Raw genomic sequence first — 115,343 nt, 5'->3', positions numbered from 1 at the left:
TTGCCAATTTTGTATAAGGGATCATCTCTGCGCGATGCATTTTCTTTCAGAACAGCCATGTATGGAGTCTCCCATATTTGTACTTGATGGTGGCGCGTCGCTTCATTTTCTGTACGAAAATAGATTAAGCTTCCATCTTTAAATATGGTAAATCCATTGCAAACGATTGGGGTTTCTACAGATTGTTGAATAATATTGTAAGACATTAAAATGTATGTATTCGACTGCTCATGAGTGAAAACATATAGGTAGTCTTCTCCGTTAGGAGAGATTACTTTTTTTAGAAACTGAACATTTTCAAGGTTATTCTCAAAGGTTTTATGTGTGCCATTTTGAAGATAATATCCATTTGAGAAAATAATTCCTTGATTATCTGGTAGCAAAATAGCAGATTCATTGAGCGTTTTTAGGTTGACAACCTCTTTAGTTCTGATGTTGAAAATGTAAGCGCGAAATTCTTCTTGAAAGGGTTTGATCCTAAGAGCAATCATATTACCTAAGTCAGCATAATGGTATTCTGCATCATCTAGCTGTTGATCAAGATTACTAACCTTTTCAGAATAAATTCCTTTACCTGACTCTGTATTATTTTCAATTTTAAATGTTATATCACCATGAATTGCTTCAATAAATACCTTATCTAAGATAGAAATATGGGGAAACCGACCCAATCTTCGATCTTCAAGGGTAGTTTTTGTCCAATCAAATTCATGTTGATTTGCTTTTTTAACTTCATGTATACTTCGATCATCTAAATAAGTTAATTTTCCATCTTTAATCAACCATTTAAATGCTTTTAGATCTTGTTCATTCTTGGTGGTTTGAAAGATCATATATAAATAGTTCTCTGTTTTTCTAAATTTGGAAAAAATTGAATCTCTATAATATTTGTATAGATTTTGGTAATCATTAACAAAATTTATATCATTTATGAAATCAAGATCTTGGGGAATAAATTGATTATCTTCAAATAAATAGATGCTAAATACGTCTTGTAACTGAATTTCGGTTCGTAATCCAAAATGTACATTATATCCGAATATGCAGATATTACCAATTGCTAAAATACCTCTTGATACGCAGTTATTATCTGTTGATATACGTTGATTTGCCTTTAATATAAAGTTGGTCGAATTAAATATTTCTTTTCTGGCGGTATTTAATAATTGTAATTTATCGGAAAGCGTTTCTTTTTGATGTTGAAGACGTTTTCTGATAATTTCGTAAGATCCAGAGTCTAAAGTATCGTTGTTCGCTTGTGTTTCTTGCATAATTCGAAAATAATCGTGGACTATTTAATCCGTGTTGAATTCTACTTTCTACCTGTGTTAGTATATAGTTAATGTATTGACTTTATGATTTTCATTTGGTGAAGTCAATGTTACATTTACAATGGTGAAAATCTAAATCATCTTTGGAAAATACTATATTATGAACAGTGTAATAAAGCTAATTATATCGTTGTCAACTTGAAAACAATCCGTTATCAAGTTGACATATGTGTAAAAATTAGATCAATTTTTTGTTTGATATTCCTAAGTTTTTGGCTAAACCGAATAACGAGTTGATGAAATTAGTATCTTCATTATCATCCGCATTTTTGGCTGCTTGTTGTAATTGAACCAAGGCAGCGGAGACAGTTAGATTTTTGATATCATTAGATGAAATACCATATTTATCGGCTAAGCCACGTACTTTTTCTGCCAGATCACCTTTTCCGTCTGGGCCCAACAATGAATTTTTGATGTCTGTTGCATGTTTTGAATTATTGATTAAATGATCAAATCCTTTGGAATTAGAAACTTGGCGTACAATGTTTTCGAAGAACATAGTCTCACCTCCAACGATATCAATTTTTGCAGTTTTTAACGCTTCTGCCAATACAGATGCTTGTGAAGCTGCGATATCTTTTTGAATGCCTATTTGAGCCAATTCAATATCTTTTTCTTTTTGTAGTTGAAGCTTGAATTCTTCGTGATCTCTTCCAACACCATCTAACTTTTTCATTGCTTCAGCTTTTTCTTGAATACCCGTGGCTTCAGCAATTGCTTTCTCTCGCGTTACCTCTGCCTCCATTATTCCCTGCTTACGGCTTGCTTCAGCTTTTTTCTCGATGATAGATGCCTCTGCAGTACCCTGTATTTGAATTGCTTCTGCTTTCGCTATCATAACTTCTGCCTCAGATAGACCTAATGCAGCATCCTCTTTCGCTTGTGCTTCGGCAATTATTTTACGACCTTCTGCTTCTTTTACTGATGCTTCTTTTTTCGCATCAGCATCGATTAATAACTCTTGCGCTTTTTTCTCAGCAACTTTTCTGCGGGACTCCGCAAAAATAACATCTTGCTCAGCTTTTTGTTCAGAAGCTATTTTATCTGCTTCAGCAGCTTTGACAGTTGATATTAGACGCTCTTCGGCTTCTTGTGATGCCGCAATAACACCTGCTTGTTTTTTTCGTTCAACTTCACGGAATACCTCTATATCTTTGACACCTTGTTGTTCTTCTACAACACCTTTTTCGAGTTGAACACGCTCTTTGATTACATTTTGAATATTTTTCTTTTCGATTTCAATTGAACGTTCCTTATCAATTTGTGCTAATGTGACAATTCTTATTCGCTCTGTCTCTTCCAGTGCACGATCTTTTTCCACACGTTCAGTTTCAACCGCACTAGTACGTAATTTGTTTTTCTCTGCAATGATAATCTGACGAAGCTTATTTTCTTCTTGAATAGCTAACTGTTCTTCTGTAGAGATGCGGACAGTTTCGGATTTTAGACGCTCTTCTTCTCTAACTTTCGCTATTTCAGCATCTTCACGAGCTTTAATATTGTCGATTTCGCGACGTTGTTTCTCTTCTTTTTCAGCTAATTGTCGATCTAACTCAAGTATTGCCTCACGCGTTTCTACATTCTGTTTTTTAATTACTTTTTCTTCATCACGACGTATTAAATTGGCATGAATATTCTGAGCTGCAGTTAGTTCAGTGATTTTACGGATACCCTGTGAATCTAAAATATTATCTGGACTTAAAAATTTCAATTCTGTTTGTTCTAAATAATCGATTGCACAGTCGTCTAATATATAGCCATTCAAATCTGTCCCAATAATATTTAGAATTTCATTTCTAAATTCCCGTCGAGCTTCGTACAATTCAATAAAGTCGAATTTTTTTCCTACAGTTTTTAGTGCTTCTGAAAATTTGGATTCAAAAATACTTTTTAACGTATCTGGATCACTCGCGCGCTCACATCCTAAATTTTGTGCTACACTGATTACATCATCAACAGACTTATTAACACGCACAAAAAATGCGACCTTAATATCAGCACGAATATTGTCCTTACATATTAATCCATCGTGCTGCATTCTGGATATTTCAATCTTTTTTACTGAAATATCCATTATCTCCATTTTGTGAAAAACTGGAATGACATACATCCCTTTGTTGAAAGCAACATTTGTCCCGCCAATCCCAGTTCTTACTATTGCTTTTCCTTGTGGAATTTTTTTGTAGAAAGCACTTAATACAATGAAAAATGCAAAAATTAGTAAAACTATAATTCCTACAATCAAGAGGATGAGACCTGTTATCCCATCTATAAATAAAAGAGTTTGTAACTGCATGGTTAATAATTAAATATTGTGAATGGTTATTTCTTTGGTTACGTAATATATTTTTTTGTCTTTTGATTCATCAACAATAATGACTTCATCTCCATATTCTATTTTTTCTCCATTTAGACTTTCTACATAAAGCCGTATAGGATCTCTTTCGATCAAAAATTCTGCTGATCCCAGTTTTTTTCCTTCTATTGTTGCTTTCATTTTTCCTATTCTCCCAAGGAAATCAATCGGTTCTTCCCCATGATATCCAATGTTTTTAAAAAGTTTTGCAAGAGGTTTAGTGAAAAAATGCATTAATATAAAAGTGATGAAAAATATAGGAATTAAAATAAAAAGGGATTTCAGTCCCCAGGTGGCGGTATTTAAAAGTAATGAAGAAATGATCGTGATGATCCATCCAATAAATTTGAAAAGTGTAACGATGATCATAATAGGAACTTTGCCAACATTAATGAAATCCATTGCTTTTGCGAAAAAAGATGGCTCTATATGTGTATCGGCGTCCGAATGGTGATGTAAATCTTGTGAACTGTCTACGTCGGTTACATCAGCAGTAGAGTGGAGGTGACCATCCAGGTCCACATCGCCATCAAAGAGATGTAATCCATCCCCCGCAAAGGACATAATTATCCAATATAACAGCGAAATTCCTGTCAGTACAGTCATGATACCGTTGGATACTGGATTGAAAAGGAGGTTGAATAATTCGCTCATAATGGGTTCGGTTTTGTTATAATTCTCTTTTGAATGTATAGTGAAATGACCAAGAACTTCCGCCGATCTCTAAATCTTGCATCGATACAAGTTCCCAGCCCTGAGCACCTAATTCGTTAAGTATTTCATCTATGCGATCTTCATCAAGTTTTGTCCCCCAAAAACCTTTAGGTTCGATTTTAATTGTTTTGTATTCAAATTTTCTCATCATTATTAAGTTTTAATTTTAAAGCTTCTAGTTCGGCATTGATGGAGTCCTTATTTGAAATTGTTTCATTGATTTCATCAATGATCGATTTATTCCCATGTGCAATTTCGCCATATGCTTTTGCTAACGCTTCATCTTCCTCTACTTTAACTTTCATTCGTTCCAGCATAGATATGGTACTATTTGAATCAATATTCGCCAATTGCTTATTGACCATCTTAGCGGCGTTAGACACTTTTACACGAGCTTTTAATGTGGTTAATTCGCTTTCCCATTTCGTAATGTTGAATTTGAGTACATCTACATTCTTATGTAATTCGTCTGCTGACTGAAGATGAATTATACTTTGTTTTTCTAATTCTATCGCCTCTGCTATAAATTGCTTTTTTAATAAGAGAGCCTCTTTTGCTAAGTTTTCAGCTTTATCAACTTGAAGTTCTCCATTCTGTGCTTTCTTTAATAAGAGAATAGCTTTTCCTTCAAACAGGTTTGCTTCTTCTTGTTTTTTCTCAAAATTGCTTTTGGTACGAATTGCTAATGCTTTTACTTTAGCATATGCCTCAAGGGCTTGTTCTAAATCTTCTTTCATTTCCCGGATACCTTGTTCCGTCATTTTGATTGGATCTTCCATTTTTTCAACGACAGCGTGTATTTCCGCTTGACCAATCCTGAAAATTCTTTTAAAAATATTCATAATTACTATAATTTAGAGAAGTTAATTAATTGATTGTAATACTCACTGATTAATAAGCTTAAAGAATTGATGGCTGCATCAAATTCATTTTGGTCAATATTGCTGATTTGTAGTGTGTATCTAAAAATTACTTTTTTACCGTCTTCTGTTAACGCGAAACCACCGTGGATCATGTCCCTATTTTTAATGAGTAGTGATTTAAACAATTCCATACTTTCATTGGAAATTGTAAATAAGTATTGTTCAAAAATTAAAATTGGATTAGCTATACCTACAATCAAATTGTGAATGCCATCTAATTCATTTTGAATGATGAAAACGCCTTCTTTCTCATCTTTATAAAAGATATCGTATCCGATATTGCTAATAAAATTTTCAATTTTTGAGAAGTACATAATTTAGTTTTTTATATATTGCATATATTCTTTGCATAAAGATAATATTTTTGCAAAAATATTTTGCAAAAAATTTTAATTTTTTTTAAAAATGACAAATATTGGTAATAATATAAAGAAATTAAGAAAGGTGAGAGGGTTAAGCCAACAAGCATTTGCTGATTTATTTAATCTAAGCAGAGGTAATATTTCGTCTTATGAAGAATTAAGAGCTGAGCCTAAAATAGAAACAATAATGATAATTGCTAATTATTTTGGCATTCCTTTGCAGAGTTTAATTCAAGAAAATCTTTCTGTTAATCAAATTTTAAATTTCAGTGATTATTTTGAACCAGCTATTGTAACAAATAGCACAAAAAAATTAGCAGGTATTCCCTTATTGACCCGAGAAGTTATGATGAACAATACTGATTTGTTAAAGCAAATAGAGGGCGCACCACAACTTCAGCTTCCTATTCAAAGTAAGCATAAGTTTTTAGCCATTGAGTTTTCAGAATTGATTGCCGCTCCATTGGAATTGGAAGTTAAAGAGCAAAGTATACTAATTTTTGAAGGTATTGAAATGGAATATCTGCATCTTCTTCACAATAACTTGGGTTTGTTTTTGTCTGAAGAGGAAGTTTTTGTAGGGAAGTATGAGCAAAATGGGGAACAGATATCGCTGATTCTTAGCTCTTGGAAAAAAAGTTTATTTTCCTTGTCTGATATTCGATATTATTGGAAATTGTATGGAAAGTTTGAAAAAGTTTAGTAGTTCAATAGTAATGAAACATAGATATAATTAAAAAAATATGCCTAAAATATTTTTAGGCATATCTTGTAAGTTATGTTAGTTTTTACTACCTCCACCAAAAAGTTTAGCTAGTAGCCATATTACTAAAGCAACAACGACCACAACGATGATTATACCTGACCAAACTCCTGCTTTGAAAATACCTTCAATGACCGAACAGCTCGATAAAGAAAGGCAAGTTAACACGATTAATGATATTGGAAATATTCTTTTCATATGATATTGAGTTTAAATAAGAAACAATCATCTGGATTGAAATGTTTGTTTTTACTACTATTTATTTAAAATGGTAAGTCTTCTTCTGTAATTTCTTGACTAGAAATTTCTTCATTTCGTTTCTTTAATTTAGATTTATTCATAACAATTAAACTGTCAACTTTGATTTCTGTAATTGTCTTGTTATTTCCATTATTATCTTCGTATTCGCGGTAGGTAAGTTTTCCCTCTACTAGTAACTCTGAACCTCTTAGACAATATTTTTCTACAGTAGTATTAAGGTTGCCCCAGATCACTAAAGTATGCCACTGGGTTTCATCAACCCATTCACCAGCTTTGTTTTTAAATAGATCTTTGGTAGCTAAACGTAAGGTTGATACTTTAGTTCCGCTTGTGCTAATTTTTACCACGGGATCAGAACCTAAGTGTCCAATCAATTGAATTCTGTTTTTTAATCTGCTCATAACTTTGCTTTTAAATGTTTGTAAAATTGTTTAACTTCAATAAATGCATCCTTTCGAATTATGCTTAGGAAACAGAAACAAAAGTGAAAAGTAATTGAGATTTTAATCGGTTAATAAACGTTTGTAATCGACTATAACCGTTTGTAAGCGTTTGTTGTCGTTTATTTTATGATTTATGGAAGAAGAAATTAATTTAAAAAAATGTCTAGATTGTAAAAAGTCAATAAGGGGACGCTCTGATAAAAGATTTTGTGATGATGCCTGTCGCAATAGTTATAACTATAAACAGAATAGTGATCAAACGAACTTGATCAGAAAGATCAATCATACATTGCGTAAGAACAGGCGTATTCTACAAGAAGTTCTGGGAGATGAAGGGATACTCAAGATAAGCAAGGAAAAAATGTTGCTGCAAGGCTTTGATTTAAAATATCATACTCATAATTTCATCAATGCTAAAGGACAGACCTACTATTTTATTTATGAGTATGGCTATTTGGTTCTGGAAAATAATTTGCTGTTGATCGTGAAACGTATACCTAAATAGTTTTTGATAAATTTATTTTGAAATTTCAATTTTGTTTTAAATATTTGCAAAATCAATTAGGTATTCACAATTAATAATAGAAGAATATGTTTGCTATATTAAATAACCCTACTTCAATCCAAAAGAAGGATCTTGGGTATATTCTTCAGAATACTTTTTTCTCGTAGTTACTCCTCTTTTGACTTTATTTTGGTCTCGACAATGTTCGAGCAATTAATGATTTCTTTGGTATTTCGTGAGTCGAGGTATTTAAGATAATCTTTTATTTAATTATTGATCCTTAAATAGACATCGCTTATTTAAGGATCTTTTGAGAATTGATGCAATATATTTTATGAATAAATATGTGTTACAGGCATTGGATAGTTATCCATATTACCTAGAAAATACGTTAGAATCTTTGTCATACGCCTTGTCTTATGATGATTCAAATACGATGGCACTATGTCTGATGGGGAGACTTCATGCGGAACAGTTGTTTGATTTTGAACAAGCAAAGAAATATTTTCAAGAAGCGTTAGTACATAATTTATATGCTTTGGAAATTTATCAACCTTATATACAAACCTTGATTGATACCAATGCATATGAAGAGGCAGAAAAAACAATTGAGTTTGCTTTAACAATACCCGGAGTTTCATCTTCTTTATTTTTATTAAAAAGGGTACTTATATTGGAAAAACTTAAAAAATTTAAAAAAGCCTTAAAAGTATTAAATTTGGTTAGATTGGAAAATTTAGATAGTGAGATGTTGTCCACGATCAAAGACGTTGAAGATCGAATAAAAGGAAAACGGAAAATAGGACGTAAAAGCAAAAAATAACTAATTGACAGTTTATTCTTTCTAATTGAGGATAAACTCAATAGATTGTTTCTGAGATGAGATGAATAACACGTATATCCTTCCCCTGAATTAAAGAAGGGTATACGTTTAAATATTATAATGCAACAACGTCAAATAAACGCCTCATTTTCTTTTTCAATCAAATGATGTAAACTAATTAAATAAAAAATCTAATGCATTAAAGAGTTGAATATGACAGTAGGCAATGGGATTGGCGCCTAATGTCAACTACGGTATCAATTTCTCTCGTACTTTGGTACCCCTGTGGTCTGTGCCGTAAAATATGAGATATTCAACTTGCGTCCCTAAGCCTGAAGTTCCCTCTTTTTGTTTGATGAAAATACGATGGAGATTAAATTTGTGACCATTTAATGTGGTTTCCACATAAGGCTTTCCTGCTTTATCCATCTTGAGATATAAGGGTTGATTTTTGTAAGACACAATCTCAAACTCAAATGTATTATTGCCTAGTTCTTTTGTTATAATACCGTAGGCAAATTTTTGTTGGATACCAGTTAAAGGTTTAATTTCTCCTCCTTTATCATATAAAATCCGATAGTTATTGATAGGATTCTTGTTATTGAAATGCTGTTTATCACTCATATTTGCTTCATAAACATAGGTGTTATGACCTTCGCTATGTTGTATATAAAAAAGAGTGTTTGATTTGAATGGTGGAGTGGGATAGCCCTCTTGTGCAAAGGTATAGATTGATACAAAAAACAGAAAGTATAAAAGACAAGTGAAAGTTTTCATGATATACACTTTTTTGATTAGGGTAAATTTAAACTTTCTATATTAAAGTATTAAATAGAAACTATTATTTTTTTACAAAAAAAAATCCTGAAGTGATTTAACTTCAGGATCTTTTATATTTATAATTCTAAAAATCTAAACTTATTCAGCTCGCAAGATTTTAGCAGCTTCAACCATAGCTTCTAAGGCAGCTTTAGTCTCTGGCCAAGCACGTGTTTTTAAACCACAGTCAGGATTTACCCAAAGTTGTTCAGCTGGAACTACCGCTTTTGCTTTACGTAATAATTCAACCATCTCTTCTGTACTCGGTACACGAGGAGAGTGAATGTCATATACACCTGGTCCAATATCGTTTGGATATTTAAAATCTGCAGCAAATGCATCTAATAATTCCATTTGCGAACGTGAAGTCTCGATAGTAATTACATCAGCATCCATTGCAGCAATATCTTCAATGATATCGTTGAACTCAGAGTAACACATATGGGTGTGAATCTGTGTATCGTCATCTACATTCGATGATGAAACTCGGAATGAACGTACAGCCCAATCTAAATATTGTTGGTGATCAGCTTTACGTAATGGCAGACCTTCACGAATTGCAGGCTCATCGATTTGGATAATTTTAATACCTGCTTTTTCTAAAGCTTGTACTTCATCTAAAATCGCTAATGCAATTTGGTAAGTTGTTGTAGAGCGTGGTTGATCGTTACGTACGAATGACCATTGTAAGATCGTAACCGGCCCCGTTAACATTCCTTTTACTGGACGGTTTGTCAGGGTTTGAGCGTATGAAGACCAACGTACGGTCATATCAGCAGGACGGTAAACATCACCATAAATAACTGGAGGTTTTACACAACGTGAACCATATGATTGAACCCATCCGTTTTTAGTGAAGGCATAACCTGCTAATTGCTCTCCGAAGTACTCAACCATGTCATTACGTTCGAATTCACCATGAACTAATACGTCGATATCCAATTGCTCCTGAAGACGGATTGTTCTTTCTGTCTCTTCTGCGATTTCTTTATCGTATTGTTCTTGAGAAATTGCGCCTTTTTTCAAATCAGCTCTCCATTTACGAACATCTTTAGTTTGTGGGAATGAACCAATTGTCGTTGTTGGAAATGCTGGAAGATTAAATTTCGCTTGTTGTGCTTCTTTACGAGCTAAGAAAGTAGATGTACGTTTAGCATCATCATCAGTGATATTTGCTGTACGTTCTTTAACTTCAGGCTTGTGGATTAAAGAAGATGTACGACGGTCTTCCGCAGCAGCCTTATTGGCTTCGAAACGCTCAGCTGTTTTTGCATCTACTTCGCCTTCAGCTAAGATCGCTAAATCTTTTACCTCTGCTAATTTTTGCTTAGCAAATGCCAACCAATTTTTAACTTCTTTAGGCAATGACTCTTCATTATCTTCATTGTCTAAATCGAAAGGTACGTGTAATAATGAACTCGAAGGTCCTACTAATACACGGTCTTTGCCTAAAGCATCAACAGCTTTTTTGATTTGTGCTAAAGATTTTACGTAATCATTTTTCCAAATGTTGCGACCTTCAACTACACCCAAAGAAAGTGTTAATGAAGCCGGAACTTTGGCTAATATAGTGTCGAGTTGGTTTTCACCTCTTACTAAATCAACATGAACTGCGTAAACTGGTAAGTTTAGAGCTGTTTCTTCGTTGTCACGTAAAGCCTCGAAATAAGTCGTTACAATAATTTTGATGTCTTGAGCAGCAGCAGCTAATTTAGTGAATACACTAGTGTATAAAGCACGTGTTGCATCATCAATATCTAAAGCTAAAAATGGCTCATCAATTTGTACATATTTTGCACCAGCGGTAGCCAATTTAGTTAAGATTTCTTCATATACAGGAACCAACTTATTGATTAAATCGATACGGTTGAAACCAGATTCTTTTTCTTTACCTAATAATAAGTATGAGATCGGGCCAATTAACACAGGCTTCGTTTCAATACCTAAAGATTTTGCTTCATTATATTCATTTAAGAATTTCTCTGAAGTCAATTTGAATTCTTGATTTTTCACGAATTCAGGTACGATGTAATGGTAGTTGGTATCAAACCATTTTGTCATTTCCATTGCCGTTACGTCAACGCCATCTTGCTGGAAACCACGCGCCATTGCAAAGTAAAGGTCCAAATTGTATCCTTTATCTTCGTTATTTAAAAGTGATTGATATTGTGCAGGGATTGCACCTACAGTTAATGTCAAGTCTAAAACTTGGTCATAAAATGAAAAATCATTGGAAGGAATCAAATCGATGCCAGCATCTTTTTGAGTTTTCCAGTTGCCTTCACGGATTTTCAGTCCAGCCTGCAATAATTCTTGCGCGCTGATTTTTTTAGCCCAATATGCTTCATTGGCCTTTTTCAACTCGCGGAAGGCACCTACACGTGGGTAACCTAAGTTGTTCGTTAGTAACATAAATATAAAATTATTTTATTTGTTCAACCTTAACGAAGCAAGAAATTAGAAAGATTTTTTTTATTCGAAATAAAAAACGATCAAAAATTCTTGAATCTATTTACTAAATTTTTTGATTGCTTTTAGAGAGGAGGGCACAAGATATATTTTGTGTCTAGCTTATCATTCCCACTTTTTGATGGGGTAGAATGTAGCACCTTGTCAATCGACAGGTTGCTAAGGCTTCATTGGGTCTATTCCCTCTGCCTTTCTCTATAAGCGCTGTAAATATCGGAATTAGTTTTATAAAAACAAATATTTTGTAACTTTTATATAAAAATGATAATAAACCAAGGTTTAAAATTGGAAATTAGCAGACAAACCAATTTGTTTTCCATTGTAAAACGGTGTTGCCATCGTTAGGTAACTTGTTTTTTTTGATTGCAAGTGTTTATCAAATAATGGTAATAGCCAGTATGCAATTTTTGTTCCCATAATACCAATACCAGCTCCCATAGCGACGTCAGAAAACCAATGTTTATGATTATACATTCTCAGGTAACCTGTTCCCGCCGCAATTGTATAGCCTGCAATACCATACCAAATGGATTGATCTTTATATTCTTGCCATAGAATTTCTGCACCGGTAAAAGGTACAGCAGTATGTCCTGAAGGAAAAGATTCTTGATCTGCGCGATCAGGTCTCCAAGTAGGTGTCGTTTTTTTTATGGTATATACTGCTGATAAGGTGATTGCATGGGCAATCGAACTTACCACTAAGCGTTGTTTTAAATTGTGCTTACTTGGTATTCCGAGTAAGTCAAGCCCAAAGACAGCGGCAGAAGGAATGAAAACACTAACATTATCAAGTTTAAAAGTTTTGGACGGATCATTATTAATTGAATTGTTTATTTGTTGATCCTTATGTTTGAGGTATGGGCTATTTAATGAGATTACTCCGTAAGTCATTAAAGCCGCAGGAACTATTAATTGCTTATAATTTATTGGCTTAGCATTGGTTTCAAAATCTTGATTATCATTTTGTAAAGTATCTTTTTGCGCATAAAGCGATGTAGAAGAGCAAAAGATTGAAAGGATTAAAAAAAATGGAATTGATAGTTTCATTGTTGCAAGATAAACAAAAAGAGATGTTTTTAACATCTCTTTATTATTCTAGTAATTGTGTATTAGCTAACCAATAATTTATAGCCTTTTCCATGTACATTGACAATTTCAACTTTGGGATCATCTCGTAGGTATTTTCTCAATTTGCTTAAGAAAACGTCCATACTCCGGCCTGTAAAATAATTGTCATCATGCCAAATTTTTAAAAGGGCTTCTTCTCGAGTCAGTACATCATTCTTTTTTAGACAAAGTAGACGTAATAATTCCGCTTCTTTCGTTGATAGTTTTTGTTGCACACCTTTATGCGCAATTTGTTGACTTGTATAATCGAAGAAGTACTCTCCAATCTCAAATTTATCGCTTACAACCTGATCATCTTTCTCTCTTACAACACGCTTAAGCAATGCATTTATGCGAAGGAGCAATTCTTCCACTCGAAATGGTTTTGTGATATAATCATCGCCACCAAGTTCAAATGCTTCTGTTTTATCTTCCATCATACCTTTTGCAGTAGCAAATATGATGGGGGTTGTTGTATTTATTTTCCTGATTTCTCGGCCTACTGTAAAGCCATCTTTCTTGGGCATCATGACGTCTAAAATGCAAAGATCATAACTGCTCTTACGAAATTGATTGACAGCTTCTTCACCATCTGTACATAAGGTGACATCAAATTTCCCTTTAAGCTCTAAATAATCTTTTAATAAATCTCCTAAGTTTGGATCGTCTTCTGCTAATAATATCTTCTGCATATTCTTATGGTTTTGTTCGAATATTGATGATAATATACGAAATTAATATCGTTTTAAATTTAATTTTTTATGGGTAATAGGATGTCAAACTGCGTTCCCTTATCTTTATCGCTTTTTACTTGAATTTTACCATTCATTCTTTTAATAATATCATAAACATATGATAGTCCCAATCCAAAACCTTTTACGTTGTGGACATTTCCTGTAGGAATGCGATAAAATTGATCAAATATTTTTAATAGATGATCTTTTGCCATTCCAATCCCATTATCAATAATTGTAATTTGAATACTTTCTTTTGTATTTTTGGTTTTCACAATTATGTGTGGATTATCTTTACTGTATTTTATAGCATTATCTACCAAGTTGAAAAATACATTTGACAAATGAAGTTCATCTCCTACTACAATATCATTTTGTGCATCAAAGTGATGTTCAAATTTGCCACCTACTTTTTGTATTTGAAGTTGCATGCTGTCTAATACTGCTGAAAGCAGATCATTAATGTGAATAGGTGTTTTTTCTAGCTTTAATGTTTCTTTTTCCAGACGGGCAATATCTAATACTCGTTCGATATGGTTACCTAATCTCACATTTTCATCATATATAATATTTGCAAGACGCTTTACTCTACGCTCATCAGATATGATCTCTGGATCTCGCAAGGATTCACTGGCTATCATAATTGTAGCAACAGGTGTTTTAAATTCGTGCGTCATATTGTTGATAAAATCAGTTTTCATCTCTGAAACTTTTTTCTGTTTGAATATGATTAATAGGGTATATGCAAAACAGCCAATTAATAGGAAAAGCAAAGCTATTGTAGGGAGCAATAGATAACTCATATTATCAACAATGATAGTACTTTTTCTAGGAAAATAAACGCTTAATCTTCCTGGAGGAGAACCAATATCTCCTTTAAATAGAGCTGTTGAATAACGAGTTATTTTATTTGGTTTAATAATATTATCGATGGTTTGTACACTGAAAACAATATTACTGCTATCGCGAACTTCAATATTAAAAGGATAATTGATATCTCTTTCTGCAAGTTCCTCTTTTAATAAGTTTTGAATGAGATTAATATTTAAGCGCTCTCTAAATGGACGTTTGGATAGCTCCATTCCAATAGCAACATCTTCAATAAGACCGCTTCTTTTCCCGCCAATAGCTGCGATAGTATCAAATACATTTTTACCAGTTCCAATCAAATTCTGACCGCTCATATTTTCCAACTTATTTTCAAGATCTACTATTTTCTTAGCAATCTGTTTATTGAATCTTGGAGGTAAAGTCGCAATTTTATACTCAATTGCTTGCTTTAAGATAGGATCTATTGTTGGTATAACGAATCTTGCACTATCATCTTTTGCATTTTCTTTTGGTAGAAATTTGGTTGCTCCAATTTCTACATATTCTTTTATGACATGATCAGGACTGTTGTATTTGATGACGTCAATGCTTAATACATTTTCTTTACTTTTTCTATTGATGTAAGTCTCATAAAATGAATTTTCAATAGATACAACACTAGGAAATGTTTCTTTTAGTTGATCTTCAGCTTCTTTAAATTTTTCTTTTATGGCATATTGATCAGCTCGTAAGTTTTCCAGATCTCTTTGCATTTTCAATTGTTCAGCAAGATGCCTTTGCTTCTCCTGTTCAAATTGATATTTTTTGATATTGGTTTGCTGTTGCACTTTTGCAAAATCAATTACCTCCCGACGTTCTATTTTACCTGCGACTGCCGTTAAGGAAGCATTGACCGATTCGTCAAACAATTGTGATTTTTGACGATAGGATTCTCTGATAAAATAAAATTGCATAGCTGCCACTCCCAGTAATGCTAGGGTCATCAAGCTAATAATTAAAACTATGCTACTTTTCTTCATTTGTTACAAATATAGGTATGCTTTATTTGATTTAATTGCTTTTAACAATGTTTAACAAGCTTAATGTTTCATTATGAAGGATTAAGCTTTATTTTAGATAAATATTTTATAAAAATACTCGATATGAAAAAGATATTAAGTTTAGTTTGTTTCTGTATTTCATTTTTTGCAACACATGCATCTAGTGTATCCAGAGATACATCAAGTGCTAAGTTTGGTACAGAGGGTAATAAATACGGATCGAAAAATTTTAATTTAAAATTGGAGCCCAATTCGGATGAACGTTTTAATGTAGTAAAATCGAATAGTCTGCCAATAGATAGGGAGGGTGCTGATTTGAATATGAGAGGAAGTCGCTACAAGTCCAATACTCCGGTGTTAAAGATTCCGACAGATCCAAATGTTCATTATCATATGCAACATAAAAAAACTGACATTGACGATGCTGCTCCGATACCAAATTCTTTTAAGAATGCTATTCCTTTAGGGGACAGTGGCAATTCTAAACTAGAGAATAACCCTGTTCAACCTTTATATAAATTAGAGTTTTTACCCGATAGCCTGATGCATCGTCATGACTCTCCACTCAAACGTAATGGATATAAAGCTAAATGAAGATAATTAAACCATATTTTATGGGTGTTGCTTAAATTTTGACGGAGCTTTATTTTACTTGGTTTTTAGTTAAAAATATAGGTTCATACAAGGCAATGGGCAAATAACAGCAATTAATTAGTCGCTAATTGCTATATATTGGCTATTGCCTAGATTTTGAAGTAAAGGAATTTCAGTAAATCTTGAGAATCAGCATCTAAAATTTAATAATGCTCAGTAATTGTACTTATCATATTTTGCTGTACAAGAGGTTTATTTATTATACAACCTTTTAAATGCTATTGTTCTTTGCAAGCCATAATATTTATATCGTTATGGTGGCAAAGTGAATCCTAAGTTTTACGATATTCCTTATTAGATGTAAAAACTGTGTTTTAATTAACATTTAGAAAATAAAAATAGGTCAATTACAACTAAGCTATTGACGTTACTTTACCCCGTAAGTCTGTTTTAAAATGAATTTAACAGCATCTTTAATTCGATTTATACCTTCTTCTGTTGTTAAATTTATCTCACAAAAGGTACTATCTGTTGTTTTTGTATGCAATACAAGATAATATATACCAGCTACTAGTAAACTAGAGACGGCTCTAAGATCAACGTCTTTTCCAGCGAGTTCTTTATCCGAATATGGGAAAAATAGGGCACTCATCTTCTCTCTAGTCTGCGTAACATGGGACATAATATCAGATTTTTCACTGATTTGCCAAAGTACTACTTTTTGCATTTCTTCATTCAATGTGAATTGATCAATTTGCTCCAGTAATAAGTTTTCAAGGAAAAGGCGAGAGCTAGTACCTGAGGCTTTTGCAAGTGTTTCCTCAGCAGCAATGGTTGCTTCTACCCAGTAGTCCTTACCTTTTATATATGTTTCGATAAGATTATCAACACTTCCAAAGTATACTGAGATTAATTTTCTGTCTACTCCAGCAGTACTGGCAATATTCGCGATTGAAAGTCCTGTATATCCTTTTTTTTCCAAAACTGCACCCACTGCTTGGATAAGTTTGGTCATCGTTCTACTTTTATCGTTCTTTTCTCCTTGATACGTTTTTCTGGCCATTGAAGTAATATATTTAGTTAGACACTGCCGTAATATATTTAGTTAAACTTTAGGATCAAAGTTAATTAAATATATTGCTTTCTTTCAATTAGATGCTTTTATCTTGTTTTAGTAAGATCAATTTTTTTGCCAATATGTTCAAAAGCATTTAAAACATGGTCTAAATGCTCCTTGCTATGTGTAGCCATTAAGCTGGTTCTAATGCGTGCATCTTTTTTAGAAACACCAGGATAAACAATGCAATTTGCATATACACCGGCCTCTAGTAGCATTCGTGCTACTTGCGCAGTTTTGTGTGGATCCCCAATCTTCACAGGAATTATTGGAGACTGTGTTGTGCCTATATTTAAGTTCAGTGAAAGAAGTCCGTTTTTAAAATAAGCAATGTTTTCTGCTAATTTGGTTCTCCATTGTGGTTCTTCATCAATGAGTGCGATCGCTTTAATTAAGCCATTGGCGGCGGGTGATGATGTTGAAGAAAATACTTGTTGCCTAGCTTGATAGCGTAAATAATTTATAATTTCTGGAGTTGACACAATAAAACCGCCAATATGTCCAAATGCTTTGCTTAAAGTGCCAGAAATGATGTGAACTTTATTTAATAAATTATAAACTTCAATGCATCCTCGTCCTTTTTCACCTATTACACCGATGCCATGTGCATCATCTACCATTAAATAAGCACCATATTTTTCACAGAGATCATATATTTCATCCATTTTTGCAAGATCTCCATTTTGTGAGTAAACACCATCAATGATGACCAGTTTTGTCCTGAATTTGTTTTGAGCATCAACCAAAGCTCTTTCCAAATGAATCATACTATTGTGAGGAAAACGTTTTGTGTTTGTGCTATTTAAACCTTCGTAAACACTAGCGTGTACTTCCATATCAACAATAGCACAATCTTCTTCTTTTAGTAATGATTGTAGCGTTGCTGTGTTTGCTGTATATCCTGTTGTATAGACAATTGAGGAGCCTGTTGGTCTATTGAAAAAATCAGATATTTTATCTTCAAGTTGAACATGATATTCATGATGGCCTCCAATAAGAGGAGATGCACCTGCCCCTGTTCCATATTTCATTATACCTTCAATTGCTGCTTGCTTCACTTTCGGATGCTGGGTGAAATTTAGGTAGTCATTTGAGACTAAACTGATACATTCCTTTGAGTTTTTCATGAAGGAGGTTTTCACTTGAACGACTGGTCCACACCCTTTGGTAACGAACCGAAAATTCATATGATCATTTTCGCTCATGTAATCAGTAAATTCTTGAAAAGCAGTAGCTGATTGGACCATGTCATGGTTTGGAATATTTTCAAATTCCTTAAAGCTAGCCTTTGTAAAATCAATGTTGTGGTTAAGAGTTGGTAGCATTTTTTTTCTATATTATTTAATTGGCTGTAAATATTATGAAATATAATGATTTATTTTTTAAAATTCCTTGCCTTGGTATTTTTTATTATAAATTTTATCTAATGATTTTGAGCATTTATTTTGTACTTGTTTTGGCATTCTAATTTATATCTAACTGTGGGTTGGGTATAAATTAGAAAATGGTGGATTTATAGATGATTTAGATTTTCTTTTAGCTCACTCTAGAGTTAAATAATACTTGTTGGCCAATCCGGAATGAAGAAGGTTGCTTAATTGCCAAAATTATCAATAAGTGTCTAGTTCAAGTAGGTGTCCATCATTCCCGATATCAATCCTATTTTCATTAATTTCGATTTGCTGGGTAAGAACATAGCTACCTTAAAAGGCATCATTTAAGGTTAAAAAAAACCTACTGCAATAATAGTATTTAGAAAGGTACCTCTAAATCTTTACTGATTTTCATAGCTTAAAGCTGAACTTTACTTTATTTTTAAAATCCTTGACAGTAATCTCACTTTGTTGTTGTGGTCCATCAATAAACTCCTTTTCAGCGGTAGTTGAAAAGGTTGCTATTAATTTGGGTATACTGTATTTGGGTAAGGTTGCTTAGTAGGTGTCGCCATCTTTTAATGGTGTTAGTTCTTTTATCAATGACGGATCGTTTGAGACGCGAAAGTAAAATGCGCTAATTTCTATATTCTCTTCAGGGCTATGCTCTTTGTCCTGCTGTGTAACATCTTTACTACTCTAATAAAAAATAATATGTACAAGAATAAACGATTGCGAAGGTACATATTTACTAATTTAGGAATATGGTAGAGACAATTTAGCTAATTGATTCTGTAGTAAATATCGGCTTAAATCAGGTTACTTTTTTTATTAAATGCCTTAAATGTCTTGTATATGAGAACTATGTCATTTTTAACAATAACTTCTAAATGTATATTGTAACAAAAAAAGCGCTCTCCAAATTATTCTTGGAAAAGCGCTTTTCTATTTTTTAATATTATGCTGATTACAATTGGGAAACACGAATTGTGTTCGTTTTTCCTTTTTCAATTAACGGTGTCGATGCCGTGTTAATCACAATCGAACCCGGAGCGATATAGTTATTCTTAACAATAAATTTATTGACATCATGAATAGAACCGTCTGTACTGTCAAATTTGTCATAAATAAAGGTTTTAACACCCCATAATAAACTTAATTGACGTAACAATTTTTTAGTTCCTGTAAAAACCATGATATCAGCGTTCGGTCTGTAACTTGCGATTTCAAATGCAGTAGCACCAGAAGATGTTAAAACAGCAATTGCGGCAGCATCTGTTTTCTTTGCTAAATATACCGAAGACGCACAAATTGCATCTGGAATTTTAGTTCCATCGCTAATCTCACTAACTTTCTCATTATAATATGGATATGATGTTTGTTCCACGTGGATAATGATTTTACTCATTGTTTCGATAACGATTTCAGGAAATTCACCTACAGATGTTTCTCCGCTTAACATCACTGCATCAGCTCCATCAATAACCGAGTTAGCAACATCATTAACTTCAGCACGTGTAGCACGTGGAGTTGTGATCATACTTTCTAACATTTGAGTTGCAATGATAACCGGTTTTGATAAATCACGACATTTTTGAACGATGATTTTTTGTAAACCTGGTACTTCTTCCATTGGCATTTCAACACCTAGATCACCACGTGCAACCATAATTGCATCAGTTGCTTCGATGATAGCATCAATATTTTCGATAGCCTCGGGTTTTTCGATTTTTGCGATTACTTGTGCGTGGCTTCCTTTTTCAGCAATGATTTTTTTACATTGGTAAATATCTTCTGCTGAACGTACAAATGACATTGCAATCCAATCTGCACCATGGTCAAGTGCAAAATTTAAATTATCTAGATCTTCTTCTGTTAAAGAAGGAATTGAAACTTTTGTATTTGGTAAATTAACACCTTTACGAGAAGTTAATACACCTCCATGTACAACCTCACAAGTAACAGTATCTTTATAGTTGGTGTTTAAAACACGCAATTGCAATTTGCCATCATCTAATAAGATGATTTCATTAGCAGCAACATCATTTGGGAAATTTTCATAAGTGATGTAAATTCTCTCTTCATCACCGATTAATTCATGTGTAGTAATTTCAACTTGTGAGCCATTTACTAATATAGCGCCACCTTCTTTCATTTTTCCGATACGGATCTTAGGACCTTGTAGATCGGCTAAAATAGCGACATTAAAATTAGTTTCTTCATTGATCGCATTGATGGTTTCAATTACTTTCAAATGATCTTCTTGACTACCGTGTGAAAAGTTTAAACGACATACGTCTACACCTTTAGCAATCATATTTGTTAGCACTTGTTTATCAGCAGATGCAGGACCTAGTGTTGCAACAATTTTAGTCCTTTTTTGAACTTTTTCCATTCTAATTTTTTTATTACTATGTATTTTTATTTTTATATAACTTCATTTTTTTTGTGAAATTATAAAACTCGTTTTACTAACGAGGATAATTTAGATTTAAGGGGTGTATCTTGTACACTATTAAATAGTTTGCTAAAATATCAGATTTTCTTTGGATTTCAATATTTTTGGTGATATTTCTTTTACAAACACGACTTCGGGTATTTTGTTTATATTTTTTACTATACGATCCAGGTCATCATCATCAATATAATTTTTGATTATTATAAAATAATCGAAATTAGGATGCTCCGGTATTAATAAATTACCTTCGATACTTTTATTGTTGATTAAATAATATTCTGTTTGAAATTTGGTATTTATATACCAGAAGGTAGTAAAGTGCTGCTTCGATTTTTTAGCATTGTCAAAAACAATATGATACTCTAATTCTTCAGAAGTTTTTTGCTTTAACTTTTGATTATGGTCAAATTTATCTTCTTTTCCTCTGACAAAATTTAGGAGCGTTAGCTTATTAATAAAATGGCAGAGACGGTAATCTTTTAAAGGAGATGAAATGGCAATAAGGACGAAGTCTAATTCGGCATCAAATTCTAGGTCCCATTTTAGTATCGTTTTGTTATTCAAAGTGAAAATTTAAGCTTGTGTTCTTGACGAAAATACAAAAAAATGATGCAAATGCTGTGAATTTAATGTAAAATTTCAATTAATTGCCTCTATGTTTGTACATATTAGGAATTATTGTTATACTTGAATACGGTTAGTTTATAGCGAGTTAAGGGTGTAGCTGTACCGGGTTGGGAAATAATTTGACAATCTAAAAATCAAATGGATTTTTATATTTGATGAAATTTATTTTTCTTTGCACAGATTTATTAAACAATTAAACTATAAAATCATGTCAGATATCGCTTCAAGAGTAAAGGCAATTATCGTTGAAAAATTAGGTGTAGACGAAAACGAGGTAACACCAGAAGCTTCTTTCACTAATGATTTAGGTGCAGATTCACTTGATACTGTAGAGTTAATCATGGAATTTGAGAAAGAATTCAACGTTGCAATACCTGATGACCAAGCTGAAACTATTGGTACAGTGGGACAAGCAATCACTTATTTAGAAAAAAACGTTAACTAACTAATTTAATTGGGCCAAATCGTATAAATGGAGCTTAAAAGAGTAGTAGTAACAGGATTAGGCGCACTTACACCAATTGGTAATACCGTTTCAGAATATTGGAATAGTTTACTAGATGGTGTAAGCGGTGCTGCTCCCATTACGCATTTTGATGCGTCAAAATTTAAAACCCAATTCGCTTGTGAAGTGAAGGGGTTTGATCCACATGAATTTATGGATCGCAAGGAAGCTCGCAAAGTAGATCCTTTTGTACAGTATGCTATTGCATCATCTGATGAAGCAATTAAGGATGCTGGTTTAATTTTTGAAAATTTAGATACAAATCGTATCGGAGTTATTTGGGGATCAGGAATTGGGGGATTGACAACTTTCACAGATGAAGTTGTAAATTTCGCAAAAGGGGATGGAACACCACGTTTCAATCCTTTCTTCATTCCAAAAATGCTTGTCGATATTGCTCCGGGACATATTTCTATGCGTCACGGACTTCGTGGACCTAACTTTTCGGCTGTCTCCGCATGTGCTTCGGCAACCAATGCGATGATTGATGCTTTTAACTATATCCGTATGGGTAAAGCTGATGTAATCGTAACTGGTGGATCTGAGGCAACTATTAATGAAGCTGGAATCGGTGGATTTAATGCAATGCATGCATTGTCAACTAGAAATGATGATCCTAAAACAGCTTCACGTCCTTTTGATAAGGATCGTGATGGTTTTGTTTCTGGTGAAGGGTCTGGTGCGATCATATTAGAAAGTTTAGAACACGCATTAGCGCGTGGTGCTAAAATTTATGCTGAAATTGGAGGTGGGGGTATGAGTGCTGATGCACATCACATCACAGCTTCTCATCCAGAGGGCTTAGGTGCTAAACTTGCGATGACAATGGCGGTTAATGATGCGGAACTAGATTTCACAGATATTGACTATATCAATGTGCATGGCACTTCTACTCCGGTAGGGGATATTAGTGAAACTAAAGCTATTGTAGATTTATTTGGTGAGCACGCTTATAAATTGAACATTAGTTCGACAAAATCAATGACAGGACACCTTTTAGGTGCTGCTGGTGCGATTGAAACTATTGCTTCTATTTTAGCTGTTCAAAATGATATAGTACCACCTACTATTAATCATTTTACAGATGATCCGGAATTGGATAACAGATTAAATTTCACATTTAATAAAGCTCAAAAGCGTATTGTAAATGCTGCAATGAGTAATACTTTTGGTTTTGGTGGTCATAACGCAACTATTGTTGTGAAGAAATACAAAGCTTAATATTACTTTATTTAAGTTATTAAAATAATTGGGATACAACAGGTGCTTTATACCTGTTGTCCCTTTTTTAGACTAAGATGCCTTTTTCAAGGATTTATAAATTATATTTTTCTGCTGACAAAGCTTATGTTAGAAAGCTCAAGAACCTGTTAGGTTTTGTCCCTGGAAACATACGACTTTATCAAATGGCTTTTAGGCATAAGTCTGTAGCTGTTGTGATCAAGGAAGGTTCCAAAAATAGCAACGAAAGATTGGAATTTTTGGGAGATGCTATTTTAGGTTCAGTGGTTGCTGAACTACTATTTAAAAAATACCCTTATAAAGACGAAGGCTTTTTGACTGAAATGAGATCTAAAATTGTCAGTCGTGTACATCTTAATCAACTTTCTCGGAAGCTCGGATTAAATGAGCTTATTCAGTTTGACGCGAGAATGATTAGCTTTCCCAATAAACAAGGCTCTTTGCTAGGTGATGCTTTTGAAGCACTTATCGGTGCCGTATATTTGGACAAAGGGTATGTGTTTACTAAAAATTTTCTATTAAACCGTATTATTAAACCACATGTAGATATTCACTTATTGGAACAAACGGAAACTAATTTTAAAAGTCGTTTGATCGAATGGTGCCAGCATAATGGTAAAGAGGTTGTATTCAATCAAATTGATAATCCTCCTGGTGAATCGAATAAAATGTTTTCTATTGAAGCAGTTGTACAAGGTGAAGTTTGTGGCCTAGGACAAGATTTCAATAAAAAAAGCGCTGAAAAAACAGCTGCAGAAAAAGCTTGTGAGTATTTGAAAATTTTAGAGCTTGACTAAGCTTTTTTCTTCTAAGTTCCAATAAATCCTTCTTAAATATTAACTTTGCCAAATGGCAACAGTAAAACCTTCTTTAGCAAAAGGCACACGTGATTTTTCACCTGCCGAAATGCTTAAACGTAATTATATTTTCAATACACTTAAGCGTGTTTTTAAAAAGTATGGTTACAGTGAAATTCAAACTCCTTCTTTTGAAAATTTGCAGACACTTACGGGAAAGTATGGTGATGAAGGGGATCAGTTAATTTTCAAGATTTTGAATTCTGGAGATTATTTGAGTAAAGCTCCCAATGATTTACTTGAATCCAAGTCTTCAACTAAATTAATCTCTCTTATTTCTGAAAAGGCACTTCGTTATGATCTCACTGTACCGTTTGCTCGTTATGTTGTCATGCATCAAAATGATATTTCTTTACCTTTTAAACGTTTTCAAATTCAACCTGTATGGCGCGCTGATCGTCCTCAAAGAGGTCGTTATCGCGAATTCTATCAGTGTGATGTAGATGTAGTGGGTTCTGAAAGCCTATTGAATGAAGCTGAGTTTATTTTAATCTATCATGAAGCATTGAAAAATTTGGGACTGCAAGATTTTACGATTAAAATTAACAACCGTAAGATTCTTTCAGGTATTGCTGAGATTATTGGCAAGCCGGAACTTATTGTCGATATGACAGTTGCGATCGATAAATTGGATAAGATCGGTTTAGAAGGTGTAAATAAAGAACTATTAGAACGAGGTTTTACAGCAGCGGATTTAGAAATTTTACGTCCAATTATTTTATTAGAGGGATCAAATCTAAAGAAATTGTCTGCCTTAAAGCACGTATTATCAAATTCGGAAATAGGATTAAAGGGAATAGCAGAAATAGAAGAATCGTTTGATTATATTTCTAAGTTGGATTCTTCAAATGAAGTTTTAAACCAATTTGTAGAGGTTGATATTACCCTAGCGCGTGGGTTGAATTATTATACGGGCTGCATTTTCGAGGTAAAGACGAATGAGGTCGCTATGGGGAGCATCGGTGGTGGTGGACGCTACGATGATTTGACAGGTATGTTTGGTTTGAAAGGATTGACCGGTGTAGGTGTGTCTTTCGGTGCCGATCGTATCTATGACGTTCTAGAAGAATTAAATCTTTATCCTGAGGCTAAGGGAGATTACACTAAGCTTTTGATTGTGAACTTTGATAAAGAAACCGAGTCCTTTACATTACCTCTTTTAAATCGCCTACGTAAGGCGAACATTGCAGTCGAGCTTTATCCAACAGCTGCGAAATTGAAAAAACAGATGAGTTATGCCGACAGTAAAGGTATTCCATTTGTTTTATTAATTGGTGAAGAGGAAGTTTCTTCAGGCCAGCTTTCATTGAAAGATATGCAAACAGGTGATCAAAGAAAAATAGATGAATCAAGTTTGATTGTTGAATTGAGCTAAAATCATATTTGTTACAAAACAAAAAAGCCAAAAGAATAATATGTCTTTTGGCTTTTTTGTTTGTTCTTTTTTTAATTTACTAAATTAAGCCAGTCATTTATTTGGGTATCTTCTTATGTCGTTTAAATCAAATGTCTTAGAACTGTCTAAAACAAGAAGAAAATTTGATTTTCTGACCAAAATATCACCCAAATTGATTAGATTTGTAGTCAAGATTAGTAAGAAATTCAAAACTTTGAAATGAGTTCAACACCTATAACAAAAGAGACATATTTAGAGTGGTATAGATCTATGCTACTTATGCGTAAGTTTGAAGAGAAGACAGGTCAACTTTATGGACAACAAAAAATCCGTGGTTTCTGTCACTTGTACATTGGACAAGAGGCAGTAGTAGCAGGTACAATGTCTGTTATCAAACCTGAAGATTCTTTAATTACAGCCTACCGTGATCACGCACATGCTTTAGCAAAAGGTGTGTCAGCGAATGAATGTATGGCTGAGATGTTTGGAAAAGCAACAGGTTGTTCAAAAGGAAAAGGTGGATCTATGCACTTTTTCTCGAAAGAACATAAAATGATGGGTGGCCATGGTATTGTTGGTGGTCAGATTCCATTAGGAGCTGGTATCGCTTTTGCTGAAAAATATTTGGGTACAAATAATGTTAACGTATGTTACATGGGTGATGGCGCAGTTCGTCAAGGTGCTTTTAATGAAACTTTGAACATGGCCATGTTGTGGAAATTGCCTGTAATTTTTGTTTGTGAAAACAATGGTTATGCAATGGGTACTTCCGTACAACGTACAACCAATATGCAAGATATTTATAAAATGGGCCTAGGTTTTGATATGCCTTGTGCACCAGTAGATGGTATGGATGTCGTAGCTGTACACAATGCGATGGATGAAGCTGTTCAACGTGCTCGTGCTGGGGAAGGACCTACTTTCTTGGAAATACGTACCTACCGTTACAAAGGTCACTCGATGTCCGATCCTGCGAAATATCGTACGAAAGAAGAATTAGAAGAATATAAAGGACGTGATCCATTATTGGCGACAAAGCATGCTATTGTTGAAAACAATTATGCTGATGAAGCTTGGTTTGCTGAAGTGGATGCTGAAGTGAAAAGTATTGTAGATGAATCTGTGAAATTTGCTGAAGAATCTCCTTTCCCTACAGCTGATGAATTGTACAAAGATGTGTACGTTCAAGAGGATTATCCATTTATATTAGATTAATATAAGTTACTTTAACTAGATAAATAAAATACAATGGCTGAAGTAGTTAGAATGCCGAAAATGAGCGATACCATGACCGAAGGGGTTATCGCAAAATGGCACAAACAAGTTGGTGATAAAGTTAATTCTGGTGATTTAGTTGCTGAAATCGAAACTGATAAAGCGACGATGGATTTTGAATCATACCAAGAAGGAACACTTTTATATATTGGTCCTAAAGAAGGTGAAGCAGTTGCTATTGATGCTGTTATTGCCATTCTTGGAGAACCTGGAGAAGATTTTCAAGCATTATTAAATGACGCTCCTCAGGCTGAAGAAGTGACGGAGAAAAAGGAAGTAGAAGGTTCTAATTCATCTGGGACTGAAGCAGCTCCTCAGTCTAATGTAACACCGGAGTCTTTAGGTGTTACAGTTATCACTATGCCTTTGTTAAGTGATACGATGACAGAAGGTGTAATTGCGCAATGGAATTTTAAAGTTGGTGATACAATCAAATCTGATGATTCTATTGCGGATGTAGAGACGGATAAAGCGACGATGGAGGTTACAGCTTATGCTGATGGAACATTGTTATATGTAGGTCTTGAGGCAGGTGAGGCTGCTAAAGTAAATGATATTATTGCTATTGTAGGTCCTGCAGGAACAGATGTAACACCATTGTTAAATCAAAAAGCTGCTCCTACATCTCAAGCTGCTCCTGCCGAAGTAAAAAATGAATCAAAGGTAGAGGCTAATGTAACTACGGAAAATAAAGCTACTGATGTAGCCGATGATTCTCGAGTGAAAGCATCTCCATTAGCACGTAAAATTGCTAAAGATAAAGGAATCAACCTGAATGAGATTAAAGGATCTGCTGATGGTGGCCGTATTGTAAAAAAAGATGTTGAATCTTACGTTCCAGCTACTAAAGTTGCTCCTGCTTCAACAACTGCTGCGCCAGTTGCTACTGAAACAAAAGCGATCACTTTACCTACTTTTGTAGGTGAAGAGAGATATACAGAAGTTGCTGTTTCTCAAATGCGTAAAACAATTGCACGTCGATTAGGTGAAAGTTTGTTTACTGCTCCACATTTTTACCTAACGGTAAGTATCGACATGGAAAATGCAATGCTTGCTCGTACGCAAATCAATGAAGTGGCTCCAGTAAAAGTTTCTTTCAATGATATCGTTGTGAAAGCAGTTGCAGTTGCATTGAAAAAGCATCCTGCCGTAAACTCTTCATGGAAAGGTGATAAGATTCGTTTTAATGAGCATACAAATATTGGTGTTGCAATGGCTGTTGAAGATGGCTTATTAGTTCCTGTTGTACGTTTTGCTGACGGAAAATCATTATCTCACATTTCTGCAGAAGTTAAAGATTTCGCTCAAAAAGCGAAAACTAAAAAATTAACTCCAGCTGATTGGGAAGGTTCAACATTTACAGTTTCTAATTTAGGTATGTTTGGTATTGATGAATTCACATCAATTATCAACTCTCCGGATGGTGCAATTCTATCTGTTGGTGCAATTCAACAAGTTCCTGTTGTTAAGAATGGTACTGTTGTTCCTGGTAATGTGATGAAGTTGACTTTAGGTTGTGACCACCGTGTAGTGGACGGTGCTACTGGTGCTCAATTCTTGCAAACATTAAAAGCATTATTAGAAAATCCAGTGAGATTATTAGCGTAATCTTACTTTGAATAAGTATATTCAAAAGGTCACTTTATATAAAGTGACCTTTTTTTATTGTTTTTTTCTTTTTTTAGTACTAAAATCAGCATTTTAGCATTAATACATTAGAAAAGAAATAGAATCCGTTAAATAGTGAAATTATATATACTAAAAAGCATAGTTGCTGTTCTTATCATAGCAACCGTATCGTGTAGTTCGAAAGAAGAAAAGCAAAAAAAAGCATTAGTTGAACAGGCTAAGACTGACAGTTTAAAACTCATATACAATCCATCTGAAGCAGATCCTAAAATTGAAGCTTTTATGCAAAATTTGCATAAAAGAGTAGGATTTAATGGTAATGTACTGATTGCAAAAAATGGAAAGATTTTATATCAGAACTCATTTGGTTGGGCAAATTATCTTTTAAAAGATAGTTTGAAGATTGATTCGAAATTTGAATTAGCGTCTGTTTCCAAACCACTTACAGGTATTGGTATTTTGAAATTGGTTGAAGAGGGCAAATTGAAATTGGATCAAACTATTAATGATTTTTATCCTAATTTTCCCTATCCAGATATTACAATAAAGCAATTATTGTCTCATCGTTCTGGATTGCCAAATTATGTTTATTTTTCGGAAGAGCATTGGAAGGAAAAAAAGAAGGGTATGACCAATCAAGATGTCATGAATATGCTGATTGAGTTTAAACCGAATCGCTATGGTAAACCTGACGGTAAATTCTTTTATAACAATTCGAATTTCATGGTTTTGGGCGCTATTATTGAAAAGGTAACTAATCAAAGTTATGCGGAATGGATGAAAGAAAATGTCTTTAATCCAGCAGGAATGACTAATACAGCTGCATTGTCAAAAGCTATTTATGAAAAAATTCCGACAGATGTTATCGGTCACGATAAGGTTTGGAGAAGATCTGTTGTTCAGAATTTTCAAGATGGCCCTCTGGGCGATAAGGGAATTTATAGTACAGTTCGGGATCTGTATAAATTAGATTTAGCGTTAAATGAAGGAAGGTTATTAAAGAAAGAAACGTTAGATTCTGCTTATGTCGATCGTGCGAAATCTAAAAATGGAATATTTGGATACGGATTAGGTTGGCGCACTTTTCACAGAAATAATGATCTAATAATCTATCATACTGGATGGTGGCACGGATTTCGCAATTTGTATGTTAGGGATCTAAAAAATAACGTTACGATTGTACTTTTATCGAATATGACTAATGGTAGCTTAGTTAAATTGGATGAATTGTATAAAATTTTAGGGATGCCTATCTTAAGAAAGGGAATATATAATGATGCTGGTAATGTGGCTGATGATGTTTAATAAAATAAGTAGTTATGAAAAAAACGCTAATAATAGGAGCGAGTACTAATCCAGAAAGGTATTCGTATAAAGCAGCCTATAAATTGAAGCAATATGGACATGATATTGTGAATGTTGGGCTTAAGAAGGGTGAAGTTGCTGGTGTCGAAATAGAACCTATGGGACTTATTCACACGGATATTGATACCATTACTATGTATGTTGGCGCAGCAAATCAAAAAAGCTATTTTGATTATATTTTAGAAACAAAGCCAAAGCGGATTATTTTTAATCCTGGAGCTGAAAATGCGGAATTAGTAGCACTTGCAGGTGCAATAGGTATTAATACTGAAAATGCTTGTACATTGGTTCTTTTAAGTACAGGACAGTATTAAGTGGATTGATCTAGTTGTTTTAATATTGGATTTATCATCCTTATTAAATTTTCATGAAAAAAGGGTAATAATGGTTTCTGAAACCATTATTACCCTTTTTTCATGATTTTCTTCTCAAACGATTTCGTAAGTTTCTCTTGTGTGTCTACTAAAAAAAGTACATTTTAGAGCCCAATTGAACCCTATTTATGCGGAATTTATATATTTTTTTTATTTCTATCTTATGTGTTATTTGTCGTGCTCAGGGTCAAGACAAACCAATATTTCATATTCCTCAGTTGGGTAAAAGTATTTACGAAGGGGTATTCACGGGGAATGGTTTACTAGGAACGATGACCTATTTGAAATCTTCACAAGCTGTACGTATAGATATTGGTAGAACGGATATTTATGATCACCGTGAAAAAAATCGTGAAAAGCTTTTTGATAAAGCTCGTCTGTCACTAGGGCATTTTTCTATAAACCTTAATGTGGACATTGATAGTATAGGTGGTGATATTTTTATTCAGCAAGCTTATTCTCAAACGAATATTAAGACTTCGGATGGTATGTTGCATATTAAAACGACAACACTGTCTGATGATAATATTATACTCATTGAAGTCATTAAAAAGGACTACCATGGTAACTACTCTTTTGACTGGTGTCCGGATTCTGCTATCAGTCCCCGTATGAAATTTGATTATACGCAAAAACCTACTTATTATACTCGCAATCCTGAGGGAAAATCAGGCACTAGTAAGGGATTTTCTTTTTATAATCAAGAGTTATTAGCTGGCGGTGGCTATGCAACTGTATATAAGAAAATGCTCGGTATGGACAATGATGTTTATGTTGTCTCGGTTGGATATAATCAGGTTAACAAGAGCTATCTAAAAGAAACAATTGATTATGTTGATCATTTTGATTCTAAAGATATTACTATAGCTTTGGAAAAACACCAAAATTGGTGGCGTAATTATTATAGTGCTTCTTCTTTGTCATTACCAGATAAAATTTATCAGCGTTTTTATGATATGCAGTTGTATAAATTAGCAAGTGCCACCAGAACAAATAAGCCAGCAATAGATTTGCAGGGACCATGGACGAGCGTTACTCCTTGGCCAGCTTACTGGATGAACTTAAATATGCAATTGACATATTCTCCTGTTTTCACGTCAAACCATCTTGATATCGCGAATTCTTTAATTCAAATGATTGATCAGAATGTCTCCAATTTGAGAGAAAATGTTCCTGTGGCTTATCGTTATAATAGCATTGCTATTGGGCGCTCATCTGCGAACGATCTCTGGAGTCCTGTTCTCTTAGAGAAGGGAGTCTCAATTTCCGATGCTTCTGATGGTGAAAAAGAACTTGGCAACTTGCTTTGGTTATTGCATAGCTACTATTCTTACTATCGCTATGGCATGCAGGAAGAGGTATATGACCGCTTATTTCCCTTACTTAAAGAGGCTGTTAATTATTATTTGCATCTATTAGAAAAAAATGAATCAGGAAAATATCATATCGCTGTTAAAACTTATTCGCCAGAATATAAATATGGGTATGCTTATGATACGAATTATGATCTAGCTATTCTGAGATGGGGGCTTAGATCACTTATCGAGCTAGATGATGAAAAGAATAGGAAAGATCCTCTATATGATCGATGGCTCGATGTACTCGAAAATTTGATCGATTTTCCACAAGGTGTAAACGGTTATTTGATAGCTAAGGATGTTCCTTATGGTGAGTCACATAGACATTATTCGCATTTAATGATGATCTATCCTTTTTATGAAATTAATTGGGATCAAAAAGAAAATAGAGTTTTGATTGAGCGTTCAATTAAGTACTGGCAGAGTAAAAATCAGTTCTTGCAAGGTTATTCATTTACTGGTGCCGCATCGATGTATGCCATGATGGGAAGGGGAGATGATGCCTTAGCATCTCTTGATAATTTATTAAAATCTTATATTAAAAAGAATACGCTTTATGCCGAGTCGGGACCAGTAATTGAAACCCCGTTAGCAGCAATGACAAGCATCCAAGAACTTTGCTTACAATATTGGAATGGAAAATTAAGAATTTTTCCCGCTGTACCTACTTCCTGGAAAGATATTTCTTTTAAAAGGTTTTTGACTGATGGAGCTTTTCTGGTTTCTGCAAAGAGGAAAAATGGTATAACGCAAACTGTGGAGATCGAAAGTCAACATACGGGTACAATTAGAGTTGAATCGGGGATATCGACTCCAATGATTGTGATTAAAGGAAAGGGTAAGTATGAAATAGATCTTGATGGAATAATTGTTTTTACACTTAATAAGGGCTCTCGAGCATTAGTTTATGAGAAGAAGTAGAAAATGCTATAAAATTTTAATGTTTCTCTTTTTTGTTATGTTGCAAATTAATGCACTTGGACAACACACCTTAGAGCGGCATCTTTCAGGTGCAGTTTTGACAAATACCGTTAATCGTATTGATGACTGGCGGTTGGAAAAGAAAAATGAATGGAAAAAAGCTATTCAAGCGCTATCAATATTGGAAAAGTCCCACATAATGAAAGTTGCGGAGGATGCGAATTTATTTACTTGGCCATCATTGTTAGCTACAAAATATCTTGAATATAAGACTGATGGAAACAGAACTCGCTACGAGGATGATATTAATACACGCAGGAGTATCGTATCGCATTTGGTTATAGGAGAATTGGTTGAGGGAAAGGGACGTTTTATTCCGCAGATTATTAATGGCCTCTGGTTAATGATGGAAGAAAGTACTTGGGTAAGTCCTGCACATATTGTAGTGCAAAAATCTGGAAATGGTTTGCCTGATCCACTGGACGATTATATTGATCTAGGAGCAGGTCGGGTAGCAGCTGATCTGGCGATGGTTTATTTATTGTTGGGCGATGAATTAAACCAAATTTCTCCTATGATTACTAAAAAATTGAAAGATGTCTTACAGAGCCGTATTTTAAATCCTTATTTAGTCCGAGATGATTTTTGGTGGATGGCGCTTCAGTCAAACAATATGGTTAATAACTGGAATATTTGGATCAACGCCAATGTTCTTAAAGTAGCATTGTTAGTGGAAGAAGATGCTTCTAGATTGAAGATGATTATTCAGAAATTGGCTCATAGTGCGGATAAATTTATTGACTCTTACGCTGAAGATGGTGCGTGTGAAGAGGGGCCCTCTTATTGGCTACATGCTGGTGGTGAACTTGGACAGATGTTGTTGTGGTTAGAGGATGTGTCGGATGGAGAGGTGACATTTAAGGAGGAACATAAATTATTTAATATTGGCAACTATATCTTGAATTCTCACATTTACAGAAATAGATACATCAATTTCGCAGATGCAGAGGCGATACAAGTACCCTATCCTGCTAAAATATGGGCTTATGGTACTTTATATAATGATGATAATCTAAAAGCATACGCAAGCTATTTGACAACTCTAAAATCACCAAGTATGTCATTAGGAACAGTACAGGATTTTTTAATGCATGCGTCTATTTATAATGAATTAAGTAATCATCGAAAAGACTTTATAGCCCCCCAATTTCATTTTTATGAGAGTTTGGGACAGGCAACTATGCGGAGTTTAAATAAAAAGGGTAATTTATTCTTGGCTACGATAGGAAGTAATAATGGGGTAAGCCATAATCATAATGATGTTGGAAGCTATATGCTCTATTTGGATTCGACGCCAGTTTTAATTGATGTAGGTGTGGGAACTTATACCAAAGAAACTTTTAGTAGGAATCGCTATACATTGTGGAATATGCAATCGCAATGGCATAATCTTCCTATTATAAATGGAATACAGCAAAAGGATGGAAGGTCTTATCATGCGGAGGATGTCGAGTATATAACTAATAATGAAACTGCTCAATACCGTGTCAATGTTGCGAAGGCTTATCCTAAAGAAGCCGCAGTACAATCTTGGATGCGAACTATCAAGATGCATGCAGGAAATAATGAAATCAGGGTAGAAGAACAGTATCAATTGGAGGAATTTAAAAAACCACAATCGATTAGTTTCATATCTAAAATAAAACCTCAGTTAGTAAAGGATGGCTTTTTCTTACAATTGGATAATGGGAAAAAAGTCTTTATAAATTTCGAAAGGGAAACTGTTACTTTTTCTTTAGAAAATAAGGAAATCGAGGATCCACGATTGATTAAAGTGTGGGGTGGAATGCTTTATAAAATGAATGTTTTAATTAAAAGTATGGAATTAAGGAATCAAGTGATATATAAAATAATAGCGAATTAAGATTATTGTAAATTATGATGAAATTGAAAAGACAGATTATCATGGTATTATGTTCTGTTTTAGGAATATGTACTGTTCAAGGTCAATCCCGGGATCTGAAATTATCGAAAGAGTTTATTCAGCAGAATTTGAATGACGCAGCTCTCCAAATTAAAGTCTTGGCAAATGCAACACCCAATGGAAAATTTCCTAAAACTTTTGAAAATAATAAAGAGATCTTTTCATCATCCAGTTGGTGGTGTTCTGGATTTTATCCTGGTACACTTTGGTATTTATATGAAGGGACTCAAGATCAGGAATTATTAAAAAATGTAAAAGAGAAATTACCTAATTTGGAGAAAGAAAAGTATAATAAAGGTACACATGATCTAGGTTTTATGCTGTTTTGTAGTTTCGGCAATGGTTTACGTCTGACCGGCGATTCTGCGAAATATAAAGATGTATTAGTTACAGGTGCTGCTTCTCTTGCTTCTCGTTTTAATGAGAGAACAAAAACAATTCGGTCTTGGGATCACAAACCTTGGCATTATCCCGTTATCATTGATAATATGATGAATTTAGAGTTTTTGACGCAGGTTTCAAAAATGACTGGTAATAAGAAATATTATGACTTGGCTATAAAGCATGCGGAAACAACATTGAAAAATCATTTTAGGAAAGATTATAGCTCATATCATGTTATTGACTATGATGTGAATAGCGGCAAAGTTATTGGAAAAAAAACGCACCAAGGTGCTTATGATGAATCCGCATGGTCTAGAGGCCAAGGTTGGGCGCTTTATGGGTATACGATGATGTATCGAGAAACAAATAAAAAGGAATTTCTAAATCAAGCTAGACATATTGCGAAATATATTTTGAATCATCCGAATATGCCTCAAGATTTAATTCCTTATTGGGATTTTGATAAAGATAAGATTGATCAATCTAGTAAGATGTATGCTAAAAAAGATCTTCGGGATGTTTCGGCAGCCACATTGTATGCATCTGCTTTACTTGAATTGGCTCAATATACAAAAGGTAAAGAATCTGCCCTTTATCTTTCTAATGCAGAGACAATGCTTACTAATTTATCCAAAGAACCTTATAAAGCAGTTTATGGGACAAATGGCGGTTATTTATTAAAACATAGTGTGGGGGCACTTCCTTTAAATTCGGAGATTGATGTACCACTGACATATGCTGATTACTATTATGTAGAAGCATTAGTGCGCTATAAAAGGCTCTTGGATGGTGAACCAATGATTAATGAAATCGCGAAGTAAATACAGTAAAGATAAAAGTAACAAAGGCCCCCATTTAGGCGCCTTTGTTACTTTTAAATCTATTCGTACCCTGCCTACAATCTTTTTTCAAATATTTAATCCCTTTTGTGTTTTAATTATCTTCGTCGGAGTCTGCTATTTGCTGTGATGGATTATACCCAAATTGTTTCTTAAATTCTCTGCTGAAGTACTTTCTTTCAGAAAATCCGACTGCATAGGCTACCTCACTGACATTCATCGAAGATTTTAGCAACTCCTTCGCTCTGTTAAGCCGGTACATCTTCACATAATTATTGATAGAAAGGTTGGATATCGCCCGGAGCTTTCGATAAATAATAGGTGTGCTCATACCCATCTTTCGGGAGATAAAATTAACATCAAAGTCATCCGACTGCATATTATCTTCGATCAGTTGATCTAATGTAGCAATAAATTTAGCATCCAGTTCATTGTCGAAATCTGTTTTTTTGACCTGAAATTCCTTGCTCTTTTTATGACTGATTGCTATGAGATTCTGCACAGATAGAAACAACAGCCTATTGTCAAAAGGTTTTGTTAGATAGATGTTTGCTCCATATTGTAGGGCCTGTGTCTGTGATTCACTGTCTGTCACTGCAGTCAACAGGATAACAGGAATATGACTGGTTGCGATATTTGTTTTTACTGCCCGGCATAACTGGGCTCCATTCATATAAGGCATCATCAGATCAGATAAGATCAAGTCGGGAATATACTCTTGCGCTTTCGATAAGGCATCTTCTCCATTGACAGCCGTGATGACGGTATAGCTATCCTGAAATAAATGAACAATGGTATCCAAAAGCTCTCTATTGTCTTCGACAATCAGAATGGTCTGTTGCAAGGATCTGCCCAATACGGTCGGAGTTGTTGAATTTGATTCATCTATAATGGTCATCAGGGAGTCTGTAGGAGGGGACATGTTGACTTTTGATAGCTTCGGTAAACGTAGGTTGAAAACCGTCCATTCTCCTTTTTCATCTTTCATGGTAAAGCAACGGATCTCTCCTTGATGCTGTAGAACAATCTGCTTGGTTAAGGCTAGTCCGATACCAGTACCTATACTGTCATTTGCTTGTTCCTCCCGATAATATTCTTCAAAAATCTTGAATTGATTGTCCGTTGCGATGCCAATCCCGTTGTCAACGATGTTGATAATGATGTTGTCTTCGCTCTCAAGAAGCTCAAGATAAACTGTGCCATTCGCGGGTGTATACTTAATGGCATTTGACAATAGATTGAACATGACCTTGTCAAATTGAACAGCATCTATGGATTGTAACCCTACGGCATCCAATTGTCGGATATAATAATTGATATGTTTATTCTGGGCAAGATCATTGAGGAGATAGAATGTGTCTTCAATATATTCCCTGAAGGGGATATCGCTCTGTTTCAAGATGAAGTGCTTGTCATCAAATTTTTTGAAATCAAGTAGCTCGTTAACTACCCCCAATAATTTAGCTGTATTCTTTTTAATCCGTTTTATCTTAGATTGGGTAGTCGATAAGTTGGCTGTTTCGGTAATGATTTCATCTAGAGGTGACATGATCAGGGTAAGCGGAGTCCGGATCTCATGCGAAATTTGTGTAAAGAATTTGATTTTCTTTTCCTGTTCTCTTTCGGAATTGATCAGCATCTCGCGTTCCACAACAAATTTAATGACAAAGTGTACCCCGAGTGTAAATAGTCCGGCGTATAAGAGGTAGGCCCACCATGTTCTCCAGAGCGGAGGTTTTATATCAATGTGTATTTGTAGTGGGGTACTGCTCCAGATGCCATCATTATTGCTGGCATATACACTGAGTGTATGCTGTCCTTCGGGAATATTGGTATATCTGACACTTGGTGTATTGGTTTCTATCCAACCTTTATCAAAACCTTCGAGCTTATACCGATATCTATTTTTCTGTGGTTTGATAAAATTGGAACTCGAAAAATTGACCGTTATAAAATTCTCGTCATAAAGTAATTGCAACGTATAGTTATTGGGTTGATCACCTTGCTGGATGCGACCATAGTTTAAGGGTGTATCTTGAAGGAATATATTTCTAAAAAGCACATTCGGTTTTTTCTGATTGAAAGTGATTTTTCGGGTGTCGATCGAAACTAAACCATTCAATGTAGTCACGAATAAAAATCCGGCTTCGCTGCTATAGACCTTAGCCCCTTGCATATTCTTAACAGGGAGACCATCATACTGATTAAGGACAGTATGATACTTTGTGCTTGGATCGAAGAAAATCAGTCCATTTTTGCTGCTGATCCAGAAATGTTTGTCGATCATGACAGGCCAACCTAGGGTGTTATTGGGAAAATGGGCTTTAAGGGTCACATTATCCTTAACATCGAAATGATATAAATCCCCTTTCGAGGTAAGCCAGATATTGCCATCGGGCGCGACATAAAATCCATTGATGTACAGTGAGTCAATTTGCTTTATGGATCGGACAGTAGCGCTAAAAGTCTTTTTTCGAAATAGCTTTCCTGATTGCAGGAAATAAATCTGTTGTTTATCATCTGCCTGTATCTCATCTATTGTGTTTGCTGCTAGTGAGGAATCAAACTGTAGTGGTTTTTCCTGTTCCGCAATGTAAAGTCCCTTATTTGTGCCTAGATAGATTCGTTGTGCTGGATCCACGTAAATGCTATAAATATTGTTTTTGAGGTTTAAGAGATCCTTTTCGAGGAGATAATTTTTGGTGTTGCCCGATTTTAGGTCAATGATGGAGTAGCCTCCACCATATTGTGCGGCATATAATTTTTCATCCCGGACATAGAGGTCTTTTATCAGGTTTGATCGGGTAAATTGGGGCTGTGGACTAGTATTCCCCGTAATTTTATCAATTTTATTAATTCCTTCTTCTTCAGTGCCTATCCAAGCAGCATTCTTGGAAACGGCAAAACTACCCACGATATCACTATTCAACTGTTGACTTAATAGCGAACGTGTAGAGTAGGTTTGTATAGGGATAAAATCAGGATAAACTGCGTTGATACCCCCAAAATATGTTCCTAACCAGACTACTTTTTGATTATCGACAAAGATATCATAAATCGAGTTCTGGCTGAGGGAGTTTTTGATGGATGTATTATGTTTGTAATTTGTGAAAACAGGGGATCCATTGAAAACGGAAAGACCTTTCAATGTGCCAATTAATAGTTCTCCATTTGTATTTTTAATGATTTTACGAACATTATTGCTTAAGAGATTACTATTTCCTTCCGTTAGATTTTTCCAATTTTGACTGGAAAAATTAAACAGAAATAGACCATGTAGTTTTGTCCCTACCCAAAGCGTGTTATCTTTCACATACATCGTACTAAAGATTCGTTCCTTTAGTGGTAACTGTGGTAAGCCCAGGTTGCGGGTTTCAGATAGCCGCTTGTTTTTATAGGTAAATGATTCGATACCGTTAGCGCTAGCTATTGTATAGGAGTCTGCTCCTGTTTGAACAATACTTTGTGTATGAGGACGGTCTAAAATTAATTTAAAATCATAAGAGCCTGAGGCGGGAATAGCTATATATAGACCCCTATTTGTACATAAGAAAATATGGGAGGATAGAATTTGTATGTCTGAGATAAGGACTTTCTCGATAAAGGGCTTTCCTCTTTTTAGGAGAGGCTTTCGTTTGTCTATATTGAAAATAAATACCTGAGTAGAGGTAGCTATAAAAAGATCATTATTGTCGTTTATACAAATCTTGTTGATATAATCTAATTTGTTGAATACGCTATCCTGAACTCGAAGGTTTATAATATTCTGTGAGTCATAAATAAACAGATTTGGACCTCCTCCAAACCAAAGTTTTCCATTTTTATCCTGAGCGATACTCAATACCGCCTGTTTATCTAATACATTGTCCTGTGTTAGTGTTTCAAAACTGAAATTCTGGGCCAAACAAGACATAAATGGGCAAAGTAGCCATGCGATAATGATCATGTTTTGGATCTGTTTTACAAGGAAATTCATAGATGAATAGAGGTTATACCATCAAATTTAAGATTTTACCCCTTAATATTTATAAAAATCACCCTAATAAATGACCGCACTTAATCAATTTTGAGCTTGTTAAATAACCAATTTTTAATTATAAAACCAATTTCCTAAAGTATGGCTAAGTTTTACGCAATAGGATTGTCCGCGATGACACTATTTTCTGTAGGTACAGTTCACGCCCAGCAGAAAGTAAATGTAACGGGACAAATCAAAGACAGTCAAGGAACACCATTATCAGGTGTAACAATTCGTGAGAAGGGGGGGACGCTCGCTACTTCCACAAATGGATCGGGAACATATTCCTTATCTGTGAACCCTAACGCAACGCTAGTAATTTCTTATGTAGGATACCAAAATCAAGAGATTGTACTAAATGGCCGCAATGCCATTAATGTAACGTTGGAAAGTGCCAGCTCGGCGATTGATGAGGTTGTTGTTGTGGGGTATGGGCAACAGAAGAAATCCAAACTATTGGGTTCTGTTGCAACTATCGATGGAAAAAAACTGGAAAGCAGGGCTGTGACGAATGTATCCTCGGCCTTGTCGGGGCTGGCTGCCGGTGTTCAGGTGAAGGTCGGCAATGGTAAGCCTGGTAGTGATGGAGCAACCATTCGCGTACGCGGTACAGGTACCATGAACAATAATGATGCTTTGGTGATTATTGACGGTATTCAAGGGGTAATGGATGCTGTAAATCCAGAAGATATTGAAACAATATCGGTATTAAAAGACGCTTCTTCGGCAGCGATCTATGGTGCGAGGGCTGCTAATGGAGTTATTGTCATTACGACAAAGAAAGGAAAAGTCGGACAAGCACCGCAAATAAAATATTCAGGTTTATTTTCGCGAACGACACCAAGCGCGAAGCCTGAATTTTTAAGCGATTATTTGAGGCATATGAGCTTGTTTCAGGAAGCTGCAGAAAATATAGGCGAGAAAGGTCCATATACGCAAAGTGCTATTGATACCTGGACAGCGGCAAATGCTGATCCAAATGGTATGACCGCTCAGGGCATACCAAATTACGTCGCATTTCCCAATACCAACTGGGGAGATTGGATTTATGAGAACGCGTGGTTAAAGAGTCATAATGTCAGTGTTTTAGGAGGTAGTGAAAATATCCGCTATAACCTATCTGGAAGAATACAAGACAACCCAGGCATAATGCACAACACAGGCATGAAGCGCTATGAAGGGCGGGTGAATCTGGAGACCGATGTTACCAACTTCCTTACAGTAGGTACACAGACATTTATTCTGAAAGAAGATCGTTCTATGGCTTCCGATGCCAATCTGTATAATTTCTTACGGCAAACAACACCGGGTATTTACCCAATGTATGACGGTAAGTTTGGAAGTGCTGTACTCAGCTCCGGTGAATCATCACAGCTGAACAATTTAATGACCTATCTTTACGATAATAAGGGAAGCAATGAGCGTACACGATTCAACACGACCTTATTTGCTAATGTTAAACTTTGGAAGGGTTTGACATTTGAAACGAAATTTAACTATCAGAGCCGATTTGATGAAGTGAAAACCTGGTCTGATCCGTCTCCACGCTATGACTTTTCAACCATGACGATTACATCGACACCTGTTAATCTTGCGACTTCGACGACTGGACAGTCTTATGGTAAAATTTACAGAAAATCTTTCGATAACGTATTGCGTTATAATACGACGATTGGTAAACATACGATTGGCGCATTAGTTGGTCATAATGAATTTTATTACAACGATTCCGGATTTAGTGCTTCTCGAAAAGGATTGATCGATGCGACCATTACCAATATCGGTACAGGAACGGAGATGAACAGTATCTCTGGAGGGGAATCTGATAACTCCATGCGTTCCTTTTTTGGTCGTGCTAGCTATGACTACGATGCAAAATATTTAGCAGAATTCAGTTTACGTCGGGATGGGGCTTCAAAATTTGGGCGGGGACGAAAATACGGTACATTCCCTTCTGCTTCTGTTGGTTATATATTATCTAAAGAGTCGTTTATGGAAGCCGTTAATCCTTACGTACAGGATATTAAACTTCGGGCTTCATGGGGTAAATTGGGGAATGATGGCGGAGATGATTTGAATGTTTACGGCTGGCACGGAGTATATGGTTCGGTGGGGTATTCATTTAATGGAGCTCAAGCCAACGGATTAGCATTGTCACGTTTTGGCAATAACTTGTTGCAATGGGAAGATTCCGAAAATAGAGAGCTTGGATTGGAATTTGCAACATTAAACCGTCGTGCATCTGTGGAACTAAGTTTATACGATCGTAAAACTTCAAACATTATTCGTACAGCACAAATGCCAATTACGGCTGGTACCGCTAGTGGCCCTTATTACAACCAAGCCGCTATGCGTAATAAAGGAATTGAGCTCAATCTAAACTGGCGGGATAAGATTGGGGATTTTAGTTATAACATCGGTGGTAATTTCTCATATAATAAAAATAAAGTCACGGAATATGAGGGTAAGCTGGTTCAAGGTATGGTTGATGACGGAACGGGAAAAATGGTCTGGAATACTAACTTGGGTGATGTATCCACAGGCGGTGTAAACCGGAGACTTGAGGGATACCAGCTGGATGAATTCTATCTACGCCAAGTATATAGAGGTGATGGAAGTTCTTTTAATGCCGATGGTTCGGTTAATATCAATGGTGGACCTACCACAGGGATGATCCGTACGGATCAGGATTACGAATGGGCAAAAGCAATGAAAGCTGCTGGCTATTCTTTTATAACCTCATCCCAAGCTATTGCGGATAGTTATGGTGCGAATGCACGTATGTATTATGGAGACTTGGTCTATGCCGATCGGAACGGAGATGGTATTTATGGAAATAATGCCGATCAGTACTTTACTGGGACGTCGACAAGTCCTAAATATATCTATGGATTCAATCTTGGGTTCTCTTATAAAGGTCTGGATATGTCTATGATTTGGGCAGGAGAGGCTGGAGGACAGTATTACTGGACAGATATTGGTTATAATAATAATGTGTTGATTCTTGGTAACCAAGTGACCACTCGTATTGCAGATGATCATTATTTCTACAACCCGGCGGCACCAAATGATCCACGTACCAATCAAAATGGATATTTCCCTAGATTGAAATATGGCACTTCAGCGGAAAATATCAATAATCAAGCAAGCGATTATTGGTTATATAAGGCAAATTTTTTAAAACTTAGAAATTTACAAGTAGGTTATACGTTTGATAAGAAACTAACTGAAAAAATTAAAGTACGGAGCTTACGGGTATTTTTTACAGGTGAAAATCTACTGATGGTTACGGACTTTCCAGGGTTAGATCCAGAAGTTGGTGCAGGAGCAGAATATCCAACAATGAAACAGTTTGCTTTTGGTTTGAATATTGGATTCTAAAATAGAAAGATCATGAAAAATAATATAAAAAAATATAATTTGTGGAGTAAAAAAATACTGCTTTGCGTGACTATCGGTTCTGCAATATTGTTTTCTTCTTGTCAGAAGGATTTATTGGATACTGTCCCTAAAACACAGGTATTAACCAATAATATGTGGTTAACAGAAAATCTTACCGACCAAGGTGTAAATGGTGTTTATCATGGGTTGCGTTTAGGTCAGATGTTGTATGTATATGACACATACGCGACTCTTCAGGGGAGGGACAATTCAACCTTGATGAACGCAACGGCTACTGCGTCATCGGGTATTTTTTCATCTACCTGGCAAAATTTGTATGAGGGTGTTCACCGAAGTAATAATGCGATCTATGGTATCGCCAATGTGTCACCTGTAGGTGCTGAAAAGAAAGCAAGATTGCTTGCAGAGATGAAATTTTTGCGCGCGTTCTATTATTATCGGTTAAATCAACTGTATAAAGGAGTCCCCATTTACACTGAACCAATCGAGTGGGATAAGGTGGATAAACCAAGGAGTACAGAAAAAGAAGTCTGGGATTTGATTATTAAAGATCTAACAGATTGTATCAATGAACCTTTATTGTCAAATCGTTATGATAAAGGAAAGGCCGAGTTTGGGCGAGTGACTAAATCTGCAGCATATGCGCTTCGTGGTAAGGTGTATATGTATACGCAAGAATGGGCAAAAGCCATTGCCGACTTTGAGCAAGTCAAAAATATGGGACATACCTTATTTGGTAATTATGCCAATCTGTTTAAAGGTGATAATGAGCAAAGTCCTGAAATTATATTTAGTATCCAGAATATCGCTTTGGCAGGATATGGTTCAGATTACCAATTCAGGTTTGGATCACGATCAGCTTTTGGATCCAATTGGAATACCTATTTGGTACATCCCGATGCGGTAGATCGCTATCAACGTAAAGATGGTGCTAAATTTGATTGGGATGATTACCTACCAGGTTATAATCAGATGGCACCGGGCCAAAGGGAGGTGTTTTTCTTACGGAATAATTTAACCCCTGCTGAAATATCGAACATTGAAAAACGGACTACAAATAAGCTTGATATGTCTTTGTATTTGCCTACGGGTAATGAAGAACGCCTTAAGAAAGCCTATGAAGATAGAGATCCGAGGTTAGTAAGCAACGTGATTTTACCATATTCTACTTTTGTAGGAGCAAACGGTGCGACAGACCAAACCTTCACTTCAAGATGGCCATATCGGCAAGAATTTGGTGGTGTGTTTGACTTGAGAACGGATATTGTCCCTAATTTCTACTATTACCCACGTAAGTTTGTTTATGAGGGAGCTAACCCAGGTATTCCCAATAGAGAGGCAGGGGCTTATGATTATATTGTGATGCGATATGCAGATATTCTTTTATTATGGGCAGAAGCATTGAATGAATCGAAAAAGCCTGGTGAAGCTGTGTTAAAAGTAAATGAGGTAAGAAAACGTGCCGGAGTTGGAGAATTACTATTAGGGATAGGTGAGCAGGATCTCAGAAAAGAAATTCGTGAAGAACGCCGTCGTGAATTGATGTGTGAAGGTGTTATCTACTTTGACGAGTTGCGATGGAAAACATTGAAAGAAACATCTTTTTACACAGGAAATGGTATTAAACAGGCATGGGGAGGAGTTGTTTCGCCGTATGACTGGCGAGGTGATCAACTTTATACATGGCCAATCCCACAAGTGGAACGGGAACGAAACACATCATTGACACAAAACAGTGGCTGGGATGATTAAGAAATAAAGAAAGATTTTTCTTTTCTTGTAAAGAACTTGTTATCAATCGCTCTAGCAAACGATTGCACGAGCGATTGATTCTTTTTAGTTTGTTTTTCTGTGTTAAAATAAAGATTTTTAATGTTTTGTGTGCTTGTTGAGCACACATTATTTATAAACCATTATCGATGAAGAGAAGATCTGTATTAAAATTGTTAGGCGGTGCTGGCGTTGGTGCATTGACGGCATCGTTGCCAATGGGGGCGAAGGCAAGTGTTTTATCTGATGAAGGCATAAGTTATGCAGGGAATGATCGTGCTTATTGGGTTTCAATACTAAGCAAGATGGCTACACCTATATTGGATAATATCAGTAAACAGCAATGGCACAAAAAGATGCCGATGGAGGTAAGTCCTACTTTTGACAGTAGAGATCCGGGCGTTGGATACCTCGAGGCTTTCGGTCGACTGCTGGCAGGTATGGCCCCTTGGCTGGCTTTACCTGATGATAGCTCCGAAGAAGGAAAGCTACGTAAAAAATTACGTGATCAGGCCTTATTGGGGATTCAATATGGTGTAAATCCTCAATCCCCGGATTATTTTACATGGCGAGGTCCTTCATCGCAAACACTGGTAGATGCAGCACATCTCGCCCTTGCGTTTCTAAGGGCACCCAAGGCACTGTGGGAACCATTGGATCAGGTAACAAAGAAAAGGGTTGTCGAAGAATTTAAACTACTACGTAAAATTAAACCTAATGAAAGTAACTGGTTGCTTTTTGCGGCCATGACTGAGACGTTTTTACATTATACCGGTGAGGAGTGCGCACGAGAAAAAATAGATTATGCTGTAAATAAATTTGATACAGAATGGTATGTGGGCGATGGGTGGTATAGTGATGGTGCTCACTTTAGTTTCGATCATTACAATGGTTACGTTATTCACAATATGCAGGTTGAAGCACTGCGCCATAATATAAACGTAGATAAGAAATACAAAGAAATGTTTGATCGTGCTTATAAAAGGATGCAGCGATATGCACATCACTTGGAACGCATGATTTCCCCAGAAGGTTATTATATGGTAGTTGGTCGCTCTTCAACATATAAGAATGCTGCTTTTCAACCCTTGGCTGCAGTGGCTCTTGAAAATAGGCTGCCAGAGGATATTTCTAAGGGTCAGGTGCGAGCTGCCTTAACTGCAATACTGAGACATATTTATATTGATAAGACTTTTTCACCTTCTGGATGGCTTAGTATGGGAGTAGTTGGTGACCAGCAGCAGAATTTGGCAGATTACTATACGAATGCTGGCTCTATGTATGTAGCTTCTTTATCCTTCCTTCCTCTCGGATTGCCGGCTAATGATGAATTTTGGACTTGTAGTCCAGAAAAGTGGACTTCGCAAAAGTGCTGGAATGCGGAACAGTTTCCGAAAGATTATTATGTAAATTATTAAAAACTCAAAAAAATAACGTTTTAAATGAACATTCGAAATTATTTAATCCTATTTGGAATAGTAGGATTTGCTCTTCAAGGGGTTTCGTGCCAGACTAAAAGAGGGCTTGCCAAGAATAAGTTAAACCTTGATTCAGCTTTTGTGAATGAAAATCTGGAAGATGCAAAAAAACAAATTAGTTACCTCGCTGCTTCTGTTAAAGAAGCCGATATTCCTACGACTTTCCAAAATGGTAAATATGTGAATTGGGGGTCTAGTTGGTGGTGTTCTGGTTTTTATCCAGGTACTGTATTGTATCTTTACGAATATTCGAATGATACGAAATTGTTAGATGAGGCTAAACGAAAGTTGAAATATTTAGAAAAAGAAAAGAATAATAAAGGTACGCATGACCTGGGTTTTATGCTTTACTGCAGTTTTGGAAATGCATTAAGATTGACAAATGATTCTAGTGCTTATAAGAATGTGCTGAGTACAGGTGCTGCTTCTTTGGCTACACGTTATAAGGATGCGACAAAAACTATTCGATCATGGGATGGTGGTAAGAATTGGGATGGGCAATCTTGGACTTATCCGGTTATTATAGATAATATGATGAATTTAGAGTTTTTAATTGAGGTATCCAAGATGACAGGTAATTCAAGTTATGCTGACATCGCAATTAAACATGCGGATGCAACAATGATCAATCATTATAGAAAAGACTATAGTTCTTATCATGTTGTTGATTATAACAGTAAGGATGGAAGTATAATCTCGAAGAAGACTGCGCAAGGGGCTTTTGATGAATCAGCTTGGTCTAGAGGCCAAGCCTGGGGTTTGTATGGATATACCATGATGTTTAGAGAAACTAAGGATCAAAAATATCTACGACAGGCACGAAATATTGCAAATTTTTATTTGAATCATCCAAATTTGCCCCAAGATTTAATTCCGTGCTGGGACATGGATCAAAATAAATTAAGTGCTTCAAGTAAATATTACAAACAGAAAGATCTGCGTGATGTATCAACTGCTGCTGTAATGGCTTCTGCTTTATTGGAACTTGCTCAATATACTGATGGGGCTGAAAGTCAATTATATATTGTCAAAGCAGAACAAATGTTGCGGTCATTATCTTCTAAACCTTATAAGGCGGAGTATAAGGAAGCTGGTGGTTATATACTGAAACATAGTGTGGGATCTATTCCACATGAGACAGAAGTTGACGTTCCCTTGACTTATGCGGACTATTATTATGTAGAAGCTTTAGTCCGATATAAAAGACTGTTGGATGGGCAGTCTGTCATTAAAATGTAGATTATTGTTAATTTAAAAAGGCACATGAACTATCCGCAGCTTATATGCTATGGATAGTTTTTTTGAGTTTTTTATGTTTGTATTGGTTGTATAATATCTTATTATTTCCCATTAAGCTCTGATAATTTATCTTCTTATTATATATTATTGAATTAGGATGCTCACTTACTGTTCTTGTTATTTCTCAATTTATTTTAATATCTCGATTAGTTAGTTTTTTAAATATTCGATCTAGACAAAAAAATAAAAAAATAATGTGCTAATAATTTGGTAGTTAGAAATTTCTTCGTACTTTTGCAATCCCTTATTGGGGGAAATACGTCTTGAGCGAAGCCCTACTGCTTCGATGGACTTTTAATTAATTAATTTACAACATGTCAGGTATTATTGGAAAAAAAGTAGGAATGACAAGCCTGTTTGATGCAGAGGGAAAAAACATTCCGTGTACTGTTATTCAAGCTGGTCCGTGCGTGGTTACGCAGATACGTACGGAAGAGAAAGATGGCTACGCTGCTGTTCAACTTGGCTTCGATGAAGCTAAAGAAAAGAACACAACGAATTCTTTAAAAGGGCACTTTGCGAAAGCAAATACAACGCCTAAGCGTAAGCTGGTAGAGTTTAAAACTTTCCCAGATGCAAAACAACTTGGTGACGTAGTTGACGTTACACTATTTGAAGAAGGGGAGTATGTTGACGTAGTCGGTACTTCTAAAGGTAAAGGTTTTCAAGGTGTAATGAAACGTCATGGATTTGGTGGTGTAGGTGGTGCGACTCACGGTCAGCACAACAGATTACGTGCTCCAGGTTCAATTGGTGCGGCTTCTTGGCCTTCACGTGTATTTAAAGGTATGCGTATGGCAGGTCGTATGGGTGGTGACAGAATTAAAGTTCAAAACTTACAAGTTTTGAAAGTTTATGCTGATCAAAACCTAATCGTTGTTAGTGGTTCCATCCCAGGAGCTAAAGGTTCTTATGTAGTTGTAGACAAATAGGAAATGGAAGTTAAAGTTTTAAATTTATCAGGTAAAGAAACAGGTGCCAAGGTGCAACTTCCTGAGTCGGTATTTGGGTTAGAGCCTAACGATCATGCGATCTATTTGGACGTGAAACAATACTTAGCGAATCAACGCCAAGGAACTCACAAATCTAAACAACGTAATGAAATCGCGGGTTCAACTCGTAAATTACACAAACAAAAAGGTACTGGTGGTGCTCGTGCGGGTTCTATCAAATCTCCATTGTTTAATGGTGGTGGTCGTGTATTCGGTCCTCAACCACGTGATTACAGTTTCAAATTGAATAAAAAATTGAAACAAGTAGCACGTAAATCAGCGTTAAGCTACAAAGCAATTGATAACAATGTTGTAGTATTGGATGAAGTTAAATTTGACTCAATCAAAACTAAAAATTATGTTGCTTTTGTAAATGCTTTGAATGTAGCAGATGAGAAAACTTTATTGGTTTTATCAGCGCAAGATAATAACGTTTATTTATCAAGCAGAAACTTGAAAAAAGTAAAAGTAACAACTGTAGATCAATTAAATACATATGATGTATTAAATGCGGCTAAGTTATTATTTACTACAGGTTCGCTTAAAACTTTGGAGGAGGCATTAGCTAAGTAATATGGACATTATTAAAAAACCTATCTTAACTGAGAAAGCTTCATTTTTAACGGAAAAATTAAACCGTTATGCTTTCAAAGTAGATCACAGAGCTAACAAAATTCAGATCAAAACAGCTATTGAGGCTATGTTTGGTGTTACTGTTCTTGCGGTTAATACTGCAGTAGTAGCAGGTAAAGCAAAAAGCCGTTACACAAAAGCAGGTTTCGTATCTGGTAGAGCTCCTAAGTATAAAAAAGCTGTCATTACAATTAAAGATGGCGAAACTATTGACTTTTACAGTACTATATAATTAGAGATGGCAGTTAAAAGATTCAAACCGGTAACCCCTGGTACTCGTTTCAGAGTAGGCGCTGACTATTCTGACGTAACAACTAATGTTCCTGAAAAATCATTAGTAGTTGGAAGCAACAAAAGATCGGGCGGTCGTAATAAATCCGGTAAAATGACTATGCGTTACATCGGTGGGGGACACAAGAAAGTATACCGATTAATAGATTTCAAACGCGATAAAAAAGATATCCCTGCAACAGTAGCTACAATTGAGTACGATCCAAACCGTACAGCACGTATTGCATTATTGCATTATGCTGATGGTGAGAAACGTTATATCATCGCTCCAGCTGGTTTAAAAGTTGGAATGACTGTAGTCGCAGGTGAAAAAGTTGCCCCAGAAGTAGGTAATACTATTCCATTAGCAAATATTCCATTGGGTTCTATCATCCATAACATTGAGTTGAACCCTGGTCAAGGTGGTTCAATCGCTCGTTCGGCTGGTACTTATGCGCAATTGTCTGCTCGTGATGGTAAATACGCTATTATTAAATTACCTTCAAGTGAAACACGTATGATCTTATTGACTTGCGTGGCTACAATCGGTTCGGTATCTAATCACGATAGAAGAATTGAAGTGTTAGGTAAGGCTGGTCGTAACCGTTGGTTAGGACGTCGTCCAAGAGTTCGTGGTGTAGCTATGAACCCTGTCGATCACCCTATGGGTGGTGGTGAGGGTCGTACCTCAGGAGGTCAGCCTCGTTCACGCACAGGTGTTTTAGCTAAAGGCTTCAAAACACGCGACAAGAAGAAAACATCGAATCGTTACATCATTGAGAGAAGGAAAAAATAATGGCTCGTTCAATTAAAAAAGGTCCTTATATCGATCACAACTTAGAAGGAAAAGTTCTTTCTATGAATGAAACTAACAAAAAGTCAGTTATCAAAACATGGTCTCGCAGATCAATGATTTCTCCTGATTTTGTTGGTCATACCTTTGCAGTGCACAACGGGAATAAATTTATCCCTGTTTATGTAACGGAAAACATGGTAGGTCACAAATTAGGCGAATTCGCTCCTACGCGTACATTCAGAGGCCACGCAGAAAAGAAAAAATAATAGGTAATGGAAGCAACAAAAAAACTTAAAAAGTCTGTTTTAATAAAACAGCGCAAAGAGCAAGAGAAAGCTCAAATAGGAGGAGCTTCTACTGCCAAATTATTAAATTGCCCTACTTCACCTCGTAAGATGCGTTTAGTAGTGGACTTAATTCGTGGCGAGAAAGTAGAGAATGCTTTATATATTTTGAAGCATACAAGCAAGGAAGCAGCAATCCGTGTAGAGAAATTATTATTATCTGCAATTAAAAACTGGGAAGCTAAAAACGAAGGTAAATCAGTTGAAGATAGTCAATTATACGTTAAAGAAGTATCAGTAGCAGGTGGTCGTCAATTGAAAAGATTACGTCCAGCTCCTCAAGGTCGCGGTTACAGAATTCGTAAACGTTCGAACCATGTTACTTTGATCGTTGACAGTAAATCTAACGTTGAACAAAACTAATTTATTGAGAAATGGGACAAAAAGCAAATCCAATAGGTAGCAGATTAGGAATCATCAGAGGTTGGGATTCTAATTGGTTCGGAGGAAAAAACTATGCCGATAAATTAGTAGAAGACGAAAAGATTAGAAAATATCTTTCTGTTCGTATAGCAAAAGGTGGTGTAGCAAAAGTTGTTATTGAAAGAACTTTAAAACGTATCACAGTAACTATTCATACAGCAAGACCTGGTATCGTTATCGGTAAAGGTGGTCAGGAAGTTGATAAGATTAAAGAAGAGTTAAAGAAAATCACTAAGAAAGATGTTCAAATTAACATTTTCGAGATCAAACGTCCTGAGTTAGATGCAAAATTAGTAGCTGAAGGTATCGCTAAGCAATTAGAGGCTCGTATTTCATTCCGTCGTGCAATGAAAACTACAATTGCTTCGACAATGCGTATGGGTGCTGAAGGTATCAAAGTAATGTGTTCTGGTCGTTTAGGTGGTGCTGAAATGGCACGTTCTGAGCAGTACAAAGAAGGAAGAACTCCTTTACACACATTACGTGCTGATATCGACTATGCATTAGCTGAAGCATTAACTACTTACGGTAAAATCGGTATCAAAGTTTGGATCTGTAAAGGTGAGGTTTACGGTAAACGTGACTTATCTCCAAACATTGGTCAAGCTTCTGGTGTGAAAACGCGTGGTGGAAACGAAGGTGGTGCTGATCGCCGTGACAACCGTAAAGGTGGTCGTGGTGGTGACCGTCGTGGTGGAAACAATAATCGTGGTGGAAACAGCCGTGGTGCAAAAAGAGATTAATTAATAATAAGATTTTAATATATCCCGTCTCTGGCGGGATTAAAATAGATAACGAACATGTTACAGCCAAAAAGAACAAAGTTCAGAAAGATGCAGAAAGGACGTATGAAAGGTAACGCTTCTCGTGGAGCAGAGTTAGCTTTCGGTTCATTCGGTATCAAATCATTGGAGGAAGCATGGATCACAAGCCGTCAAATCGAGGCAGCTCGTATTGCAGTGACACGTTACATGAAACGTGAAGGTCAAGTTTGGATCCGTATCTTCCCTGATAAACCTGTTACTAAAAAACCTGCAGAGGTACGTATGGGTAAAGGTAAGGGAGCTCCAGAATACTGGGTTGCCGTAGTCCGCCCAGGCCGTATGTTATTTGAAGCAGAAGGAGTATCTTTAGAAATTGCTAAAGAAGCTTTACGCCTTGCTGCTCAAAAACTTCCGGTTCAAACTAAGTTTGTTATACGTAGAGATTACGTAGAAGCATAAATCGTTGGTAATATCATTTTTTTAGCCTTAGGACCGTTACTCCTAAGGCTATATATAAACTAATGATAACCCAATATAACAACTGAAATAAAATGAAAAATTCAGAAATTTTAGAATTATCAACAGAGGATCTAGCTGCTCGTTTAGTACAAGAGAAAGCTGCCCTTAGCAAATTGAAATTTGCACATGCTGTTTCTGCAATTGAGAACCCTAATGTAATCAAAACGGCTCGTAGAGAAATCGCTCGTCTTAGTACGGAGTTGACTGCTCGTAAAGCTGCAGCTAAAAAAGAAACAGCCTCTGAGGCATAAATTAAAGTCGAAATGGAAAGACAATTAAGAAAAACAAGAATCGGCTTAGTAGTTAGCAATAAAATGGAGAAATCTATCGTAGTAAAGGTTGAGCGTAAAGTGAAACACCCTATCTATGGTAAATTCGTTAAAAAAACTACTAAATTTACTGCTCATGACGAAACTAATACCTGTGGTATCGGCGATACGGTATTAATTATGGAAACTCGTCCGCTGAGTAAGACTAAGAATTGGAGATTAGTAGAAATATTAGAAAGAGCTAAATAACATGGTACAACAGGAATCAAGACTAAATGTTGCTGATAACAGCGGAGCTAAAGAAGTTTTAGTAATCCGTGTGTTAGGTGGCACAGGTAAGCGTTATGCTTCGATAGGTGATAAAATTGTTGTTACCATCAAAAGCGCTTTACCTTCAGGAAACGTAAAAAAAGGTACTGTTTCTAAAGCTGTAGTTGTTAGAACTAAAAAAGAAATTCGTCGTAAAGATGGTTCTTATATTCGTTTTGATGACAATGCTGCAGTATTATTAAATAATAATGATGAACCACGTGGTACACGTATCTTTGGCCCAGTTGCTAGAGAATTACGTGAGAAACAGTTCATGAAAATTGTATCACTAGCACCGGAGGTTTTATAATTATGGCATACAAAAAAACAACAACAACTACACACAAAATCAAGATCAAAAAAGGTGATTTAGTGAAAGTTATCGCTGGTAACTCTAAAGGTGTTCAAGGAAAAGTATTGCAAGTTTTAGTGGATGCTAATAGAGCTGTTGTAGAAGGCGCTAATATCATCAAAAAACACACTAAACCAAGTGCGGCTAATCCTAATGGTGGTATTATTGAAAAAGAAGCAGCTATCCATATTTCTAACTTAGCTTTCATTGATCCTAAAACAGGAGCTCCTACACGTGTAGGTCGTAAAGTTAACGAAGATGGTAAAATTGTTCGTGTAGCAAAAAAATCAGGGGAGGAAATTAAATAATGACTTACGTACCAAGATTAAAAGTGAAATATGCGGAGGAAATCCGTACTGCACTTAAAGAAAAATTCCAGTATAAAAGTGTTATGCAGGTTCCTAAGCTTGAGAAAATCGTTGTTTCACAAGGTGTAGGTGCTGCTACTTCAGATAAGAAATTAATTGATAATGCTCTTTCAGAGTTAACATTAATTACTGGTCAACAAGCTGTTGCAACTAAATCGAAAAAAGATATCTCAAACTTTAAATTACGTAAAGGTATGCCTGTTGGTGCACGTGTTACTTTGCGTGATAACAACATGTATGAGTTCTTAGATCGTTTAATCGCTGTATCACTTCCACGTATTCGTGACTTCCGTGGTATCAATGATAAAGGTTTCGACGGTAGAGGTAACTACAACTTAGGTATTACTGAGCAAATCATTTTCCCTGAGATCAACATTGATAAAATCAACAAAATTCAAGGTATGGACATCACTTTCGTGACTAGCGCAGGAAACGATGTTGAGGCTTTAGAATTGTTGAAACAATTCGGTTTACCATTTAAAAATCAAAATACTAATAACAATGGCTAAGGAAGGATTAAAAGCTCGCGAAGTAAAACGCGCTAAATTAGTAGCTAAATTTGCTGACAAACGTGCTGCGTTAAAAGCTGCTGGTGATTATGCTGCATTAGATAAATTACCTAAGAATGCTTCTCCAGTTCGTTTACACAACCGTTGTAAATTAACAGGACGTCCTAAAGGATATATGCGTCAATTCGGTATCTCTCGTGTTACATTCCGTGAGATGGCGTTAGACGGTAAGATCCCGGGGGTTAAAAAAGCTTCTTGGTAATATCAAAAAAATAAGTAATTTTGCCCCAGCAAATCTTATATAAGATTTGCTAGGGTTTTTTACGTTAAAATTTATTAATCGATAAAAGGTCTGTCCCAAAGGTTGGGAAGGAAACCGTTGTCACAATTTTATATATAATGAATACAGATCCAATAGCGGATTACCTTACACGAGTAAGGAATGCCATTAAGGCCAACCACAGGGTTGTTGAAATTCCTGCATCGAACCTTAAAAAAGAAATTACTAAAGTTCTTTTTGATAAAGGTTACATTGCTAATTACAAATTTGAAGAGACTGGAGTTCAAGGCACAATTAAAATTGCTTTGAAATACAATCCTATTAGCAAGATCTCGGCTATTCGTACGTTGACACGTGTGAGTAAACCTGGTTTAAGAAAGTATGCAAGTGTTGAGACTATGCCTCGTGTTTTGAATGGTTTGGGTATCGCTGTTTTGTCAACTTCTAAAGGAGTTATGACAGACAAAGAAGCTCGCTTACAAAATGTTGGCGGTGAAGTTTTATGTTACGTTTATTAATCTAGGAAAATCACAAAGAAATGTCAAGAATTGGAAAAGCGCCTATCGCTATACCTGCTGGTGTAACGGTGACTGTATCTGACAAGAATTTAGTTACGGTAAAGGGCCCTAAAGGTGAATTAACACAACAAGTTGATCGTGACATTACAGTTGCTCAAGAAGATGGTAACATCGTTGTAACTCGTGCTACAGATCAAAAAAGACACAAAGCATTACACGGATTATACCGCTCTCTATTGAGCAACATGGTTGTCGGTGTAACTGAAGGATACAAAACTACTCAAGAATTAGTCGGTGTAGGTTACCGTGCAGCATGTACTGGTAATGTATTAGAGTTAACTTTAGGTTTCTCTCACCAGATTGTATTTATGTTGCCAAAGGAAATTACAGCAACAACTACTGCAGATAAAGGTAAAAATCCTACTATCACTTTAGAATCTATCGACAAACAATTAATCGGTCAAATTGCAGCGAAAATCCGCGGTTTCCGTAAACCAGAGCCATACAAAGGTAAAGGTATTAAGTTTGTAGGTGAAGTATTAAGAAGAAAAGCAGGTAAATCAGCTAAAAAATAATAACCATGGCAGGACATAAAGCATCTCGTAGAGAGAGAATCAAAAAAGGAATCAGAAAACACCTGGCTGGATCAACAGAGCGTCCACGCTTGTCAGTTTTTAGAAGTAATAAAGGTATCTACGCTCAGATTATTGATGATGTTGCAGGAAAGACATTAGTGTCAGCTTCTAGCACTTCAAAAGATTTTGCTGCTTCAGGCAACAAAGTTGAGCAGTCAAAAGCAGTAGGTAAATTGGTTGCAGAAAAAGCAGTTGCAGCTGGAATTAGTAAAGTAGTTTTTGACCGTAATGGGTACTTATACCATGGCCGTATCAAATCTTTGGCTGAAGGTGCTCGCGAAGGCGGTTTAGACTTTTAATCATAGAAGAAATGGCATTAAGCAATATAAAAAGAGTAAAATCAAGCGAGATTGAATTAAAAGATCGCTTAGTAAGTATCCAACGTGTAGCTAAAGTTACTAAAGGTGGTCGTACTTTCAGTTTCTCTGCAATCGTGGTTGTAGGTGATGAAAACGGCATCGTTGGTTTCGGTTTAGGTAAAGCGAAAGAGGTTACTGAAGCAATTACGAAAGGAATTGATGACGCTAAGAAAAACTTAGTTAAAGTTCCTATTATCAAAGGTACTGTTCCTCACGCTCAATATGGTAAATATTCAGGTGGTTCAGTTTTGATTAAACCAGCAATCGCAGGTACAGGAGTTTTAGCAGGTGGTGCAATGCGTGCCGTATTAGAATCTGCAGGTATTAAAGACGTATTAGCAAAATCATTAGGTTCATCTAACCCACACAACGTGGTAAAGGCAACTATTGACGCTTTAGCTAATATGCGTGATGCGTACACAGTAGCACAGCACCGCGGTGTCGATTTAAACAAAGTATTTAACGGTTAATTATCATGGCAAAAATTAAAATCACCCAGATAAAGAGCGTTATCGACAGAAGCGAGCGCCAAAAGAAAACTATTGAGGCATTAGGGTTGAAAAGAATCAATCACTCAGTAGAAGTTGAAGCTACACCTGCTATCATTGGTATGGTGAGAAAAGTGAATCACTTAGTAGCTATCAGCACTATTTAATATTAGCATATGGAAAGGGCTTTAGGGTCTTTTCCATTACTTGCTATCAATCAATTTTTTAATAGTTAGGACCTGTTTAGTGAAAGCGAAGGCCTAACACAATTTAGTTTTAAAATGAACTTAAGTAATTTAAGACCTGCAAAAGGTTCCGTAAAAAATCGTAAACGTATTGGTCGTGGTACAGGTTCTGGTCGCGGTGGTACTTCTACACGTGGTCACAAAGGAGCAGGTTCTCGTTCAGGTCATAGTACAAAGATCGGTTTTGAAGGTGGTCAAATGCCTTTGCAACGTCGTGTGCCTAAATTTGGTTTCAAAAACTTAAACCGCGTAGAGTATAATGGTGTAAACTTAGATGCTTTGCAAGAATTAGTTGAGAAGCATAATTTGACTATTGTAACTTTGGAAGAATTAGTTGCTCATGGATTAGTAGCTAAGAAAGATAAAGTTAAGATCTTGGGTCGTGGTGAGTTGAAAGCAAAAGTTGAAGTTACAGCACATGCGTTCTCGGCTTCTGCTCAAGCAGCTATTGAAGCAGCAGGCGGTTCTATTGTTAAACTTTAATAAATGAAGAAACTAATCACAACCTTAACCAATATTTGGAAAATAGACGATTTACGTACACGTATTTTGAATACGTTGCTATTTCTTCTGATTTACCGTATTGGATGTCATATTGTATTACCTGGAGTTAATCCTCAAGCTTTGGCTTCCGGTCAAAAAGAAGGATTACTTGGGTTGCTAGATATGTTTGCAGGGGGGTCATTCTCTCGCTCAGCTATCTTTGCATTGGGTGTAATGCCTTATATCTCGGCATCCATTGTTGTTCAGTTACTGGGCATCGCGGTTCCTTATTTCCAAAAAATGCAGAAAGAGGGTGAAAGTGGTCGTACTAAAATGAATCAAATTACGCGCTATCTAACGTTAGCGATTACTTTGCTTCAAGCGTTTGCGTATGTTAGAACTCAAATTGAGCCTGCTGCGAAAACATTAGCAGATCCTATGTTCACTATTCTTACTGCAATAGTTTTGACAGCGGGTACTTTGTTTGTAATGTGGCTAGGAGAAAAGATTACTGATAAAGGTATTGGTAATGGTATTTCCTTGATCATTATGACTGGTATTATCGCACAATTGCCAAGTGGTATTACTGCGGAGTGGGTATCACGTATGAGTAAAGGTGGTGGTGGACCAATTCCATTATTATTGGAGTTTTTAGCTTTGTTCTTTGTCGTTGTATTTACAATTTTAATTGTACAAGGAGTTCGTAAGATTCCTGTTCAATATGCAAAGAAGATTGTTGGAAACAAACAAGTGGGTGGAGTAAGACAGTATATACCATTAAAGGTTAATGCTGCTGGTGTAATGCCAATCATTTTCGCGCAAGCGATTATGTTTGTGCCAATGAGTCTGGGTCAATTTTTCCCTAATCTTCAGTCTGATTTCTTAACATCGTTGAGTAACTATACATCTGTTGCTTATAATGTAACTTTTGCTGTTTTGATTATAGCATTTACATTTTTCTATACAGCAATTATGGTTAATCCTCAGCAGATGTCTGATGATATGAAGAAAAATGGTGGATTTGTTCCAGGTATCAAACCAGGTCTAGAAACAAGTAACTTTATTGATCGTGTGATTTCAAATATCACATTCCCGGGAGCAATTTTCCTTGCGATTATTGCTATATTACCTGCTATTGCAAGTTTATTCGGTATTAATAATCAATTTGCGCATTTCTACGGAGGTACGTCCTTATTGATTTTGGTAGGTGTTGTGTTGGATACTTTGCAACAAATTGAAAGCCACTTATTGATGCGTCACTATGACGGATTAATGAAAACTGGACGTATAAAAGGAAGAACTCCTGCGTCAGTTGAGGGTGTAGATCAGTCGGCAATTTAAATTCTTTAGATGTCTAAAGTATATTATAAATCAGAGGAAGAAATAGAGCGAGTGCGTTTGTCTGCAAATGTACTTTCGCAATTGCTTGGTGAAGTTGCTAAGGTTATTAAACCTGGCATCACCACCTTATCTCTTGATAAGTTAGCTTACGAGTTTATCCATGATAATGGTGGTGCGCCTGCGTTCCTTAATTATCATGGATTTCCATACTCACTTTGTATTTCTGTTAACGATCAGATCGTTCATGGATTTCCAAGTGATTATATAATCAAAGATGGAGATCTTGTTTCTGTTGACGGTGGCGTAAATCTAAACGGTTTTATTAGTGATTCAGCCTACACTTTTGGTGTGGGTAATGTTACTGAAGAGGCGCAGCTGTTACTTGATGTAACAAAAGAATCTATGTACAAAGGCATAGAGCAAGCTGTAGCTGGAAAACGTGTTGGAGATATCGGTGCAGCTATACAGGAACATGTTTCTAAATATGGTTTTGGTATTGTACGAGAATTAGTTGGACATGGTGTCGGTTTTCATTTACATGAAAAACCTGAGGTGCCAAACTACGGTAAACGTGGTGCTGGTGCTAAGCTAGAGTCTGGTTTAGTTATTTGTATTGAACCAATGATCAACGCAGGAAAGGCAGGCGTGAAGTTTTGGGATGACGGATGGACAGTAAGTACTGTTGATGGTAAACTGTCGGCGCACTTCGAGCAAATGGTCGCTATTCGAAAAGGTGAACCCGATGTGCTGTTGACATTTGAACATGTAGAGAAAGTTTTAGGTGAAAAATAGTTGATTTTCAATTATTTTATATATCTTTGCACTCCTGTTTGCAGGCTATTTAACAAAATAATAATCAAGAATATATGGCTAAACAAGCCTCAATTGAACAAGATGGAATAATTAGAGAGGCACTTTCTAATGCTATGTTTAGGGTGGAATTGGAAAATGGGCATGAAATCATTGCTCATATTTCTGGTAAAATGCGTATGCACTATATCAAAATTTTGCCTGGGGATAAAGTTAAATTAGAAATGTCTCCTTATGATTTGACTAAAGGACGTATCACATACCGTTATAAATAACGGACTGGTAGTCTGATAGTGCAAGCTTTTGAAAATATTAAAATCATGAAAGTAAGAGCATCAATAAAAAAACGTAGCGCTGATTGTAAGATCATTCGTCGCAAAGGAAAAGTTTTTGTAATCAACAAAAAGAACCCTAAGTACAAACAACGTCAGGGTTAATTATTTAAAAATAATCGCTAAACATATATGGCAAGGATAGCAGGTATTGACTTACCTAAAAACAAAAGGGGTGTTATCGGCCTTACCTACATTTTTGGTATCGGTCGTACAACAGCAGAGCTTATCTTAGATAAGGCGGAAATCAGTCATGACATTAAAGTTCAAGATTGGAATGATGATCAGTTAGCAGCAATTCGTACTTTGATTTCTGATGAGATTAAAGTGGAAGGTGCTTTACGTTCTGAAATTCAATTAAACATTAAACGTTTAATGGATATCGGTTGTTACCGTGGATTACGTCACCGTAAGCATTTACCAGTTCGTGGTCAACGCACTAAAAACAACTCTCGTACTCGTAAGGGTAAACGTAAGACAGTTGCAAACAAGAAAAAGGCTACTAAATAAAAATTAAGAAATGGCTAAAACTAAAAAAGCTGCAAAAAAACGTATTGTTGTTATTGAGCCTGTTGGTCAAGCACACATCAATGCTACGTTTAATAATATCATTGTAACTTTGACTAATAATCAAGGTCAAACTATTTCTTGGTCAAGTGCTGGGAAAATGGGTTTTAGAGGGTCTAAAAAGAATACACCGTACGCGGCAGGACAAGCAGCAAATGACTGTGGAAAAGTTGCATACGATTTAGGTCTACGCAAAGTAGAAGTATTCGTAAAAGGACCTGGTGCTGGACGTGAGTCGGCTATCAGAACATTACAAACTGTTGGAATCGATGTGACAACTATCAAAGATATCACACCACTTCCTCACAACGGTTGTCGTCCTCCAAAACGTAGAAGAGTTTAATTAGGTTAAAGATAAGATTCATTAGCTAAAGGCTAATAGATACTTTAAGAGAAAAAAAATGGCTAGATATACAGGACCTAAGTCCAAAATTGCCCGTAAATTTAGAGAGCCGATTTTCGGCCCAGATAAAGCGTTAGAAAAAAAGAATTATCCTCCTGGACAACATGGAGCATCTAAACGCAGAGGTAAACAATCTGAATACGCTATTCAGTTGTTAGAAAAGCAAAAAGCAAAATACACTTACGGGGTGTTAGAGCGTCAATTCGCTAATTTGTTTGTTAAAGCTGCCTCAAAACAAGGTATTACAGGGGAGATCTTCTTGAAATTATTAGAAGCTCGTTTAGATAACACGGTATACCGTTTAGGTATTGCCCCTACTCGTTCTGCTGCACGTCAGTTAGTATCGCACAAACACATTACTGTTAACGGAGAATTAGTTAACATTCCATCATATAGCTTACGTCCAGGTGATGTAATCGCTGTTCGTGAGCGTTCTCAAACTCTTGAAACAATCACTGATTCAGTTGCTGGTAGAATTATCAACAAATACTCATGGTTGGAGTGGAATGCAAAAGAACTTACAGGTACTTTCTTAAGTTTCCCTGAAAGATCTGACATTCCTGAGAATATCAAAGAGAACTTAATCGTAGAGTTATACTCTAAATAATAAATAAAGTAGCAATATGCATAGTCCATTATGGATTATGCATATTCTATTGTATTGCAAGTATTATTACAAAAACTTTAAAAAGAAATAAATGGCAATTTTAGCATTTCAAAGACCGGATAAAGTTATCATGCAAAAATCTACAGATTTTGATGGTACGTTCGAATTTCGTCCATTGGAGCCTGGTTTTGGTGTAACCATTGGTAATGCTTTGCGCCGTATTTTATTGTCCTCATTAGAAGGATATGCAATTACGTCGATAAGGTTTTCAGGCGTTTCGCACGAATTTTCAACTATCAAAGGTGTAGTTGAAGACGTTACGGAGATCATTTTGAATTTGAAACAAGTTCGTTTTCAAAAAACTGGTGATCAAGGTGATAGCGAAAAGATATTTGTAGTAATCAATGGTCAAGAGCAATTCTCAGCTGGTGATATCACAAAATTCTCAAACAACTTTACAGTATTAAATCCTGATTTGGTTATCTGTAACATGGATAGCTCGGTTACAATTGAAGTAGAATTGAGCGTAGCTAAAGGTCGTGGTTATGTAAATGCTGATGAGAATAAAGTCGTTGATGGTCCTGTAGGATTAATCGCGATTGATTCGATCTTTACTCCGATTAAGAATGTTAAATTTACCATTGAGAACTACCGTGTAGAACAAAAAACTGACTACGAGAAATTGTTGTTAGATATTTCTACAGATGGTTCGATTCATCCAGAAGAAGCCTTAAAAGAAGCTGCTAAAATCTTAATTCAACACTTTATCTTATTCTCTGATGAGAATATGCTTCTTGAGTCTCAGACTAAAGAGGAAACTAAAGTTGTTGATGAAGAAATTTTACATATGCGTAAAATTTTGAAAATGGAATTAGTTGACTTAGATCTATCAGTTCGCGCATTGAACTGTTTGAAAGCTGCTGATATTCGCTCACTATCTGAATTAGTTACTTATGACGTAGCAGATATGTTGAAATTCAGAAACTTCGGTAAAAAATCATTAAGCGAAATCCAAGAATTGGTTAAATCGAAAGGTTTATCATTTGGAATGAACTTGTCTAAATATAAGTTAGACGAAGATTAATATATTAATAAGCGGCTTGTATATAATTCCCTCTGTGAAGAGACGGTATATACATTAAAATTAAATTAAAAATGAGACACGGAAAAAAAGTAAATCACTTAGGTCGTACTGACAGCCATAGAAAGGCAATGTTAGCTAACATGGCAACGTCACTAGTAAAACATAAACGTATTACAACAACTTTAGCAAAAGCTAAAGCGTTACGTAAATATGTTGAGCCTTTGATTACTAAATCTAAAAACGATACGACTCACTCTCGTCGTACTGTTTTCGCTTACTTAAAAGATAAAGAGGCTGTTACTATATTGTTCCGTGAAATTTCGGAAAAAGTAGCTAATCGTCCAGGTGGTTATACACGTATTATCAAAATGGAAAATCGTTTAGGTGATAATGCTGAAATGGCATTCATCGAATTGGTAGACTATAATGAAATTTACGGTGCTAAAGCTGCTACTGAGAAAAAAGCAACTCGTCGTCGTGGTACTTCTAAGAAGAAAGCTGATACTACTGAAGAAGCTCCAGCTGAAACGGATGTTACTGCGTCTACAGAAGAAGAAAACAAAGACTAGTTCTTTAACTTTTTTAGATATAAAGCCTATCATGAAAATGATAGGCTTTTTTATTTTTAACGGATTTTTAGGAAGACTTAGCTATATTTGCAATGCATATCGGACTTATGTTTCTCATTTAATTATTTATTCATTATCAATGGACTTATTTAACGTTTATCCCATTAATCCAATCAATATTGTAAGAGCACAGGGCTCAACGGTGTGGGATGCCGAAGAAAATCCTTACTTGGATTTATATGGTGGTCATGCTGTGATTTCAATTGGTCATACGCATCCACATTATGTTCAACGTATCACAGAACAATTAAATCAAATTGGATTTTATTCGAATTCTGTGGAGATTCCTATTCAGCGTGAATTAGCTCGATTATTAGGTAAAGTTTCTGGGAAAGAGGATTATCATTTGTTTTTATGTAATTCAGGCGCAGAGGCAAATGAAAATGCGTTAAAGTTGGCTTCTTTTTATAATTCAAGAAAAAAAGTGATTGCTTTTTCAAAGGCATTTCACGGTCGTACATCTTTGGCAGTAGCTTGTACTGATAATCCAAGTATTATTGCTCCTGTCAATGAGACTGATAACGTCATTTTCTTACCTTTTAATGATGAAGATGCTTTATCTAATGCTTTCAAAAATTATGGCGAGGAAATTTCATCGGTGATTATTGAGGGTATACAGGGTGTTGGTGGCATAAGGGAAGCGTCTGTTTCATTTCTTCGTCTGATACGCACACTCTGCGACCAGTATGCTTCTGTATTTATCGCTGATTCAGTACAGTGTGGTTATGGCCGTTCTGGTTTGTTTTATTCTCATGATTATGCTGGGATAGAAGCTGATATTTATACTATGGCAAAAGGTATGGGTAATGGTTTTCCTATCGGTGCAATTAGCATCGCTCCAAAATTTGTGGCAACATACGGTATGCTGGGAACTACTTTTGGCGGAAATCATTTGGCTTGTGCAGCCGCTGTTGCTGTCTTAGAAGTTATTCAACAGGATAGTTTAATTCAAAATGCAGCTACTGTTGGATCTTATTTAATTGAAGAATTACGCAAGTTTGATCAAATTTCTGAAGTAAGAGGAAGAGGATTGATGATAGGTATTGATTTACCTAGTGAATTAGCGCATGTAAGAAAAGATCTGTTGGAAAAGCATAGAATATTTACAGGTGAAGCAAAGCCTACTGTAATACGCTTATTGCCCGCATTAAATACAACAAAAGAAATGGCCGATCAATTTTTAACGGCTTTTACAGAAATTTTGGAAGGTTAGTTTTTTGAATAAGATAAATATATGAAAAAGTTTTTTTCAGTTAAAGATGTTGCTAGTGTTTCTGAAATAGTTAAAGAAGCAATGGAGTTGAAAGCTAATCCTAACACTTTGGAAAGTTTGGGCAAATACAAAACATTGGGTCTGGTATTTTTGAACCCAAGTTTGCGCACACGTTTAAGTACTCAAAAAGCAGCTATGAATTTAGGAATGAATGTCATGGTTATGAATATGGATAAAGATGGCTGGGCATTGGAGACTCAAGATGGTGTCGTAATGAACGGAACTACTGTTGAACATATCCGTGAGGCCGCAGCGGTAATGGGTGAGTATTGTGATATTTTGGGCTTACGTTCTTTTCCTAAATTGAAAAATAGGGATGAGGATTACTCTGAAGATTTATTTAATAAGTTTATCGAATATTGTGGTGTTCCAGTTGTGTCTTTGGAAAGTGCAACCCGCCATCCTTTACAGAGTTTAACTGATATTATAACAATAAGTGAATATAAAGTCACAGAAAAACCAAAGGTTGTTTTAGCGTGGGCACCACATGTAAAAGCTTTGCCACAAGCGGTACCAAATTCTTTTTCAGAGTGGATGTGTCAAGCGCAGGTTGAAGGCCTGGTTGATTTCACTATAGCACATCCAGAGGGATATCAATTGTCTGAAGAGTTTACTGAGGGTGCGAAGATTTCAAATGATCTAGATCAGAGTCTCAAAAATGCAGATTTTGTTTATGTAAAGAATTGGTCTTCTTATGAGGAATATGGTGAAGTATATCCAGTTATTGAAAATTGGTTAATCGATAATGAGAAATTAGCGTTAACAAATGACGCAAAGGTTATGCATTGCTTACCAGTAAGACGTGATTTAGAATTATCCGCAGAGGTACTTGATGGGCCTAATTCTTTAGTCATTAAGGAAGCTGGTAATCGTGTATGGGCTGCACAGGTTGTTTTAAAACGTATGCTTGAAAGCTTAGAAAAAAATAAATAGGTCTGTAAATAAATTATTTTGGAAGATTTAGAGAGAAAGATGTCAAATAGTGGCCTTAATATTATAAAAATTGGTGGCAATATTATCGATGATGAAGTATTGTTAGACTCATTTTTGGAAAAATTTGCAGCTTTGCCTGGCAAAAAAATCTTAGTGCATGGAGGAGGAAAGATTGCGACACGTATTGCAACAGATTTGGGAATTGAAGCTAAGATGGTGGAAGGCAGAAGAATTACAGATGAAGCAATGTTGCGGATTGTTACAATGGTGTACGCGGGTTTAACTAATAAAAATATTGTTGCAAAGCTTCAAGTTTTACAATGTGATGCTATTGGTTTAAGTGGTGCAGATGGAGGTACAATTAAAGCAATAAAGCGACCTGTTAAAGATATTGATTACGGCTTTGTCGGGGATATTTTGCACGATTCTGTCAATACTGCTTCTATTAAGAAATTTTTGGAAGCGGGATTTGTTCCTGTATTTTCTGCAATAACTCATAATGGTTTAGGACAACTTTTAAATACCAATGCAGATACGATCGCATCAGCTTTAGCTGTTGGGCTGTCATCATTATATGATACATCTCTAGTATATTGTTTTGAAAAAAATGGTGTACTTAAAGATATCAATGATGAACAGTCTGTAATTAATTCAATCCGTGCCGACGAATTTTTACAGTTAAAGGAAGACGGTGTTATTCATGATGGAATGGTACCAAAATTGCAAAATGCATTCGATGCTATACAAAAAGGTGTTCGGAATGTGTATATTGGTCATGCCAATAATTTGCACTTATTCCAACAGGGCCAATTTGGCACTTGTTTGACCTTAAAATAGAACTTTAATCATGAAAAGAATTACCATTATCGGAACAGGGAATATTGGTTTGTCTCTTGCAAAAGGATTAGTAAAAAATCAGTTTTGTAATGCAGATCAAATCACTTTAACAAGACGTAATATTAAAGCCTTAAATCAAGAAAGGGAAGATGGTTTTGTTGTTACAGATAGTAATATCGAAGCAGTTAGAGATGCCGATATTATTGTCTTTGCAATTTTACCACAACAATTACGAAAAGTTTTGGAAGAAATAGCTCCGATAGTTCAAGGTTCTAATCAGGTTTTTGTATCTGTTGTATCTGGGGTAAGTTGCGTTGATATAAAAGAAGTGCTTGGTGTAAATGCATTGGTCGTAAGGGCAATGCCAAATACAGCAATTGCAATTGGTCAGTCGATGACATGTATTGCAACTGATAATGCACCTTCAGATATTGTGAAGGATGTAGAAGTTATGTTTGAAACGGTGGGCGCAGTTGTAGTTATTAACGAAGATTTAATGACTTCTGCTACTGCATTATGTGCTTGTGGTATTGCTTTTTTCTTGAGAGCTATACGAGCAGCTTCACAGGGTGGAGTAGAAATTGGTTTTCATGCGCATGATGCTCTTAAAATGGCTGTTCAGACAGCAAAAGGTGCCGCAGATTTATTATTGCAAACTCAATCACATCCTGAAAGTGAAATTGATAAGGTGACTTCGCCAAAGGGGTGTACTATTGCAGGGCTTAATGAAATGGAACACCATGGTTTCAGTTCCGCATTTATTAAAGGAATAAAATTGTCTGCACAAAAAGCTGGAGGCCTCTACAATGAATAATCGAGTTGAGTTATTTGAAGAAAGTTTAGCCTTATTAAAGTCTTTAATACGTACCCCTTCTTTTAGTAGAGAGGAAGAAGAAACTGCAACGATAATAGCACAATTCTTTACTGCGAAAGGAATTGTTCCCTACAGAAAAGCAAATAATATTTGGGTTTATAATAAATGGTATAGTACCGATAAACCTACGATACTGTTGAACTCACATCATGACACTGTAAAACCAAACACTGGTTATACAAGAGATCCATTTTCTCCAGATATAGTAGATGGAAAGCTTTATGGATTAGGAAGTAATGATGCAGGTGGATGTTTGGTTTCTTTGATTGCAACTTTTCTACATTTTTATGAAGACAAAGATTTAAAATATAATTTTTGTTTAGCAGCTACTGCTGAAGAGGAAATCTCCGGTAAATGTGGAATTGAATCAATTGTTTCAGATTTAGGAACTTTAGATTTTGCTATAGTAGGAGAACCAACTTTAATGGATTTAGCGATCTCAGAAAAGGGCCTAATGGTATTAGATTGCACTGCTCATGGCATATCAGGCCATGCTGCACGAGATGAGGGAGAAAATGCTTTATATAATGCATTAGCAGATATCGAATGGTTTAGATCCTACCAGTTTGAGCGTGAATCAAATAAATTAGGACCCATTAAAATGTCCGTGACGATGATTCAGTGTGGTGTTCAACATAATGTTGTTCCCGCAACTTGCGATTATGTTGTCGATGTTAGAACAACAGATGCATACAGTAATGAAGAAACATTAGAAATAATAAAACTACATGTACAATCTGATGTCCATGCTCGTTCAACACGTTTAAATTCATCTTCTATTCCAGAAGATCATCCTCTTGTTTTGTCAGGTGTTAGTCTTGGAAAAAAGACTTATGGCTCTCCTACAATGAGTGATCAAGCATTGTTGCGGATACCTTCTGTGAAGTTAGGACCGGGCTTCTCCGGACGATCGCATATGGCCGATGAGTTTATTTTCTTGGATGAAATTAGGAAAGGCATTGACGATTATATTAATATTTTAGAAAAAATCATATAAACAAAAAAGCACAAAATATATTTTGTGCTTTTTTGTTTATACGATTAATAATTTAGACTAGACTAAACTAATCTGTCTTTTTATACTCTCTTCAAGAGATATAATAGTCTCAGTACGCTGAATTCCTTGTACAGATTGTATATCTTCATTTAATACTTTACGCAGGTGTACTGTATCGCGACAGATTATTTTTGCAAAAATACTATATTGTCCCGTGCAGTAATGTAATTCAACGACTTCTTTAATTTCTTTTAATTGAGCAACAGCATCAGAGTATTGAGATCCTTTTTCAAGGTAAATCCCTAAGAAGGCAGTGATATCGAAACCAACTTTCTGAGGATTAATAATTAAGTTGGATCCTTTAATAATACCTAGTTCTTCCATTTTTTTCATGCGTACATGTATAGTGCCACCAGATACAATTAACTTTTTTGCTATTTCTGTATAAGGAATAGACGCATCATTCATCAAAATTGATAATATCTGAATATCAAGATTGTCTAAATCGTAATTAGAATAGTTGTTTTCCATTAAAAGTGCTGTTATTAATTAAGTTAACCCAAACCGATAATTTATTACCAAATAGTCGTATCGGATTAAATTTTTAAATTTTTCAAAAATACTAAGATTTGTTGGTTTATCTATGTAAATTTAGTAAAAATTTTATATACATATTGTTAATGTGATATTTAAATAACAAATTTTGTATAGATTTTTATTGCTATTGGCATTTGATTTTAAAAAGATATTTATGGAAATAGAAGATGTTAAAATTTCAAGGAAGAAACCCATTTTTGCAGTAGGAGAGGGATTACATAAATACTTGAGACTATATCAACGTGATGCAAAGCTTCCTATTACGTATAAGGATCTTTTATCTTTTACTGAAACTATACCTGTATTGGATAAATACGGTAACGACACTTTTTGGGAAACGCCATTATATCCACCATATCTGATTGATCATTTATATGAAGGTTTGAAAGTAATATATGCTAAATTAAAGGCATCGGGTAATACCCGTATTGTGCAACATAAGTATATTGATCGTGTTGAGTATTGTGCGTTTGGTAATACAAGGCCTTTTCGAATTCGTATTGTAAACCGACTGAATGATGTTTATGATTATTTTTATATTAAGCAAGCTGATGCATCTCGTATTTATGGCTTAGAATTGGAGGAAATCTTATCGCCAAATCAGGTAAATTATATGGTCGATAATGAAACTTTGGTTGAGGAACATATTGTTGGAATCCCTGGTGATACTTTTGCCAAGCAACGGATGTATACACCAGATTATAATCTAACACGTATTTCTAAGGAGTTTGTTAAATTTAACGAACGTTGCATAATTACTTTGTTAGGTGATATGCGCGCTTATAATTTCGTCGTACAAATAACTCCAGATTTTGACGATTTTCAATTCAGAATTCGAGCTATTGATTTTGACCAGCAATTTTATGAAGGCAATCCAAAAGTGTACATGCCACAATTTTTCAAAGAAAACTTTCCTTATGTGAAACTTTCAATGGAACATTTGACAGAAAAAACGGTTTCTCAATATCAACAAGAAGAGCGATCATCTATTGTACATCGTGTACGTAGTGAAAGGCATCGGATCGCTGACCTTAGGGACGCATCAAAAACCCAACAGTTATCGACAGAGGAAAATATAAAACAATTGCGTGAAGCTTATGCAATTTCTCATTCAAGTGAACAGTATTTGAAGTGTAAATCGATGACTGATATTGTTGAATTAAATGTGAAAAATGTTATTAGGCAAGTACAGCTATAATTACTTGATTCTTTTTTCATTATCTTTTACAAATGCACTCCAACCACTGTAACTTTTGCCAGTTTCGGAGGTCGCATTTTTTTGAAAGGAATGACAAACAGCAACAGCTAATCCATCTGTTGCGTCTAAAAATTCAGGGCTTTCATTAAATTTTAATAATGACTTCAACATGCCTGCTACTTGCTCTTTGGTTGCATTTCCATTTCCAGTTACTGATTGCTTTATTTTTCGTGGAGCATATTCAAATATAGGAATATCAAAATTTAATGCGGCGGCCATAGCGACACCTTGTGCTCTTCCTAATTTCAACATTACTTGTATGTTTTTTCCATAAAATGGAGCTTCTAATGCAACACTGTCCGGTTTATATTCCTCTATTAAAGCAGTAGTTTTTTTAAATATACGTTGGAGTTTCAGAGCATGGTCATCAAGATGCCCCATTTTCACGACTCCCATAGTAATGAGACTGATATTGTTTCCTTGTTCACGTATGATTCCGTAACCTAGAACAGCTGTTCCGGGGTCAATACCTAAAATAATTCTCTCTTTTGCTTTCTCCTTCTGCATGTGCAATATTACATTTTTTATTTCGTAACGATTCAAAAATGAAGATGTAATGGATACTAATATTGCCATAAAATAACTTTAGCTTTGATTAATATTTAGTAACATTGTGTCCAAAATTGATAAATGCTAACAAAGGTTCAAAAAAAATATAGCGGGATATTGATAAAAATTGCGGTACTAGCTTTTGCTGGATGGTATATTTATCAACAATTATCCGATCCTAAAAATCTTCTGAAGTTTGAAACATTAATCGCAGGTATAGATCCTCATTATTTCTGGTTGACATTTAGCTTAATCGTGTTCTTGATGTTTGTTAATTGGATGCTTGAAGTTGTAAAATGGCAATATTTGGCTATTAGAATTGAAAGAATATCTTTTGGACGTGCATTTCAATCGGTATTTAGTGGATTAACATGGGCTATTTTTACTCCAAATAGGATTGGTGAATATGGAGGTCGTGTTTTGTTTTTGAAACCTGAAAATCGAGCAAAAGGTGCTATAGCAATGGGAGTTGGGTTATTTGCACAACTTGTATTAACCAGTATAGCTGGTGCTTTAAGTATTGCTTGGTTTGCATGTACTTATATGGATACTCCAGTTTCTATAGAGTTTGGAATTTGGTTATTAGCAATATTGTATGCGACAGGTTTTTTAGTACTTTATTTTAATGTGCATTGGATTGATTTATTGGTTGGTCGAATTAAATTTCTAGAACGTATCAAACCTTTCTTTTCTATTTTGGAAGAGTATACTTTTAAGGAATTGCTTGTTGTCATATTGATATCGTTGGCAAGATTTACCATTTTTACTTCTCAGTACATTATTTTAATGTTAGTCATTTTACCAGAATTACCATTCGTGGCAATGATTTTGATGATATTTATTCTTTTCTTTGTGCAGGCCGCATTACCGACATTGGATATTTTTGATTTTAGTGTAAGAAGTTTTGTTGCAGGTAATCTTTATAGTTATATCACAAACCAAGAACTAGCCGTGATGGCAATTGTTTCTTGTATTTGGTTCGTTAATTTGATACTTCCAGCTGTTTTAGGTTCTATTTTTGTTTTGAAAATAAATTTTTTTGGTGATTCTAAGTCTTAGTTTTATTACGATAATATTGGCGATTGTGTATATCGCTCTGGTTCTGTATATGCGGAAAGGTTGGTTTGAAATACCAACTGTAATATCGAACTGTTTACCGGTCAAACGTATTTCTATTATTATAGCTGCACGTAATGAAGAGAATGGTATAGCACGTACTATTGATGCTGTACTTAATCAAAAATTTCCACCTGAACAGTTTGAATTAATTGTAATCGATGACCATTCTACTGATCGGACAAGTGATGTTGTATTGTCCTACGCGCACAGAGGAGTACAATTAATTCAGTTGAATGAGAGAAATAAATTGAATTCATATAAAAAGCTTGCTATAGCGAAGGCTATTGATTTATGTACAGGAGAGATCATTGTTACAACTGACGCTGATTGTCGGATGGGTGAAAATTGGTTAATGACAATCATTAGCTATTTTGAAACTCAAGACTTATATCTTTTATCTTCACCTGTAGTGTATTCAGAAGAGAAATCATTTTTTGAAAGACTTCAAACACTTGAGTTTTTATATTTAATAGGCTTAGGCGCAGCAGGTATTGGTAATAAAAATCCGACAACTTGCAACGGAGCAAATTTGGCATATCGCAAGGATATTTTTTATGAAATGGGTGGATTTGCCGGTATCGATGAATTAGCATCTGGTGATGATGAATTATTTTTGCATAAAGTTGCTGCAAAATATCCACATAAAATAGGATTCTGTAAATCTACGGATGCAGTGGTTTACACCGATGCTAAGCCTACAATTAGGTCATTTATAAGTCAGCGGAAGCGTTGGGCTTCTAAGAGTACAAAATATAAAAATAAAGCAATTGTGTTACTCGGAATCACAATTTGGTTATTCAACTTTTGTATGCTTACCTGTCTTATCGTAGGTTTATTTTATCATTATTCCTATCTTTTTACTTTTTTGGTTGTATTAATCGCTAAAATCATAGTTGAATATCTATTTATACAACCCTTAACTCAGTTTTCAAAGAGAGAGGAGTTAATGCGGTATTTACCAATTCTTTCCTCGTTACATATTATATACCTCGTGTATATTGGTATACTTGGTAATATTGGTAAATATGATTGGAAAGGTCGGCAGGTTAAATAATCTAACCATTTTTGACTTTTAAACGGATCTTCTGTTCAGCTTCTAATACTATTTCTTCCAAAGTTTTATCAGTTTTATCAATAGGATCTAAAACTTCCCAGCTCATTTTGACAAAGGGTGTAAGAGGAAATAAGCCATTTTTAGTCATTTCATATGAACCATTTATTGCGATAGGAACAATTAGTGCATCGGGATTTTTCTTTAATAATGTAGCTATTCCGCCAACATGAAAAGGCTTCATTTTACCATCTCGAGTGCGAGTACCTTCCGGGAAAATAAAAGCTGACCAGTTTTTGGTCTTCATATTATTTGCAAGTTTTAATATTTCACCGATAGACTGTTTTGAGTCCTTACGGTCAATATTTGCCGCCCCACCATGTTTCAAATTGAAGGAAATACTTGGAATTCCCTTCGCTAGTTCTATTTTTGAAATGAATTTTCCATGAAATCTTCGCAGAAAATAAATCATAGCCGGTATATCAAATGTACTTTGATGATTTGCAACGAAAACAATGGGCTGTCCGGTTGGAATGTTTTTATTATCAGTAAAAGATATCGTATTAAACAGCAAAATATTGCAATAGGTGAGAAAGAAATTAAGAATATCGACACTCTTTTTATGTGTTGTATATCCGCCAAACTTTAGGCTCAACCATTGTATAGGGTGAAAAACTAAAAGGCACAAGGCAAAAAAGAAATAAAAAATGGGTGTCAGAATAAATCCAATAATCTTCTTCATGTTTAAATCTAATAATTATTTACAGCAAATATAATTATTAATATACTTTACGAATAATTATTGATCGCTCATATTTTAAATTATGTTTAATAATACTTTTATAAAGTTTATATTATTATTAATAATATTTATATTTATAGAAGAGATGAAAAAATTTCCAAACGTATGCCCTAGCTGTGATACAAAATTAGAGGTCAGTAAATTAACTTGTTCTTCATGCAATACTGAGGTTAGCGGTAAATTTATGTTGCCAATTTGGACGCAATTAACTCTTGAGGAACAGGATTTTGTACTTGAGTTTTTATTAAACTCAGGAAGTCTGAAAGAGATGGCAAGTCAATTAGGCAAGAGTTATCCTACCGTAAGAAATAAGTTAGATGATCTTATTGATAAGTTATTGGGTTTAAAAAATAATGATTAGTATGGTTTTTAAAGAGAAACAGTCTTTTTGGAGTTGGTGGATGGTGATTTTGATCGTCTTTTTATTATTATCGACTTTAAATTATGAATGGAATGATATAAAAGATGGTAATTTCAAAGAATTAAGTGTAAATCCTGGGTTTTGGATTATTGCTGTTATTATTATTATATTTTCGTTCATTAAATTAAAAACAACAATAAACTCTCAAGGAATTATGATTCACTTCTTTCCCTTTCTATTGAAAAGTAAATTTATTCCTTGGTCAGAAGTAGCACAGGTTTCTGTAAAGGATTATAATCCTATATACTACTATGGAGGTTGGGGGTATCGCATTGGAAGAAAAGGTAAAGCCTATAGTACCAAAGGATCACATGGGTTGGAATTGATCTTTAAAAGCGGGTCTAGACTATTGATAGGTACCCAAAAGAAATGCGAACTCAATACGATCATTTCTAAGGTTAATCAAGAAATTTTAAATAAGGACTATGAATAAAATACTTTTAAATCCATTTGATAATCTTTCGGAGACAAAACTTTTATCTATTGGTCTTATTTGATTTATAATCGGCACTTTTGTAGCTTGTTTTTAGGAGATTCCTTTCCTGGGATGATGAGTTTTAAATCCAACGGGGCTAGCTTTTTACAATTATTATATCACAATATCTTAACAACATCTTTATTTTCAATCATTATATTTCTACTTGGAAAAATATTGAATTCGAGTCTGAGATTTATAGATATGCTAATAACCGTATTGGTTGCAAGGTCTGTCATTTATGCTATGGCTTTATTAAATACAACTAAATGGCTAAACCCGATAGTAGATTTAATTTCCAGAATGTAGTAAATCCACTGGGTAACCAAAATGTTGATAAAGCAGATTGAATTATCCCTTTTTTGGTGTTATTCTCAGCCTTTGCTTGCTGATCTCTTTCTTCTATTTACTTATTTAAAGGATTTCTTACTGTTATAAATAGAAAAAAATTATAATGGCTTGATTTTGGTACTTGTTGTAATGTTAATGGAAGCTTTATCTTCTTTATTCTCTTTTATTACATATAATGATTAAAAAAATAGTTGGTACATTTCTCCTGTTGTTTATAACAATAACTGCTTTTTCCCAAACTTTCGTAGGGGACTGGAAAGGTAATTTGCAAGTAGGACATTCCAGTTTGGTTTTTATAATTCATTTATCTCAGGAAAATGGTGTATGGAAGGCAACAGCGGATAGTCCAGATCAGGGAGCCTTTGGCATTCCCGCGAAGGCAAACGTTAATGGTAACGGAATCGAAGTACTGATTGAAGGAGGAATTAGTTATATCGGGAAAATGGAACGGGATGATTTAATAGGTGGGGAGTTTCAACAAGGGACATTTCGAGCCAAGTTAGATCTTATGAAAATAAAGGCAACCCCTAATAATATCAAGACAATAAGATCTCAACGTGTTTTTCCTCCTTATTCATACGATACAGTAGATGTCAATTTTAGAAATAAATATGATGATGTCCTATTAAGTGGCACCTTAACCACACCTAGACAAAAAGGTAAATTCCCTGCAGTAGTTTTAGTGACAGGAAGCGGTCCCCAGGATCGCAATGAAACATTAATGGGACATGAACCTTTTCGAATATTATCAGATTTTTTAACAAAAAATAATATTGTTGTTCTTCGCTACGACGATCGGGGGGTCGGACTTTCAAAAGGAAGTTTTATAAATGCCTCAATTGAGAATTTTAGTAAAGACGCAATGGCAGCAATAGATTTTCTAAAGGAAAGACCAAATGTAGATCCCGGCAAAATTGGTATTATCGGGCATAGTGAGGGTGGTTTAATCGCAGAGTTGTTGGCTGGACAAAAATTTCCGGCGCTTTCTTTTATTGTTTCTTTAGCAGGTCCAGCCATTCCTATCGACTCTCTAATGGTATCACAGCTATATCGCATTGGTAAAGTAGCAGGCATGTCAGAACTAGCATTATCACATGCCAAAGAGATTAATAAAAGGAATTTTGAGGTTGTTAAAAGTAATAGGCCGCATATGGAGGCTATGGAAATGATTCTTGATAATATGAAAATAGATCCAGCACAATTGAATTCATCGAGTAAATTGGAATTAGAGACACTCTTGTTGCCATCTTATAGATATTTCATGCGGATTGATCCCATTCCTTTTATTAAAAAAATTACAGTGCCGGTTTATGCCGCATTTGGGAGTTTAGATGTTCAGGTTCCTGCTGACCAAAATCTAAAAAGTTTAAAGAATAATCTACCATATAATCGAAAAACTGTTCTAAAGAAATATGAAGGATTGAATCACTTATTTCAAAAATCGACAACTGGGGCTGTTTCAGAGTATGAGCATATTAGTGAAACCATGAATAGTGAAGTCTTGAATGATTTAGTTAAATGGATAAAAAGCTTATAATAGTTAGCTGTAGTTAGTATTATTTAAGTGACATCATCTCTATTTTAGTAAAAGTACGATAACGTTGTAAATTGGTTTTCTGTGATGCTACAGCAATTTTTTGCCCAATATTAACTTCTATGTAGTTTTCTAGTAAAGTCAATTCTTCTTTGTAATACAATTAGGTTTATATCTTTGTTTTACACTCCATCATCATGTTTATGATGGATACTATTGAACAAAACCTTTATTTTATTATTATGAATTTCAAGGCAATCGTCACCTTATTTTTCTTAACAATTTTAACCTCAGTTTCCTTTTCTAGAGAAGTTATTTCATTCAATCAAAATTGGGCTTTCAAAAAGGGCCCCTTTACTACAGATCTCTTACAGTATGGGAATGTTTTTTCTGGAACATGGCAATCTATAGCTGTTCCCCATACATGGAACTCAAAAGATATGCAAGTACGTAATGATCGATTTACATCTAATGAAAAATTTTATGTGGGAGATGCCTATTATCGTAAAACTTTTATTCCCGAATCTTCTTGGAATGGTAAGCGCATTTTTGTGAAATTTGAAGGTGTAAATACAAACACAGAAGTTTACATTAATAATTCACCGTTGCCTGCGAAGAAGGAAAAGGGAAATGTAGTTTATGATGCGTCAGCTATAAATGGTAATTATCAGATTGTGGGAAGACATCAAGGGGGCTATTCAGCATTCGTGTTGGAATTGACTAATATGTTGAAATTTGGAGTTGAAAATGAGATTCTTGTAAAAGTTAACAATGAAGCAACTCCACAAGTAATACCAGTCAATCATACGCTATTCCCTATGTATGGTGGTATTTATCGTCCGGTTGAACTTATTGTGACGGATAAGATTAATATTGCAGTATCCGATTATGCTTCTTCAGGAGTATATATAAGTCAAAAGGACATTAATAAAAAAAGTGCATCAATAAATTTAAAAGTGAAACTTGAAAATAAAAATCATGACGCAAGAGATTTACAGGTGGTGTCAACGATTTTTGAACAAAACGGCGCTGTGAAAGCCAAGAATATAAAAAAATATCGTTTACTTCCGCAGGGTAGACAAGAAGTAATGCAAGACTTTAATTTAACAAATCCACATTTATGGCAAGGTCTGGAGGACCCATATCTTTATAAAGTAGTTACACAGCTTGTTGATGGAAATACAGTGCTAGATGAAGTGATTCAGCCTCTAGGTTTACGAAAATTTGAATTAAGAACGGGAGAGGGCTTCTTTTTGAATGATATTAAGTATCCAATGTATGGAGTAACAAGACATCAGGATCGATGGGGAAAGGGTTCTGCTTTATCAAATGCTGATCATGATGAAGATTTGGCTATCATCAAGGAAATTGGAGCAACTACTATTCGATTAGCTCACTATCAGCAATCTGCATACTTCTATGAAAAATGCGATAGTATTGGATTTATTGTTTGGGCAGAAATCCCATTTGTTAATCGTGTAACGACCTTAGAGGAAGCAAATGCAAAACAGCAATTGACAGAACTTATAAGACAAAACTATAATCATCCATCTATTTATACATGGGGTCTCCATAATGAGGTTTATACGCCTAATGCGTACACAATCGAGTTAACGACAAAATTAAATGATTTAGCTAAGACCGAAGATCCATATCGCTATACGGTGCAAGTGAGCGGCTATAATGTCATTAACCATGCTGTAAATAATAATGCAGATATACAGGGAATCAATCATTATTTCGGATGGTATAATGGCGTTATTCGTGATGTTGATAAGTGGGCAGATCAAATCTCAAAAGATTTTAAAGATTATAAAATTATTTTTTCAGAGTATGGAGCCGAGGCTAATCCTAGTCATCAACAAGAGGTTGTTGGAGATGTAGGTAATCAATGGGCGAATCCAGCATTTTTTCCCGAAGAATTTTCCACAAAGTTCCATGAAATACATTGGGGAACGATTAAAAGACATCCGATCTTTTTGGCCTCTTATCTTTGGAATACATTTGACTTTGCTACTCCGATTACAGCACTCAATGTTGAACCAAGGAATTACAAAGGATTGGTTACGTTTGATAGAAAACTCAAGAAAGATCCTTTTTATTGGTATAAAGCTAACTGGAGTAAAGAACCTGTATTATATCTGACACAAAGACGTGTTATTGAGAGAGTAAACGAGATTACTCCGGTGACAGTTTATTCTAATTTAGGTACACCTACTTTGTTGGTCAATGGTGTTGAGGAAAAGAACTTTGTTATCGGAGAAACTGATGTCCATTATATTTTTCAAAATGTTAAATTGAAAGAAGGGGATAATATTATCCAGGTAAAAGCATCAAGTAAAGGTCAACAATTTGAAGATAAGATTACTTGGCATTACTTGAAAGATAACCCAAAGGCAATCAGTAAAGATGGACCGAAATCCAATAAAAATGAACATATTGGTTTATAAAAAAGCATCTTTGTGCAATGCCCCCGAAAAGTTAAACACTTTCTGGGGGCACGCTACTTTTGAGACTTTTTTATTAAGGAGTTGTTAATGCTACAGGTAGAATTTTACCATTATAATATTGATGTCCATTTTGGGCAAATTCCGCAATATATCTTCCCATCTCAAAAGCGAGTTTACCAGCTTCTATTCCTGGAAAAGCTGCTTCAAACATTTCAGTTTGTGCAGATCCAAGAGCAAGACAATTTACGCGGATACCTTTACCCTTAAATTCTTCAGCCAAGCACTCTGTTAATACTGCCAACGCTGCTTTACTAGAAGAATAAGCCGCTAAGCCACTAAACTTGGAAGAGCCTTGAAAACCGCCCATACTTCCTATATTGAGAATATGAGATCCTTCGGGCATTAAAGGGACGATATGTTGAATCATATTAGCATGTGCCAATACATTGGTTTGAAACATCGATGCAATTTCTTCCAATGAACTATCCATAAAAGGTTTATTGATAAGCACCCCTGCATTATTGATCAGGATATCTACCTGTTCAAATTTTGATTTGATAAATGGTAATAAGGTTTGATAATCATCATAAACAATATCAAACTGAGCTGGATATAAATTACCCCCGTCGAAATTCAAATCCTTAGCAATTTCGTGAAGGCGCTTTAGTTTATCTGCAGATCGAGCAAGTGCGATAACATTATTTTCTTTTTTTGCCGTGAGATCCAATACAGCTTCAAACCCAATTCCACTGCTTGCTCCTGTTATTATAATATTTGCCATGTTTATTTATTTAATCTTCCGTCTGAGATTCTTCTATTTCTTTAACAGATGGTAATTTTTCGGTCCCTAAAGCAGAGGGATGAAATATGTAGTACGAACCAGTAAAGGCCATGAATGCCGATATAATATAAAATAGTAGACTAATCAAGACAGCTAAATGTGAATCAAGGTGAAAAAAATTAGCTCCCCACATATAAACTAGCTCTCGCATACCCAATCCTCCAACTGAAAATGGAATTATTGCCACTAATGAAGAAGCGAGAAAGAGAAAGAGATAAGGAGAAAATTTTCCATCAAAGCCTAGGGCGTATAATATCATAATAGCAGCAATTACTTGCATTGACTGTACACCTATTGCTTTTAGATGTGTTTTGATGAAATTTGCCTTAAAATCATTGAAAAATTTGCCTACCAAAAAATAATAAAGCGTTGTACCCAAGATAAATCCTAAAATTGTTAAGTAATTAGGAATTCCAAGTTGAGGCATAAAAATGATTAATGCCGCAATTATTAAACATAATGCCCACAGACCACTTAATCGGTCAAAGAATAATGCTCCAAGTAACTTTCGACCTTTAATACTATACTTTTTTCGAAGAAAATATATTTTATATCCATCACCTCCAACACCTCCAGGCAAGAAAAGATTATAAAACAAGCCAAGCTGATAAAGTTTAAAATTATATCTCTCAGAAACATGAAGTCCGATTGCAGTTAAGAAGGTAAGTAAGCGAGATGATGATATTAGTATTGAGATGGCATATGCTAAAAATGCGAATAAAAGGAACAGCGGATTTGATTTTAATAGAGCATCTTTTAGATCTTGGATAGAAACCTTACTAAATACCCAATAAAGAGCAGCAACAGTAACAACTACTTTCAGTATATTCTTAACAATTTTCCAAATTAGTTTTTTATTCATTAGATATTTAAGTCTATGTTTTGACTTTATTCATTAATTCTCAAAGATATTAATTTGATTAATGATATTGTATTTATTTGGATTATGCTATTAGGGGATATATACGGGAGTATAATAGAATTAAGTAGATCAATAGGAAAATCGTGCATAATGAGAATTGCCAATTAATATCGACTCTTAAATATTTGTTTTTTAACATGACAATCAGTAAAACTACAAAAATGATAAAGAGCAATGCAGGAGCAACTACTGCCATTTCATTTGGAAATGCAACGTGTTTAGCATCTAAATTAGACTGGGTTCCCTTATTCGATAGTATAGGAACAGAAGCTAGTGCTAAAAGTAAAACGAAAAGACGCAATAGTGATTTTGCTACAATCTTACTAATGGTATGATTTTTGGATGTCTCAATCATGATTTGTTGTTATATTTACAGCAAAAATACAATAAGTAACTATAAAATTAATGAATATGAATCGAGTTCTTTTATCTATCACAACTCTCATGTTGAGTTTGTTTCTTTTTTCGGCTTGTAGTATGCAACCAAAAGGAACAGCATCTAGTTCTTCATCTACTGCGATGTCTACAGGGCCTAGTGCCTCTGACTGGAAAGGAGCTGTAAAAGGAACTTGGGTTTTAAACACTATTGATCGCGAGAATTTACCCGCATCTTATACCATTAAAAGTGTATTTGAAGAAGCGCCTGCTGAATGCTTTATCGGAAGTACTTGGACATTGCCTGGTAATGGTAAAGGAAACATCTCATTTTCAGCAGACGGTAAATTATGTGCCCCTGGTGCTTCCAGAGATATTATATGGTCTATATTCAATCCAGGAAAGAATAACGGACAACCTCAGTTTCAGTTTAAAAAGATTTATGCGGGCGATAAAGCTAAAAATGTTATTACAGGCTACCGTTTAGATTTATCATACTCAGACGCTAGTAAATTAGTTATGCGTATGCCGGTAACCATTACAAATGGCGAAGCATATTTAGTATTCACTTTTTCAAGAGTAAATTAAGATATCCTTTTTGAAGATAGATAAAGCTATAGGAAACTATAGCTTTACTTGTTTAAAATTTTTTATTTAACAAATTTTCTAATTTTAGAAACAGTACTTTGATCGAAAAAAATATTGTACAAAAAATTATAAGGGAGGTGGTTCTTATCGCTCTTGGTCTAGAAAATAGAATATATATCAAGGACTTATCTGCTCATTTATATTGGATGGAAAAATCTCAATTTAATTTTGGGGAGGAATATATAGCCAAAGATATTACCATACGTGATTTGATAAGAATGAGCTTTGCCGAATTGGGGGTAGAAATAGAATTCTGTGGAAGAGGAGAATTAGAGAAGGGTGTAATTATTGATATTGATGAGGAACGATTGGACCTGTTGAAGATAGACAAAGAATATATAAAATTTGGACAAACTGTCGTTAAAATTGAAGATCGATCCTCTGTTTCAATTGATGTGAATCGAACAATAGAAAAACATTTAGTACAGCAATATATTGGTCATTTCGAAACAGAGATTCATTTTGATAACCTTATTAAGGAAGTGATTATGAGTAATTTAATGATTGTGAAAAAACAGTCCTAATTAAGCTTTGAGACGCTTTAACCTTGAAATGTTCAAAAGCAGTCCTTAAGACTTAAGATATTATTTTTTTAATATTGTTAAAATTTAAATTTGGAATAATATTTGTTGTACACATGTATCTACTATGACTTAATAAGTCAAATATAAATGGAATTCAAGGGTAATGGAAACTGAATTAGTAAAAGGTAATAAGCAGGAAGAGATTAAGAAAAATACATCAAAAGTTTATTTTTTTATCATAGCAATCGCGGCGCTTGTTGTCACAAATGTTTATTTTTATGTTAAATTTAAGTCTTCAGGAGAGAAGGTCTATGCACTAACGGTTGAAAAAGAGAACCTTGAAGTGGAGATCGATCGTATTGAAGCAGAGCTCGATAAAATGAAAATTGAAAATATTCAATTATCTCCTCCTTTAATCGAGAAAGAACAAAATGCAAGAAAAAAAATCATAGACTTAAGAACTAAATTAGCGCAGAAACAATTGTCACAGAGTGATATTGATCATGCACAGTCGACAATTACTTCGTTGAAAAGTGAAGTTGCATATTTTAGTTTGGATGTTAATAGACTTATTCAGGAAAATAAAATTCTAGCCGAGAAGAATAGCTTATTACAAAAAGAAGTCTCAGCTTCCTCCACTAAGATTAGTAATTTGGAAAGCTCAAATACAAATTTAGCATCAAAGGTAAATGTCGCTGCAGCTATTAAAGTTTCTAATATTGCGGTTTATGGACTACAGGAAAAAAGAAACGATAAAGTCGAAGTAGAGGAAAGGGCAAAGAGAGTTGATAAATTAAGTATAAATTTTAATATCGCAGATAATACCCTTGCAAAAGTGGGGAAAAAAGATATTTTTGTACGTATTATTGATCCGCAAGGTAATCTTATTATCAATCAGGATGACAATACTTTTTATGCACATAGTGAAAAACTCCAATATACTTTTAAAAGCACAATAGACTTTACCAATCATGGTGAAGAATATTCATTATATTGGAAAGACGATAAAAAGTTCACTAAGGGAGCTTATACTGTTCTTTTGTATGCCGACAATGCTATCATGGGAAGATCAACGGTTGTATTGAAATAGTACTTATACGTTATTTATTACGAGTCATACGGTAAAAAAATAAGGAGTTCAATTTGAACTCCTTATTTTTTTCCACGCATTTCGTATATTGGTCATCTAAATTCCGCCCTATCATGACGAATATTTTGCTATGAACCTCTGTATTTCGGTACAGTAATTTGAAATGTCGTTCCCTGATCCTCTATAGAATCGAATTTTACAGTTCCACCCATGGCTTCAATTGTTTTCTTAACAAAAACTAACCCAAGTCCCGTTCCGGAGCTTTTAGTCGTAAAGTTTATTTCAAAGATTTTTGCCCGCATTTCTTGTGGAATACCTAGTCCGTTATCCTTTATTTTAATAATGTATGTATCATGTTCTCCATTTGAAATGCTGATATCAATTTTTATTTTCCTTTTTCCAAAACCTGCTTCAATAGCATTTTTCAGTAAGTTATTAAACGTTCTTAATAATTGATCCCGGTCAGCTTCTACAAATATAGGAGCCTGATTTGTTTGATTCATTAATTGAATCTGAGCATGCGGATTTTGACTATATACTGCAATTGATTTATTAATTTTTTCCACCAAATTGACCTTTTCATATTTAGTATCTGGCAATTTTGCAAAGGCTGAGAATTCTTTAGCTATATGGGTTAAACTATTGATTTGTTCAATAAAAGATGCGGTGATACGTTTAAAACGCTCCTCAAATTTTGCATCGTTATCATGATAAGATTTTGTCAATTGTTGGATCCCAAGTTTCATTGGTGTCAGTGGATTTTTGATCTCATGAGCAACTTGCTGTGCCATTTCTCGCCAAGTAGACTCCCTTTCATTATCCTTTATTTTATTTGCATAATCCTCAAGTTTTAATATCATTAAATTGTATTCTTTAATAAGCCCCCCAATCTCATCATTGCGTTGCCAAAATAAAGGTTCATTTTGTTGTCCAAGATTTGTTTGGGCTATTTTTTTACTGATCAAATTTAATGGTTCTGTGATTTTATTGGCAACAAAAGCCGCGTAAAAACCAAATCCAATGATTATTAGAGAATAGATATTAATTAATGTGTTTAAAAGTAGATTTTTATTTAAGTTATCATCTTTCTGTGCATTAAAATTCGGTATACCCAGATACGCTATAGTAGCATAGTTTTCATCTCTAATAGTTGCATAACTGGATTCGTATTTAAAATCACCAACAACCTCCTCTTCAATAGTCTCTGATTTTTTAAGAAGGGAGAGTTTTCTAAATGCACTCGGGTTAATAAACGTTGATAAAATATTTAAATCATAAATCTTGGGTTGTGAACTGAATAATAGACGACCCGATTTTGAATAGAGTGAAAAATCTTTTGAAAGCGATTCTGATAATAATTTCAGATAATAGATCAATCTTTCTTCTTTTTCTTCAGCAGTAGACGCTGTACTAACTATACTTTCAAGTCTTTTACTAATATCTGTTACAGTCTTTTCTCTTTCCAAAGTATTATTATACGAAAGTTGCATACTTATACTTACGAAAGATATAATTCCAGAGATCAAAATTGCCAGCACGATGGAAGATATAAACAATGTTTGTATTCTGGAACTGTATTGTATACTATTTACTAAAAAAAGGAAATGGTACTTTATGCTTCTGATTTTGAATGATTTATTCTTTAAAATTTTAAAGCCATATCTAACACTGGAAGAGATAGAAAAAAAGATAAAAATAACCAGAAATAAAAATGATGCGGTAGCTAAATATTCCCATGGTGTCTCTTTTGGATAACTAACTAAAAAAGTAGTATAATTATTAGGCCTGTACATGATATGAAAATAATCATCCCTACTATCCAAATTGATATATTCTCCCAATTTCTTCGGATAACCATTGTCATGACTTGGGTAGTTATATTTTCCATATTGGGTCACTAAATTCCCATCTTTAAACAATGCGATGGAACTATTATTAAATGACTGTGCCTCCATTTTATTTAATCTGGAATCAACTAGTATGTCCGGATAAGGCAGGCTGTAATTAAATGATCTATTCTTTAGATTAAGGTATAGAGAGACAGTGTTTTGTTTATCAATTTGAATATTGATAATAGAAAAATACTCATGAGTTCCCAGTTCGCTGTTTAATCTGTAGAAATTATTACTAATCTTTAACGAGTTTTTAATAACTTTTTCTCTGTACTCATCTACTTTATTGTTTTTGTAAGGAGCAAGTTCCTTATTGTTATTGTAGTAAAATCCCAAAAATTCATATCTAGAAAGATACCCACTAAGATATTTTTTTTCAATGTATTCACTTATGGTTTGTGTACTGGTGTTTGGTAAACTTATTTTAAATAAATGTTTGAGTTGCTCGTCATTTAAAATATCTTTTTCAATTTCAGTATATAATGAAATAGCATTAATGTCATCTTCTGCTTCTAAATTGCTGATAAAAAGCTTCATGTTCTCCAGTTTTTTCATTTTGAAGAAATGTCCATGGTAAATGGAAAAGATTGTAGATAAAAGAATGATAACGATGATATGTGTAGCTAGTCTGAACTTCTTTTTTAGAAACGAATTGAATGATCTTATTAATATTATAAGTGCAAGTAGGATATTAACGAGCCCATTATTTTCACTTAATGAAGTCCCGATTAAAATAAATAAGATGAGACAACTCAAGTGTATATTAATTAATACCGTATCTGATATCTGTAATTTTTTTATATTAGAAATAACCAGATCGATATATAATATTAATGTGACGAGACTTACGCACATAATAAAAAGGTCGATCCATGTAAATATATTTAGCTCAACAAGTTTTGTGAAGTCTACCACAGTTGTAGTGGAGTGTGTAATGAGTGTGCCTAAAGTTCTGTAAAGAATAGTAAAGAAGAAATAGACACTTAGGATGGAAAGAACTGCAAAGATTATTTTCGAGCCTTTCTTTTTCAGATACTTCTCAATTGAAAATGAGTCTTTGATATTATATAGAAATAATATGAAAAGAAATATGAAAAAGACTGTAATAAGTAGTCCCCAGATATTTGGAAAAAGGTAGTTATAGGCATAATTTTTAGGATTGAATATGCCCAAATTAGCATGGATATTCAACCAATTAGAATTAAGGTCTAGATAACGTAAAACAATTAATGCTGTAAGATAGAGTAAAATTCCAAGTATTATTTTTTCCTTATTTACGAGTAGTTTCGCGAGATTATGTATTAAAGTGATAAAACATGTTGCAGCGAGTATCCAGCAGAGTGTTTGTAGGATACTAAAAATATTTTGTACCTGACCAGATTTTAGTTTAATAGAAAATAAGTAAGTTTTGTCTTTGCTATAAATATTTTTAATGTTTACATTATCATCATAATCAGCAATTTCGATGTTTGTACTCTTTGTTATTAAAGGCGAAAATGCTTTAGTGAAATATTCGTTATTAATGTTGAAATACTTTTTAACCATTACATAGGCTAATACTGTCGTATTTCCGATCTCCTTCTTTTTAACAACAAATGAGCGATCATTAGTCGCGATATAGTTGACGGGATTTTTGAGTCCAGCATCAGTTAGGGGTACAAATAGGTTTGTACTCCAGAGTAGAAGTTCATGGTTTTTAAAAATAAAAAGTGCGATTCCCTCATCTTTATTATACTTTTCAAGTATATGATATGACTGCTCAGGATATTTTTCTGCATTTTTGAATGTTTTTAAAATAATTGGATCCGCAAATAATTCATCAATTACTTCTTCTTTTTCATGAATTTTAGATTCTAGATTGGCGGTTTCAAAATTTAAGATATCTTTACTAGTAATAGACTTTTGTAAAGTAATAGCAGTAACGATAAAGCTTAGCGTCAGCAGTATAAGTAAAATTCTTATTTTGGAGGATATCGGCACTTTATTATCTATTTATTGAGATTGAATATATAAATATATAAAAAAAGTCCTTACAAAAAGATTGTAAGGACTTATCTATAAAGTGATGTTCTTTTATCCGTGGATATCCTCTTCTCTGAAAAGCTTAGCACCTAGGTACTCGCGATTCATTCGAGCGATATTAGTCAATTTGATACCTTTAGGACACTCCGCTTCGCAAGCGCCAGTATTAGTACAGTTACCAAATCCTTCTGCATCCATTTGATCAACCATCGCCTGAGCACGCTCATAACGTTCTGTTTGACCTTGAGGTAATAACGCGAATTGAGATATTTTAGCAGAAACAAAAAGCATTGCTGAAGCATTTTTACAAGCTGCAACACAAGCCCCACAACCGATACATGTCGCAGACTCGAAAGCCTCATCCGCAATACGTTTTGGAATCAAAATGTTATTTGCATCTTGTGCGCCACCCGTATTTACGTTTGTATAACCACCCGCTTGTTGGATACGGTCAAATGATGTACGATCTACCGCTAAATCTTTTAAAACTGGAAAAGCAGCTGCTCTCCAAGGCTCAATAACAATTGTTTGTCCATCGTGGAATGAACGCATGTGTAATTGACAAGTAGTGATACCATATTTTGGTCCGTGTGGACGTCCGTTGATCACTAATGAACACATTCCGCAAATACCTTCGCGACAGTCATGATCAAAGTAAATAGGATCCTCTCCTTTGCGAGTCAATTCATCATTTACGATATCAAGCATTTCTAAGAATGACATATCATCGGCGATATCATTTGCTTGTACAGTTACGAATTGACCTTTAGATTTATCGTTTTTTTGACGCCAAACTTTTAGCGTTAAATTCATATGTGCACTCATAATAATAATATTGAGTCATCAATTGACTACTAATAAAGTAGTCAATTGATATTATTTATAACTTCTTTGTGTTAATTTAACGTTTTCGAAAACTAACTCTTCTTTATGAAGAACTTCTGGTTGATTTTCACCTTTGAATTCCCAAGCAGATACGTAAGTAAACTCTTCGTCAATACGTAAAGCTTCACCTTCTTCAGTTTGAGATTCTAAGCGGAAGTGACCACCACAAGATTCTCTGCGGTTCAATGCATCATCAACCATTAATTCGCCCAATTCGATGAAATCAGCAACACGGCCAGCTTTTTCAAGAGACATGTTTAACTCTTCATTTTCACCTAATACCTTGGCATTTGACCAGAATTCTTTTTTCAAGTTTTGGATCAATCCTTTAGCTTTAGTTAATCCTTCAGCTGTACGGGCCATACCACAGTATTCCCACATGATCAAACCTAATTCTTTATGAAGATCATCAACAGTTTTAGTACCATTCAAGGCTAATAGCGCATTGATTCTAGTTTCAACCTCTTTACGAGTTTCTTCGAAAGCAGGATGATTTTTATCAATAGGGGCAAAAGAACCTAAGTTTGCTAAGTAATCTCCAACAGTATAAGGAATAACAAAGTAACCATCCGATAATCCTTGCATTAAAGCAGAAGCTCCTAAACGGTTAGCTCCGTGATCAGAGAAATTACATTCTCCTAACGCATATAATCCAGGGACAGTTGTCATTAAGTTATAATCAACCCATACACCACCCATAGTGTAGTGAACAGCAGGGTAGATACGCATAGGTTGTTTGTACGGGTTTTCGTCTGTAATCTGGTAGTACATGTCGAATAAGTTACCATATTTTTCACGTACAGTATCTTCTCCCAAACGACCGATTGCTTCCGCAAAGTCTAAGAATACAGCAACACCTGTTTTACCAACACCACGTCCCTCATCCACTGCTTCTTTAGCATTACGAGAAGCCACATCACGAGGTACCAAGTTACCAAAAGATGGGTACTTACGCTCTAGGAAATAATCTCTATCTTCCTCTTTGATATCAACAGCTTTCAGTTCTCCTTTTTGAAGTTTTTGTGCCAATTCAACTGTTCTCGGAACCCATACACGACCATCATTACGCAATGATTCTGACATCAAAGTTAATTTTGATTGGTGATCACCGGTAACAGGAATACAAGTTGGGTGAATTTGAGTATAACAAGGATTTGCAAATAAAGCACCACGTTTGTGAGCTCTCCAAGCAGCAGTTACATTACATCCCATTGCATTAGTCGAAAGGAAGAAAACGTTACCGTATCCACCAGTACACAATAATACAGCATGACCTTCATGTGATTCGATTTTACCTGTAACTAGGTCACGAGTAATGATACCACGAGCTTGTCCATCAATTTTAACAAGGTCAAGCATTTCATGACGAGTGTATGATTTTACTTTACCTTTATGAATTTGACGGTTTAAAGCCGAATATGCGCCTAATAATAATTGTTGTCCTGTTTGACCACGTGCGTAGAATGTACGTGATACTTGGGCACCACCGAATGAGCGGTTATCTAATAAACCACCATATTCACGAGCAAAAGGAACACCTTGAGCCACACATTGATCGATGATGTTAGTCGATACTTCTGCTAAACGATAAACGTTTGCCTCACGAGCACGGTAATCACCACCTTTAATAGTATCATAAAATAAGCGGAAAACAGAGTCACCGTCATTTTGATAATCTTTTGCAGCATTAATACCACCTTGTGCCGCGATTGAGTGCGCACGACGAGGTGAATCTTGATAACAGAAAGTCTTTACATTGTAACCTAACTCTGCTAAAGAAGCAGCTGCAGAAGCTCCCGCCAATCCTGTCCCAACAACGATAATTGTAAATTTACGTTTGTTAGCAGGGTTAACCAGCTTCATTTCAAATTTATGTTTTGACCATTTTTGGGCCAATGGCCCCGCAGGTACTTTTGAATCTAACATATCTTATATTTTATTTATTAGATCGTGCCTTATAGCACCATCCTAAAATATTGTTAACGGAAATAGAAATATAATGGCATCGCTGCGAAAAGAATTGGAATAACTACTCCAAATACCCATACTCCAATAAATTGAACCAATCCAATGTATCTTTTGTGATTGAATCCAACTGTTTGGAAAGCAGATTGAAAACCGTGAATCAAGTGGAATGCTAAAGCAGCCATTGCAATTACGTATAATGCTACTAGAGCAACGTTTTTAAATGCAAAGTCTACCTGCTTATACAAGTCACGTGCTTTTACGATTTCAACGCCATTTTCAACAACGACTGAGTAATCATGAAAATCTGACGCTTGGATCTCTTGATGAGTCGTTACACCATTCGACAGATCGGTACGATATTCGATATAAGGTGTTTGATCATTATGGTATTTCCACCAAAAGTTTGACATGTGCGTCGCCAAGAATACTAAGATAACAGTACCTAAAATACCCATATTACGTGAGTTCCATTTGCTGTTAGCGCTTCCATCATAAGATGCATATCCAATAGGACGAGCAGCCTTATTTTTTAATGAAATCACGATTGCATAGATCACGTGAATAATCACCGAAGCATACAATAAATAAGACACAACCTTGATAGGTGTAAAATGCGTCATGAAATAGGCGTACTTGTTGAACGCTAAACCCGCGTCATCTTTAAATAACTGCAAGTTTCCAATCAAGTGAACAATTAGGAACGTACATAAGAAAAGTCCCGTTAAGCTCATGATTAGCTTCTTCCCGATTGAAGAACTTAAAACTGGCTTTGATTTACTCATTATTCTTTGTAATTTAATTTAATTAGGCAAATCTACTATTTGATATTAAATATGATACAATTTTGACAAGAAAAAGAAGTAATTTAGAACTATTCTAAACCGCTATTGAAAAAGGCTCGCTATTTTTGATAACGAGCCTTTTATGATTTGATTGAAAAGTACTATAAACTAAATAAACGATAGCCTAATCCTATACTCCACATATTAATTTTTGGATTTGCTTGACTGCTGTTGTTGATTTTGCTTAGTCCCATTTCATAACGTAGATCAACACGAAGACTTGAAACATCAGCACCCACACCAAATGCCCAAGATGTACCGTTCTTTTTGTAGCTATTTGGATCTAAACTAGGAATTATCTTATCTTGTTTATCATCTACTTTAAAAGAAAATATTGGTCCAGTTTGGATTCTTGCTCCAATTGGTCCTAAACCAAAACGTTTTCCTAATAATACCGGGATGTCGATTGTGGTTAATTTTACATCTGTTGTTTCTCCTCCTTCAGCCTTAATCGTAGTATTTTTGCCTGTAATGTAAATCTCCGGTTGCACATGGAAACCCAATACACCAACACGCCCATACAAACCTGCTTGATATCCTGCTTTGTTGTCTGAATTGAAATACTTACCATCACTTTTAAATTTAGAAAAGTTTAAGGCACCCTTTAAACCAATTTCTACTCCTGGTAACAATTGTGCATTTGCAGTAGCAACACTACCACAAATTAATAGTAATGCAGGTAAAATTTTCTTCATAACTTTTATTTTCTATATAAATTGTATCTTTAACTAAACTTTGAACAAGTTTCAAAAATAACAGCAAATTTTATACCTAAAAAATGATGGGACTTAAAATAACAACATTTGATTGGATTACAGCAAAAGAAAAAATAAAAAGAAAATATAATCATCTAACTGATGAAGATTTAGTTTTCGAAGAAAATCAAGAAGAAAAATTGATTAACCATTTGATGGCAAAATTACACCGCGATCGAGAATATGTTTTATTTACACTGGCCAAGTCATTAAGCAGTATCGAAAGTAATCGTTTGTAATGGAAGAAATATCTTGGAATGATTTTGAAAAAGTGGATATGCGTGTGGGTACAATACTAAATGTTGCCGATTTTCCAAAAGCAAGAAAACCAGCTTATCAGTTAACGATTGATTTTGGTGAAAAATTGGGAATAAAACAAAGTAGTGCTCAGATCACGGTGCATTACAGTAAAGAAGAATTATTAGGTAAGCAAATTGTTGCTATTGTAAATTTCCCCAAGAAGCAGATCGCAAATTTTTTCTCGGAATGTTTAGTTACCGGTTTTGCTGATGACAACGGGGATATCATTTTAACAACTGTAGAAAAAAAAGTGCCTAATGGTGCAAAATTAATGTAAAATGCGGTATATCGATTTTGAAGGAACATCTGTAGACAATGCTGACGATTTTTTTATGCAGCAAGCATTGAAGGAAGCAAAATTAGCATTAGCCGCAGGGGAGGTGCCCATAGGGGCGGTAATTGTGCATAAAGGTAATATTATCGGTAGGGGGCACAATCTGACACAGCGTCTAAATGATGTAACAGCCCATGCCGAGATGCAAGCCTTTACGGCTGCTGCAAATCATTTGGGAGGTAAATATTTGGTCGACTGCACACTTTATGTGACTGTAGAACCATGCGTAATGTGTGCAGGTGCAGCTTATTGGACACATATCAGCCGAATTGTATATGGAGCTCAAGATGAAAAAAGAGGATATTCTCAATTTCATGATAAAATTTTACATCCCAAAACAATTGTAGAGCATGGTAAGTTGGGGGAAGAATGTGCTGAACTTGTTAAATCATTTTTTCGTCAAAAACGTTAAAAGCTTAGTGATTATTTAATCGCAAAACGAAACATAAAGGTATATTAAACGTTATATTTGCATAGAAACAATCTTTAAATAAACATAAAAAATAATAATTATGGCATTTGTATTAGAAGCGCTACCTTACGCGTCAGACGCATTAGAACCACATATTGATAAAGCTACTATGGAAATCCACCATGATAGACATCATCAAGCATATGTAGATAATTTAAATAAGGCAATTGCTGGAACAGAAGCTGAGAACTTATCTTTAGAAGATATCGTTAAAAATATCAGTAAATATCCTGCAGCAGTACGTAATAATGGTGGTGGTCACTATAACCACAAATTATTTTGGACAGTATTAGGTCCAAATGCTGGTGGTGAGCCAACTGGTGAATTGGCAACGGCAATCAATGAAACATTTGGTTCTTTTGCAGAATTGAAAACACAATTGCAAAATGCAGGAGCTACACGTTTTGGTTCTGGCTGGTCTTGGTTAATTGTAAATGCAGAAGGTAAATTACAAGTAACATCGACACCTAATCAAGATAATCCATTGATGGATGTGGCTGAAGTTAAAGGTACGCCTATTTTAGGTATTGATGTTTGGGAACATGCATATTACTTAAAATTTCAAAATAAACGTCCTGCATATTTAGAAGAGATCTTCAATATCATCAACTGGGATGCAGTAGCGAAAAATTATGCTGCCGCTAAATAGTTTTTAATTTTAGTAGCGAAATAAAAGCGGTAGAATGATAACATTTTACCGCTTTTTTAATTTAAGGGTTATTGAGATGGTACATAAATATATCGCTATGCTTGTACTTTTGGTAACAAGCAATGCATTGTTATCCTGTAAATCTAATATTGCTAAAAAGGAACCGCAATCATTTGAACAGTTGCCAGATCATCAGAATGGTCTGGTAGATACTGCAACATTTGCAGCAGGTTGTTTTTGGTGTGTTGAAGCTCAATTTAAAACACTTGATGGTGTACAGCAAGTTATTTCAGGCTATGCTGGAGGAGAAACGAAGGATCCATCATATAGCCAAGTCAGTACAGGGAATACAGGACATGCTGAAGTGATCAATGTTTTGTATGACCCCAAGAAAATAACATTCGATACCTTGTTAGAAGCTTTTTTTATCGCACATGATCCTACACGATTGAATAGGCAAGGTAATGATATTGGTACGCAATACCGCTCTGCAATTTTTGTTCATGATCAAGAACAATTAGAAAAAGTTAATTTTTATCTAAAAAAAATGAAAGAAGAACGGTTGTATGACCGTCCTATCGTGACAGAAATTAATCCATTTACTACTTTCTATAAAGCTTAAGATTATCATCAAAATTACTATGCGAATAATAAGGAAGATCGATATTGTCAATACGTGATTAAACCAAAATTGGAAAAGTTTAAACATATTTTTACCAGTACTGTTAAAGACTAATCCAATAATTGGAACACGGATTAAAATCTTGTAAATTTATGTTGAATTCTATGAATTCATTGAAATTCAGCTTTTTGAAAATATAAAATTATTACTATGATAAAAGGATTTTTTAATGTACCGACACCTACGAATGAGCCAGTGTACTCATATGCTGTTGGAACAAAAGAACGCAAATTATTAAAAGCGGCGATTGATGAAGCTCGTGCTAAGCAAGTTGACGTACCTATGTATATAGGCGGAAAGGAAGTCCGTACTGATAATAAAGTATCTATCAATCCTCCACACGATCACCAACATGTTTTGGGACAATATAGTCAAGGCACTAAAAGTCATGTCACTGATGCCATTAATGCCGCCTTGGCTGCTAAAAGTGATTGGGAGAATTTGCCATGGGAAGACCGTGCAGCAATCTTCTTGAAAGCAGCAGAACTAGCATCGACCAAATATCGTTATAAGTTGAATGCTGCTACCATGTTAGCGCAGTCAAAAAACCCTTATCAGGCAGAAATTGATGCAGCTTGTGAGTTTACGGATTTCTTACGTTTCAACGTACAGTACATGACAGAAATCTATGCACAGCAACCACCAGTATCAGGAAAAGGTGTATGGAATCGCGTGGAGCAACGTCCTTTAGAAGGTTTTGTATTCGCTTTGACACCATTCAATTTTACAGCTATTGCTGGTAATTTACCATCATGTGTTGCTATGATGGGAAATGTTGTCGTATGGAAGCCATCTAATGCTCAGATATATTCTGCGCAAGTGTTAATGGAGATTTTTATTGAAGCAGGTTTGCCGGCAGGTGTTATTAACTTAGTATATGTATCTGGACCGGATGCAGGTGATGTAATTTTCAAACATCCTGATTTTGCTGGTATCCACTTCACTGGTTCTACAGGAGTTTTCCAAGATATTTGGAAAACAATCGGTGAGAATATCCATCTTTACAAGACATATCCAAGAATAGTTGGTGAAACTGGAGGTAAAGATTTTATTTTAGTTCATCCAACAGCAGATTTGCAAGTAACTAATACAGCATTAGTTCGCGGTGCATTTGAATATCAAGGACAAAAATGTTCAGCTGCTTCACGTGCTTATGTTCCAGCATCGATGTGGCCAGCATTGAAAGATGCAATGACTACAGATGTGAATTCATTCAAAATTGGTGGAACAGAAGATTTTACAAACTTCATCAATGCAGTAATTGATGAGAAATCATTTGATAAGATTTCAAAATATATTGATCGTGCAAAAGAATCTGCTGATGCTGAAGTTGTGATCGGTGGAACATACGATAAATCTAAAGGTTACTTCATTTCTCCAACCGTTATTGTGGCTAAAAAATCAGATTATGAAACAATGTCAGAAGAATTGTTCGGGCCAGTTTTGACAATTTTTGTTTATGAAGATGAGAAATGGGAAGAAACATTAGAAATCGTTGATAAAACCTCTATTTATGCTTTAACAGGTTCAGTTATCGCTAAAGATCGCTATGCAATCGCACAGGCAACACATGCATTGCGTAATGCAGCAGGTAATTTCTATGTTAATGATAAGTGTACAGGTGCCGTAGTAGGGCAACAGCCATTCGGTGGTGCACGTGGTTCTGGTACAAATGATAAAGCCGGATCAATGATCAACTTATTGCGTTGGGTATCTCCACGTACGATTAAAGAAACCTTTAATCCAGATACAAACTATAAATACCCTTTCTTAGAAGAAGGAGAATAATCAGAGTGATTATTAATTTTATAAAAAAGGCGTTTACTATGTAAACGCCTTTTTTATGTGCAATAATTAGTAATAATTATGCCTTTTTAAGATGACCTAATACATCGCCATTATCTTTGATCATTTTTATATCTAACGATTTCTTATCACCATTCACATCTATTATTGTACGTTCTCCAACCTTTGGACCGCCACCGATGAAGATCGTATAATTATGATCTTTGTCAGGCGGATAATACCCATATTTGTGCGTATGTCCTGTAATCATCGCATCAATTTTATACTTCTGAAATAATGGATGAAAGCTTGAGCGGTTATGTAATGTTCCGTGCCAGTCATCAGAGTGAAAAATAGGAATGTGGCTGACAACAACGGTATGCTGAGAGGCCTTTCTTTCTTTCGATTGCAAAACTTTATCTAACCAAATAGCCTGTTCTTTACGGTAATTGTCATAGTCTACAGTTCCTCCATACACCTCATGTGTATCTGGTTTATCCTCCCCACTGTCTAATAGAATCCAGTAAATAGGGCCCAATTTGAAGGATTGATAAAATTTATTTTCAGGATAGCCAAATAACTTTTTGAAAAGACGAGAAAATGAACCCCTTGTTTCGTGATTACCGCGATTCATGATAAAAGGCCTGCTGGTTTCAAAAAATGAAAAGGGTTGAAGCAGTTTTTCTGTTATATCTTTTTGGTTTGTAACATAATGAAAAGAATCGCCATTTAGAATAGAAAAATCATATGCTTCTATATTATGGCTTGGAACTAGATCCTTATATGTATCTTTCGCTTCGTGTACATCATTATATATCAAACATCTAATTTTATCCTGATCTTTTTCAGCTAATTTGGCCGAAAAAATGTTGGTTTTAATTTCCTCTCCGTAAACAATTTTATAAGCTTCAAATTTAAGAACTTCTTTAGCTACTATTCTATATTTAAAGACCCTAGGCGCTTCCTGTATAGTAAATTTAAATAAGTCAGTATTAGCCTCTAACATACCATCTTCGCTTTGATATATCTTGTCAATTACCTCGTTGTTGTCGTCCAAGATCTCCAACCATGCAAATGCAGGTTTGCTTAAAATGGAAAAGATACTTATACTCTTATTGATTTGATTTTGCAAATATGCTGGTACGATAAAATCAAATTTTTCGTTGTCACTACGTTCTTTTTTTTCCTCAGCCAAACCGATGCTTGGTAATGTTATGCCCGCTAAGGTTAAGGCCTCTATAAATTTTCTTCTATTGATACTCATTAGCTATTATTGGGCATTAATTTCAACATATACAGGTCTATGATCACTTGCATAAGTTTCAGATAAAACACGATGATTTTTAAATTTAAACTGACTTCCTTTATTTATCATGATAAAATCAATTTCGCGATCAGGATTTACTTCAGGTATTGTAAATCCATTTTTGATTTGACTGCGTGTAAATATTTGCTCTAAATTACGGATTGGTTGTTCTGCAGGTGTTGCATTTAGATCACCGACTAGAATAACAAGGTTTTTATCATTCTTAAATTTGTCAATGATAAAAGCCGTTTGCGCAAGCCTATTTTCATTTTTCAAATCAAGGTGCGTATTAGCAAACTTGACTACTTTTCCTTTTATATTTATATGGATTATGCCTAAACTTCTCTTCTCACTTTCAATTGGTGATGGAAGTTCGAAACGTTCACTTTTAACAATAGGGTATTTCGAAAGGATCACAGTCCCATACTCACCCGCATCTAGATTAATTCCTTTAGAAAAGAAGTAGTGCAAACCTGTGAGTTGAGCTAATTTCTTTGCCTGATCAATATTTTGGGATCGATCTAAGTTAACATCAATTTCTTGTAGACCAACTAGATCTGCATTTGTTTTTTTGATAATGGATGCGATCGTATCTAGATTGATAACGTCGGCACTTTCACTAGGAGGGTTAGCATGATGGATATTGTATGTTAATATCTTTAATTGTTGTGCCGAAAGTAGAAGCGAGCTGCAACATAAAATCGAAAGAATAAAATAAGAAAGAATATACTTTTTCATTAGCATAGGTTTTAGTAAATAAATATAGCCATTCTTTTGGAATGGCTATATTAAAAATCTATATGTAACGAAAAAATTAACCTTCTTCTAAAACGAGATTTGGATCTACGCCAGCAACTTCAGCTCTGATTTTTGCTTCTAGTTCATCCGCCAAATCCGGGTTGTCAAGTAATAATGATTTTACAGCATCACGACCTTGTCCCAATTTTGTCTCTCCATAGCTAAACCATGAACCAGCTTTCTTAATGATATTGTATTCAACACCTAAGTCGATGATTTCACCAACTTTTGAAATACCCTCTCCGAACATGATATCAAATTCGGCGATTCGGAATGGAGGAGCTACTTTATTCTTAACAATTTTTACTTTTATGCGGTTACCAGATACTTCATCAGAATCTTTGATCTGAGAAGTACGACGGATATCAAGACGTACAGATGCATAGAATTTTAATGCATTACCACCTGTCGTTGTTTCAGGGTTACCAAACATAACACCGATTTTTTCACGGAGCTGGTTGATGAAAATACAACAGCAGTTTGTTTTGGAAATTGTACCTGTTAATTTACGTAAAGCTTGAGACATTAAACGTGCTTGAAGTCCCATTTTGGAATCCCCCATCTCACCTTCAATTTCTGCTTTAGGTACTAAAGCAGCGACGGAGTCAATGACAATAATATCAATAGCTCCAGAGCGGATTAGATTATCGGCAATTTCTAAAGCCTGTTCGCCATTATCGGGTTGTGCAATTAATAAGTTCTCAACATCAACACCTAATTTCTGCGCATAGTATTTGTCAAAAGCATGTTCAGCATCAATAAAAGCAGCTATACCGCCTGATTTTTGAGCCTCAGCAATGATATGCGTTGCAAGGGTTGTTTTACCAGAAGACTCAGGACCGTAAATCTCAATGATACGACCTTTAGGAACGCCTCCGATACCTAATGCGATATCAAGACCTAAAGAACCTGTAGAGATTGATTCAATGGGATCAACAGTAGTATCTCCTAATTTCATAATGGCGCCTTTGCCATATGATTTCTCTAATTTATCTAATGTAAGCTGTAATGCTTTTAATTTATCTGGGTTGCTCATATTCTTAGTATTGTTAAGTCAAAAGTAAGGAATAGTTTTTAATTTGCAAAATATTTTTACTAAAAAAATTAGTCTACTGTTTTTAACTAACTTTTTCTTTGATTTCTTTCACTTGGTGCGTTTTTTCAAAATATTTACACATGTAAGTAATGGCACATTTGTCACATTGAGGTTTTCGGGCTAAGCAAATGTAGCGACCATGTAATATAAGCCAATGATGAGCAATAGCGATGGTTTCAACAGGCAGATATTTGACCAGTTGTTTTTCCACAGCAAGTGGAGTTGTAGCTTTACTCGTGAGACCAAGCCGGTTACTAACGCGAAATACATGGGTATCAACAGCCATTGCAGGTTGATTGTAAACCACTGAAGAGATGACGTTTGCCGTTTTCCTGCCGACACCGGGTAGTTTTATCAAATCTTCTATTTTTTCAGGAACTGTAGAATCAAATACATCAACCAGCATTTTGGCCATTCCAACCAAATGTTTCGCTTTATTATTCGGATAGCTTACTGAACGGATATACGTGAATATTTCCTCAGCACTACTATTCGCCAAAGTTTCGGCAGTTGGAAATTGTTGGAAAAGTTTAGGGGTCACCAGATTGATTCGTTTATCTGTGCATTGTGCAGACAATATTACAGCGACCAATAATTCATAAGGATTACTATAATTTAATTCTGTTTGTGCATCTGGGCTATTTTTAGAAAAATATTCTACAAAAGCTTTATATCTATCTTTTTTCAACATATCTATCAAAGATAGTTAAGTTTTTAAAATATAGAAAAGGCTTAATCTTCCGACTAAGCCTTTTTGTTGACTACAGATTTTGAGTAATTCAAAATTCTATCAATACAGGAATCACTTGGATTCATCATGATTTTTGGTAGCTGAAGTTTTAATTGTTGTTCCACATCCTCATCAGAGATTTTTACTTCTGTTTCGATGTTTTTAACTTCATTTTCTGTTGTAAAGTTTTCGACCATACGCAATCTTTGTTGTTACTGTTAAATTTATTAGTAAAACGTAAAACAAGATGCAAATATTATGTCAATATTTTATTTTTTCTTTTTAATGAGATATTCATTTGCTTTTTGCACAGCCATGTAAGCATTAACTATACCGCCTGAAATAGAAATATCAGCTAATTTGACTGTCTTATAAGAACCATCTTCCAGTTTAATTCGAACCGAATCATCTAACTTTGTAACAGAGTTCATGATAATCTCTTTTGTCTCAAGAGCTGATAACTGCGGGTAGTAAGAACGTAACATACCAGCAAGACCGGCAACTACAGGTGCAGCCATACTTGTACCCTGCTCTTCTTTGTATTCAGAGTGTGGAGCAGTTGAATTGATATATAATCCTGGAGCAAATACATCCACGGAAGCTTTACCATAGTTTGAAAAACTTGCCAGCAGCTCATCATCTTTCCGAGGCCCTGTCGCACCAACAGTAATCCATGCATCTGCAACGCCTGTTATAGCACCTAAGCTATCGGTATAAAATTTATTCGGATAATTAGGTGAAATATCATTATCCTCACTGTCGTTACCTGCAGCATGAACAAGTAAAACATCTTTTGACATAGCATATTTTACTGCCTCATCTACCGTATTTTTATTATAAGCGTATCCTTTTCCGAAACTCATATTAATAACCTTAGCGCCATTATCAACAGCATAGCGGATGCCATTTGCGACATCTTTGTCACGCTCATCTCCATCTGGCACTAGGCGAACTGAAAGTATTTTTACATCGTTAGCGACCCCTTTAATGCCAATATTATTTTTGCGATCAGCTGCAATGATACCGGCTACGTGTGTTCCGTGAAGTGCATCAGGACCTGTAACATCCGAGTTTCCATAATGATATTCACGTGCATCATCGTAGTTATCACCAACAATAGAACGTGAATCATATTCTTTATTAAGATGATAGGCGACTTGATTTCCGAAGTAATTTGCGCCTTCAGTTAAATCATCATAAAACTTTTTAAATCCGCCAGCTTTCTCAATTTCTTCTTTCGCAATTCTAATCGCAATCTTTTGACGGTTGCCCGGAGGATTGAGACTATCTAGATCTGCTGTTGTTATCGCAGACTTATCCTTATTGATGCTTTTGACAAGATTATCGATGTTCTCTTTCAATGCAACATAATTTAGTGCACCATATTTTGCTTCATCCAATTTCTCATTATAGGCATCTACCATTTTTAAATAAGCATTGTAAGCACGTTTTTCTTGGTCGGTCATAACGGTCGAAGCCGTTACTCCATCATATTTTGGAGCATGTTTACGGATCAGTCTTGTTAATTCCAAATTATCAAAATGCACGTTTTCACCAGTTGCATTACCAATGAAATTCCAGCCATATTTATCATTAATGAATCCATTTTTGTCGTTATCAACTCCATTCGAGATACTGTCTTTCAAATTAATCCAGACTATGTTTTTTAAATCCTCATGATTGACATCAACACCGCCATCCAGAACGGCTACAATAACGGGTGTAGATTTTTTACCTTTTAGTAAACTCTCGTAAGTTCTTTCTGTACTTATGCCCAGTACACCATCTTTTTCATAATCCAGATTAAACCAGTTTTCAGGCACACTTTTATTCTCCTGAGCGTAGCCCAAAATGGGGGTTAATCCAATAGCAAATACATACAGTAATCTTTTTAAATTCATCTTTTGATATTTTGATGTGGTTACGATCTGCAAATATAATGCTAGTATGATGCTTAAAATGTTAATTTTTACTAAATAATACTGATACATCCGTATTTTTACCTTTACATAATTCTGAATTCTTTGGTTAATTCAGTCTTTTGATCATTACGAAAATTAGAAATATGATTATTTTAAGCGCTATAATAGGAACAGCACGAGCAGAGCAATATACTTCAGAACAATTAAATACAAAAGGTATTCAAGCTCCCTTAGCAGTGATTAAACCACATAAGAGAGACATTCACAACGATCAAGTGATCGATGATTATTATTGGATGAATAATTTCTTTAAGGAGGGGCCTGACGCTGAATTGGTAATTGATTATTTAAAAAAAGAAAATGATTATACGAATGCTGTGCTAAAGCCAACGGAAAAATTGCAGGAGCAATTGTTTCAGGAAATGAAAGCACGGATTAGAGAAAAAGATGAATCTGTTCCTTATCTTAAAAATGGATATTATTACTATACCCGTACAGAAGATGGGCAGCAGTATTTTAAGTTTTGTAGAAAAAAGGATGAGCTTAATGCGAGCGAAGAGATTCTGCTCGATATTGATGCCATGGCAGTAGGTTATGCGTATTACGCTACTACAGGGTTTTCGGTAAGCCCCGATAACAACTTAATGTCTTTTGGTGTCGACACCGTATCACGAAGAGAATATACCATTTTCATTAAAAATCTACTGACGGGTGAAATCTATAAAGACGAAATACCAAAAACATCAGGAAACTCTACTTGGGCTAAGGATAATAAAACGCTTTACTATACGGCAAAAAATCCAGGTACATTATTAAGTGAAAAAATTAATAGACATACATTAGGAACCCTTGTAGATGATGATGTAACCGTTTATGAAGAAATTGATAATACCAATTACATAGGTGTCGGAAAATCAAAGAATGGTGAATACATATTTATTGAATCAGAAGGAACGCTTTCATCAGAAGTTTTTTATCTGAAATCTGATGACCCAGCTGGAAATTTTCAGGTGTTTCAACCAAGAATGAAAAATGTGCTGTACCATGTTACAGCTTTGGAAGATCGCTTTCTCATTGTAACAAATGAAGAAGCAAAAAATTTCAAGGTTATGCAGTGTCAGCTTGGTATGACTAGTAGAGAACATTGGAGAGCATTTATTCCACATCGAGAAGATGTATTAGTAAGTGAGGTAGATGAATTCAAAGACTATTTGGTCGTTACCGAAAGGAAAAATGGATTGTCTCAAATAGCTATACACAACTTACAAAATGAAGAACAGTATTATCTTGATTTTGGAGAAGTAGCTTATACAGTTTATCCCAGTACTAATGTTGAATACGATACACAAAAATTACGTTTCGGCTATACCTCGCTTGTAACACCTTTATCGACTTATGAGTACGATATGGTGACTAGGGAAAAAATCTTATTGAAGCAACAAGAGGTTGTTGGGGGCTATGATACGCATGCATATAGTACGGAACGCATTTTTGCAAAAGCAAGTGATGGTACTGCTATTCCCATTTCTCTTGTCTATAAAAATGGTATTAAGAAAGATGGTTCGGCACCTTTGCTATTATATGCATATGGTTCGTATGGATACGCGATAGATCCTACATTTAATAGTGCTCGATTGAGTTTGTTAGATCGCGGTTTTGTATATGCAATAGCACATATCCGAGGAGGTGAAGAGATGGGGAGACAATGGTATGAAGAAGGTAAAATGATGAATAAGATCAATACATTTACAGATTTTATTTCTTGTGGTCATTATTTAATTGATCAGAAATTTACAAGCTTGGGACATCTTTATGCACAAGGAGGAAGTGCAGGTGGACTTTTAATGGGAGCGATAGCCAATATGGAACCAAATCTATGGAATGGTATTATTGCACAAGTTCCTTTTGTGGATGTCGTGAATACGATGTTGGACGAAGGCATTCCATTAACAACCAATGAATATGACGAATGGGGAAATCCTAATGAAAAGGAAGCTTACTATTATATGAAGAGCTATTCCCCATATGAAAATATAGAAGGAAAGGAATATCCAAATATATTAGTCACAACAGGATTGCACGATAGTCAGGTTCAATATTTTGAGCCGGCAAAGTGGGTCGCGAAATTAAGAAAGATGAAAACTGATCATCATGTGTTACTGCTTAAAACGGATATGGAGTACGGTCATGGTGGGGCATCCGGACGATTTGACTATCTCAAAGATATTGCTTTAAACTATGCATTTCTATTTGCTTTAGAGCATATAGAGAAGTAAATCATAAATAAAAAAAGCGCCTGAAAGGCGCTTTTTTTATTTATGATTTAAACTATCGATTTTTTCATCATGTTCGATTTGTCTAGAATCAATTTGATGTTGTTGATAATTATCCATCGCAACCTTGCTCGCCTTTTGCGAAACATATATTGCGAGAACAGCAATTGCTGTGATAAGTGCAATTCCCCAAGCATATTTTTGTTTATCTTGTTTAACTAACCAATACATAAAAATAAAGTAAGGGATCCCGAAAATGCAATAAAAAATGATACTAGGAGTGTCCATATGCTGTTGTGTACTAATGGCGAACTTTATAAGATCACCGATGAAGCACAAAATTATCTAATTTTAATGAGAATACTAAAAGTTTCTATTTCTTTATTTTTTTTAGTATTGATAGCAAGTTATTAATGATTCTAGACATTTGTTACCAGATTGGTTTTTTTATTCATCAGTTATTCATTACAATAAAATGATTTAAGTGATTGATTTATAAGTTGTAAGTTGAGTGTTTTTAAGTTTTTGTGGTTTTTTGTCATTTTATAAAAAATGCGTACTATTATTGCAGAAAAGAAAAAAATTATTTTATACATTTGCAACGTCCTTTAAGAAGACGATAACTAGAAATGAAGAATAACAATACATTAAAATTCTCTTTGCTACATGCTTTTAAAAAGTTTGTTGGTAAGAGGTATTGTTCTTTTATTTTTAGGCAGATTCCAGTTCTTCGCTTTCGACGACCCATACTACCTCGGGCTTGATATGAGGTAGTGATCTTTCTTTTCAGTAATATCATCAGGTCCGATGATGGCGCTCCACGATTTTATTAATTGTTTTTTCATAACAAAACGCAATTTCGGTTGTTAGTTTTATTATTTGGGTCGTAAGTCAATGACTATTTCAGAATTTTTAATTATTCCCGCAAAACCTGAGCATGTTGCATATGCTGAGCAGATTTGCAATGAAATGTTCGAGTCTGCAAAAGCTCGAGGTACTGGTATTGCACGTCGCAAGCCAGAATATGTTGCTAATAAAATGATTGAGGGTAAAGCCGTTATTGCTTTACACAAGGATGGAAGATGGGCTGGGTTTGTCTACATTGAAACCTGGGGACATGGTGATTATGTTGCCAATTCTGGTTTAATTGTCAATCCTGAATTTCGTAAAGTAGGTTTAGCCAAAGCAATTAAAAAAAGAGTCTTCGATTTATCTCGCGAAAAGTATCCACATGCAAAGATTTTTGGTTTAACGACAGGTTTGGCGGTTATGAAAATTAATTCAGAACTAGGTTATGAACCTGTGACCTATTCCGAGCTCACACAAGATGAAGAATTTTGGAAAGGATGCCAAAGTTGTGTGAATTACGATATCCTATTAAGTAAGGATCGTAAAAACTGTATGTGTACAGCTATGCTTTGGGACCCTGTTGATAAGGAACGCGAATTGAAAGAAAAAATTCAGCGAAAAGCAGAAGCCAAAGAAAGATTAGAGCGTATTACGCAGAAACAATCGTTGTTGAAACGTATAGAAGCAAAATTATGGAAATCAGCAAAGAAGTTTGTTGCAGCTAATTTCCATAAGAGTAAAAAAGTAGTTAAGGAGTTTTAAGTTTTTTATATTTTTGTTTAAGTCTCATTCCGAGGTTTATCAATGAATTAATCCAAAAAGATGAAAAAAGTAGTTTTAGCATTCAGTGGTGGGTTAGATACATCATTTTGTTGTATTTATCTAACACAAGATTTAGGTTTAGAAGTTCACTCAGTAGTAGTTAACACAGGAGGTTTTTCCGATGAGGAATTAAAACAGATTGAAGAGCGAGCTTATGCTTTAGGCGTAAAGTCGCATACAGCTATTGATGAAACAGAAGACTATTACCGCGAAACTATTAAATATTTGATTTTTGGTAATGTATTGAAAAATGCAACTTATCCATTATCAGTATCCGCTGAGCGAGTTTGTCAAGCGACCGCTATTGCCAATTATGCTAAGAAAATTGGAGCAGAATGTGTAGCGCATGGATCTACAGGTGCGGGCAATGATCAGGTACGTTTTGATATGATTTTTCATACCTTAATTCCAGGAGTGGAAATTATTACGCCAATCCGTGATTTGCAATTATCGCGCGAAGATGAAATAGAATATTTAAATAAACATGGTGTCGAATATTCAGCTGAGAAAGCTAAATACTCGATTAATAAAGGTCTTTGGGGTACTTCAGTAGGAGGAGCAGAGACATTAACATCCAATCAATATTTACCAGAATCCGCTTGGCCAACACCAGTAACTTCTACAGAACCTCAGCAGATTACGATTGATTTTGTAAAAGGTGAACCAACAGCATTGAATGGAAAAGCATTAGATGCGGTACGTGTAATTCAAGAATTACAAGCATTGGCACAACCTTATGGTATCGGTCGTGATATCCACGTAGGAGATACCATTATTGGTATTAAAGGCCGTGTAGGATTTGAGGCAGCTGCATCCGTTATTTTGATAAAAGCACACCATGCTTTAGAAAAACATACGTTGACTAAATGGCAATTATCTTGGAAGGATCAGATTGCAGGGTTTTATGGCAATTATATGCACGAAGGACAAATGCACGACCCTGTAATGCGTGATATCGAGGCATTTTTACAATCTACTCAGGAAACTGTAACAGGAAAAGTGATTATCGAGTTACACCCTTACCGCTTTGTCGTTATTGGTATCGAATCGGAATATGATTTAATGTCTAATAAATTTGGAACATACGGTGAAATGAACGCTGGATATACAGGTGACGATGTAAAAGGATTCTCTAAAATATTTGGTAATCAAACCATTATTTGGCATAAAGTTAACGGAAAGTAAGCATTATTGTAATTCGTTTAATTCGAATTCGTCACTTATTTCTTTGTTAAAATACAATGGATCCCATGCTCACCATTTGAGATAGGGATCCATTTTTTACATACATTGGACCGATAGATGTGTCACTGGATATCCTAAATTAGTAGTCCATCCATCGTATCGTAGTACAATTAAAATCTAAATACTAAAAAATGATAAAAGTAGGAATAGTAGGATCAGCAGGGTATACTGGAGGAGAATTATTACGCGTGTTGATTTATCATCCGGAAGTTGAAATTGTATTTGCCAATAGTGCCTCCAATGCAGGCAATAAAATCTATGAAGTACACAATGATCTATTTGGTGATACGGAATTAACATTCTCTTCAGATTTTCATTCAGATATAGATGTATTATTCTTATGTGTAGGTCACGGAGATGCTCGTAAGTTTTTGGATAAAAATCCAATTGATCCTTCTGTGAAGATAATTGATCTATCTCAAGATTACCGTTTGAAAGCGAATACGGCGTACAACGATAAGAATTTTGTATATGGTTTACCTGAACTGAATAGAGATAAAATTAAAACAGCTCACTATATTGCAAACCCGGGTTGCTTTGCAACAAATATTCAATTGGCTCTTTTGCCATTGGCAGATAAGGGTTTATTACCGAGTCAGATTCACGTGAATGCAACGACAGGATCTACAGGAGCAGGACAGAAACCAGGCGCGACTACACACTTCTCGTGGCGCAATAATAACCTATCAGCTTATAAATCTTTTGAACACCAGCACTTGCAGGAAATATCGGAATCTTTAGCGCAATTGCAAGATGGATTCCTTCCTCAGTCAGATCAATCCTTACTAGATAGAGCTGCAGAGAGAATCAATTTTGTTCCGCAACGAGGTGATTTTGCAAGAGGGATATTTTCAGTTATATACGTCGATTCAGATTTATCTGAAGAACAGGCTTATGAACTTTACGAAGCTTATTATGAGGGACATCCCTTTACCCATGTGAGTCGTAAAAATATTGATTTAAAACAAGTTGTCAATACAAATAAAAGTATTGTTCATATAGAAAAACACGGTAACAAATTATTAATCTTGAATGCAACAGATAATTTGTTGAAAGGCGCATCAGGACAAGCCGTACAAAATATGAATTTAATGTTTGGTCTAGATGAAAGAGCAGGGTTAAATTTGAAGAGTGTAGGGTTTTAAGCATATACTTTATAAGAAGAGGCAGCCTCAACCTCTTCTTACTGATGTACTCAGATTTATTTACTTTCTAAGTAACATGGATTGGGAACGCCTATTATTAATAATGTCATATTCAAGCGCATCCATCCATCTTTCTGCTAATTTTATTATACCCATAATTAAGTGAATCCTATCGATTTTCCGCTACGAATGAATTAAAAATAAGCTTCCCAAGATCATTTCTATCAGATGCAACTAAAAATTTAACTTTCCCTAGATAGATGCAGGTTGTGCAAAAAGCGTATTTGATTTTAACGGAGGGTATACACATCACTAACCTATCTTCTTATAAATTTACCTTCTTTAATAAGAACATCTAATGCTCTAAAAGCATGTTAAGTAGTAATATTTAAAAAACCATCCAAAATTGCCAATAAACCAATGGGCAATATGAACTGGATAGCATCAAGACACATTGCCTGATTGCGGTATTCATGGGTTACGATAAGAAATCAATCGGCCATAATATTTAAGACTTTCCTTAAACTCCCGATGGTCATCCTGTTTTTAGGTTAACTTTTATAGTTTCCTTCTCTTAGTGCAAGGGTCTCATACAATTCTATTATCTGTAATCAAACATTTTTTTGATCTTAAATTAGTAGTAATCTGCTATTTATTCACATTGGCTAGCGTTGTTTTTTAATTATTCTTAATCTATTAGGATTAAGGTACCTTCAAATTTAAAGGAGTTTTAGTCGTCTAATTACTACAAAAAAAATACAAACTTATGTATAGCATAACTTTTCGCAACCGTTTGCACATTTTACGCAAACGGTTTCGTTTCAAAGCGATAATGGTGTATTTAAAATAATGTTATATAATTGTTACTAACTATCAATTATTAAAACGCTTATAAATAGCGAATAGCCGCAGCTTATTAGACTAACCATAAGGGTTGCATTTTTAATTTTTAAGCCTAAATTAAAATCGGATGAAAAGACTTTTTTGTTTTTTATTTCTTGTCCCGATGTTGCAAAAAGCGTATGCCCGTTCTTCGGAAATGTGGATAATGCAACAGGACACTTCAGAGATAAGCGAAGTGGATCAACAAATTTTGCGAGGGAGGTTAAAATCCTTATTGCAAAAGCGACCGGTCAAGGATAGCCTTAATTTCAAACAGGTGGAAACCTTACCTCTGGTAAGTATTTCCGAAGTATTGAAAGGTCAAATTTCTGGACTATATGTCCAGGAATCAAGTGGAGAACCTGGTTCTTACAAGAATATGGTTATTCGAGGACTCGGAAGCCCTCTTCTTGAAATCAAAGACGCCATTAATGTACAGCCAGCGGTTTATATTAATGGAGTACCTATTGCAAGAGAGAATAATTTTACTTATTCTATTCAACAAAATCAATTTAATCGTATCGGACCTGCAACAGATAATTTTGCGGGTATTGACTTATCAACGATTGAATCTATCCAAGTGATAAAAGATCCGATTGAATTGGCAAAGCTAGGCCCTTTAGCTGCTAACGGTGCAATATGGATTTTAACCAAGCCTGGTAAAGAAGGGCAACGTGAGATCAGTTTTGATGCTTATGTTGGATTAGCAACAAAGCCGACTGTTACTCCGGTCAATGCCCAGTATGAAAACCAATTCAGATCTTCATTCTACAGTAAATATGCTTCAGCCGGTGATAAATTAGCTTATCCTGGGTATTTAAGTGATTCGACCAATGTTAATTACTATGGTCCGGCAAATTGGAATGAAGAATATTATAAAATTACTCCAATTTACGGTGGAAATTTAGGAATCCGTGGCGGTGGTGATCGTGCTAATTTTGCTTTTATGGGTGGTTACACTAAAAATGCAAGTTCTGCCGATAAAGCAAATTTTGAACGATATAATGCTTTATTCAATGTGAATATGGCCCCATATAAGTGGTTTAATTTCGGAACCACGGTTAATGCAAGCCGCAGCTTACGTGATCGAAATAGAAGTTTACGCGACCGTTTTGGAGAAGCGTCTTATGTGCCAGATCTTTCCGTACCGATTTCGCCTAATAAAGACATGTATAGACAATATGTTGATGTCTATAAAAAAGCTATTGATAACAACTCGGTCAACATGATTAATCTTTTAGTCAATCTAGATTTGTATTTTCTGCCAAATCTGAAATTTAATACAAACTTAGGAATTGATTATTCTGAAGGCGCTCGACAAGCATTTTTTCCGGGATCATTGATGGAGACAAATAATTACATGTCTAGTTACTTTGGATTCAACCAGCGTTTAGTTTTTAGCAATTCTTTAGATTATAATTTTACACTGCAAGATCAACACAAATTTAATTTTGTCTTAGGGTCAAATTATACACAAGATTTGTACCGTTACCACTATTCACGTGCTTATGACGGACCAAATGATTTTATCAAAGTGAATGTCGTGAATGGGGATCCAAACAATAGTGGATACCTTATACCAATTGGTGGATTATATGTCAATCGCTGGACAAACAGAGAAGATTTTAGGTTGCATTCCCTTTATTTATCCGGAGCTTACAGCTGGAAAGATAAGTTAGATATCAATGCCGTTATTCGCTACGACGGTTCTTCTACCATGCAACCCGATTCACGTTGGTTGACTACACCCGCAGTTTCTGCCAAATATCATCTCATTAATGAATCGGAAGATGCAGCTATGGACAATTTGAGTGTCAAAGCTTCATGGGCTCGTATTGGCAAGCCAATTTTTACAAGTAAGTATGCAGTAGGACCAAATTATACCGCAGATTTAAGCTGGGGAACTGAGAAATCACTTGTTTCTTACAACGGCTTTGCAGTAGCATCACGCCCATATTCAGATGGGTGGGTTGGATATGGTATCGATTGGCCTTATACAGATCATGCAGAAGTTACAGTAGATGGTGCATTCTTGGATAAGAAGATTGATTTTACTTTATCCGCATATCAAAAGAAAGATGTCAATCAGCTGATCAATATGCCGATTCCTGCAGAATATGGTTATTCTGGACAGATCATCAATGGTATGACTGTGCAAAATAGAGGAATAGATTTAAACCTAGGTGCACATGTGTTAAGTAATCCGGAAGGATTGCAATGGGATGCTAGTTTAAACCTGAACTGGAACCAGAACAAATTAACAGCATTACCAAATGGGAAACAGGAACTAAAAGTAAGTAATCGTTTATTAAAAGTAGGTGAGGCCATTGATCAATTCTGGCTTTATGAGAACCAAGGAATTTACAATACAGAAGCTGATATTCCCGTTCAAAATGGCCAAAAACTACAGTTTGACGGTGTGGATTTTGCCGCTGGAGATCCGGTTTGGAAAGATCAAAATGGCGATTTCAAGATCGATGAAAAAGATCGTGTGCTAAAAGGAAACGCAATGCCAAAATTAGTTGGAGGTTTCAATAATCAATTTAGATACAAAGGTTTTGAGTTGAATATGCAATGGTACTTTGCTTTAGGTCACAAAGCACTGAATCAAAGAGCATCCACAAAGTATGATTTTATCAATACTGAAAACACCAATTCTTTGGAGGGTATCCGAGAAGTATTTCATTGGCAACAAGATGTTGATATTACGAAATACCCAATTTATAACCCCTGGAGTCCTATTGTCGCATATCGGGTGGATCAAGATCTATTCTTAGAAAATGCTTCTTTCTTAAAATTGCGAGCCTTGACCGTTGGTTATGATCTTGCTCATTTAAATTCTATTAAAGATAAAATAAAGTCAGTACGTCGTGCCTATTTGTATTTGTCTGGAACCAATTTATTGACCATTACCAAATTTTCAGGTAAAGATCCCGAGTTGATTGATTTTAACGGTTACTACACAGGTTACGGCCTGCCTATGTCTCCAATTGTCAGTATGGGAATCAAATTGGATTTATAAAGCTAATTATTGAATGATGTTTAAAATGAAAAGATATAATCAATGGGGAAAATACCTACTCTTTATGATGGGTATTACTGTGCTAAGCACATCCTGTAATAAAAAATTGGATATCGTTGCAGTTAATGTGGGAGCAGAAGGTAAAGAATGGAATTCTTTATCGGATACTCGCGCACACTTGATGGGTATATACGGTTTAATGCGCGCAGCAATGGTGGACAATTATGGACACTGGGTATATGGCGAGATGCGTTTTGGCGATTTTAACTCCTATTCTCGTGCTGATTTACGTGTAGTACAAGAGAATAAATTAAAGTCTGCTTATCCTTTGATTAAAGGTTTGACAGACTGGCGTCGCTTCTATGCTGTTATCAATGCAGCATCACTTTTTATCGAACGTGCGCCAGAAGTTATGGCAAAAGATACTCGCTATACAGAGCGTGATCTTAAATATGATGTTGCTCAGGCACGTACGATCAGAGCTATGATGTATTTTTATATGGTACGTATATGGGGTGAAGTTCCTTTATTAAAAGATTCTTACGATAATGGGAGCTTTTTAGAGGTAGATAAAGCAACAGAAGCTACCGTTCTGGCATTTGTAGAAAAAGAATTATTACAAGCAGCTCAAGAGCTCCCTTATACATATGCATCGGGAACTCAAAACTATTATGGTGAAAGCTATTCTACATGGGTAGGTGTACTGGTCAATAAAATTACAGCATATTCTTTGTTAGCTCATGTTGCCGCATGGCAAGGCAAATACATCAATGCCGACGTCTACTCGAAGTTTGTGATTGATAATTTTTCTAAATCAGGTTTATCCTTATTATCAGCACCAAATTTGGTAGATCCTACAAATGGTCTTTTTGGACCAAGTGATCGCGCGCAAATTTTAGCGGTACGTTCTTCGTACGAGCTTGGTGAGGCAACTAATACAGGTCATATTGAGTCGTTGACATTAGGATATCCCATCGTAACCAAAGCAAAACCAGATATTTTTGTTAACAGAGATACCATCAACAATATTTTTGATGATGTCAATGATACTCGCTTTGGAATCGATTCTGTTTCAGGGTTAATAAGAACAAATTATTTTTCAAACTATAATGGTGATATTCCAATCTTTAGTAAGATTAAGGTCATACGTAATGGCTCAGGTGATTCTGATTTCTCCATATTCGGATCCAATTTAGTATTCACTCGTTTAGAAGAGATATACTTATTGCATGCTGAGGCTAAAGCCGTACTGGGACAAAAAGACGAAGCCATCAAAAACCTGAATATCATCAAAGCACAGCGTGGATTGAAGCCTTATATCAATACCTCTCCAAAAGATATTTTAGATGAAATTTTTTTAGAAAGAAGACGTGAATTGATGGGCGAGGGCTGGAGATGGTACGATCAGATACGTTTGGCAAAGATCAAAAAGAACAATGCGGTGTTGAATGATCTTATTGCAAATGGAGGAATCTATTGGCCGATATCTTCGGATGTCTTGGAGCGTAATTCAAAATTGGTACAAAATTCATATTGGAAATAACCTAATAATAACCATGATGAAAAAAATATTATATGTAGGGTTTTCCTTCCTCTTCCTAGTCATTGCACTCAGTAGCTGTAAAAAAGGAAATACCTATTACGAAGATTATCAAGTAAAATATACCGAATACGATGGTACAACATTACAATTTTTAGAAGAGCAGAATTCGGTATATGATTCTTTACTGTTAGTATTAGAGAGAGTTCCAAATCTACGGGCGAGATTAAAAAATCCACTGGATACCCTTACTTTCTTTGCAATGACAAATAACAGCTTTACTAATGCAATCGATGCGATGAATGCCGTGAGAAGCGCAGCTGATAGACCAAAGTTGTATTTAGAAGATGTTCCACAGCCCTTGATCGATACACTGACCTATCATTATGCTTTCAATGGAAATTATGATACGGACAATCTAAAAGAGTTTGTCGAAGGGAGAGAAGTTCTCAGCATTGATAAGTATCGCATGACAATGAAGTACAAGGTGACATCGGCTTCGGGTATTGTAAATGGAGGACAGCAACAGATTATCTTGAGCGATATGAACAATTCTATCTTTCAACGTTACTGGCAGGAAAGTAATGCTTCTGTAGTTAATATCCGTACGAAAAATGGAAGATTACATATTTTGGCTCCAAGTCATAATTATGGTTTCTCCAAACTGGCCAAACTCCTAAATAAATAATATGAATATGAAATTATATAGCACGATTAGACACATTGCTTTATGTGGACTTGGGCTTTGTGTATTGGCATCTTGTAAAAAAAATATCCCTACAGATCAGGATTCCTTAGGAGAGGATGTTGTATACAATACCCAAATATTTCAGCCGATTTTAGGAAGAAATACATTTTTTAACAATATTCTCAATGTCGGACAAAACACCTCCCAACCGCTAACATTTAAAATTATCAATGTTAGGGATGTGGATGGACAGCCTACAACCCTATTCAATGATAAATTTCCAGTTAAAATCTGGGAGCAACCATATACTGGAGAAGAAAAATCCTTAGCGGAGATTGAAAGTAAACGTAAAACAGAGTATCGCCCATTATTAGAAATTTTAGAGAAATCTGGAAATATTAATTTTTGGGGACAATCTGGAAATTCCGGTTTTGTTAAAGCCCAACCAGATTCAGGTTATGTTTTTGATATTGAATTAACCAATTCAGGTGGCCGTCGGTACTTACGTAATTTTAAATTGAAACCCCTTAGAGAACGACCTTTTGAACCAAGTCTTGTTGATCCAATCACAGGATTATCAATTTTACCATATTCTTATGTTTCCATTATTTCGGGCAATATGCGGACGGATAGAACTAATTCTGGTATGTACAATAGTGATGTCCTTGTCTATTTCAATAAATTAGAAAGTAAAGGTAAAGATTCTAAAACACTAACAATAAGTTTTTTAGATTCATTGAATAATCCTGTTGATCCGAAAAAGTTTTCAAATACTAATTGGGAAAAACTGGTACATGGTTTTAATCATCGTTTTGAGAATAACAAGGTGGTGTATGACGTAGCTTATCCGATTCCTTTAACAAATGTAACCTCGGACTACACTTTAGGAGGTTATGCTTTTATGCAATTCAAATTTCGTAAAAAAGGTGATTCCGGCTTTATAGAAGATTATTACATCGGACAATTATTTTCCATTTATGAAGAAGGAGATTGGGAGATTCAATTTCGTTTTCCCAATGAGCTACCAAAATTTGATTGATAATACACCAATGATTTAGCTAACAATTATGAAACAGTTTTGTATAACGATACTTCTTTTTACCAGCATGTTGGGAAATGCGCTCTTGGCGCAAACCAAAATGGTAAAAGGGACGGTTAAGGGAACCGATAATAAACCCTTAAGTGGCGTTTCCATTAGATTGGAATCACCAAAACGAGATCTTGGTAAAACAGGTAGTGATGGAAGATTTGTGATTTCTGCACCTGTAGATGGCGTAGTGGTATTTTCTTACCAAGGATATGGCACGGTTAAAACAACCGTTACAGCCTCTAAAAACGAGTATAATATCGAGATGGGCAGTAAGAATCAAGAAATTGATGAAGTTGTCGTTGTTGGTTACCAACAGCGTAAGAGAGAAACATTAACGGGTTCTGTAGTAACCA

At 35.2% G+C, this 115,343-nt stretch carries 114 protein-coding genes and 1 riboswitch (2 of these 115 only partly in view); of the genes, 78 read left to right on the top strand and 36 right to left on the bottom strand.

Annotated features, from left to right (window positions below; all coding sequences use genetic code 11):
- The 6 genes from FHR29_RS18935 to FHR29_RS18910 form a co-directional block, all read right to left on the bottom strand.
- A protein-coding gene (locus tag FHR29_RS18935; protein WP_183916284.1) for a DNA repair ATPase crosses the window boundary here: on the bottom strand, positions 1 to 1,271 show its beginning. 3,562 nt of this gene lie to the left of the window's left edge; only the first 1,271 of its 4,833 coding nucleotides appear in the window; the start codon lies at positions 1,269 to 1,271; its stop codon lies off the left edge, out of view.
- Between the two features lie 238 nt (positions 1,272 to 1,509).
- Complete coding sequence (locus FHR29_RS18930; RefSeq protein WP_132771564.1) at positions 1,510 to 3,627, bottom strand: flotillin family protein; 2,118 nt, start codon at positions 3,625 to 3,627, stop codon at positions 1,510 to 1,512.
- Positions 3,628 to 3,636: 9 nt separating this feature from the next.
- Positions 3,637 to 4,341, bottom strand: coding sequence for an OB-fold-containig protein (locus FHR29_RS18925; RefSeq protein ID WP_183916282.1), 705 nt, complete (start codon positions 4,339 to 4,341; stop codon positions 3,637 to 3,639).
- Positions 4,342 to 4,357: 16 nt separating this feature from the next.
- Positions 4,358 to 4,552 carry a DUF4177 domain-containing protein gene (locus FHR29_RS18920; RefSeq protein WP_206368603.1) on the bottom strand — a complete coding sequence of 65 codons (195 nt, stop codon included), beginning with the start codon at positions 4,550 to 4,552 and terminating at the stop codon, positions 4,358 to 4,360.
- Complete coding sequence (locus FHR29_RS18915) at positions 4,536 to 5,243, bottom strand: PspA/IM30 family protein (protein WP_021192377.1); 708 nt, start codon at positions 5,241 to 5,243, stop codon at positions 4,536 to 4,538. Before FHR29_RS18915 ends, FHR29_RS18920 begins: the two co-directional genes overlap by 17 nt.
- Positions 5,244 to 5,248: 5 nt before the next feature.
- Positions 5,249 to 5,638, bottom strand: a complete 390-nt coding sequence (locus tag FHR29_RS18910) for a YbjN domain-containing protein (RefSeq protein WP_021192378.1) — start codon at positions 5,636 to 5,638, stop codon at positions 5,249 to 5,251.
- 91 nt (positions 5,639 to 5,729) lie between these two features.
- Here FHR29_RS18910 and FHR29_RS18905 point away from each other — a divergent pair, with 91 nt between their 5' ends.
- Positions 5,730 to 6,389 (top strand): helix-turn-helix domain-containing protein, encoded by a 660-nt coding sequence (locus tag FHR29_RS18905; protein WP_183916280.1) that lies wholly within the window; start codon positions 5,730 to 5,732, stop codon positions 6,387 to 6,389.
- Positions 6,390 to 6,467: 78 nt separating this feature from the next.
- Here the strand turns inward: FHR29_RS18905 and FHR29_RS18900 are convergent, their stop codons facing one another.
- Together FHR29_RS18900 and FHR29_RS18895 are read right to left on the bottom strand one after the other, a co-directional pair.
- The gene (locus FHR29_RS18900) at positions 6,468 to 6,647 is read right to left on the bottom strand and encodes a hypothetical protein (RefSeq protein WP_084825378.1); all 180 of its coding nucleotides are present in this window, start codon (positions 6,645 to 6,647) and stop codon (positions 6,468 to 6,470) included.
- A gap of 65 nt (positions 6,648 to 6,712) precedes the next feature.
- On the bottom strand, positions 6,713 to 7,111 hold the full coding sequence (locus FHR29_RS18895; RefSeq protein ID WP_021192381.1) for a single-stranded DNA-binding protein: 399 nt from the start codon (positions 7,109 to 7,111) through the stop codon (positions 6,713 to 6,715).
- Positions 7,112 to 7,286: 175 nt separating this feature from the next.
- Between FHR29_RS18895 and FHR29_RS18890 the strand changes: the two genes are divergently transcribed.
- Both FHR29_RS18890 and FHR29_RS18885 read left to right on the top strand, forming a co-directional pair.
- Positions 7,287 to 7,658, top strand: a complete 372-nt coding sequence (locus tag FHR29_RS18890) for a hypothetical protein (RefSeq protein ID WP_021192382.1) — start codon at positions 7,287 to 7,289, stop codon at positions 7,656 to 7,658.
- Positions 7,659 to 7,992: 334 nt separating this feature from the next.
- The gene (locus FHR29_RS18885) at positions 7,993 to 8,481 is read left to right on the top strand and encodes a hypothetical protein (protein WP_021192383.1); all 489 of its coding nucleotides are present in this window, start codon (positions 7,993 to 7,995) and stop codon (positions 8,479 to 8,481) included.
- Between the two features lie 249 nt (positions 8,482 to 8,730).
- Here FHR29_RS18885 and FHR29_RS18880 read toward each other — a convergent pair whose 3' ends face one another.
- The 5 genes from FHR29_RS18880 to FHR29_RS18860 all read right to left on the bottom strand — a co-directional run bounded on the left by FHR29_RS18880 (position 8,731) and on the right by FHR29_RS18860 (position 15,424).
- Positions 8,731 to 9,258, bottom strand: coding sequence for a DUF4833 domain-containing protein (locus FHR29_RS18880; RefSeq protein WP_021192384.1), 528 nt, complete (start codon positions 9,256 to 9,258; stop codon positions 8,731 to 8,733).
- 141 nt (positions 9,259 to 9,399) lie between these two features.
- Positions 9,400 to 11,712, bottom strand: a complete 2,313-nt coding sequence (metE, locus tag FHR29_RS18875) for a 5-methyltetrahydropteroyltriglutamate--homocysteine S-methyltransferase (protein ID WP_183916279.1) — start codon at positions 11,710 to 11,712, stop codon at positions 9,400 to 9,402.
- A 156-nt stretch (positions 11,713 to 11,868) separates the two neighbouring features.
- Positions 11,869 to 11,973: riboswitch (SAM riboswitch) on the bottom strand.
- A gap of 75 nt (positions 11,974 to 12,048) precedes the next feature.
- A complete protein-coding gene (locus tag FHR29_RS18870) occupies positions 12,049 to 12,816 on the bottom strand; it encodes a phosphatase PAP2 family protein (RefSeq protein WP_183916278.1) in 768 nt (255 codons plus the stop codon).
- 62 nt (positions 12,817 to 12,878) lie between these two features.
- Positions 12,879 to 13,568 (bottom strand): response regulator transcription factor, encoded by a 690-nt coding sequence (locus FHR29_RS18865; protein WP_021192386.1) that lies wholly within the window; start codon positions 13,566 to 13,568, stop codon positions 12,879 to 12,881.
- Between the two features lie 59 nt (positions 13,569 to 13,627).
- Positions 13,628 to 15,424 (bottom strand): sensor histidine kinase KdpD, encoded by a 1,797-nt coding sequence (locus FHR29_RS18860; RefSeq protein ID WP_232789356.1) that lies wholly within the window; start codon positions 15,422 to 15,424, stop codon positions 13,628 to 13,630.
- A 159-nt stretch (positions 15,425 to 15,583) separates the two neighbouring features.
- On the opposite strand from FHR29_RS18860, the gene FHR29_RS18855 reads away from it, so the two are divergent.
- Positions 15,584 to 16,075, top strand: coding sequence for a hypothetical protein (locus tag FHR29_RS18855; RefSeq protein WP_132843550.1), 492 nt, complete (start codon positions 15,584 to 15,586; stop codon positions 16,073 to 16,075).
- A gap of 427 nt (positions 16,076 to 16,502) precedes the next feature.
- Here the strand turns inward: FHR29_RS18855 and FHR29_RS18850 are convergent, their stop codons facing one another.
- The 4 genes from FHR29_RS18850 to FHR29_RS18835 all read right to left on the bottom strand — a co-directional run bounded on the left by FHR29_RS18850 (position 16,503) and on the right by FHR29_RS18835 (position 21,587).
- The gene (locus tag FHR29_RS18850; RefSeq protein WP_132771557.1) at positions 16,503 to 17,138 is read right to left on the bottom strand and encodes a TetR/AcrR family transcriptional regulator; all 636 of its coding nucleotides are present in this window, start codon (positions 17,136 to 17,138) and stop codon (positions 16,503 to 16,505) included.
- 98 nt (positions 17,139 to 17,236) lie between these two features.
- Positions 17,237 to 18,517 carry an aminotransferase class I/II-fold pyridoxal phosphate-dependent enzyme gene (locus FHR29_RS18845; protein WP_132843552.1) on the bottom strand — a complete coding sequence of 427 codons (1,281 nt, stop codon included), beginning with the start codon at positions 18,515 to 18,517 and terminating at the stop codon, positions 17,237 to 17,239.
- 1,015 nt (positions 18,518 to 19,532) lie between these two features.
- Positions 19,533 to 20,960, bottom strand: a complete 1,428-nt coding sequence (gene pyk / locus FHR29_RS18840; protein ID WP_132771555.1) for a pyruvate kinase — start codon at positions 20,958 to 20,960, stop codon at positions 19,533 to 19,535.
- Positions 20,961 to 21,092: 132 nt separating this feature from the next.
- Positions 21,093 to 21,587: an IPExxxVDY family protein gene (locus tag FHR29_RS18835; RefSeq protein ID WP_132771554.1), complete on the bottom strand. Its 495-nt coding sequence runs from the start codon at positions 21,585 to 21,587 to the stop codon at positions 21,093 to 21,095.
- A 271-nt stretch (positions 21,588 to 21,858) separates the two neighbouring features.
- On the opposite strand from FHR29_RS18835, the gene FHR29_RS18830 reads away from it, so the two are divergent.
- The 11 genes from FHR29_RS18830 (at position 21,859) to FHR29_RS18780 (ending at position 35,761) form a co-directional block, all read left to right on the top strand.
- Entirely contained in the window at positions 21,859 to 22,095 is a 237-nt protein-coding gene (locus FHR29_RS18830) for an acyl carrier protein (RefSeq protein WP_021192392.1), read from the top strand.
- Between the two features lie 27 nt (positions 22,096 to 22,122).
- Positions 22,123 to 23,376 (top strand): beta-ketoacyl-ACP synthase II, encoded by a 1,254-nt coding sequence (gene fabF, locus FHR29_RS18825; RefSeq protein ID WP_021192393.1) that lies wholly within the window; start codon positions 22,123 to 22,125, stop codon positions 23,374 to 23,376.
- A 77-nt stretch (positions 23,377 to 23,453) separates the two neighbouring features.
- Positions 23,454 to 24,194, top strand: coding sequence for a ribonuclease III (rnc, locus tag FHR29_RS18820; protein ID WP_132771553.1), 741 nt, complete (start codon positions 23,454 to 23,456; stop codon positions 24,192 to 24,194).
- Positions 24,195 to 24,246: 52 nt separating this feature from the next.
- Positions 24,247 to 25,629: a histidine--tRNA ligase gene (gene hisS, locus FHR29_RS18815; protein WP_132771552.1), complete on the top strand. Its 1,383-nt coding sequence runs from the start codon at positions 24,247 to 24,249 to the stop codon at positions 25,627 to 25,629.
- 240 nt (positions 25,630 to 25,869) lie between these two features.
- Positions 25,870 to 26,865 (top strand): pyruvate dehydrogenase (acetyl-transferring) E1 component subunit alpha, encoded by a 996-nt coding sequence (pdhA, locus tag FHR29_RS18810; protein ID WP_045753966.1) that lies wholly within the window; start codon positions 25,870 to 25,872, stop codon positions 26,863 to 26,865.
- A 33-nt stretch (positions 26,866 to 26,898) separates the two neighbouring features.
- Positions 26,899 to 28,533 (top strand): pyruvate dehydrogenase complex dihydrolipoamide acetyltransferase, encoded by a 1,635-nt coding sequence (locus FHR29_RS18805; RefSeq protein ID WP_168127898.1) that lies wholly within the window; start codon positions 26,899 to 26,901, stop codon positions 28,531 to 28,533.
- Between the two features lie 135 nt (positions 28,534 to 28,668).
- A complete protein-coding gene (locus FHR29_RS18800) occupies positions 28,669 to 29,859 on the top strand; it encodes a serine hydrolase (RefSeq protein WP_132771550.1) in 1,191 nt (396 codons plus the stop codon).
- A 14-nt stretch (positions 29,860 to 29,873) separates the two neighbouring features.
- On the top strand, positions 29,874 to 30,233 hold the full coding sequence (locus tag FHR29_RS18795; RefSeq protein ID WP_183916277.1) for a CoA-binding protein: 360 nt from the start codon (positions 29,874 to 29,876) through the stop codon (positions 30,231 to 30,233).
- 188 nt (positions 30,234 to 30,421) lie between these two features.
- Positions 30,422 to 32,572: a glycosyl hydrolase family 95 catalytic domain-containing protein gene (locus tag FHR29_RS18790; protein WP_183916276.1), complete on the top strand. Its 2,151-nt coding sequence runs from the start codon at positions 30,422 to 30,424 to the stop codon at positions 32,570 to 32,572.
- A 37-nt stretch (positions 32,573 to 32,609) separates the two neighbouring features.
- Positions 32,610 to 34,496 (top strand): heparinase II/III family protein, encoded by a 1,887-nt coding sequence (locus FHR29_RS18785; RefSeq protein ID WP_183916275.1) that lies wholly within the window; start codon positions 32,610 to 32,612, stop codon positions 34,494 to 34,496.
- Positions 34,497 to 34,513: 17 nt separating this feature from the next.
- Entirely contained in the window at positions 34,514 to 35,761 is a 1,248-nt protein-coding gene (locus tag FHR29_RS18780) for a glycoside hydrolase family 88 protein (protein WP_183916734.1), read from the top strand.
- 112 nt (positions 35,762 to 35,873) lie between these two features.
- Here the strand turns inward: FHR29_RS18780 and FHR29_RS18775 are convergent, their stop codons facing one another.
- Positions 35,874 to 39,755, bottom strand: coding sequence for a hybrid sensor histidine kinase/response regulator transcription factor (locus FHR29_RS18775; protein ID WP_183916274.1), 3,882 nt, complete (start codon positions 39,753 to 39,755; stop codon positions 35,874 to 35,876).
- Between the two features lie 141 nt (positions 39,756 to 39,896).
- Between FHR29_RS18775 and FHR29_RS18770 the strand changes: the two genes are divergently transcribed.
- From FHR29_RS18770 to FHR29_RS18585, 38 genes are all read left to right on the top strand, one after another.
- Positions 39,897 to 43,178, top strand: a complete 3,282-nt coding sequence (locus FHR29_RS18770; RefSeq protein ID WP_183916273.1) for a TonB-dependent receptor — start codon at positions 39,897 to 39,899, stop codon at positions 43,176 to 43,178.
- Positions 43,179 to 43,190: 12 nt separating this feature from the next.
- Positions 43,191 to 44,951 carry a RagB/SusD family nutrient uptake outer membrane protein gene (locus FHR29_RS18765; RefSeq protein WP_132843567.1) on the top strand — a complete coding sequence of 587 codons (1,761 nt, stop codon included), beginning with the start codon at positions 43,191 to 43,193 and terminating at the stop codon, positions 44,949 to 44,951.
- A 167-nt stretch (positions 44,952 to 45,118) separates the two neighbouring features.
- The gene (locus FHR29_RS18760; RefSeq protein ID WP_183916272.1) at positions 45,119 to 46,387 is read left to right on the top strand and encodes a DUF2264 domain-containing protein; all 1,269 of its coding nucleotides are present in this window, start codon (positions 45,119 to 45,121) and stop codon (positions 46,385 to 46,387) included.
- A 24-nt stretch (positions 46,388 to 46,411) separates the two neighbouring features.
- Positions 46,412 to 47,686, top strand: a complete 1,275-nt coding sequence (locus FHR29_RS18755) for a glycoside hydrolase family 88 protein (RefSeq protein ID WP_183916271.1) — start codon at positions 46,412 to 46,414, stop codon at positions 47,684 to 47,686.
- 374 nt (positions 47,687 to 48,060) lie between these two features.
- Entirely contained in the window at positions 48,061 to 48,678 is a 618-nt protein-coding gene (rplC, locus tag FHR29_RS18750; protein WP_132843571.1) for a 50S ribosomal protein L3, read from the top strand.
- A 3-nt stretch (positions 48,679 to 48,681) separates the two neighbouring features.
- The gene (gene rplD, locus FHR29_RS18745) at positions 48,682 to 49,311 is read left to right on the top strand and encodes a 50S ribosomal protein L4 (protein ID WP_021189656.1); all 630 of its coding nucleotides are present in this window, start codon (positions 48,682 to 48,684) and stop codon (positions 49,309 to 49,311) included.
- Between the two features lies 1 nt (position 49,312).
- Entirely contained in the window at positions 49,313 to 49,603 is a 291-nt protein-coding gene (gene rplW, locus FHR29_RS18740) for a 50S ribosomal protein L23 (RefSeq protein ID WP_021189655.1), read from the top strand.
- Positions 49,604 to 49,609: 6 nt separating this feature from the next.
- Entirely contained in the window at positions 49,610 to 50,437 is an 828-nt protein-coding gene (gene rplB, locus FHR29_RS18735; protein WP_021189654.1) for a 50S ribosomal protein L2, read from the top strand.
- Complete coding sequence (gene rpsS / locus FHR29_RS18730) at positions 50,437 to 50,703, top strand: 30S ribosomal protein S19 (protein WP_021189653.1); 267 nt, start codon at positions 50,437 to 50,439, stop codon at positions 50,701 to 50,703. Before rplB ends, rpsS begins: the two co-directional genes overlap by 1 nt.
- 6 nt (positions 50,704 to 50,709) lie before the next feature.
- Complete coding sequence (gene rplV / locus FHR29_RS18725) at positions 50,710 to 51,144, top strand: 50S ribosomal protein L22 (protein ID WP_021189652.1); 435 nt, start codon at positions 50,710 to 50,712, stop codon at positions 51,142 to 51,144.
- An 11-nt stretch (positions 51,145 to 51,155) separates the two neighbouring features.
- Entirely contained in the window at positions 51,156 to 51,947 is a 792-nt protein-coding gene (rpsC, locus tag FHR29_RS18720; protein WP_183916270.1) for a 30S ribosomal protein S3, read from the top strand.
- Between the two features lie 57 nt (positions 51,948 to 52,004).
- A complete protein-coding gene (gene rplP / locus FHR29_RS18715; protein ID WP_021189650.1) occupies positions 52,005 to 52,427 on the top strand; it encodes a 50S ribosomal protein L16 in 423 nt (140 codons plus the stop codon).
- Positions 52,428 to 52,519: 92 nt separating this feature from the next.
- Positions 52,520 to 52,738 (top strand): 50S ribosomal protein L29, encoded by a 219-nt coding sequence (gene rpmC, locus FHR29_RS18710; protein ID WP_021189649.1) that lies wholly within the window; start codon positions 52,520 to 52,522, stop codon positions 52,736 to 52,738.
- A 12-nt stretch (positions 52,739 to 52,750) separates the two neighbouring features.
- Positions 52,751 to 53,005, top strand: a complete 255-nt coding sequence (rpsQ, locus tag FHR29_RS18705; protein ID WP_021189648.1) for a 30S ribosomal protein S17 — start codon at positions 52,751 to 52,753, stop codon at positions 53,003 to 53,005.
- A gap of 1 nt (position 53,006) precedes the next feature.
- Positions 53,007 to 53,375 carry a 50S ribosomal protein L14 gene (gene rplN, locus FHR29_RS18700; protein ID WP_021189647.1) on the top strand — a complete coding sequence of 123 codons (369 nt, stop codon included), beginning with the start codon at positions 53,007 to 53,009 and terminating at the stop codon, positions 53,373 to 53,375.
- A gap of 2 nt (positions 53,376 to 53,377) precedes the next feature.
- A complete protein-coding gene (gene rplX, locus FHR29_RS18695; protein WP_132771540.1) occupies positions 53,378 to 53,725 on the top strand; it encodes a 50S ribosomal protein L24 in 348 nt (115 codons plus the stop codon).
- Positions 53,725 to 54,294, top strand: coding sequence for a 50S ribosomal protein L5 (rplE, locus tag FHR29_RS18690; protein ID WP_132771539.1), 570 nt, complete (start codon positions 53,725 to 53,727; stop codon positions 54,292 to 54,294). Before rplX ends, rplE begins: the two co-directional genes overlap by 1 nt.
- On the top strand, positions 54,287 to 54,556 hold the full coding sequence (rpsN, locus tag FHR29_RS18685; protein WP_021190937.1) for a 30S ribosomal protein S14: 270 nt from the start codon (positions 54,287 to 54,289) through the stop codon (positions 54,554 to 54,556). Before rplE ends, rpsN begins: the two co-directional genes overlap by 8 nt.
- Before the next feature lie 134 nt (positions 54,557 to 54,690).
- Positions 54,691 to 55,092 (top strand): 30S ribosomal protein S8, encoded by a 402-nt coding sequence (gene rpsH / locus FHR29_RS18680; protein WP_232789439.1) that lies wholly within the window; start codon positions 54,691 to 54,693, stop codon positions 55,090 to 55,092.
- A 20-nt stretch (positions 55,093 to 55,112) separates the two neighbouring features.
- Entirely contained in the window at positions 55,113 to 55,667 is a 555-nt protein-coding gene (gene rplF, locus FHR29_RS18675; RefSeq protein ID WP_021190939.1) for a 50S ribosomal protein L6, read from the top strand.
- On the top strand, positions 55,664 to 56,026 hold the full coding sequence (rplR, locus tag FHR29_RS18670; protein ID WP_183916730.1) for a 50S ribosomal protein L18: 363 nt from the start codon (positions 55,664 to 55,666) through the stop codon (positions 56,024 to 56,026). Before rplF ends, rplR begins: the two co-directional genes overlap by 4 nt.
- 11 nt (positions 56,027 to 56,037) lie before the next feature.
- On the top strand, positions 56,038 to 56,556 hold the full coding sequence (rpsE, locus tag FHR29_RS18665) for a 30S ribosomal protein S5 (protein ID WP_132771537.1): 519 nt from the start codon (positions 56,038 to 56,040) through the stop codon (positions 56,554 to 56,556).
- A gap of 5 nt (positions 56,557 to 56,561) precedes the next feature.
- Complete coding sequence (gene rpmD / locus FHR29_RS18660) at positions 56,562 to 56,741, top strand: 50S ribosomal protein L30 (RefSeq protein ID WP_021190941.1); 180 nt, start codon at positions 56,562 to 56,564, stop codon at positions 56,739 to 56,741.
- Between the two features lie 114 nt (positions 56,742 to 56,855).
- Positions 56,856 to 57,302, top strand: a complete 447-nt coding sequence (gene rplO / locus FHR29_RS18655) for a 50S ribosomal protein L15 (RefSeq protein WP_132771536.1) — start codon at positions 56,856 to 56,858, stop codon at positions 57,300 to 57,302.
- A 3-nt stretch (positions 57,303 to 57,305) separates the two neighbouring features.
- Positions 57,306 to 58,643 (top strand): preprotein translocase subunit SecY, encoded by a 1,338-nt coding sequence (secY, locus tag FHR29_RS18650; RefSeq protein ID WP_038695510.1) that lies wholly within the window; start codon positions 57,306 to 57,308, stop codon positions 58,641 to 58,643.
- A 9-nt stretch (positions 58,644 to 58,652) separates the two neighbouring features.
- Positions 58,653 to 59,435 (top strand): type I methionyl aminopeptidase, encoded by a 783-nt coding sequence (gene map, locus FHR29_RS18645; RefSeq protein ID WP_183916269.1) that lies wholly within the window; start codon positions 58,653 to 58,655, stop codon positions 59,433 to 59,435.
- A 74-nt stretch (positions 59,436 to 59,509) separates the two neighbouring features.
- On the top strand, positions 59,510 to 59,728 hold the full coding sequence (gene infA / locus FHR29_RS18640) for a translation initiation factor IF-1 (RefSeq protein ID WP_002997456.1): 219 nt from the start codon (positions 59,510 to 59,512) through the stop codon (positions 59,726 to 59,728).
- Positions 59,729 to 59,773: 45 nt separating this feature from the next.
- Positions 59,774 to 59,890 (top strand): 50S ribosomal protein L36, encoded by a 117-nt coding sequence (gene rpmJ / locus FHR29_RS18635; protein WP_038702005.1) that lies wholly within the window; start codon positions 59,774 to 59,776, stop codon positions 59,888 to 59,890.
- 27 nt (positions 59,891 to 59,917) lie between these two features.
- Positions 59,918 to 60,295: a 30S ribosomal protein S13 gene (gene rpsM, locus FHR29_RS18630; RefSeq protein WP_132771534.1), complete on the top strand. Its 378-nt coding sequence runs from the start codon at positions 59,918 to 59,920 to the stop codon at positions 60,293 to 60,295.
- Positions 60,296 to 60,305: 10 nt separating this feature from the next.
- Positions 60,306 to 60,695: a 30S ribosomal protein S11 gene (rpsK, locus tag FHR29_RS18625; protein WP_021190946.1), complete on the top strand. Its 390-nt coding sequence runs from the start codon at positions 60,306 to 60,308 to the stop codon at positions 60,693 to 60,695.
- A gap of 58 nt (positions 60,696 to 60,753) precedes the next feature.
- Positions 60,754 to 61,362: a 30S ribosomal protein S4 gene (gene rpsD, locus FHR29_RS18620; protein ID WP_021190947.1), complete on the top strand. Its 609-nt coding sequence runs from the start codon at positions 60,754 to 60,756 to the stop codon at positions 61,360 to 61,362.
- Positions 61,363 to 61,453: 91 nt separating this feature from the next.
- On the top strand, positions 61,454 to 62,446 hold the full coding sequence (locus tag FHR29_RS18615) for a DNA-directed RNA polymerase subunit alpha (RefSeq protein WP_108159147.1): 993 nt from the start codon (positions 61,454 to 61,456) through the stop codon (positions 62,444 to 62,446).
- 71 nt (positions 62,447 to 62,517) lie between these two features.
- On the top strand, positions 62,518 to 63,015 hold the full coding sequence (rplQ, locus tag FHR29_RS18610; protein WP_132843578.1) for a 50S ribosomal protein L17: 498 nt from the start codon (positions 62,518 to 62,520) through the stop codon (positions 63,013 to 63,015).
- A 139-nt stretch (positions 63,016 to 63,154) separates the two neighbouring features.
- On the top strand, positions 63,155 to 64,288 hold the full coding sequence (locus tag FHR29_RS18605; RefSeq protein ID WP_132843579.1) for an aspartate aminotransferase family protein: 1,134 nt from the start codon (positions 63,155 to 63,157) through the stop codon (positions 64,286 to 64,288).
- A 21-nt stretch (positions 64,289 to 64,309) separates the two neighbouring features.
- Entirely contained in the window at positions 64,310 to 65,281 is a 972-nt protein-coding gene (locus tag FHR29_RS18600) for an acetylornithine carbamoyltransferase (protein ID WP_021190950.1), read from the top strand.
- 39 nt (positions 65,282 to 65,320) lie between these two features.
- Positions 65,321 to 66,118, top strand: a complete 798-nt coding sequence (argB, locus tag FHR29_RS18595) for an acetylglutamate kinase (RefSeq protein WP_132843661.1) — start codon at positions 65,321 to 65,323, stop codon at positions 66,116 to 66,118.
- A 10-nt stretch (positions 66,119 to 66,128) separates the two neighbouring features.
- A complete protein-coding gene (gene proC, locus FHR29_RS18590; protein WP_021190952.1) occupies positions 66,129 to 66,932 on the top strand; it encodes a pyrroline-5-carboxylate reductase in 804 nt (267 codons plus the stop codon).
- The gene (locus tag FHR29_RS18585) at positions 66,925 to 67,989 is read left to right on the top strand and encodes a M20 family metallo-hydrolase (protein ID WP_183916268.1); all 1,065 of its coding nucleotides are present in this window, start codon (positions 66,925 to 66,927) and stop codon (positions 67,987 to 67,989) included. The genes proC and FHR29_RS18585 overlap by 8 nt, the downstream gene beginning before the upstream one ends.
- 57 nt (positions 67,990 to 68,046) lie before the next feature.
- Here the strand turns inward: FHR29_RS18585 and FHR29_RS18580 are convergent, their stop codons facing one another.
- Entirely contained in the window at positions 68,047 to 68,520 is a 474-nt protein-coding gene (locus tag FHR29_RS18580) for an Lrp/AsnC ligand binding domain-containing protein (protein WP_021189698.1), read from the bottom strand.
- Between the two features lie 220 nt (positions 68,521 to 68,740).
- On the opposite strand from FHR29_RS18580, the gene FHR29_RS18575 reads away from it, so the two are divergent.
- Positions 68,741 to 69,784, top strand: a complete 1,044-nt coding sequence (locus FHR29_RS18575) for a hypothetical protein (RefSeq protein ID WP_132771531.1) — start codon at positions 68,741 to 68,743, stop codon at positions 69,782 to 69,784.
- Here the strand turns inward: FHR29_RS18575 and ruvC are convergent, their stop codons facing one another.
- Positions 69,785 to 70,351: a crossover junction endodeoxyribonuclease RuvC gene (gene ruvC, locus FHR29_RS18570; RefSeq protein WP_132771796.1), complete on the bottom strand. Its 567-nt coding sequence runs from the start codon at positions 70,349 to 70,351 to the stop codon at positions 69,785 to 69,787.
- Between the two features lie 123 nt (positions 70,352 to 70,474).
- Here ruvC and FHR29_RS18565 point away from each other — a divergent pair, with 123 nt between their 5' ends.
- Both FHR29_RS18565 and FHR29_RS18560 read left to right on the top strand, forming a co-directional pair.
- Positions 70,475 to 71,452 (top strand): lysylphosphatidylglycerol synthase domain-containing protein, encoded by a 978-nt coding sequence (locus tag FHR29_RS18565; RefSeq protein WP_183916267.1) that lies wholly within the window; start codon positions 70,475 to 70,477, stop codon positions 71,450 to 71,452.
- A 25-nt stretch (positions 71,453 to 71,477) separates the two neighbouring features.
- Complete coding sequence (locus tag FHR29_RS18560) at positions 71,478 to 72,566, top strand: glycosyltransferase (RefSeq protein ID WP_311732302.1); 1,089 nt, start codon at positions 71,478 to 71,480, stop codon at positions 72,564 to 72,566.
- Between the two features lies 1 nt (position 72,567).
- Here FHR29_RS18560 and FHR29_RS18555 read toward each other — a convergent pair whose 3' ends face one another.
- Positions 72,568 to 73,305: a lysophospholipid acyltransferase family protein gene (locus tag FHR29_RS18555; RefSeq protein ID WP_183916266.1), complete on the bottom strand. Its 738-nt coding sequence runs from the start codon at positions 73,303 to 73,305 to the stop codon at positions 72,568 to 72,570.
- A gap of 82 nt (positions 73,306 to 73,387) precedes the next feature.
- Here FHR29_RS18555 and FHR29_RS18550 point away from each other — a divergent pair, with 82 nt between their 5' ends.
- From FHR29_RS18550 to FHR29_RS18535, 4 genes are all read left to right on the top strand, one after another.
- A complete protein-coding gene (locus FHR29_RS18550; RefSeq protein ID WP_260292213.1) occupies positions 73,388 to 73,726 on the top strand; it encodes a DUF2089 domain-containing protein in 339 nt (112 codons plus the stop codon).
- A 1-nt stretch (position 73,727) separates the two neighbouring features.
- Positions 73,728 to 74,219: a hypothetical protein gene (locus tag FHR29_RS18545; RefSeq protein WP_183916264.1), complete on the top strand. Its 492-nt coding sequence runs from the start codon at positions 73,728 to 73,730 to the stop codon at positions 74,217 to 74,219.
- 568 nt (positions 74,220 to 74,787) lie between these two features.
- Positions 74,788 to 76,149 (top strand): S9 family peptidase, encoded by a 1,362-nt coding sequence (locus FHR29_RS18540; RefSeq protein WP_183916262.1) that lies wholly within the window; start codon positions 74,788 to 74,790, stop codon positions 76,147 to 76,149.
- A gap of 239 nt (positions 76,150 to 76,388) precedes the next feature.
- Positions 76,389 to 78,596: a glycoside hydrolase family 2 protein gene (locus FHR29_RS18535; protein WP_183916260.1), complete on the top strand. Its 2,208-nt coding sequence runs from the start codon at positions 76,389 to 76,391 to the stop codon at positions 78,594 to 78,596.
- Positions 78,597 to 78,669: 73 nt separating this feature from the next.
- On the opposite strand, the gene FHR29_RS18530 is transcribed toward FHR29_RS18535, so the two are convergent.
- The 3 genes from FHR29_RS18530 to FHR29_RS18520 form a co-directional block, all read right to left on the bottom strand.
- Positions 78,670 to 79,377: an SDR family oxidoreductase gene (locus tag FHR29_RS18530; RefSeq protein ID WP_021191904.1), complete on the bottom strand. Its 708-nt coding sequence runs from the start codon at positions 79,375 to 79,377 to the stop codon at positions 78,670 to 78,672.
- Positions 79,378 to 79,387: 10 nt separating this feature from the next.
- Entirely contained in the window at positions 79,388 to 80,299 is a 912-nt protein-coding gene (locus FHR29_RS18525; protein WP_183916258.1) for a lysylphosphatidylglycerol synthase transmembrane domain-containing protein, read from the bottom strand.
- 82 nt (positions 80,300 to 80,381) lie between these two features.
- Positions 80,382 to 80,714: a hypothetical protein gene (locus FHR29_RS18520; RefSeq protein ID WP_084825409.1), complete on the bottom strand. Its 333-nt coding sequence runs from the start codon at positions 80,712 to 80,714 to the stop codon at positions 80,382 to 80,384.
- 56 nt (positions 80,715 to 80,770) lie between these two features.
- Between FHR29_RS18520 and FHR29_RS18515 the strand changes: the two genes are divergently transcribed.
- From FHR29_RS18515 to FHR29_RS18505, 3 genes are all read left to right on the top strand, one after another.
- On the top strand, positions 80,771 to 81,322 hold the full coding sequence (locus FHR29_RS18515) for a lipocalin family protein (protein ID WP_132771524.1): 552 nt from the start codon (positions 80,771 to 80,773) through the stop codon (positions 81,320 to 81,322).
- A 98-nt stretch (positions 81,323 to 81,420) separates the two neighbouring features.
- Positions 81,421 to 81,906: a hypothetical protein gene (locus FHR29_RS18510; protein WP_168127882.1), complete on the top strand. Its 486-nt coding sequence runs from the start codon at positions 81,421 to 81,423 to the stop codon at positions 81,904 to 81,906.
- A gap of 163 nt (positions 81,907 to 82,069) precedes the next feature.
- Complete coding sequence (locus FHR29_RS18505; RefSeq protein ID WP_183916256.1) at positions 82,070 to 82,996, top strand: hypothetical protein; 927 nt, start codon at positions 82,070 to 82,072, stop codon at positions 82,994 to 82,996.
- Between the two features lie 128 nt (positions 82,997 to 83,124).
- On the opposite strand, the gene FHR29_RS18500 is transcribed toward FHR29_RS18505, so the two are convergent.
- From FHR29_RS18500 to FHR29_RS18480, 5 genes are all read right to left on the bottom strand, one after another.
- Entirely contained in the window at positions 83,125 to 86,868 is a 3,744-nt protein-coding gene (locus FHR29_RS18500; protein WP_311732301.1) for a HAMP domain-containing sensor histidine kinase, read from the bottom strand.
- A gap of 93 nt (positions 86,869 to 86,961) precedes the next feature.
- The gene (locus FHR29_RS18495; protein WP_037527569.1) at positions 86,962 to 87,723 is read right to left on the bottom strand and encodes a succinate dehydrogenase/fumarate reductase iron-sulfur subunit; all 762 of its coding nucleotides are present in this window, start codon (positions 87,721 to 87,723) and stop codon (positions 86,962 to 86,964) included.
- Between the two features lie 63 nt (positions 87,724 to 87,786).
- Entirely contained in the window at positions 87,787 to 89,721 is a 1,935-nt protein-coding gene (locus FHR29_RS18490; protein WP_132771521.1) for a fumarate reductase/succinate dehydrogenase flavoprotein subunit, read from the bottom strand.
- 53 nt (positions 89,722 to 89,774) lie between these two features.
- On the bottom strand, positions 89,775 to 90,545 hold the full coding sequence (locus FHR29_RS18485) for a succinate dehydrogenase cytochrome b subunit (protein WP_021191914.1): 771 nt from the start codon (positions 90,543 to 90,545) through the stop codon (positions 89,775 to 89,777).
- 161 nt (positions 90,546 to 90,706) lie between these two features.
- Entirely contained in the window at positions 90,707 to 91,300 is a 594-nt protein-coding gene (locus tag FHR29_RS18480) for a porin family protein (RefSeq protein ID WP_132843600.1), read from the bottom strand.
- 83 nt (positions 91,301 to 91,383) lie between these two features.
- Between FHR29_RS18480 and FHR29_RS18475 the strand changes: the two genes are divergently transcribed.
- The 6 genes from FHR29_RS18475 (at position 91,384) to pruA (ending at position 95,585) form a co-directional block, all read left to right on the top strand.
- Complete coding sequence (locus tag FHR29_RS18475) at positions 91,384 to 91,599, top strand: hypothetical protein (RefSeq protein WP_183916254.1); 216 nt, start codon at positions 91,384 to 91,386, stop codon at positions 91,597 to 91,599.
- Positions 91,599 to 91,937 (top strand): tRNA-binding protein, encoded by a 339-nt coding sequence (locus FHR29_RS18470; RefSeq protein WP_183916252.1) that lies wholly within the window; start codon positions 91,599 to 91,601, stop codon positions 91,935 to 91,937. Before FHR29_RS18475 ends, FHR29_RS18470 begins: the two co-directional genes overlap by 1 nt.
- Position 91,938: 1 nt before the next feature.
- Positions 91,939 to 92,406, top strand: a complete 468-nt coding sequence (locus FHR29_RS18465) for a nucleoside deaminase (RefSeq protein WP_132771517.1) — start codon at positions 91,939 to 91,941, stop codon at positions 92,404 to 92,406.
- Between the two features lie 100 nt (positions 92,407 to 92,506).
- Entirely contained in the window at positions 92,507 to 93,115 is a 609-nt protein-coding gene (locus FHR29_RS18460) for a superoxide dismutase (RefSeq protein WP_183916250.1), read from the top strand.
- Positions 93,116 to 93,149: 34 nt separating this feature from the next.
- Positions 93,150 to 93,737 carry a peptide-methionine (S)-S-oxide reductase MsrA gene (gene msrA / locus FHR29_RS18455; RefSeq protein ID WP_260292209.1) on the top strand — a complete coding sequence of 196 codons (588 nt, stop codon included), beginning with the start codon at positions 93,150 to 93,152 and terminating at the stop codon, positions 93,735 to 93,737.
- 210 nt (positions 93,738 to 93,947) lie between these two features.
- Positions 93,948 to 95,585, top strand: coding sequence for an L-glutamate gamma-semialdehyde dehydrogenase (gene pruA, locus FHR29_RS18450; protein WP_183916248.1), 1,638 nt, complete (start codon positions 93,948 to 93,950; stop codon positions 95,583 to 95,585).
- A gap of 76 nt (positions 95,586 to 95,661) precedes the next feature.
- On the opposite strand, the gene FHR29_RS18445 is transcribed toward pruA, so the two are convergent.
- The 6 genes from FHR29_RS18445 to FHR29_RS18420 form a co-directional block, all read right to left on the bottom strand.
- The gene (locus FHR29_RS18445) at positions 95,662 to 96,846 is read right to left on the bottom strand and encodes a metallophosphoesterase (protein WP_183916246.1); all 1,185 of its coding nucleotides are present in this window, start codon (positions 96,844 to 96,846) and stop codon (positions 95,662 to 95,664) included.
- Between the two features lie 6 nt (positions 96,847 to 96,852).
- Complete coding sequence (locus FHR29_RS18440) at positions 96,853 to 97,626, bottom strand: endonuclease/exonuclease/phosphatase family protein (protein WP_183916244.1); 774 nt, start codon at positions 97,624 to 97,626, stop codon at positions 96,853 to 96,855.
- 76 nt (positions 97,627 to 97,702) lie between these two features.
- Positions 97,703 to 98,722 (bottom strand): recombinase RecA, encoded by a 1,020-nt coding sequence (recA, locus tag FHR29_RS18435; protein WP_021191922.1) that lies wholly within the window; start codon positions 98,720 to 98,722, stop codon positions 97,703 to 97,705.
- Positions 98,723 to 98,804: 82 nt separating this feature from the next.
- Positions 98,805 to 99,473, bottom strand: coding sequence for an endonuclease III (nth, locus tag FHR29_RS18430; protein WP_132843608.1), 669 nt, complete (start codon positions 99,471 to 99,473; stop codon positions 98,805 to 98,807).
- A gap of 53 nt (positions 99,474 to 99,526) precedes the next feature.
- Positions 99,527 to 99,709 carry a hypothetical protein gene (locus FHR29_RS18425; protein WP_132771512.1) on the bottom strand — a complete coding sequence of 61 codons (183 nt, stop codon included), beginning with the start codon at positions 99,707 to 99,709 and terminating at the stop codon, positions 99,527 to 99,529.
- Between the two features lie 72 nt (positions 99,710 to 99,781).
- Positions 99,782 to 101,413 carry a S8 family serine peptidase gene (locus FHR29_RS18420; protein ID WP_183916242.1) on the bottom strand — a complete coding sequence of 544 codons (1,632 nt, stop codon included), beginning with the start codon at positions 101,411 to 101,413 and terminating at the stop codon, positions 99,782 to 99,784.
- 164 nt (positions 101,414 to 101,577) lie between these two features.
- Between FHR29_RS18420 and FHR29_RS18415 the strand changes: the two genes are divergently transcribed.
- Positions 101,578 to 103,710 carry a S9 family peptidase gene (locus FHR29_RS18415; RefSeq protein ID WP_183916240.1) on the top strand — a complete coding sequence of 711 codons (2,133 nt, stop codon included), beginning with the start codon at positions 101,578 to 101,580 and terminating at the stop codon, positions 103,708 to 103,710.
- Positions 103,711 to 103,746: 36 nt separating this feature from the next.
- Here the strand turns inward: FHR29_RS18415 and FHR29_RS18410 are convergent, their stop codons facing one another.
- Entirely contained in the window at positions 103,747 to 103,938 is a 192-nt protein-coding gene (locus tag FHR29_RS18410) for a hypothetical protein (RefSeq protein ID WP_260292208.1), read from the bottom strand.
- Between the two features lie 663 nt (positions 103,939 to 104,601).
- On the opposite strand from FHR29_RS18410, the gene FHR29_RS18405 reads away from it, so the two are divergent.
- From FHR29_RS18405 to FHR29_RS18370, 8 genes are all read left to right on the top strand, one after another.
- Positions 104,602 to 105,318, top strand: coding sequence for an N-acetyltransferase (locus FHR29_RS18405; RefSeq protein ID WP_021191927.1), 717 nt, complete (start codon positions 104,602 to 104,604; stop codon positions 105,316 to 105,318).
- A gap of 60 nt (positions 105,319 to 105,378) precedes the next feature.
- The gene (gene argG / locus FHR29_RS18400) at positions 105,379 to 106,563 is read left to right on the top strand and encodes an argininosuccinate synthase (RefSeq protein ID WP_132771508.1); all 1,185 of its coding nucleotides are present in this window, start codon (positions 105,379 to 105,381) and stop codon (positions 106,561 to 106,563) included.
- A 191-nt stretch (positions 106,564 to 106,754) separates the two neighbouring features.
- Positions 106,755 to 107,768: an N-acetyl-gamma-glutamyl-phosphate reductase gene (gene argC / locus FHR29_RS18395; protein WP_183916236.1), complete on the top strand. Its 1,014-nt coding sequence runs from the start codon at positions 106,755 to 106,757 to the stop codon at positions 107,766 to 107,768.
- A gap of 970 nt (positions 107,769 to 108,738) precedes the next feature.
- A complete protein-coding gene (locus FHR29_RS18390) occupies positions 108,739 to 111,672 on the top strand; it encodes a SusC/RagA family TonB-linked outer membrane protein (RefSeq protein ID WP_183916234.1) in 2,934 nt (977 codons plus the stop codon).
- Between the two features lie 25 nt (positions 111,673 to 111,697).
- Complete coding sequence (locus tag FHR29_RS18385; protein ID WP_260292206.1) at positions 111,698 to 113,215, top strand: RagB/SusD family nutrient uptake outer membrane protein; 1,518 nt, start codon at positions 111,698 to 111,700, stop codon at positions 113,213 to 113,215.
- A gap of 13 nt (positions 113,216 to 113,228) precedes the next feature.
- The gene (locus FHR29_RS18380) at positions 113,229 to 113,900 is read left to right on the top strand and encodes a hypothetical protein (protein ID WP_183916232.1); all 672 of its coding nucleotides are present in this window, start codon (positions 113,229 to 113,231) and stop codon (positions 113,898 to 113,900) included.
- 7 nt (positions 113,901 to 113,907) lie between these two features.
- On the top strand, positions 113,908 to 114,939 hold the full coding sequence (locus tag FHR29_RS18375; RefSeq protein ID WP_260292205.1) for a DUF5007 domain-containing protein: 1,032 nt from the start codon (positions 113,908 to 113,910) through the stop codon (positions 114,937 to 114,939).
- A gap of 28 nt (positions 114,940 to 114,967) precedes the next feature.
- Positions 114,968 to 115,343: the start of a SusC/RagA family TonB-linked outer membrane protein gene (locus tag FHR29_RS18370; protein ID WP_183916227.1), read on the top strand. It continues 2,798 nt past the right edge of the window; only the first 376 of its 3,174 coding nucleotides appear in the window; it begins with the start codon at positions 114,968 to 114,970; the stop codon falls past the right edge of the window.

Origin of the sequence: Sphingobacterium sp. JUb56 (assembly GCF_014191365.1) — a bacterium.
GTDB lineage: Bacteria > Bacteroidota > Bacteroidia > Sphingobacteriales > Sphingobacteriaceae > Sphingobacterium > Sphingobacterium anhuiense.
Note: the sequence above shows the minus strand (reverse complement) of the source record. Positions and strands in the feature narration are given on the sequence as shown.

Coding starts and splice junctions, on each gene's coding strand:
- infA (WP_002997456.1), top strand. CDS start 59,510: ATGGCTAAACAAGCCTCAATTGAACAAGATGGAATAATTAGAGAGGCA.
- rpsM (WP_132771534.1), top strand. CDS start 59,918: ATGGCAAGGATAGCAGGTATTGACTTACCTAAAAACAAAAGGGGTGTT.
- rplE (WP_132771539.1), top strand. CDS start 53,725: ATGACTTACGTACCAAGATTAAAAGTGAAATATGCGGAGGAAATCCGT.
- FHR29_RS18920 (WP_206368603.1), bottom strand. CDS start 4,552: ATGATGAGAAAATTTGAATACAAAACAATTAAAATCGAACCTAAAGGT.
- FHR29_RS18515 (WP_132771524.1), top strand. CDS start 80,771: ATGAATCGAGTTCTTTTATCTATCACAACTCTCATGTTGAGTTTGTTT.
- rplX (WP_132771540.1), top strand. CDS start 53,378: ATGGCATACAAAAAAACAACAACAACTACACACAAAATCAAGATCAAA.
- FHR29_RS18475 (WP_183916254.1), top strand. CDS start 91,384: ATGATGGGACTTAAAATAACAACATTTGATTGGATTACAGCAAAAGAA.
- FHR29_RS18485 (WP_021191914.1), bottom strand. CDS start 90,545: ATGAGTAAATCAAAGCCAGTTTTAAGTTCTTCAATCGGGAAGAAGCTA.
- rplO (WP_132771536.1), top strand. CDS start 56,856: ATGAACTTAAGTAATTTAAGACCTGCAAAAGGTTCCGTAAAAAATCGT.
- FHR29_RS18410 (WP_260292208.1), bottom strand. CDS start 103,938: ATGTATTGGTTAGTTAAACAAGATAAACAAAAATATGCTTGGGGAATT.
- argG (WP_132771508.1), top strand. CDS start 105,379: ATGAAAAAAGTAGTTTTAGCATTCAGTGGTGGGTTAGATACATCATTT.
- FHR29_RS18760 (WP_183916272.1), top strand. CDS start 45,119: ATGAAGAGAAGATCTGTATTAAAATTGTTAGGCGGTGCTGGCGTTGGT.
- rplW (WP_021189655.1), top strand. CDS start 49,313: ATGGACATTATTAAAAAACCTATCTTAACTGAGAAAGCTTCATTTTTA.
- FHR29_RS18415 (WP_183916240.1), top strand. CDS start 101,578: ATGATTATTTTAAGCGCTATAATAGGAACAGCACGAGCAGAGCAATAT.
- FHR29_RS18465 (WP_132771517.1), top strand. CDS start 91,939: ATGCGGTATATCGATTTTGAAGGAACATCTGTAGACAATGCTGACGAT.
- FHR29_RS18930 (WP_132771564.1), bottom strand. CDS start 3,627: ATGCAGTTACAAACTCTTTTATTTATAGATGGGATAACAGGTCTCATC.
- FHR29_RS18460 (WP_183916250.1), top strand. CDS start 92,507: ATGGCATTTGTATTAGAAGCGCTACCTTACGCGTCAGACGCATTAGAA.
- FHR29_RS18490 (WP_132771521.1), bottom strand. CDS start 89,721: ATGTTAGATTCAAAAGTACCTGCGGGGCCATTGGCCCAAAAATGGTCA.
- FHR29_RS18535 (WP_183916260.1), top strand. CDS start 76,389: ATGAATTTCAAGGCAATCGTCACCTTATTTTTCTTAACAATTTTAACC.
- FHR29_RS18545 (WP_183916264.1), top strand. CDS start 73,728: ATGGTTTTTAAAGAGAAACAGTCTTTTTGGAGTTGGTGGATGGTGATT.
- ruvC (WP_132771796.1), bottom strand. CDS start 70,351: ATGCAGAAGGAGAAAGCAAAAGAGAGAATTATTTTAGGTATTGACCCC.
- fabF (WP_021192393.1), top strand. CDS start 22,123: ATGGAGCTTAAAAGAGTAGTAGTAACAGGATTAGGCGCACTTACACCA.
- FHR29_RS18580 (WP_021189698.1), bottom strand. CDS start 68,520: ATGGAAAACAACTATTCTAATTACGATTTAGACAATCTTGATATTCAG.
- FHR29_RS18880 (WP_021192384.1), bottom strand. CDS start 9,258: ATGAAAACTTTCACTTGTCTTTTATACTTTCTGTTTTTTGTATCAATC.
- metE (WP_183916279.1), bottom strand. CDS start 11,712: ATGTTACTAACGAACAACTTAGGTTACCCACGTGTAGGTGCCTTCCGC.
- FHR29_RS18805 (WP_168127898.1), top strand. CDS start 26,899: ATGGCTGAAGTAGTTAGAATGCCGAAAATGAGCGATACCATGACCGAA.
- rpsS (WP_021189653.1), top strand. CDS start 50,437: ATGGCTCGTTCAATTAAAAAAGGTCCTTATATCGATCACAACTTAGAA.
- FHR29_RS18765 (WP_132843567.1), top strand. CDS start 43,191: ATGAAAAATAATATAAAAAAATATAATTTGTGGAGTAAAAAAATACTG.
- FHR29_RS18905 (WP_183916280.1), top strand. CDS start 5,730: ATGACAAATATTGGTAATAATATAAAGAAATTAAGAAAGGTGAGAGGG.
- FHR29_RS18615 (WP_108159147.1), top strand. CDS start 61,454: ATGGCAATTTTAGCATTTCAAAGACCGGATAAAGTTATCATGCAAAAA.
- FHR29_RS18480 (WP_132843600.1), bottom strand. CDS start 91,300: ATGAAGAAAATTTTACCTGCATTACTATTAATTTGTGGTAGTGTTGCT.
- FHR29_RS18555 (WP_183916266.1), bottom strand. CDS start 73,305: ATGAAGAAGATTATTGGATTTATTCTGACACCCATTTTTTATTTCTTT.
- FHR29_RS18885 (WP_021192383.1), top strand. CDS start 7,993: ATGAATAAATATGTGTTACAGGCATTGGATAGTTATCCATATTACCTA.
- FHR29_RS18865 (WP_021192386.1), bottom strand. CDS start 13,568: ATGCAGAAGATATTATTAGCAGAAGACGATCCAAACTTAGGAGATTTA.
- FHR29_RS18600 (WP_021190950.1), top strand. CDS start 64,310: ATGAAAAAGTTTTTTTCAGTTAAAGATGTTGCTAGTGTTTCTGAAATA.
- FHR29_RS18525 (WP_183916258.1), bottom strand. CDS start 80,299: ATGAATAAAAAACTAATTTGGAAAATTGTTAAGAATATACTGAAAGTA.
- rplB (WP_021189654.1), top strand. CDS start 49,610: ATGGCAGTTAAAAGATTCAAACCGGTAACCCCTGGTACTCGTTTCAGA.
- FHR29_RS18380 (WP_183916232.1), top strand. CDS start 113,229: ATGATGAAAAAAATATTATATGTAGGGTTTTCCTTCCTCTTCCTAGTC.
- map (WP_183916269.1), top strand. CDS start 58,653: ATGTCTAAAGTATATTATAAATCAGAGGAAGAAATAGAGCGAGTGCGT.
- FHR29_RS18495 (WP_037527569.1), bottom strand. CDS start 87,723: ATGAATTTAACGCTAAAAGTTTGGCGTCAAAAAAACGATAAATCTAAA.
- hisS (WP_132771552.1), top strand. CDS start 24,247: ATGGCAACAGTAAAACCTTCTTTAGCAAAAGGCACACGTGATTTTTCA.
- secY (WP_038695510.1), top strand. CDS start 57,306: ATGAAGAAACTAATCACAACCTTAACCAATATTTGGAAAATAGACGAT.
- rpmJ (WP_038702005.1), top strand. CDS start 59,774: ATGAAAGTAAGAGCATCAATAAAAAAACGTAGCGCTGATTGTAAGATC.
- FHR29_RS18895 (WP_021192381.1), bottom strand. CDS start 7,111: ATGAGCAGATTAAAAAACAGAATTCAATTGATTGGACACTTAGGTTCT.
- FHR29_RS18390 (WP_183916234.1), top strand. CDS start 108,739: ATGAAAAGACTTTTTTGTTTTTTATTTCTTGTCCCGATGTTGCAAAAA.
- rpmD (WP_021190941.1), top strand. CDS start 56,562: ATGGCAAAAATTAAAATCACCCAGATAAAGAGCGTTATCGACAGAAGC.
- FHR29_RS18565 (WP_183916267.1), top strand. CDS start 70,475: ATGCTAACAAAGGTTCAAAAAAAATATAGCGGGATATTGATAAAAATT.
- FHR29_RS18375 (WP_260292205.1), top strand. CDS start 113,908: ATGAAATTATATAGCACGATTAGACACATTGCTTTATGTGGACTTGGG.
- FHR29_RS18785 (WP_183916275.1), top strand. CDS start 32,610: ATGTTGCAAATTAATGCACTTGGACAACACACCTTAGAGCGGCATCTT.
- FHR29_RS18540 (WP_183916262.1), top strand. CDS start 74,788: ATGATTAAAAAAATAGTTGGTACATTTCTCCTGTTGTTTATAACAATA.
- rpmC (WP_021189649.1), top strand. CDS start 52,520: ATGAAAAATTCAGAAATTTTAGAATTATCAACAGAGGATCTAGCTGCT.
- argB (WP_132843661.1), top strand. CDS start 65,321: ATGTCAAATAGTGGCCTTAATATTATAAAAATTGGTGGCAATATTATC.
- rplC (WP_132843571.1), top strand. CDS start 48,061: ATGTCAGGTATTATTGGAAAAAAAGTAGGAATGACAAGCCTGTTTGAT.
- rpsN (WP_021190937.1), top strand. CDS start 54,287: ATGGCTAAGGAAGGATTAAAAGCTCGCGAAGTAAAACGCGCTAAATTA.
- FHR29_RS18550 (WP_260292213.1), top strand. CDS start 73,388: ATGTTTAATAATACTTTTATAAAGTTTATATTATTATTAATAATATTT.
- rpsE (WP_132771537.1), top strand. CDS start 56,038: ATGGCATTAAGCAATATAAAAAGAGTAAAATCAAGCGAGATTGAATTA.
- FHR29_RS18755 (WP_183916271.1), top strand. CDS start 46,412: ATGAACATTCGAAATTATTTAATCCTATTTGGAATAGTAGGATTTGCT.
- rplD (WP_021189656.1), top strand. CDS start 48,682: ATGGAAGTTAAAGTTTTAAATTTATCAGGTAAAGAAACAGGTGCCAAG.
- FHR29_RS18775 (WP_183916274.1), bottom strand. CDS start 39,755: ATGAATTTCCTTGTAAAACAGATCCAAAACATGATCATTATCGCATGG.
- rpsD (WP_021190947.1), top strand. CDS start 60,754: ATGGCTAGATATACAGGACCTAAGTCCAAAATTGCCCGTAAATTTAGA.
- rplF (WP_021190939.1), top strand. CDS start 55,113: ATGTCAAGAATTGGAAAAGCGCCTATCGCTATACCTGCTGGTGTAACG.
- FHR29_RS18385 (WP_260292206.1), top strand. CDS start 111,698: ATGAAAAGATATAATCAATGGGGAAAATACCTACTCTTTATGATGGGT.
- rpsC (WP_183916270.1), top strand. CDS start 51,156: ATGGGACAAAAAGCAAATCCAATAGGTAGCAGATTAGGAATCATCAGA.
- FHR29_RS18915 (WP_021192377.1), bottom strand. CDS start 5,243: ATGAATATTTTTAAAAGAATTTTCAGGATTGGTCAAGCGGAAATACAC.
- FHR29_RS18770 (WP_183916273.1), top strand. CDS start 39,897: ATGGCTAAGTTTTACGCAATAGGATTGTCCGCGATGACACTATTTTCT.
- FHR29_RS18830 (WP_021192392.1), top strand. CDS start 21,859: ATGTCAGATATCGCTTCAAGAGTAAAGGCAATTATCGTTGAAAAATTA.
- rplN (WP_021189647.1), top strand. CDS start 53,007: ATGGTACAACAGGAATCAAGACTAAATGTTGCTGATAACAGCGGAGCT.
- FHR29_RS18470 (WP_183916252.1), top strand. CDS start 91,599: ATGGAAGAAATATCTTGGAATGATTTTGAAAAAGTGGATATGCGTGTG.
- rnc (WP_132771553.1), top strand. CDS start 23,454: ATGCCTTTTTCAAGGATTTATAAATTATATTTTTCTGCTGACAAAGCT.
- pyk (WP_132771555.1), bottom strand. CDS start 20,960: ATGGAAAAAGTTCAAAAAAGGACTAAAATTGTTGCAACACTAGGTCCT.
- rpsQ (WP_021189648.1), top strand. CDS start 52,751: ATGGAAAGACAATTAAGAAAAACAAGAATCGGCTTAGTAGTTAGCAAT.
- pdhA (WP_045753966.1), top strand. CDS start 25,870: ATGAGTTCAACACCTATAACAAAAGAGACATATTTAGAGTGGTATAGA.
- FHR29_RS18780 (WP_183916734.1), top strand. CDS start 34,514: ATGAAATTGAAAAGACAGATTATCATGGTATTATGTTCTGTTTTAGGA.
- FHR29_RS18505 (WP_183916256.1), top strand. CDS start 82,070: ATGGAAACTGAATTAGTAAAAGGTAATAAGCAGGAAGAGATTAAGAAA.
- rpsK (WP_021190946.1), top strand. CDS start 60,306: ATGGCTAAAACTAAAAAAGCTGCAAAAAAACGTATTGTTGTTATTGAG.
- FHR29_RS18420 (WP_183916242.1), bottom strand. CDS start 101,413: ATGAATTTAAAAAGATTACTGTATGTATTTGCTATTGGATTAACCCCC.
- FHR29_RS18855 (WP_132843550.1), top strand. CDS start 15,584: ATGAAAAAGATATTAAGTTTAGTTTGTTTCTGTATTTCATTTTTTGCA.
- FHR29_RS18530 (WP_021191904.1), bottom strand. CDS start 79,377: ATGGCAAATATTATAATAACAGGAGCAAGCAGTGGAATTGGGTTTGAA.
- pruA (WP_183916248.1), top strand. CDS start 93,948: ATGATAAAAGGATTTTTTAATGTACCGACACCTACGAATGAGCCAGTG.
- FHR29_RS18405 (WP_021191927.1), top strand. CDS start 104,602: ATGACTATTTCAGAATTTTTAATTATTCCCGCAAAACCTGAGCATGTT.
- FHR29_RS18440 (WP_183916244.1), bottom strand. CDS start 97,626: ATGAAAAAGTATATTCTTTCTTATTTTATTCTTTCGATTTTATGTTGC.
- FHR29_RS18605 (WP_132843579.1), top strand. CDS start 63,155: ATGGACTTATTTAACGTTTATCCCATTAATCCAATCAATATTGTAAGA.
- FHR29_RS18850 (WP_132771557.1), bottom strand. CDS start 17,138: ATGGCCAGAAAAACGTATCAAGGAGAAAAGAACGATAAAAGTAGAACG.
- FHR29_RS18910 (WP_021192378.1), bottom strand. CDS start 5,638: ATGTACTTCTCAAAAATTGAAAATTTTATTAGCAATATCGGATACGAT.
- nth (WP_132843608.1), bottom strand. CDS start 99,473: ATGTTGAAAAAAGATAGATATAAAGCTTTTGTAGAATATTTTTCTAAA.
- msrA (WP_260292209.1), top strand. CDS start 93,150: ATGATAACATTTTACCGCTTTTTTAATTTAAGGGTTATTGAGATGGTA.
- FHR29_RS18795 (WP_183916277.1), top strand. CDS start 29,874: ATGAAAAAAACGCTAATAATAGGAGCGAGTACTAATCCAGAAAGGTAT.
- argC (WP_183916236.1), top strand. CDS start 106,755: ATGATAAAAGTAGGAATAGTAGGATCAGCAGGGTATACTGGAGGAGAA.
- proC (WP_021190952.1), top strand. CDS start 66,129: ATGAAAAGAATTACCATTATCGGAACAGGGAATATTGGTTTGTCTCTT.
- FHR29_RS18900 (WP_084825378.1), bottom strand. CDS start 6,647: ATGAAAAGAATATTTCCAATATCATTAATCGTGTTAACTTGCCTTTCT.
- FHR29_RS18445 (WP_183916246.1), bottom strand. CDS start 96,846: ATGAGTATCAATAGAAGAAAATTTATAGAGGCCTTAACCTTAGCGGGC.
- FHR29_RS18575 (WP_132771531.1), top strand. CDS start 68,741: ATGGAAATAGAAGATGTTAAAATTTCAAGGAAGAAACCCATTTTTGCA.
- FHR29_RS18585 (WP_183916268.1), top strand. CDS start 66,925: ATGAATAATCGAGTTGAGTTATTTGAAGAAAGTTTAGCCTTATTAAAG.
- FHR29_RS18790 (WP_183916276.1), top strand. CDS start 30,422: ATGCGGAATTTATATATTTTTTTTATTTCTATCTTATGTGTTATTTGT.
- FHR29_RS18870 (WP_183916278.1), bottom strand. CDS start 12,816: ATGAAACTATCAATTCCATTTTTTTTAATCCTTTCAATCTTTTGCTCT.
- rplQ (WP_132843578.1), top strand. CDS start 62,518: ATGAGACACGGAAAAAAAGTAAATCACTTAGGTCGTACTGACAGCCAT.
- FHR29_RS18925 (WP_183916282.1), bottom strand. CDS start 4,341: ATGAGCGAATTATTCAACCTCCTTTTCAATCCAGTATCCAACGGTATC.
- rplP (WP_021189650.1), top strand. CDS start 52,005: ATGTTACAGCCAAAAAGAACAAAGTTCAGAAAGATGCAGAAAGGACGT.
- FHR29_RS18890 (WP_021192382.1), top strand. CDS start 7,287: ATGGAAGAAGAAATTAATTTAAAAAAATGTCTAGATTGTAAAAAGTCA.
- recA (WP_021191922.1), bottom strand. CDS start 98,722: ATGAGCAACCCAGATAAATTAAAAGCATTACAGCTTACATTAGATAAA.
- FHR29_RS18845 (WP_132843552.1), bottom strand. CDS start 18,517: ATGCTACCAACTCTTAACCACAACATTGATTTTACAAAGGCTAGCTTT.
- FHR29_RS18860 (WP_232789356.1), bottom strand. CDS start 15,424: ATGACCCTAGCATTACTGGGAGTGGCAGCTATGCAATTTTATTTTATC.
- FHR29_RS18425 (WP_132771512.1), bottom strand. CDS start 99,709: ATGGTCGAAAACTTTACAACAGAAAATGAAGTTAAAAACATCGAAACA.
- FHR29_RS18520 (WP_084825409.1), bottom strand. CDS start 80,714: ATGATTGAGACATCCAAAAATCATACCATTAGTAAGATTGTAGCAAAA.
- rplV (WP_021189652.1), top strand. CDS start 50,710: ATGGAAGCAACAAAAAAACTTAAAAAGTCTGTTTTAATAAAACAGCGC.